Raw genomic sequence first — 111888 nt, forward strand, 5'->3', positions numbered from 1 at the left:
TGCACTTGCTGATCAGAGGCTTGCGAGGCACCCTGCACGTTTCCGAACAAAAAACATGTGGTCTTGCGACACCATACCAGTAGGGGCGGCGGAGTCGCTCGCCAGGCGGACAGCAAGCAAGATCTGATCAATCTCATGGCAATTGATCAGATCGTCAGCGGGCGAATTTTTCACTTCCGGCAGGATGTGCCACCGCGGCAACGGACAAAATCGGCGGCCACGTGGACCGTCGATGTAGCGGCAGCCCAACCAGATGCTGCGGGAGCGACCGCAATGCCTCTCGCAGCATTCCCCCGCCCCAGAAACGAAAAAGGCTTCCCCGCACGAACGTGCGAAGGAAGCCCTTTCGGAAACCATCGGCCGGGCGTCTTCGCCCGGCATCGATGACTTACTTCTTGCCGAGCGTGAGGCCGCCGAAGCGCTTGTTGAAGCGTGCGACCTGGCCACCCTGGTCGAGCAGCTGACCGCGACCGCCGGTCCAAGCCGGGTGCGCGAGCGGATCGATCTCGAGCTGCATGAGATCGCCTTCCTTGCCCCAGGTGGAGCGCGTCTCGTACACGGTGCCGTCAGTCATCTGCACCTTGATCATGTGATAATCGGGGTGGGTGTTCTGCTTCACATCGAATTCCTTGGAAAAAGCCGCCGGTTTCCGACCGGCAGCGGACGCGCGCGCCTAGCAGAGCCCAGGCGCCAACGCAACCTCATTGCCGCATGCCCCACCAGCGGCGGAGTGCGACGAGCGACCAGATCGCCTCGACCAGCCCGAACGGCCAGGCCCCCTGCAGGAAGCCATAGGCCGATCCGAGCAGGCAGGCGCCGGCAAAGCCGAGCACCCACCAGGTCGAACGCGCCTCCAGCGCATAGGTGACCAGCATCGCCGTCACCGCGAGCAGGCCGAACCAGGTCAGTGCGTCCATGGTCCGGCCCCTGCCCGCTTCAGGCGCTGGGCGGGTCGGCGATCATCGCGGTGAATTCGCATTCCGCCGCCAGTTCGCCGCCGATCAGCGCCTTGCCGGCGAACTTGCAGACGCGCGCGCGCTTCTGCACGAACTCGACATGGAGCTTGAGCAGCACGCCCGGCTCCACCGGCTTGCGGAACTTCACGTTGTCGATCGCCATGAAGTACACGAGCTTGCCAGACCCGGCGAGCCCGAGCGACTCGACCGCCAGCACGCCCGCTGCCTGGGCGAGCGCCTCGACGGTGAGCACGCCCGGCATGATCGGACGGCCGGGGAAATGGCCCTGGAAGAACGACTCGTTGATCGTCACCGCCTTCACCGCCACGATCGACTGGTCGAGGATCAGCTCCTCGACCCGGTCGACCAGCAGCATCGGAAAGCGGTGGGGCAGCGCCGCCATCACCCGCCCGATATCGAGCGGACCGATGTTGCTGCCCCCCTGCGCTTCCCCGCTCACCGCGGTTCGGGCTTGGCCGGCTTGGTCGCAGGCGCTGCGGCCGGGCGAGCGGCACCCGGCGCCGCGGCGGCACCCTGCTGCTGTTGCTGCTGCGCGCGCGCGGCGGCGAGCTGGTAGGCACGACGCTTCAGTTCATTCACCTGCTGCTGGAACTGCACGGTGCGCTGCTGCGGCTGCCAGTTGGCGGGCGGCGTGATCGCGACAGTCGGCGTCTTGTCGAGCTCGGCGACGACCGCGTCGGTGACGTCCACAGCGTCCGGCGCGTAGACAATCGCCTCCGGCTGCAAGATCACGTTGATCTTGCGGGCATTGACGACCGAGATCTGCGCCGCGTCATAGAGCGCCAGGATCTTCTCGAACGCGAACAGTTCCGCCAGGATCGACGGAGTCTGCAGCTTCTGGATTTCCTCGTTCGCCTGGTTCTGCAGGGTCATGAGCTGGGTGTAGTTCGGATCCTTGCGGGCCGCTGCGGCCTGCTCTTCGGCTTCCGAGACCTGGCCGTCCTTGTTGGTGTCGATCGTCGCGATCAGCGCCCGCGCGTCGGTTTGGAACTTGGTCTGGCGCGCCTGGATCTGGTCACGGACCGGCTTGAAGGTGGTGTCCAGCTGCGTCTCGGCAGTGGTGAACGCCTTCGCGCGGGTGATCGCCTCGATCGTGTTGATCGTGGCGATACCGGCCACCTGCGCCGATGCCGGCGCAGCAACAGCCATCGCCGCGGAGGCGGCAAGCGCCGCCGCGAATACACGGTTCTTCATCATTAGAACTGAGTCCCTACGTTGAAAGTAACAAGCTTCTTGTCGTCGCCCGGCTGGCTGACCAGCGCCTTGGCGACGTCGATACGCAACGGGCCGAAGGGCGAATTCCAGTTTACACCGAAGCCGATCGAAATGCGCGGCGAAGCGGTGCTGCCGCGATACTGTTCGTAGAACAGCCCGCTCTGGTTGAGCGCGCGGGTATTGATCGAGGTGCCGACGCAGGGCTGGCCTGCAGCGGCGGCATAGCCGATCGTGCAGGTCGTGTAGCTGCCCTGCAAGGCGCCCGTCGTAACCGTGTACAGCGGATTGCCTGCGCTATCGTTCAACGGCCGCGGCGTCACCGAGGGCGAGCCGTCCGCGTTGACCCCGGGCAGGCCCGTCTTGGGATCGATATAGGCCGGGAAATAATTGTTCGTCTGCGGCCGGCGGATGGAGAAGAGCGAGCCCATCTGCACATAGATCGAGGGGCGCAGGCCAAGCTCCGCCGCACCCGAGCCCAGCGGAAGCTCGAGCTCCGCCTTGGTGAGGTAATAGGCCTTGCCGCCCAGCGCGTCGTCGACGACCTGGTCGCGGGTGGTGATCAGCGACTGGGTGCCCAGTGCCGGGTCGCCCGTATACTGGTAGCGCTGCACGCGCGGACCGACGCCGCGGATGTCGAAGCCGCGGAACTGCGGCTCGCCCAGATAGAAGCGATCGGTGATCCGGACTTCGCTGCCGTCGAGGCTCTTGATCGCGCCGCCTTCGCCGGTGACCGAGAACACGAAACCGCTGCCCAGGCCCCAATATTTCGCGCCGTCGATGCGTCCACGAACATAGTGCACGTCGCCACCGAGGCCGGCCACGTCCACGCCCACCGAAACGCGCTGGCCGCGCGTCGGACGGAGGCGGCTGTTGAGGCTGTCATAGATCAGCGACAGGCCGACCAGCGAGGTCAGGCGATTGCCTACCGCTTCGCAATAATAGCGACCGGCGAGGAACGGGTCGCACTTGCCGTCGGTGTAGAAGGTGGACTGGTCGAGCGTGACATCGTCCTTCGACAGGTAATAGCGCGCCGACAGCGTCCAGTATTCGGTGAGCGGCAGGCCCGCCACCAGCTGGAAGCCGGTCGAGACCTGCTGATAGGTCGTGTTGCGGGTCGTGCCGAGATAGTTGAACGAGTTGTAATCGCGACGGAAGATCGTCGCGCCCAGCGCTATGTTGCTGTCGAACAGATAGGGCTCGGTGAAGCCCAGCTCCACCGACTTCGAATAGCTCGAATAATCCGCCGAGATGCTTGCGGTCTGGCCCATGCCGCGGAAGTTGCGCTGGCGGATCGACGCCTGGAGGATGAAGCGCTCGAGGCTCGAGAAACCGGCCGACAGCGTCAGTTCGCCGTTCGGCTTTTCTTCCACGTTCGCGCCGAGCACGATGCGGTCGGGCGCGGAGCCTTCCTTGCGCTCGATCTCGAACTTGTCCTGGAAATAGCCCAGGCTGTTGATGCGGTCCTGCGAGCGCTTGACCAGGAAGGTGTTGAAGGCATCGCCTTCGGCCACGCGCATTTCGCGGCGGATCACCTTGTCCTGGGTCTGGCGATTGCCGGTGATGTCGACGCGCTCGATATAGGTACGGTTCGCCTCGCCGATGTGGAAGTTCATCGACATCGTCAGCGCATCCTTGTTGCGCTGGAAGTCGGGGCGAACGTCGGCAAAGGCATAGCCGAACAGGCCGGCGGTCTCGCTCAGCTGCTCGACCGTGTCCTCGACGGCCTTGGCGTTATACCACTGGCCTTCCTTGATCGGCAGCGCGGCGGCGAGCTTCTTGTCGTCGAAGTCGCGGATCGCGCTGTCCACCGTGACCGGACCGAACTTGTAGCGGGGACCTTCCTCCACCACGTACGTGATGATGAAATCCTTCTTGTCCGGCGTCAGCTCGGCCACCGCCGAGATCACGCGGAAATCGGCATAGCCTTCGGTCAGGTAGAACTGGCGCAGCTTCTGCTGGTCATAGGCCAGGCGATCCTGGTCGTACGACGTGTTCGAGCTGAGGAAGTGCGAGAAGCTGGCGACCTTGGTCGCCATCTGCGCGCGCAGCTTCTTGTCGCCGAACACCTCGTTGCCGATGATGTTGATCTGGCGGACCTTGGACTTCGCGCCTTCGTGGATCTCGAAGATCACGTCGACGCGGTTCTGGTCGAGGCTGACCATCTTCGGTTCGATGCGCGCGGCGAAGCGGCCCTGGCGGCGATACAGCTCGATGATCCGCGCGATGTCCGCACGCACCGCGGTGCGCGTGAAGATCTGGCGCGGCCTGAGCTTGATCTCCTTGTCGATCTTGTCCTGCTTGAGGCGCTTGTTGCCCTCGAACACCACGCGGTTGATCACCGGGTTCTCGCGGATGCGGAGCACCAGATTGCCGTCCTCGACGCCTTCGATCGCCACGTCGGCGAGCAGTTCGGAGGCGAGCAGGTCCTTGATTGCCTGGTCGATCGTCTCGTTGGTATAGCTGTCGCCCACGCGCAGCCGCGTGTAACTGAGCACCGTTTCCGGCTCGATGCGCTGCGAGCCTTCCACCCGCAGCGACCTGATCGTGCGCACCACTGCCGGCGTCGCCGGTGCGGGTGCAGCCTGAGGCTGGGCCGCCGGCGCCGCGGGCTTTGCCGCGGTCTGCGCCTCTGCCGGTGCTACCACGCCCGACAGGATCGTCCCTGCCAACAGCGTAGCCGTCGCCCGCGCGCCCAAATTGCTTGCCTTGATCGCAGTCACCATCCCACCCCAGTCGGAATCCAAATATTGCCGGAACGCGCGCGGCACATTGCCGCCCTGCACGAACCCCCTCAACCGATCAAGCCGGCCAGATGTCTCCACACACCGAAAGCGCCCAGATCGTTGAGCGTCACGAACAGCATCAGCGCGAGGATCGCGAGCATACCGCCTCGAAACGCCCATTCCATCACCTGCGGCTCCACCGGGCGCCGGCGGACCGCCTCGACGGCGTAGAACAGGAGATGACCACCATCCAGTACCGGAACTGGCAACAGGTTGATGAATCCCAGGTTAATGGAGACGAGCGCGATCAGGAACGCGAACTCGATCGGCCCCATGGAAAGGCGCTCGCCCGAAACCTGGGCGATCTTGAGCGGCCCGCCCAGCTCGGAAACAGAGCGGCGGCCGGTGATGATCTGGCCGAGCCCGTCCACCGTCATGCGGACGATGTCCGCGGTGGTCCGCAGGCCGACCAGCGGCGCCTCGAGCAGCCCCACCGGCACCTGGGTCGAGCCCGCCGCGCCGATGCCAAGCTGGCCGATCTTAAATTCGTTCCCGAAGCGGTCGCGCTCCAGCCGCGTGCCGATCACTGCGTCCACGCTGCGCGCAGCCCCGCCGCGGACGAAATCGACCCGCACCGCCTCGTTCGGCCGCAGCTGGGTGAACTGCACCATGTCGGCATAGGTCTCGACCGCACGGCCGCCCAGGCCAGTGATGCGATCGCCGGGCTGCAGGCCAGCCTTGGCGGCGGCGCTGCCCTGGATCACCGTGCCGATCACCGACGGCGTGCGGTTCTCGCCGAACATGAAGGCGAAGGTCGAGAGGATGACGATCGCGATCAGGAAGTTCATGATCGGCCCGGCGGCGACAATGATCGCGCGCTGCCACAGCGGCTTGGCCTGGAAGGTCTTGGCGCGCTCGCTCGCCGGCAGCTGCAGCCACTCCGGAGAGGGCTGGCTCGCCGGGTTCATGTCGCCGGCGAAGCGGACATAGCCGCCCAGCGGCAACAGGCTGAACTTCCAGCGCGTACCGCGGCGATCGGTGATGCCGGCGATCTCGCGGCCAAAGCCGATCGAGAATTCCTCGGCCTTCACGCCGAAGACGCGGCCCGCCAGATAATGTCCCAGCTCGTGCAGGAACACGAGCGGCCCGATCACCAGCGCGAACGCCAGAATGGTGAGCAGGATGCCGGGGGATTGGATCAAGCGACGCAGTCCTTCACTCGCTCAGCCGCATAAAGCCGCGCCTCCGCATCGATCGCCAGTACGGCGTCGAGCGTATCCGGCGCGGCCGGGTCATAGCGAGACAGCGTATCGGCAGAGATTGCGGCAATTTCAAGAAATCCGATCCGTCCGGCGAGAAAGGCCGCGACGGCGACTTCGTTGGCGGCATTGAGGATTGCCGGCCGCGCCCCGCCCGCCTTCAGTGCCTCCATCGCCAGCGCGAGCGCCGGGAAGCGATCGAGATCGGGATTTTCGAACTCCAGCTTGCCGACCGCGGCCAGATCGAGCGGCGGGCACGGCGTCTCCATCCGCTCGGGCCAGGCCAGCGCAAAGGCGATCGGCGTGCGCATGTCGGGCGTGCCGAGCTGCGCCAGCACCGACCCGTCGACATATTCCACCATCGAGTGGACGACGGACTGGCGGTGGACCAGCACCGCCAGTTGGTCGGCAGCAACCGGGAACAGGTGGAAGGCCTCGATCAGCTCAAGACCCTTGTTCATCATCGTCGCCGAATCGACCGAAATCTTCGCGCCCATCGACCAGTTGGGGTGCGCCACCGCCTGGGCGGGCGTGATGTCGCGCATCGTTTCCTTGGGTGTCGCCCGGAACGGACCGCCGCTGGCGGTGAGGATGATGCGGCGGACGCCCTTGGGCGCGGTGCGATCGAGGCACTGGAACACCGCATTGTGCTCCGAATCGACCGGCAGCAGCGTCGCGCCATAGGCACGGGCCGCCGCCATCATCACCTCGCCCGCCGAGACGAGCGATTCCTTGTTCGCCAGCGCGACCGTGCCGCCCGCCTCCAGCGCCGCCATCACCGGCTTGAGGCCGGCGCTGCCGACGATCGCCGCCATGGTCCAGTCGGCGCCCATGCGGGCCACGTCGCATACCGAATGCGCGCCGCCCAGCGCTTCGACGCCGCTGCCGGCCAGCCGCTCCTGCAGCGCGGGCAGGCACGTCTCGTCGGCGACCACCGCGCAGCGCGCGCGGGTGCGGATGGCAGCTGCGGCGAGCTTATCGACATCGCAATTGGCGGTCAGCGCCACGACTTCGAAGGCGTGCGGATTTCGTTCGATCAGATCCAGCGTCGAGGTGCCGACCGAACCGGTCGCCCCCAACACCGTGACGCGCTTCACCACCAGTATCCTCCCACAACCACCTGATGATGGATCGCAAAAAACAAAGCTGCAACCGGGGCTGCGAAGACGAGGCCGTCCAGCCGATCGAGAATGCCGCCATGGCCGGGCAGCAGGTTGCTCGAATCCTTCACGCCCGCGACGCGCTTGAGATGGCTCTCGTACAGGTCCCCGATCTGCGAGGCGAAGGCCACCAGCGGCGAGACCGCGACCAGCCACCAGCCGATCGCGCTGCCCGGCGCCAGCGCGACATAGGCGGCGGAGAACAGGATCGCGGCGACCAGGCCGCCGATCAGCCCTGCCCAGGTCTTGTTCGGACTGATCGACGGTGCAAGCTTGGGTCCGCCGATGGCGCGACCGGCGAAATAGGCGCCGCTGTCGCAAACCCAGACGATCGCCATCGCCCAAAGCGTCGCGGCAAAGCCCTGCGGATGCTCGCGGAGCAGCAGCAGCGCCAGCACCGGCAAGCCGACATAGACCTGCCCCGCCGCCAGCTTCCCGTTCCGCGTCACGATCGCGACGAAGAAGAACGCGCCGAAGATCAGGCCCAGCGCCAGGAACCCCGGCCCCGCCGCCGCCGGGCTCAGGATCGCCAGCGGCACCATCATCACATATTGGGTGAGGCGTCGCTTGTCCTCGTCCTGGGCCAGCAGTGCCCATTCGCCGACCATCAGCACGGCCATCACCGTGATGACCAGCCAGAAGCCCCAGCCGCCCGCCCAAAGCGCGGCGAGCGCGAGCCCGACCAGCGCGAGCCCGACGACGGCACGTTTCGGAAGATCGGAATTCTTGCTCACAGGCCCCCGAAGCGTCGCTGGCGCCGCCCGAACTGGGCCAGCGCATCGGCCAGCGCGCGCTCGTCGAAATCGGGCCACAGCGTGTCGACGAACAGCAGCTCGGCATAGGCCGCCTGCCACAGCAGGAAATTGGAAAGCCGCTGCTCGCCCGAGGTGCGGATCATCAGGTCGAGCGGCGGCAAGCCTGCCGTTTCCAGCTCGCTCTCGAACCGCGCCTCGTCGATCGTGGCGGGGTCCAGGGTGCCGTCGCGCGCCTGCTCGGCCAGCCGACGGGCGGCGGCCAGCAATTCGGCTTGCGCGCCGTAATTGAGCGCCAGTACCAGCGTCGGGCCGGTGTTTACCGCGGTCCGCGCGATCGCCGCCTCGATCATCGTCACCAGGTCGGGCGAGAGCTCGCGCCAGCCACCGATCACCCGCAGCTTGACGCCGTCGGCAACGATCTGATCCAGCTCGCGCTCGAGGAACTGCCGCAGCAGCCCCATCAGTGCGCCGACTTCCTCTTCCGGGCGGCGCCAGTTCTCGGACGAGAAGGCGTAGAGCGTCAGCACGTCGATGCCCAGCGTGCGCGCCGCGCGGGCGACGCGGCGCACTGCCTCCACGCCCTGGCGATGCCCGGCGACGCGCGGCAGCAGGCGCTTCTTCGCCCAGCGCCCGTTGCCGTCCATGATGATCGCGACATGGCGGGGCGGCGGGGTCTCGCCGCCCGAAGCGGAGGCCAGCTTAACGGCCACCGCGCCCTGCCCTTTCGGCCGCACCAGAACCTCCCGGGCGGATCACTTGCCCAGGATTTCCTTTTCCTTGGCTGCCGCCGCCGCATCGATTTCGGCGATCGTCGCGTCGGTGATCTTCTGGACCTCGGTTTCGTGGCGCTTGCGCTCGTCCTCGCCGAACACGCCCTTCTTCTCGTCGGTCTTCAGGCTGTCCATGCCGTCGCGGCGCACGTTGCGCGCGGCGATACGGGCCTTCTCGGCGTACTGGTTGGCCAGCTTGGCGAGCTCCTTGCGGCGCTCCTCGGTCAGGTCGGGGATCGGCAGGCGCAGCGTCTGGCCGTCGACGATCGGGTTGAGGCCCAGACCTGCCGAGCGGATCGCCTTGTCGACGGGTCCGACGTTCGACTTGTCCCACACCTGCACCGAGAGCATGCGCGGCTCGGGCGCCGAGACGGTCGCCACCTGGGTGATCGGCATGTGCGAGCCATAGACCTCGACGGTCACCGGATCGAGCAGCGTGGTCGAGGCGCGGCCGGTGCGGAGACCGGTCAGATCGTGCTTGAGCGATTCCACGGCGCCGGCCATGCGGCGCTCGAGATCTGCCTTGTCATATGCGGCCATTTTCGGCGTTCCTTGAAGCTTGGGTACAGTGGGTTACGCGGCGTCCGCATCCTGGACGATGGTGGAAGTCCCCTCGCCCCGGAGCACCGAGGCGAGATTGCCCTCGCCGCGGATGTTGAACACCACGATCGGAATATGGTTGTCGCGGCACAGCGCCACGGCGGAGGCGTCCATCACCTTCAGATTGTCGGCAAGGACGCGGTCGTAGCTCAGCGTCTCGTAGCGCTTCGCGGTCGGTACCTTCTTGGGATCGGCGTCGTACACGCCGTCGACCGAGGTGCCCTTGAACAGCGCGTCGCACTTCATCTCGGCGGCGCGCAGCGCGGCGGTGGTGTCGGTGGTGAAGAACGGCAGGCCGGTGCCTGCGGCGAACAGCACGACGCGGCCCTTCTCCATGTGCCGCTCGGCGCGGCGGCGGATATAGGGCTCGCAGACGCTGGCCATCGGGATGGCGGACTGGACGCGGGTCTCGACGCCGACCTTCTCGAGCGCGTTCTGCATCGCGAGCGCGTTCATCACCGTCGCAAGCATGCCCATGTAATCGGCGCTGGCGCGGTCGAAGCCCTGCGCGGCGCCGGCGATGCCGCGGAAGATGTTGCCGCCGCCCACGGTCATGCAGATTTCCAGGCCGCTTTCCTTGGCCTCCTTCACCTCGAGCGCGACGCGCTCGCAGGTCTCCGGATCGATGCCGAATTGACCCTGGCCCATCAGGACCTCCCCCGACAGCTTGAGAAGGATGCGGCGGAAGGTCGATACGGTCATGGGTTTCCTGAAATCTTGAGAAGCGGACAGCGAAGCGGCGCGGACCCTAGAGGAGCCGCGCCGCGCGAACAAGCGTGGATGCCGGGGAAAAGCCGTCGAAACGGCCCCTCCCGGCACGCCTGATTACTTGGTGAGACCGGCGGTCGCCGCCACTTCGGCAGCGAAGTCGCTCTCTTCCTTCTCGATGCCTTCGCCGAGCTGGAAGCGGACATAGTCCTTCAGCACGATCGCCGAGCCCGAGTCCTTCGCCGCCTTGGCGATGACGTCCGAAACCGGGGTCTTGCCGTCCATCACGAACAGCTGGCTGAGCAGGGCATTCTCCTTGGCGAACTTCTTCACCGCGCCGTCGACCATCTTCTCGATGATCTCGGCCGGCTTGCCGCTCTCGGAAGCCTTTTCGGCTGCGATCGCGCGCTCGCGGGCGAGCACGTCCTGGTCCAGACCGCTCTCGTCCAGCGCCAGCGGGAAGGCGGCGGCGATGTGCATCGCCAGCTGCTTGCCGAGCGGCTCGAGCACGTCGACACCGGCTTCCGATTCGAGCGCGACGAGCACGCCGATCTTGCCGAGGCCCGGCGCCGCCGCGTTGTGGACGTACGGGATCACCGCGCCCTTGGCGACTTCGACCTTCTTGGCGCGACGCAGCACCTGGTTCTCGCCGATGGTGGCGATGTTGGCGGTCAGCGTCTCGTCGACGGTCTGGCCCGACTCCATCTTCGCGCCCTTGATGGTCGCGATGTCGTCGCCGGCTTCCAGCGCCAGCGCGGTGGTCTCGCGCACGAAGTTCTGGAAGATCTCGTTCTTGGCGACGAAGTCGGTCTGCGAGTTCACCTCGACGGCAACGCCCTTGGTGCCGGCAACGGCCAGGCCGACCAAGCCCTCGGCAGCGGTGCGGCTCGACTTCTTGGCGGCGGCGGCCAGGCCCTTGGCGCGCAGCCAGTCAGCCGCGGCTTCCATGTCGCCGTTGGTTTCGGAGAGCGCCTTCTTGCAATCCATCATGCCGGCGCCGCTCTTTTCGCGGAGTTCCTTGACGGCGGCTGCAGTGATCTCGGCCATGTCTCTATTCCTCAGTTAAAAGTCGGGCGGAGCAGTGCGTGCGCCCTGCCCCGCCCCGATTACGGTTCGATGACGCGGGCGATCAGCCTTCGACGGCTTCCTCGACCGGCGGCTGCTCGGCAGCACCGAAGTCATAGCCCTGCTGCATCAGCGCCTCGCGGCCGCCGCGGGTCGCGGCGATGGCGATGGCTTCGCAGTAGAGGCGGATGGCGCGGCTGGCGTCGTCGTTGCCCGGAACCGGGAACGCGATGCCGTCCGGCGAAACGTTCGAGTCGAGCACGGCGACGACGGGGATGCCCAGCGTGTTGGCTTCCTTGATCGCCAGCTCTTCCTTGTTCGCGTCGATCACGAACATGATGTCGGGGATGCCGCCCATGTCGCGGATGCCGCCGAGCGAGAGCTCGAGCTTGTCGCGCTCGCGGGTGAGCTGCAGCACTTCCTTCTTGGTGAGGCCGTGCGTGTCACCCGACAGCTGCTCTTCGAGCGTCTTGAGGCGCTTGATCGAGTTGCTGATGGTCTTCCAGTTGGTGAGCATGCCGCCCAGCCAGCGGTGGTTGACGAAGTGCTGGCCTGCACGACGCGCTGCCTCGGCGATCGGCTCCTGCGCCTGGCGCTTGGTGCCGACGAACAGCACCTTGCCGCCGGCGGCGACGGTCGAGCTGACGAACTCGAGTGCGCGGGCGAACAGCGGAACGGTCTGCGACAGGTCGATGATGTGAACGCCGTTGCGATCACCGAAGATGTAGGGCTTCATCTTCGGGTTCCAGCGATGGGTCTGGTGACCGAAGTGCGCGCCCGATTCGAGCAGCTGCTGCATGGTGACGACGGGTGCCGCCATAGGGATAACTCCTTCCGGTTGGTCCTCTGGGAAGCGGGAATTCGGAAATGCTCCGAACACCGGGTTATGATGCTTCCCATGCGGGGTTGAGGCGGGCCGCTTAGTCGATTGCGTGCCACGACACAAGCTGGAACATTATCGGAACATAGCTTGACGTTGGAACAGGAATAGAACATAGAGCGATCAGAACGCGACTGATGGAACAGGCGAGACTCTCGACGGTTCGAGGTTCTTGGGTTCCGCTGGGATCGGCGTTGAAGATCAGGAGCCGGGTAATGACTGGATTCGCTGTCTTTTTTCTGTTCGGGTCGGCTTTTACGGCCGCCGTCTGGACGCTCTACGCAAGCATTCATCCGCAACTGCATCGCTTCGCCGAATTGTTCGGCATGGCGCGGCCGGTAGCGCTTCCCGCCCCGTCGCCGCGCCTGTCGCGCGTCAGGGTACGGACGGTTCCTGCGCGGATGCCGCGTCCCCGCCCGCAGCGCGCAGCCGCCTGATCCGGCGGTAGGCCCGCATGCTGAACGGAATGCTGGCGAGATAGGCAATTGCCACGATCGCCAGCGTGGTCCAGGGCGCCGATACGAGTGCGGCAGCGAGGGCGACCAGCACCGCAATGGCCTCGAACCGGACATTCTGGCGCAGCCGGATTTTCGGGCCGAAGGTCGCAACGCTGGAGACCATCAGGATCGCGATCAGCACCGTCCAGATGGCGATGACGATCGGCGCGCGGGTGATCGCCTCGCCGGTCCACAGCCACAGATAGACCGGCGTCAAGGCGAGCGCCGCACCGGCGGGGGCCGGAACGCCGGTGAGGAAGCCCGCAGACTTGTGCGGCTGCTCGGCCAGATCGATCTGGGCATTGAAACGGGCGAGCCGCAGCGCGCAGAACAGCGCGTGGAGCAGCGCGACCAGCCAGCCGAAACGCCCCAGCGCCTGGAGCGACCAGAGATAGAGGATCAACGCGGGCGCAACGCCGAAGGAGATTGCATCGGACAGACTGTCCAGCTCGGCGCCAAAGCGGCTCTCAGCGCGTACCAGCCGGGCGATGCGCCCGTCGATGCCGTCCAGTACCGCGGCGGCGAGCACCATCAGCACAGCCGCCTCCCAGTTGCCCAGGATCGCAAAACGGATTCCGGTAAGGCCGGAGCAGAGCGCAAGCGCCGTAACGGCGTTGGGGAGCACCGCGCGAAGCGGGATGCCACGCGGCAATGCCGGCCTGCGACCCACCCCCCGCCGATCGGGCCCGCGCCGGAAGCGCGGGCGTTCGTTGCTCATTGCGCGACCCCGGTGGCGTTCTGGATAGCGCGGCGGGCGATGATCGTCTCCCCCGCAATGGTGCGCTGTCCGAGGATCACCTGCGCGCCATATTCCTCGGGCAAGAACACATCGACGCGGCTGCCGAAGCGAATGAGGCCAATGCGCTGGCCGGCCACCACCATGTCCCCAGGCTTGACGAAGGCGACGATGCGACGCGCGACCAGACCCGCGATCTGCGTGAAACCAATGCGCAACCCGTCGCGATCCTCGACCACCATGTGCTGGCGTTCGTTCTCGTCGCTCGCCTTGTCGAGATCGGCGTTCAGGAACTTGCCCGAGATATAGATGACGTGGCGGATCGTGCCGGTGATCGGCGTGCGGTTCACGTGCACGTCGAACACGCTCATGAAGATCGAAACGCGCACCATCGGCTCGGTGCCGAGCGCGTGCGGCCCGGCAAGCTCGAGCGGCAGCGGCACGCGCTGGATCATGGTGACGAGCCCGTCGGCGGGGGCGACGAGCACGCCCTCCTCCACCGGCGTCACCCGCACGGGATCCCGGAAGAAGGCGGCGACGCCGAGCGTCAGGAACAGAAGCGGCCAGGTGAGGACGTCCCATACCCACAGGCTGGCAACGGCGATCGCAGCGGCGATCAGCACATATTTGCGGCCCTCGGGGTGAATATCGGGAAAACGCCACTTCACCGTCGAGGTGCCCAGAGGCGGCTTATCGAGCGATGTCATGCGCGCGGGTTGTAACCGTCCCGCCGCAGATTTCCTAGCCACTCCGGTGCTCCGGGAAAATGCAGGGCAACAAAGCGGCTCTCCGGCGTTGTTGCCGTGGCCAGGATCGGGATGCTTTTCGACGACGGTCGCTTGCATATCCGACGGATTTTGCGCAACCGATGTCCGCGAAGCGTCATATTTTCGTAAGGAAGCCCATGCCCCCTTCGACCGCCACCGCAAAACGCCGGAGCGCCCGTCGCACCCGCCCGGCCGGTGTGCCCTCGCCGACGATGTTCTTCCTGCAGCAATTCCTCAAGCGCCCGGTGATGGTCGGCGCGGTCGCCCAGTCCTCGGGCCGGCTGATTCGCCGGATGCTGAGCAAGGTCGATTGGGCGAACACCAGGCTGTTCGTCGAGTATGGCCCGGGCGTCGGCACCTTCAGCCGCCCGATCCTCGAGCGGCTCGGGCCCGACGGCAAGCTGATCGTGATCGACACCAATCCCGATTTCATCCGCTATCTGCGCCAGTCGATCGACGATCCGCGCTTCGTCGCGGTGCTCGGCTCGGCCGCGGATGTGCAGAAGATCATTCGCGACAACGGGTTCGAGCAGGCGGACTATATCGCTTCGGGCCTGCCCTTCTCGACCCTGCCCGACGGCATCGGCGACGCGATCGCCAAGGCGACGCGCGAGATCCTGCGGCCGGGCGGCGCGTTCCTGGTCTACCAGTACAACCCCAATGTCCGGAACTTCCTGACGCCGCACTGGGACAATATCGAGCACGAGATGGAATGGTGGAACATCCCGCCGGCCCAGCTCTGGTGGGCCTGGAAGGACTGAACCTTCACACGGAACATGAAAAAAGGCGGCCATGGGGTTCCACGGCCGCCTTTTTCTTGGTCGAAACAGCGGGGCGACGGCAGCGCCGCCCCGGCACGCTTCACCAGTTCCACATGGTCCCGTCTTCGAGCCGCGCGACCGGCAGATAGGCCGGCTTGTACGGATATTTCGCCGCCAGCTCCTCGTCGATGTCGACGCCGTGACCCGGCGCCTCGCCGCAGAACAGATAGCCCTTGTCGAAGCTGTAGTCGTGCGGGAACACCGCATCGGTCTCTTCGGAGTGGCGCATATATTCCTGGATGCCGAAGTTCGGGACCCAGGTGTCGAAGTGGAGCGCGCAGCCCATCGTCACCGGCGACAGGTCGGTAGCACCATGGCAGCCGGTGCGGACCTGGTAGAGGCTGGCGAGGTCGGCCAGGCGGCGCAGGTGCGTCAGGCCGCCGGCGCCGACCACGGTCGCGCGCAGATAGTCGATCAGCTGGTTCTGGATCAGGTCCTTGGCGTCCCAGATCGTATTGAAGATCTCGCCCACCGCCAGCGGGGTGACGGTGTGCTGGCGGATCAGCTTGAACGCTTCCTGGTTCTCGGCCGGAGTCACGTCCTCGAGCCAGAACAGCTGGTAGGGCTCGAGCATCTTGCCGAGATTGGCGGCCTCCTGCGGCGTGTAGCGATGGTGGCCGTCGTGCAGGAGGTGATGGTCGAAACCGTAGGTCGCGCGCAGCTTCTCGAACAGCTTGGGCACATAGTTGAGCGCCTTGCGCGTATCCCAGCCGGTGACCGAGGGCAGCGCCGCATCGGCGGGCTCGTAATACATGGTGCCGCGGCCGACGCCGTACGCGTCCTTGATGCCCGGCACGCCGGTCTGCGCGCGGATCGCCTTGTAGCCCAGGTCGATATACTTGCCGACCGCGTCGACGGTCTGCTCGATGTCGGCGCCGTTGGCATGGCCATAGACCATCACGCCGTCGCGGCTGCGGCCGCCGAGCAGCTGGTAGACCGGCATGCCGGCCATCTTGCCCTTGATGTCCCACAGCGCCATGTCGACCGCGGCGATCGCGCGCATCGTCACCGGGCCGCGGCGCCAATAGGCACCGCGATAGAGATACTGCCAGATATCCTCGATCCGGCGCGGGTCCATGCCGATCAGGCAGGGGATGACGTGATCCTCGAGATAGGAGACCACCGCCAGCTCGCGGCCGTTGAGCGTGCCGTCGCCGATGCCGTATACGCCCTGATCGGTGTGAATCTTCAGCGTCACGAAATTGCGGCCGGGGCAGGTTACGATAACCTTGGCCGAGACGATCTTCATCGAGCTACCTCTATAGGCTGTTTGTTGCCGCTGGCCTGACCAATCCGCGCGCCCATGTCAAGGGATTGGCCAGACCTCCGGAGCATACCGTAGGGGCGGCAGGTTGAAATTTTCCTCAACGCCGGGCGGCATGTCGCGGCTCAAAATGCCGACTTGCCGAACACCTGCCGCGTGACCGGGTGGCTGCTGCTGAGCCCGCCGTCCACCGCGATCGCCTGCCCGTTGACATAGCTGGCCGCATCGGAGGCAAGGAACAGCGCCACCTGCGCGATTTCCTCGGGCCGCCCTGCCCGGCGCAAGGGATTGAGCTGGCCGAGCTTCTCTTCCTTCCCCTGCTCGCGCGCATGGTCGAAGGCGCGCTGGGTCATGCCGGTCTCGATCAACCCGGGGCAGATCGCGTTGACCCGCACGCCGGAGGTGGCGAGCTGCTGCGCCGCGGTCTGCACCAGGTTGATCACGCCCGCCTTGGACGCCGAATAGGGCGTGCCGCCTGCCCCCGAGCGAAGCCCCGCAACGCTCGCGGTACACAGGATTGCGCCGCCGCCGCGCTCGACGATTCGCGGCGCCGCATGCTTGATGGCAAGGGCCGGGCCAATGAGATTGACCCGTAGCACTTCCGCCCAAAGTGCTACATCGGCGTCGAAAATTCCGGCAGTACCACCGGAGATGCCCGCATTGGCATAGAAAATGTCCAGCCCGCCGAACTGTTCGCACGCGGTCTCAACAAGCCGCTGCACGTCATTCTCGTCAGACGCATCGATCTCGAGGGCGAGCGCCCCGTCGACCCCCGAAATGGCCGCATGCACGCCAGCATCGCGGTCCGCCGCCACTACCTTCGCACCCTGCATGGCGAATGCCCGCACCGTCGCCCGGCCAATGCCGGACGCGGCGCCGGTTACCACCGCGACCTTGCCGGTGAAATCCAACCCGCCGCTCATGCCCCTGCCCTTTGCGCAAAATGCCATGCCGCCGACGCCAGTCCCGGTAGCCGCTCGACCGTGCTGGCCGCCTGCGTGCTCGAGGCATTGCCGTCGAGCATCCGCTTCTTGATCCCCTGGACGATGCCGGTCAGGCGGAAGAGGTTGTAGGCGAAATACCAGTCGAGATCGGGCACGCCGTCCCGCCCCGTGGCGGCGCAGTAGCGCGCGACCATGTCCTCGATCGTCGGGATGCCCGTCTCCGGCCCGGCCAGCCCTTTCACGCCCGATCGGCCCTCCGGCTCGGTCACCCAGTTCATCAGGAAATAGGAGAAATCGGCGAGCGGATCGCCGAGCGTCGACAATTCCCAGTCGAGCACCGCCAGCACCTGCGGGCGATCGGCGGCGAAGATCATGTTGTCGATACGGTAATCGCCATGGACGATGCTGGTCTGGGTCTGCGGCGGCACCGTGCGCGGCAGGAAATCGATCAGCGCCTCCACCTCGGGCAGATCCTCGGTCTGGCTGGCGCGATATTGGCGGGTCCAGCGCTCGACCTGTCGGGCGAAATAATTGCCCGGCCTGCCGTAATCACCGAGGCCGACCGCCTCCGGATCGATCCGGTGCAGCGCGGCGAGCGTGTCGACGATCGCCTCGTAGATCGCGGTGCGCTCGCCCGGCGCCATGTCCGGCAGCGATCCGTCCCAGAAGGTCCGCCCCTCCACCATCTCCATCAGGTAGAAGGGCGCGCCGATCACCTGCCGATCCTCGCACAGCGCATAGGGCCGCGCGACCGGGAAGCCGGCGGGATGCAGCGCCGCGATCAGCCGATATTCGCGCTCGACCGCGTGGGCGGAAGGCAGGATCGTGCCGAATGGCTTGCGGCGGAGGACATAGGTGCCGCCCGAACTTTCTATACGATAGGTGGGGTTGCTCTGGCCTCCCGGGAACTTCGTAACGGTGACGGGACCGGTGAAGCCGGGCACATGCACCGAGGCCCAGGCGGCGAGGCGGGTTTCGTCGAGGTCGCTCATGCGAAGCTGATCACCGAACGGACGCTCGTGCCCTGTCGCAGCTTCTCCAGCGCATCGTTGACCTGCGGCAACTGGATGCGCTCGGCGACCAGCGTGTCGAGGTCGAGCTTGCCGTCGAGATAGAGTTGGACCAGCCGCGGCATGTCGATCGGGAAGCGGGTGCTGCCGAGCAGCGAGCCCTGGATCTTCTTGCCGGTCAGGAACGTGTGCCCCGCCAGGCTCACATTCTGCCCCGGCGCGATCATGCCGAGGATCGTCGCGGTGCCGCCGCGCCGCAGGATCTGCCAGGCAAGCTCCGCCGTCACGGGCCTCCCGACGGCTTCGATCGCATAATGCACCCCGCCGCCGGTCAGCGCGAGCACCTGCTTGGCGATGCCCTCCTCCGTCGGATCGAGCGTGTGCGTCGCCCCCATCTTCTCGGCGAGCGCGCGCTTCTCGGGCACCGGGTCCAGCGCGAGGATTTGCCCGGCGCCGGCGATCTTGGCGGCGTTGATCGCAGCGAGCCCGATCCCGCCCGCGCCGATCACCGCCACGCTTTCGCCGGGTCGCACGCGGCTGTCGTTGAAGATCGCGCCCGCGCCGGTGATCACTGCGCAGCCGAGCAGCGCGGCGCGATCCAGCGGCATGTCCTTGGCGATCGCGACGCAGGCATTTTCATGGACCAGCATCATCTCGGCAAAGGCGGAGAGGTTGAGGAAGGGCGCGAGCGGCCTGCCATCGGCCAGCTTCAGCCTCGGCTCGGCCTCGGCAGGTCGCCGCGTGGAGGGATCGACGCACAGCGAGGGTCGCCCGGTCACGCAATATTCGCACGACCCGCAAAAGGCGGTGAGGAAGGTGATGACATGGTCGCCGGGCCGCAGATGCGCGACATCCGACCCCACCGCCTCCACCACCCCCGCCGCCTCATGCCCCGGCACGGTCGGCACCGGGTGCGGAAAGGCGCCGTCGACGAAGTGCAGATCGGAGCGGCACACCCCCACCGCGGCGGTGCGGATCAGCACTTCGCGGGGGCCGGGCTTCGACACCGCGACCTCCTCGATCGCAAGCGGGGTCTTGGCCTCGAACAGGACGGCTGCTTTCATACCCGCCCCTCCTACCGGCTCACGCCGAGATCGCCGGAAGAGGCGCGGTCCGCCTCGAACTCGGCATATTTGCCGAACTCGGCGCGGGCGATCGCGCGGGCATGGACCTCGTCCGGGCCATCCGCCAACCGAAGGGTGCGGACGCTGCCCCAGTTGTGCGCGAGGTCGAAATCGTCGCTCACCCCTGCCCCGCCATGCGCCTGGATCGCGTCGTCGAGGATCTGCAGCGCCATGGCAGGCGCCTGCACCTTGATCATTGCGATCTCGAGCTGGGCGGCCTTGTTGCCGGCCTTGTCCATCATGTCGGCGGCCTTGAGGCAGAGCAGCCGCGTCATCTCGATGTCGATCCGCGCGCGGGCGATGCGCTGCTCCCAGATCGAATGGTCCGCGATGCGCTTGCCGAAGGCGACGCGGCTGACGAGGCGCTTGGCCATCGCCCCGATCGCCTCTTCCGCCACGCCGATGGTGCGCATGCAATGGTGGATGCGGCCGGGCCCGAGCCGCCCTTGCGCGATCTCGAAGCCACGCCCTTCGCCGAGCAGCAGATTGTCCGCCGGCACGCGCACGTCGCGCAGCACGATCTCGGCATGGCCATGCGGCGCGTGATCATACCCGAAAACCGAAAGCATCCGCTCGATGGTCACGCCTGGCGTGTCGAGCGGGACCAGGATCATGCTCTGCTGGGCATGTTTCGCCGCGCCGAAATCGGTCTTCCCCATCAGGATGGCGATCTTGCAGCGCGGATCGCCAGCGCCCGAGGACCACCATTTGCGCCCGTTGATCACATAATGATCACCGTCGCGCTCGATCCGCGTCTCGATATTGGTGGCGTCGGACGAGGCTACCGCGGGCTCGGTCATCAGGAAGGCCGAGCGGATCTCGCCGCGCATCAGCGGGGCAAGCCAGGCATCCTTCTGCGCCCGCGTGCCGTAGCGGTGGAGCACTTCCATGTTGCCGGTATCGGGCGCCGAGCAATTGAACACCTCCGATGCCCAGCCAACCCGACCCATTTCCTCCGCGCACAGCGCATATTCCAGATTGGTGAGCTGCTCGCCCTCGAAGACGAAACTGTCGTCGACATGGGAGCGCCCGGACTGGGGCGGCATGAAGAAATTCCATAGCCCCGCAGCCTTGGCGCGCGCCTTGACGTCCTCCAGCACCGGATTGACCGACCAGCGCTCACCCGCCACGGCGGCGGCGCGATATTCGGCCTCGCGCGGGCGGATCTCGGCGTCCATGAAGGCCTTCACCCGGTCGCGGAAATGGGTTTCGCGCGCGTTCAGCGTGAAGTCCATGGCATCGCTCTCCTGTCGTTCTTTGGAGGCAGCCTAGCCCGTACCCGATATTCGGTAAAGGGCGCTGCCCGATCAAATTCCCGCATACCGACATCAAAAAACCATTTGGGCGCGCCACGGAAACGGCTAAGCTGAGGGGATGCAATCGCCGCCCAAGACCGAGACCACCAACACCAAGCGGTTCCAGGCCAAGCGCGACGCCATTCTGGCGGCCGCCGCCGCCGCGATCAACGAGCAGAGCGCGAAGGGCATGACCTTCGCCGATGTCGCACGGCGCGTGGGGCTCAACACCACCTCGGTCACCTATTATTTCAAGCGCAAGGAAGATCTGGCCGCCGCCGCGTTCGAGCAGACGCTGGCCTGGCTGCACGACATTCTCGATCAAGCGCTCGCCGAGCCGACCCCCGAGGCGCGCGTCGCCCGCTTCCTTGCTATCAACATGGAGCGGCTGGCGCGGATCGGGCGCGGCGAGGAACAGGCCGTGGCGATGCTCTCGGACCTGCGCGCGATGGAGGAACCGCTCAAGGGCAAGCTGCTCACCGGCTGGCGCAACGTCTTCCGCAAGACCCGCAGCCTGTGGGGCAGCGACGGCAGCCGCGCCGAGACCGACCTGCGCGGGGCCCGCGCGCACGTGCTGCTCGAGAACAGCTTCTGGCTGAACGCCTGGATCACCCGCTACGAGATCGACGAATATCCGCGCGTCGAGGCGCGGCTGATGGACGTGTTCCGCCACGGCATCGCCGCCCCCGGCCAGACCTGGGCGCCCGAATTGTTCGAGCTGGTGCATGACGAGCCCGAGCCCGGTCGCGAGGCATTTCTGCTCGCCGCCACTCGACTGATCAACGAGCTCGGCTATCGCGGCGCCTCGGTGCAGCGCATCGCCTCCGAGCTCAACGTCACCAAGGGCAGCTTCTACCACCATCTCGACGCCAAGGACGATCTGGTGATCGCCTGCTACAAGCGCAGCTTCGACATCCTCGCCGATGCGCAACGGCTGGCCGAGGGTCATGCGGGGAGCCAGTGGCAGCGGATCGAAAGCACGCTGGCGACGCTGCTCGACTATCAGTTCTCCGAGCGCGGGCCGCTGCTGCGCACGACCGCGCTGTCCGGCCTGCCCCCGCACGTCCGCAACACGATGCTCGATCGCTCGAACCGGATCGCGCGGCGCTTCGCGGGCATGCTGTCCGACGGCATCGCCGAAGGGACGATCCGCCCGATCGATCCGCTGGTCGCCAGCCAGGCGTTGATGGCGCTGCAGAATGCGGCGTTCGACATGCGCAAATGGGCGGGCACGATGCCGCGCGAGCGGGCGGTGGCCTTCTATGCCTCCACCCTCGCCTACGGCCTGTTCGACGATCGCGTGCTGGAGGGCTGACGGCGCCCGTCAGAGGTGCTTCTTGTCCAGCTTGCGCGCGAGCGTCCGGCGGTGCAGCCCCAGCCGCCGCGCGGCTTCGGACAGGTTGTAGTTGGTATCCGCCAGCGTCTGGTGGATATGCTCCCATTCGAGCGTCTTGATCGAGGTCGGCCGCGCCTTGAGCTCGGTATCGACATCGCCGTCGACGCGGTCGAACGCGGCCTCGATGTCGTCGGTATTGGCCGGCTTCATCAGATAGTTGGTGGCACCCAGCTTGACCGCCTCGACCGCGGTGCTGATGCTGGCGAACCCGGTGAGCACGACGATCCGCATCGAGGGATCGATCTCGTGCAGCTGCTTGACGCAGACCAGCCCCGAGCTGCCGCCCAGTCGCAGGTCGACGACGGCGCGATCCGGCGCGAACGCCCGTGCGAGCGGCTCCAAATCCTCGGGCCCGTTGCGCACCTCGACCGTATAGCCGCGCCGCTCGAAGGAACGCCCCAGCGTACGCGCGAACACCGCATCATCCTCGACGATCAACAATTTATGCGCGGTCATTCGGTTTCGTCCTCAAGAGCGAGCGCCGCCTGCGGCACGCGGAGCAGCACCTCGGCACCCCCGGCCTCGCAGTTGCGCGCCGTCAGCGTGCCGCCCAGGGTCCGTAGCACATTGTGCGTCAGGAACAGCCCGAGACCGGCCCCCTGCCGGCCCTTGCTGCTGTTGTAGGGGTCGCCGATGCGCGGCAGGATCTCCTCGGGGAAGCCGCGACCGTCGTCGCGGACGGACAGGACCAGCGCATCGTCATCCTGCCCGACCGAAAGCCGGATGCGAGTCGCGCCCGCTTCCACGGCATTGTCGAGCAGGTTGACGATCGACTGGCCAAGCGCGCGATCGGCCACGATCGGCAGGTCGCTGCCCAGGCGATAGTCGAGGATCACGCTGTCGTTGCGTGGCCAGCCTTCGACCAGCCCGGTGACAAAGCGGCGCAGCGTGGTGCGCTCGGGCGCCTCGCCGCTGATCTCGCCCGCGGCGAACAGGATGCCAGCGACGATCGCCTTGCAGCGCGCGACCTCGGCCTGCATGTCCGCCACCTCGGCGCTGAGCTGCGGGTCCTTGGCGATCTTCCTGTCCGCGCGCCAATCGCCCAGCGCGACCGAGATCGAGGCGAGTGGCGTCCCCAGTTCATGCGCGGCGCCGCTGGCGAGCAGCCCCATGCGGACGATATGCTCCTCCTCGGCCGCGCGCTGGCGCAGCTCGGCAAGGCGCGCGTCGCGATCGCGCAGGTTACGGGCGATGCGGGTGACGAACTGGACGATCAGCGTCGCGGTGAGCGTGTAGTTGAACCACAAGGCGAACAGGAAGGCGCCCGACAGTGACGTCGACAGCATCGGCGGCAACGGCAGCGGCCGATGCACCACCGCCAGAAAGGCGAAGGCGGCGCTGGTGAGGAAAACCAGCGCCCAGCTCGACGCCGTCTCGAGCAGCACCGCGCCCAGCACCACCTGCAGCAGATAGAGCGAGACGAAGGGATTGGTCGCGCCACCGCTCAGGTAGAGCAGCACGGTCAGGCACATCACGTCGACCAGCAGCCCGGCCATCACCTGTGCATTGGTCGCGGGGCGGAGCGCGCGGGCCGGATACATCGCCAGGTTGAGCGACACCAGCACACCCACCGTGACGAGCATCGGCACCAGCGGCAGCCGCACGTCGAAAACCAGGTGGACGCCGAGGATCGTGGTCAGCTGCCCCAGCACCGCCAGCCAGCGCAGCTGGACCAGCAGCAACAGGTTGCGGCGGGCGGCTTCCTCCGGCGTCGCCGTGGTCATGCGTCTCCGCGTCCACGCCACGCCCGCCAGGCGAACCAGGCGGTCAGCAGGGCGAGGCCGAACCAGGTCAGCGCGTAGACGAGATGGTTGTTGCTGAAGCGGACGACGGTCATGCCGCCGCGCGGCCAGCCGTCGCCGCTGCGATCGGCATCGATGAAATAGGGGGCGAGTTGCGGCAGCCCCTGCCCCATCGCCGCCACGTCGCGCGAATACCAGCGATTGGCGGCGGGATCGTTGGAACGGAGAAAACCGCCCTTGGGCTCACTCAGGCGCAGCAGGCCGGAGATGCTCACCGGCTTCACGCTGGTGGTGATGCAGTCGGGCAGTTGCTGGCCGTCCGGCAGGAAGCCGCGATTGACGAAGACGGTGAAGCCGCGTGCCGTGACCAGCGGGGTCATCACCCATTTGCCGGGCCCGATCTCGGTGACGGCCTGGGCCAGCTTGGTGCGGCAGGGAAGATAGGTGCCGGTGACCCGGACGCGGCGATAGCTCGCTTCGCTATCGATGCCCGGCCATTCGGCGGGCCCGGGGGCGGGAACCGGCTCCGTGGCCAGCCCCCGCTCTACCCGGTCGATCAGTGCCAGCTTCCAGGCGCGGCGCTCGACCTGCCAGATGCCGAGGCCGAGGAGGATGGCGATCAGCGGCAGCAGCGCGATCGCCAGCCCGTTGCGGGAAGCCGGCCGGCTCACATGCCGGCGCCGGAAGCCATCCCGGGCATCATGTTGAGGTTCATGTTGTACATCACCCACAGCGAGCCCGCGAGCGCGATGACGATGATGATGATCGTGAACACCAGCGCCATCAGGGTCCAGCCCTGCTCCGACTTGCTGTTCATGTGAAGGAAGTAGACCATATGGACGACGATCTGCACCATCGCCAGCGCCGCGCAGATCGCCACCGCCACGCGGGTGTCGGCGATCCAGCCGCCCATCACGATCCCGAAGGGGATCGCGGTGAGAACGACCGAGAGCAGGAAGCCGGTGATGTAGCCGCCGCGGGTCGAGTGCGGCGCGTCATGGCCATGATCGTGGCCGTGACCATGGTCATGGCCGGCGTGGCTGTGGGGGTGCGCGCTCATCGCATGGCTCCAAACAGATAGACGAAGGTGAACACGCCGATCCAGATAACGTCGAGGAAGTGCCAGAACAGCGACAGGCACTGCAAGCGACGGACATTGGCCGGGATCAGGCCCTTGCGACCGATCTGCACCATCAGCGTGAACAGCCAGATCAGGCCGAAGGTGACGTGCAGGCCGTGGGTGCCCACCAGGGTGAAGAACGAGGACAGGAACGCCGAGCGCCACGGACCCGCACCTTCATGGATCAGGTTCGAGAACTCGTAGAGCTCGATGCCGAGGAAGGCGGCACCGAACAATGCGGTCAGCAACAGCCAGGCCTGGACGGCACCCTTGCGCTGTTCCTGCATGGCGATCATCGCGAAGCCATAGGTGATCGACGAGAACAGCAGCATCGCCGTGTTCACCGCCACCAGCGGCAGCTCGAACAGCTCGTGGGAGGTGGGGCCTCCCGCATAGCTGGTGCCATAGACGCCCCAGGCCGCGAACAGCATCGCGAAGATGAGGCAATCGCTCATCAGGTACATCCAGAAGCCGAGCAGCGTGCTGCCGCCGGGTTCGTGATGCTCCTCCTCGAGCTGGTAGAAGACGGGCGTCTTGCCCTTGGGTACTGTCGTGGCGCTCATCGCGTCAGGCTCCCACGCGCGCCAGCACCGCGGTGCGCGCATTCTCGGTTTCGGTCACTTCTTCTGCCGTGATGTAGAAGTCGCGATCATAGTTGAAGGTATGGGCGATCGCCGTGACGAGCAGGCCCAGGAACGACGCGGCCGCGAGCCACCAGATGTACCAGATCATCGCGAAGCCGAAGACCAGCGAGAAGCCCGCCAGGATGATGCCGGCGCCGGTGTTCTTCGGCATGTGGATCGGCAGATAGCCCGACACCGGGCGCACCGCGCCGCGCGACTTCATGTCGTACCAGGCATCCAGATCGTGGATGACGGGCGAGAACGCGAAGTTATAGGCCGGCGGCGGCGACGAGGTCGCCCATTCCAGCGTGCGGGCGTTCCAGGGATCGCCGCTGTCGTCGCGCAGCGCCTCGCGGTTGCGGATGCTGACGAAGATCTGGAGCAGGAAGGCAGCGATGCCGACGGCGATGATCGCGGCGCCGATCGCGGCGATCACGAACCAGATCTGCAGGCTCGGATCGTCGAAGTGGCGCAGGCGACGGGTCACGCCCATCAGGCCGAGGACGTAGAGCGGCGTGAACGCCACCCAGAAGCCCACCACCCAGCACCAGAAGGAGACCAGGCCCCACTTCTTGTCGAGCTTGAAGCCGAACGCCTTGGGCCACCAGTAGTTGATGCCGGCGAACAGGCCGAACAGCACGCCGCCGATGATCACGTTGTGGAAGTGCGCGACCAGGAACAGCGAGTTGTGCAGCACGAAGTCGGCCGGGGGGACCGCCAGCATCACGCCGGTCATGCCGCCGATCACGAAGGTCAGCATGAACGCGATCGTCCACATCATCGGCAGTTCGAAGCGGATGCGGCCCTTGTACATGGTGAACAGCCAGTTGAAGATCTTGGCACCCGTCGGGATCGAGATGATCATCGTGGTGATGCCGAAGAAGCTGTTCACGCTCGCGCCCGAGCCCATCGTGAAGAAGTGATGGAGCCAGACGAGGTACGACAGGATGGTGATGACCAGCACGGCGTAGACCATCGAGGTATAGCCGAACAGGCGCTTGCCCGAGAAGGTCGAGGTGACTTCGGAGAAGATGCCGAACGCCGGCAGGATCAGGATGTACACCTCCGGGTGACCCCAGATCCAGATCATGTTCACGTACATCATCGGGTTGCCGCCGGCGGTGTTCGTGAAGAAGTGCGTGCCGACATAACGGTCGAGGCTGAGCATCGCGAGCACCGCGGTCAGCACCGGGAAGGCGGCGACGATCAGGATGTTGGTGGCCAGCGCGGTCCAGGTGAAGATCGGCATCTTCATCAGGCCCATGCCCGGCGCGCGCATCTTGACGATGGTGGCGACGAGGTTGACGCCCGAGAGCAGCGTGCCGACACCCGCGATCTGCAAGGCCCACACATAATAGTCGACGCCCACGTCCGGCGAATAGTCGAGGCCCGAGAGCGGCGCCATCGCCAGCCAGCCGGTCCGCGCGAACTCGCCGATGAACAGGCTAGCCATCACCAGCGCCGCACCCGCCGCCGTCATCCAGAAGCTGAAATTGTTCAGGAACGGGAAGCTGACGTCACGCGCGCCGATCTGCAGCGGCACCACGAAGTTCATCAGGCCGGTGACGAAGGGCATCGCCACGAAGAAGATCATGATCACGCCGTGGGCGGTGAACACCTGATCATAGTGATGGGCGTTGAGATAGCCCTCGTTGGCGCCGAACGCCATTGCCTGCTGGCCGCGCATCATGATCGCGTCGGCGAAGCCGCGCAGCAGCATCACCAGGCCCAGCACCATGTACATGATGCCGATGCGCTTGTGATCGACGGTGGTGAACCACTCCTTCCAGAGATAGCCCCACAGGCGGAAATAGGTCAGCGCGCCCAGCAGCGCGATGCCGCCGAGCGCGACGCCACAGAAGGTGGCGACGACGATCGGCTCGTGGATCGGCAGGCTCTCGATCGAGAGCCGGCCGAAGATCATCTTCAAAGTGTCAGACATGGCAGTGCTCAAGCCTCGCCCGCCGCCGCGTGGCCGGGATAGGCCGGCGCGTCCATGCAGGTCATGTTACGGTTCGAATCCGCGCCGGGTTCGCTGTGGCCGGCGGGAGCGCCGTGCGGATGGGTCAGGTGCGGACTGATCTTCATCTCGTCCGGCGACTTCATCAGCGCCCCGTCGGCGCCTTCGCCCGGGCGATCATTTACCGCAGGCGCGACTTCCTGGGCACCCGCACTATGGTGCATCATGCCGTGACCGCAGGCGGTGCCCGGCTTCACGCACATCTGGACAATGCGATCGAACAGGCCGCCCTCGACCGTGCCGAAGTGCATCGCCGGCACCTTCTCGCTCGGCTTTTCGAGCGTGAGATACTGGGCGGTGTCGAGCGCCTGGGCCGAAGCCTTGGTCTTGGCGACCCACTGGTCGAAGCCCGCGGCGTCCACCGACTGGGTCGGGAAGTGCATGTAGGAGAAGCCGGCGCCGCTATAGTTGGCGCTCTGGCCCTCGAAGGTGCCGACGCGGTTCATCACCGCGTGGAGCTTCGTTTCCATGCCCGGCATCGTGTAGATCATGCCCGCCAGCGCCGGCACGTAGAAGGTGTTCATCACGCTCGACGAGGTCAGGCGGAAGCGGACCTGGCGATCGGCCGGCAGCACCAGCTCGTTGACCGTGGCGACGCCCTGTTCTGGATAGATGAACAGCCACTTCCAGTCGAGCGAGACGACCTGGATCTCCAGCGGCTTCTGGCCTGCCGGGATCGGCTTACCCGGCGCGATGCGGTCCAGCGGACGATACGGGTCCAGCTGGTGCGTCGTGAGCCAGGTCAGTGCGCCGAGCGCGATGATGATCAGCAGCGGTGCCGACCAGATCACCAGCTCGATCCGGGTCGAGTGATCCCAGTCCGGAGCATACTCCGACTCGGTGTTGCTCGCGCGATATTTGAACGCGAAAACCACCGTCAGGATCATCACCGGCACGATGATGAGCAGCATCAAAAATACCGACCAGAGGATCAGGTCGGCCTGCTGCCGTGCAACATCGCCGGATGGATTCATCACGACAAGGTCGCACCCGCCGAGGATCAGCGGGGCAGCGAGGGTAGCGATCAGGGCCGTCGGCCTGAGGGCACGACGAAACGGGGTCATGGATCGAAACATAGCGGCCGCGAGTTAGGAGGGGTTGTGCGGGTGCGAAATAGGACAATTTGTCCCATGGCTGCAACCCGAGAGTTTCCCTAGGTGCTTTCCCCAAAGCTTTGCGGTAGACATATCCCCATGGCCAATGCTCAGCTTGGTTCGACGCAGATCGAACATGACGCCCGCCTGATCAACACCTCACACGGTGACGATCACCTCCGCCCCGGCGATATCGCCATCGGCGTGATCATCGGACGAACATCCGAGTTCTTCGACTTCTTCGTCTACGCGATCGCTTCGGTGCTGGTCTTCCCGGCGCTGGTGTTTCCCTACATGGATCGCGTGACCGGCACGCTCTGGTCGTTCGCCCTCTTCCCGCTTGCTTTCATCGCCCGTCCTATCGGCACGCAGATCTTCATGCGCATTGACCGCCGTCATGGACGCGGCGCGAAGCTCACCCTCGCGCTGTTCCTGCTCGGCACCGCGACCGTCACCATGGCGTTCCTCCCCGGCTACGAGCAGGTCGGCATCTGGTCGGCGATCCTGCTGGCGGCGCTCCGCGTACTGCAGGGCCTGGCGCTGGGCGGCGCCTGGGACGGCCTCGCCTCGCTTCTGGCGCTGAATGCCCCGGCCTCGCGTCGTGGCTGGTATGCGATGGTGCCGCAGCTCGGCGCGCCGCTCGGGCTGATGGTGGCGAGCGGCCTGTTCGCCTATTTCGTCAGCGCGCTCGACTCGGCCGACTTCATGAGCTGGGGCTGGCGCTATCCGTTCTTCGTCGCCTTTGCGCTTAACGTGGTGGCGTTGTTCGCCCGCCTGCGCATGGTGGTGGCGCCCGAATATGTGAAGCTGTTCGAGAGCCGCGAACTAACCCCTTCGCGCGTCACCGCGACGATCAAGGCGCAGTGGCGCAACATCATCATCGGCGCCTTCGCACCGCTGGCGAGCTTCGCGCTGTTCCACATGGTCACCGTGTTCCCGCTCTCGTGGATCGCGCTGTACACCAACGAGGACCTCACCCGCTTCCTGCTGATCGAAGTCGGTGCCGCCGCCTGCGGTCTGGTCGCGATCGTGATCTCGGGCATCCTCGCCGACCGGATAGGTCGTCGCTCGCTGCTCGGCTATACCGCCGCCGCGATCGCCGCCTATTCGGGCTTCGCGCCGCAGTTGCTCGAGCGCGGCAATGCAGGTGAGACGGTGTTCATGGTGCTCGGCTTCATCCTGCTCGGCCTGGCGTTCGGCCAGTCCTCGGGTGCGGTCGCCAGCAACTTCCCGAAGCGGGCGCGCTACACCGGGGCGGCGCTGACCTCGGATCTCGCCTGGCTGTTCGGTGCCGGCTTCGCGCCGCTCGCCGCGCTGCTGCTGGCAGCGAATTGGGGGGTGATCGCCTCGGGCCTGTACCTGCTCTCGGGCGCTGCCGGCACGCTGATCGCGCTCTACTTCAACAAGGAGCTCGGTCGCCGCCTCGACTGAACCCGCGCGGCTTGCCTAAGCCGCCCGCGACCTCCAAAGGCCTCCTGTCCGCACCCGCGTTCAGGAGGCCTTTTGCATGACGTCCCCCACCGGCATAGACCGCCTGGTCGCCATCATGGAGCGCCTGCGCGATCCCGAGCGCGGCTGCGAATGGGACGTGGCGCAGACCTTCGAGACGATCGCGCCCTATACGATCGAAGAAGCCTATGAGGTCGCCGACGCGATCGAGCGCGGCGACATCGCCGAGCTGAAGGACGAATTGGGCGACCTGCTGCTCCAGGTGGTGTTCCATAGCCGCATCGCCGAGGAAGCCGGACAGTTCGCACTCGCGGACGTCGTCACTTCGATCAGCGACAAGATGGAGCGCCGCCACCCGCATATCTTCGGCGACGTGGCCGAGGGAGGACACCATCTCTGGGAAGTCATCAAGGCCGAGGAACGCGGTGCCAAGGGCGCATCGAGCGCGCTCGACGGGGTGGCGATCGGCCTGCCCGCGCTGCTCCGCGCCGAGAAGCTCCAGAAGCGGGCGGCGCGCACCGGGTTCGACTGGCCGGACGCCAGCGGCGCGCGGGCGAAGATCCTGGAGGAACTGGAAGAGGTCGAGACGGCCGAGAACGACGCCCACCGCGCCGAAGAGGTGGGCGACCTGCTGTTTGCGGTCGTGAACTATGCCCGCAAGTTGGGGGTCGAGCCCGAAGCGGCACTGCGAGCGGCGAACGGCAAGTTCGAGCGGCGCTTCAAGGCGATGGAAGAACGCGCGGGCGAGGCGTTCGTCGGGCTGGACCTGGAGGGAAAGGAAGCGCTTTGGCAGGTGGTGAAGCGGGGGTGAAGGGCACCAGCTTCTAACGGCTTCCCACCTCTTAGCTGTCATCCCGGCGAAAGCCGGGATCCATTCGCCTCTCGCTTTCGGAAAGAGCCGCGACGTAGTGCCAATGGATCCCGGCTTTCGCCGGGATGACGAGGTTCACACCAGATCGGGGCAAGGAGGCAGACGACCGCCCTACCCCCGCGTGACGAACCGCTCGTAATCGCGCGGCGCCATGCGGACTTCGTAGACCGCCTGCTCGTCCTCGATATGCTGGTCGATCACATCGCCATGCTGGTGCAGCCAAGCCGCAGCCGCGCCATCGGCAGGATCCAGCCGCAGCGTGTAGCGACGATGCCCCTCGGTCAGCCGTCCGGCGACCGCCTCGATCAGCGAGTCGACACCCTCCCCGGTCAGCGCCGAGATCACCCGCACCTCATCGGTCCGACGCGCGGCCATCGCCAGCACTTCTTCGCGCTGCTCGTCGTCGAGCAGGTCGAGCTTGTTCCACGCCTCGAAGCGCGGCGTCTGCTCGGACACGCCTATTTCCTGGAGCACCTTCTCCACGTCGACGCGCTGCGCCTCGGTGTCGGGATGGGCGATGTCGCGGACATGGATCAGCAGGTCGGCCGAGACCACCTCTTCCAGCGTCGCCTTGAACGCGGCGACCAGCTGGGTCGGCAGTTCGGAGACGAAGCCCACGGTGTCCGACAGGATCGCCTTGTCGATCCCCGGCAACGCGATCTGGCGCAGCGTCGGGTCGAGCGTCGCGAACAGCAGGTTCTCCGCCATCACCTCGGCACCGGTCAGCCGGTTGAACAGCGTCGACTTGCCAGCATTGGTATAGCCGACCAGCGCCACCACCGGCCAGGGCGCGCGCTGGCGCCGATCGCGGTGGAGCGTGCGGGTGCGGCTGACCTGGTCGAGCTCGCGCCGCAGCCGCGCCATGCGGTCGCGGATCAGCCGGCGGTCGGCCTCGATCTGGGTCTCGCCCGGGCCGCCGAGAAAGCCGAAGCCGCCGCGCTGGCGCTCGAGGTGGGTCCAGCTGCGCACCAGCCGGCCCGCCTGATAGTCCAAGTGGGCGAGTTCGACCTGCAACCGGCCTTCGGCCGTGCGCGCGCGCTCGCCGAAGATTTCGAGGATCAGGCCGGTGCGGTCGATCACCTTGCAGCCGAGCGCGGTCTCGAGATTGCGCTGCTGCACCGGCGTCAGCGCCGCATCGAATACCGCGAGCTGGAGTTCGCCGTCGCGGACCGTTTCGGCCAGGGCTTCCACCTGGCCCGATCCGATCAGCGTGCCCGGCTTGGGCTGGCGCAGCCGGACGGCAACGCGCTCGACCACGTCGACGCCTATCGCCGCCGCGAGGCCGGCCGTTTCCTCCAGCCGCGCCTCGGCATCGCGCGAGCTTCCGCCCATGTCCGGATAGACGACGAGCGCGCGTGCGCCCCGCGCGAATTCGTCGGGGTCGCGCTCGAAACCAGTGCTCATGCGAGGATCAATCCTCGTCGCCGCCGTTGGTTTCCTCGGCGAGGTTCAGCGGGTGGGCGGGCTGCACGGTGGAAACCGCATGCTTGTAGACCAGCTGGGCCATGCCCTCGCGCTGGAGCAGCATGCAGAACAGGTCGAACGCGGCGATCTGGCCCTGCAGCATCACGCCGTTCACCAGGAACATGGTGACGTTTTCCTGCTGCTTGCGCACCGCGTTCAGGAAGATTTCCTGCAGCACGGGGTTCTTGTGCTGATACTCGCCCGCCGCCGTCAGCAGCGCGGCAAGGTCCATCGGACCCGAGGGCATGATGGTGGAAATGGCATGCTTGTAGATCAGCTGCGACTGGCCGTCGCGGCGGAGCAGCACCGAAAAATTATCGAACCAGGTGACGATTCCCTGGAGCTTGACGCCCTTGACGAGGAACATCGTCACCGGCGTCTTCGACCGGCGCAGTGAGTTGAGGAACAGGTCCTGAAGCGAAGTCTGCTTCTCTGCCATATGGTGGCTCCACTTATTTTTGGCGGGATTTGTCCCGCGGTGCGCCGTTCCCGGCGTCAGGGTCGGCGCCACCCTGGCGCCGGGATCCAATCTAGGACCTCCGGACGCTTCCGTCCATAGCGGCTCAATCCTCGCGGGCGTCGGTGATGCCGAGCAGCTTGAGCTTGCGGTGCAGCGCCGAGCGCTCCATCCCGATGAAGCTCGCGGTGCGCGAGATGTTGCCCGAGAAGCGGCGGATCTGCACCCGCAGATATTCGCGCTCGAAGCTCTCGCGCGCTTCCTTGAGCGGGGCGCCCATGATCGCGTTCGACGCCATGCCGCTGCCGCCGTCACTCTGGCGGCCCAGCACCTCGGGGGGCAGCAGGTCGACGTCGATCCGGCCGATCCGGTCGCCGGGGGCCAGGATCACGGTGCGCTCGACGACGTTGCGCAGCTGGCGGACATTGCCCGGCCAGTCATAGCTCTGCAACGCGACCATCGCATCGGCGGCGATTTCCGGCGTCGGTACGCGCCGCTCGGAGGCATAGTGCGCCACATAATGCTCGACCAGCGCGGGGATGTCCTCGCGGCGATCGGTGAGTGCCGGGATCGGCACCGGCACCACGTTGAGCCGGTAATAGAGATCCTCGCGGAAGCGGCCGGCGGCGATCTCCGCCATCAGGTCGCGCGCGGTGGCAGAGACGACGCGGACGTCCACCTTCACCACGCGGGTGCCGCCGACGCGGCTGAAGCTCTGATCCGTCAGCACGCGCAGGATGCGCGCCTGGGTGGCGACCGGCATGTCGGCGATCTCGTCGAGGAACAGCGTGCCGCCATGCGCCTGTTCGAGCAGACCGGGGCGGACGAGATCGCCGCTCTCCTCGACACCGAACAGTTCGTCATCGACCCGGTCGGGCGTCATCCGCGCGGCGCTGACGATCACGAAGGGCGCATCGGCACGCTGGCTCCAGCCATGGAGCAGCCGCGCTGCGACTTCCTTGCCGACCCCAGCGCCGCCGGTGATCAGCACGCGGCTGCCGGTCGATGCGACCCGCTTGAGGGTGGCGCGCACCGTGTTGATCGCGGTCGAGGTGCCCTGCAGGTCGGTCCCCCGCCCCGTCACCGCGCGCAGCGAGGCGACTTCGCGCCGCAGCCGCTCGGTTTCGGTCGCGCGGGCGACCATCAGCAGCAGCCGCTCGGCTTCGAACGGCTTCTCGATGAAGTCCGAGGCGCCGCGTCGGATCGCCGCCACCGCAGTATCCAGATTGCCGTGCCCCGAAATCACCAGCACCGGGATCGAGGGATCGCGCCGCTTGATCTCGTCGAGCAGTTCCAGCCCGTCGAGCCGCGAGCCCTGTAGCCATACGTCGAGCAGCACCAGGCTCGGCCGCCGCTCGGCGATCGCCTCCAGCGCCGAGTCGCTGTCGGCCGCGTTGCGGGTGGCGTACCCCTCGTCCTCCAGCACGCCGGCTACCAGTTCGCGGATGTCGCGCTCGTCGTCGACGACGAGAATGTCCAGGCTCATGTTCTGCTTCCGATCCGGGTGAGCATGGCCGGGCGCGCGTCCTTCGCGTCGTCCGGCGTCTCCGTGAGTGCGACGCTGGCGAGCATCGCGGTATCGAAGCACAGCGTCACGAGCGTGCCGCCGCCGGGGCGGTCGGCAAAGCCGATCGTGCCGCAATGTTCTTCGACGATCTTCTTGACGATGGCGAGGCCCAGGCCGGTGCCCCGGCTGCGCGTCGTCATATAGGGCTCGACGATCCGGTCGCGCTCGACCGGCAGGCCGACGCCGTTGTCGGCGAGGGTGAGGACAAGTCGGTCGTCACCCTCGGGCTGGATGGTCAGGTGAACCTCGCCCTGCGGCAGGTCCGCCCCCTGCCCAGCCGCCTCGTTGCGTGCGTAAATCGCTTCGACCGCGTTCTTGACGATGTTGGTCAGCGCCTGGCCGATCTGGCGGCGATCGCACACCAGCGAGGGTGCCGGGTCGGGCGCGTCGAGGGTGAAGCGCAGCGCCGGATGCGCGACTTCGTGCAGGAACATCGCCTGGCGGGCGATGTCGAGCAGCGATTCCCGCCGGAACATCGGCTTGGGCATCCGTGCGAAGGACGAGAATTCGTCGACCATCCGCCGCAGGTCGCCGACCTGGCGGACGATCGTCTCGGTCAGCCGCGCGAACACGCCGTCGCTCTGGTCGACCTGCTTGCCATAGCGGCGCTGGAGCCGCTCGGCGGCGAGCTGGATCGGGGTGAGCGGGTTCTTGATTTCGTGCGCGATGCGGCGGGCGACGTCCGCCCAGGCAGCGCGGCGCTGGTCGTTGAGTTGCTGGGTGATGTCGTCGAAGGTGAGCACCTGGCCGCCCTCGTCGGTGGTGACCTTTACCGCGAGCGTCCGCGCCTCGCCGCTGCTGGCGATCTGCACGATCCCCTCGCGCTCGCCGCTGACCAGCATCGTCTCGAGCTCGGGGGCGAGCGCCTCCAGCGGCTGGCCGACCGGTTGTTCGGCGGCGTTGCGCAACAGCGCGATCGCCGAGGCGTTGATCAGCCGCACGCGGTGGTCGCCGCCGATCGCGATCACACCCGCCGACACGCCTGACATCACCGCCTCGATCAGCGCACGGCGGCTGTCGAGCTGGGCATTGGCGGTGACCAGCGCGTTGGTCTGATCCTGCAGGCGCTCGGTCATGCTGTTGAAGGCAATGCCGAGCGTGGCGATCTCGTCGATGCGCTCCGGCGTCGGCACGCGGGCGCTGAGGTCGCCGTCCGCCACCTGCCCGGCCGCCTGGACGAGCTGGTCGACCGGGCGCACCAGCCGGTCTGCCACCGCCAGCGCGATCCACGTAGCGATGCCCACGATCAGCAGCGCGACGCCGAACAGCACCGCATTGAACTGCAACTGGAGCGAGCGCGAGCGGGCGATCAGCGCCGAATATTCATGCCCGATCCGATCCGAGGCGAGGTTCTGCCGGTTGAGAAAGTCGACATTGTTCGGCGTCGCCACGTACAGGAACAGGTTGGCCGACCGGTCGACGGGTGTCACCACCCACACCATCTCGGAGTCGTAATTGATGTAGCTGTCCTCGTTGCGCAGCACATTGAGCACCTTGCCCGAGACGCGGCGCTTGAAGGTGGGCCCCGACGGTGCCTCATAGGCATAGAGCGCCTCTACCCGCTTGCCGTCGATCACGCGGAACAGCACCGACTGGAAGAACTGGCGGAAATAGGTCTGGCGGAGGAACCAGTCCTCAAAGACGGCAGAACGCTCGGGGACCTTGGGCGAGATTTCGAGCATGTCGCTCACCATCTGCCGCGCCTCGCCCTTCCACCGCTGGATCACCAGCGCCTTGCCCTCGTTGGCGAGCGCCTGGGTGGAGGTGAGCGCAGCGCGTGCCCGTTCCGATCCCCAGAGCTGGATGCCCGACTGGAACATGATCGAGGCGGCAATCACCGCCAGCACGATCGGCACGCTGGCCATCAGCGAGAATACCGCCACCAGCCGCACGTGCAGCCGCCCGCCCCCGGCCAGTGCCGACCGCGAGGTCCGCTTGAGCGCGATCCGCCGCCCGATCAGGACGATCAACGCGACATATGGGAGCAGGTTGACGAGGAGCAGTGCAGCGGCGACGCCCGGACTGAACAGCTGCTGGTTGGAATGCTGGCGAACGAACCAGTAGGTGATGACGGGGGTGGCGACGGCCAGCGCGACCACCAGCATCTCGACCAGCCGAAACGCCCGTCCGGGGCGCGACCAATCTTCAGGGCTATCGAGACTCGTTGGAGCTACGGCGACCATCGCCTCCTGTGTACACAGGGATTGTGGCCAAAAGAACACATAATATTGCGGATTTGTCACCCGCAAGCATCGGCCTGCCGCAGATCGCGTGTCGTCAGCTTGTCGGATCGTCCCCGCGCGTCGCAATTCCCAGCGTATCCAGTCGCTTGCGCAGCGTGTTCCGATTGATGCCCAGCGCCCGCGCCGCGCGCAGCTGGTTCTGCTGGTGGCGCGCGAGCATCATCTCGATCAGCGGTCGCTCCACCTCGCTGATGATCCGGTCGTAGAGCGTGCCGTCGTCGAGTGCGCGGGGCTCCTCGAGCGCGATCCGCTCCAGCCGGGCGCGGATCGCCGCCTCTATGCCGGCATCGCGGGCGACCGGCAGCACGCCGCCGCCGTCGCCCAGCGCGCGGCGAAGCGCCGCGGCATCGATCCATTCGTCGCGCGAGAGCGCCGCGATACGGCGCATCAGGTTCTCGAGCTCGCGGACGTTGCCCGGCCAGTCGAGCGTCTCAAGAAGCGCCACCGCATCCTTGTCGAGCTGCTTGCGCGGCAGCCCGTCCTCGGCGGCGCGGTCGAGGAAATGGCGGGCGAGCAGCGGGATGTCCTGGCGACGTTCGCGGAGCGCCGGCAGGCTGATCGGCACGACGTTGAGCCGGTAGAACAGGTCCTCGCGAAACTGACCGGCCTGCACCAGTTGCGCCAGGTCCTTGTTGGTCGCCGCGACGATGCGGACATCGGCGCGGATCGTCCGCGCACCGCCCACGGTGGTGAACTCGCCGGACTGGAGCACGCGAAGCAGCCGCGTTTGCGCGTCCATCGGCATGTCGCCGATCTCGTCGAGGAACAGCGTGCCGCCCGCCGCCTGCTCGAACTTGCCGGCCACCCGCGCCTGGGCGCCGGTGAAGGCGCCGCGCTCATGGCCGAACAGCTCGGCCTCGATCAGCTCGCGCGGTATCGCCGCCATGTTGAGCGCGACGAAGGGCGCACGGCGACGGGGCCCGAGATCGTGGATCGCCTTGGCGACCAGCTCCTTGCCGGTGCCCGACTCGCCGCTGATCAGCACGGTGAGGTCGTTGGAAACGACACGGGCGATCACCCGGTACACCTCCTGCATCGCCGGCGAGCGGCCGATCAGCGACGGACCCCCGCCCTGCTCGGCATCGGGCTGGTCGGTCGGGCGGCGGCGGCCGCGGGCCATCGCGCTCTGCACCGCATGGGTCAGCGCATCGAGGTCGAACGGCTTGGGGAGATAGTCGAAGGCACCTACTTCGGTGGCGCGCACCGCCGTCGCCAGCGTATTCTGCGCCGAGAAGACGATCACAGGCAGCGTTGGATGTTCGGCCATCAGGCCCGAGACGACGTCGAGGCCATTGCCGTCGGGCAGCACCACGTCGGTGACCAGCACGTCGGGCACGCCGGTAGTGAGCGCGCGGCGCAGCTCGGCGACGCTCGCGGCGGTGGCGACGCGGTGCCCCTCGCGCTTGAGCGCGGCGGCGACCACGGTGCGGATCGCGGCGTCGTCGTCGACGACGAGGACCGAGCCCGGCGTCATGCCGTGGCTCGCGGCAACAGGATGCGGAACACCGTAACCTCCGGTTCGCGTTCGCGGGCATATTGGACGATCCCGCCCATGTCCCGCACCAGTTTCTCGACGAGGGGGAGCCCCAGCCCCTTGCCCTCCGGTTTGCCCGAGACGAACGGCTCGAACAGATGCTCGGCGATATCGGCGGGGGCGCCCGGGCCGTTGTCCATCACGCAGATCTCGATCGGCAGCGGCCGGCGCGGCTGGCCGGGACCCGCGTTGACCGACATGCCGTGGCGGAACGCGGTCGACAGAATGATCCGCGGCTGGGCCAGGCCCTTCAGCGCCTCCGCCGCGTTCTTGAGCAGGTTGATCAGCACCTGCACGAACGCATCCCGATCGACCAGCACCGGCGGCAGCGAAGGGTCGAACCATTCCTCGATCACGATCCCGCGCGCGAACCCGGCCAGCGCCACGCGGCGGCCATGGTCGAGCAGCGGGTAGATGTTGGTCGGCGCGAGGTCGAGCGGCCGGGTGTCGGTAAAATCCTGCATCCGGTCGATCAGCGCGGCGATGCGATCGACTTCGGTGGTGATCAGCCGGGTGAGCTCGCCATTGGTCTCGGGGTCGCCGCCGCTCTGCAGCAGCTGCGCCGCGCCGCGGATGCCGGACAAGGGATTCTTGATTTCGTGCCCCAGCATCGCCGCCGCGCCGATCGCCGCGCGCGCGCCGGCGGTGCGGTCTAGGCCATGGTTCATTTTGCGGGCCTGGGGCGCGTGGTGGAGCGTCACGATCCGCCAGCCGGGGTGATCGGGCACCTGGCTTTCGAGAAAATCGACCCGCAACCGCAAACCGCGCACCGCCTCGATCTCGGCGTCGAACGCCGCGAAGCCACGCCCGTCGCGGCGATCGGCATAGTCCTCGGGCGGCAGCAGCACCGCGTCATAGGGCTGGCCGACCATGCTGGTCTCGCTGTGGTTGAGCAGCACCTCGCAGGCCGGGTTGGCATGGGCGATGCGGCCGTCCGGATCGAGCACGAGCACCGCCACCGGCAGCGCGCCGAACAGTTCGGCGAAACTTGGTCCTTCGACGGTTTGCGGGCGGAACCGCTTCAGGCCGCCGCGCGGGAAAGCCACGGCTCGTAGAACTCCGCCAGCATGTCGAGCACCTTCACCGGATCGACGACCTGGTTCACCTTGTTGCGGAACTCGGCCGAGCCGTGCAGCCCCTTGGTGTACCAGCCGAGATGCTTGCGCATCATGTTGACGCCCACCTCGTTGCCGTAATGGCCCAAGGTTTCGACATAATGCTCGGTGATCACGCGATATTGTTCTTCGATCGAGGGCTCGGGCTTGTCGCCCTTGCCGGTCAGCGCGTCCATCACCTGGCGGAGGATCCACGGCTTGCCATAGGCGCCGCGGCCGATCATCACGCCGTCCGCACCCGACTGCGCCAGCGCCTCGCGCGCATCGGCCACCGAACAGATGTCGCCGTTGACGATCACCGGGATTGAGACCGCGTCCTTCACCCGGCGCACGAAGCTCCAGTCGGCGCTGCCGCGATACATCTGGTTGCGGGTGCGGCCATGGACGGTGACCAGCTTGGCGCCGAGGTCCTGGGCGATCTTCGCGAGGTCGGGGGCGTTGAGGCTGTCGAGGTCCCAGCCCATCCGCATCTTGACCGTCACCGGTGCCTTCACCGCGTCGACACAGGCGCGGATGATCGCGCCGGCATGGTCGAGGTCGCGCATCAGCGCCGAGCCGGCATCGCCGTTGGTCACCTTGCGGACCGGGCAGCCCATGTTGATGTCGATGATCGACGCGCCACGATCCTCGTTGAGCTTGGCCGCTTCGGCCATCTCGTGCGGCGTGCAGCCGACGAGCTGCATCGAGACGGGCTCCTCGATCGGATCCCAGGCCGCTTTCTGCACCGATTGCCGCGTCTCGCGGATCGCGGCGGCGCTGGCAATCATCTCGGTGACGTTGAGGCCCGAGCCGAAGCGCCGCACCGCGCGCCTAAACGGCAGGTCGGTAACGCCGGTCATCGGCGCGAGCAGCACCGGGGCTTTGACCGTTACGGGGCCGATCTGGATGGGGGCGAGTTCGCGCATCAATTCTGCCTGAAAATCAGGCAGCGCATGTAGCGATCCGGGGCCGGAAGGGCAAGGTCGCAGAAATGCCGGCACGCCGTGACATAGCATTGCCCGACCGCCGCAGGCCTACCGCTGCCCCGCAAACTTCGCTAGGCGCTCCGCCATGACCGCGTTCAGGACCGCCGCCATCCTCGTCGCCGCAGGCAGCGGCACCCGCGCCGGGGGCAGCCTGCCCAAGCAATATGCGCTGCTCGGCGGCAAGCCGCTGCTCGCTTATGCCCACCGGGCGCTGAGCAGCCACCCGAAGATCGACGCGGTGCTCACCGTGATCGGCGAAGGCCAGGAAGCGCTGCTCGAAGCCGCGCTGGGCACCACCCCGTTCGTCACCGGCGGCGCCACGCGCCGCGAGTCGGTGCGGAACGGACTGGAGGCGATGCTCGCCGGCAGCTTCACCCATGTCCTGATCCACGACGCCGCCCGGCCCTTTCTTCCGGCGCGGATCATCGACGACCTGCTCGCTAGCCTCGATGTCGAAGGCGGTGCGATCCCTGCCCTCCCCGTGACCGACACGCTGGTACGCGGCGAGAGCGCGCTGATCGGCGACACCGTGCCGCGCGCCGATCTCTACCGCGTCCAGACTCCGCAGGCCTTCGCCTTCGACACCATTCTCGATGCGCACCGCCGCTGGCCCGAAGATCAGGAGGCGACCGACGATGCCCAGATGCTGCGCGCGATCGGCGGCCAGGTCGCGCTCGTTCCCGGAGATCCGATGCTCGAAAAGATCACCCATCCCGCCGATTTCGCCGCCGCCGAGACGCGCCTGGCCGCCGCCATGCGGGTCCGCGCCGCCACCGGCTATGACGTCCATCGTTTCGCCGAGGGCGAGGCGCTGTGGCTCGGCGGCGTGCGCATTCCGCACAGCAAGGGCCTGTCGGGCCATAGCGACGCCGATGTCGCGCTCCACGCGATCACCGATGCGCTGCTCGGCACGATCGGCGCGGGCGATATCGGCATGCACTTCCCGCCCAGCGACCCGCAGTGGCGCGGGGCGGCCTCGGCTCGCTTCCTCGAACATGCGGCGTCGCTGGTCGCGGCCGAGGGCGGCATCCTCGACTTCATCGATCTGACCCTGATCTGCGAGGCGCCCAAGATCGGCCCGCATCGCGAGGCGATCCGCGCCTCGATCGCAGCGATCCTCGGTCTCGATCCGAGCCAGGTGAGCGTGAAGGCGACCACCACCGAACGCCTCGGTTTCACCGGCCGCGGCGAGGGCATGGCGGCGCAGGCTGTCGCCACGGTACGCGTGCCTGCAAGGAACTGACTCGTAACACCCTTCATCCAATGGCAAGGGGGCGCCATCATGGACACGATTCTTCCCACCGAGCTCGTAGAAGCCGCGCGTAAGGTCATCGACGCGAACCGCGCCGCCGGTCGCCGCGTCGCCGTCGCCGAAAGCTGCACCGGCGGCCTGGTCTCCGCCGCGCTGACCGAATTGCCGGGTTCGTCCGACGTCTTCGACGCCGGGTTCGTCACCTATTCCAATGACGCCAAGATGGACGTGCTGAAGGTGAGCCTCGATGTGCTCGAAACCTTCGGCGCGGTCTCGATCGCGGTCGCCTGGAGCATGGCGCAGGGCGTGCTGGAGCGGACCAAGGCCGATGTCGCGGTCGCGATCACCGGCATCGCCGGCCCGGGCGGGGCGACCGAGAACAAGCCGGTCGGCACCGTCGTGTTCGCCCAGGCGATCCGCGGCGCCGATCCCAAGCACGTCGTCGCCGACGCACGCCATTTCGAGGACAACGGTCGCGGCGGCATCCGCCTTCAGGCGGCGTTGTGCGCGCTCGACCTGTTGATGCCGTCGCCCGAGGTACCGGTCGAGGAACCCGAAGCCGCATAAAGCTTCGCCGCGCGCTCCTCGAAGGCACCGATCATCTTGCGGAGCGCGCGGTCGAACACCTGGCCGGCCAGCATCTCGAACACCCGGTTCTTGAACGCGAAGTCGACGCAGAAATCGACGTAACAGCCGCCCTGCCCGTCCGGCCGGAACTTCCAGTCGTTCGACAGGTGCTTGAGCGGCCCATCGACATATTCGACATGGACGGTCTCGGGCCGCGCCTTGGTGACGCGCGAGGTGAAGGTCTCGCGCAGCCCCTTGAAGCCGACGATCATGTCCGCGACCACCTGGGTCTCGCTCGACGAGCGTACGCGCATCGCGCTCACCCAGGGCAGGAACTCGGGGTAGCGCGCGACATCGGCCACCAGATCGAACATCTGTTCCGGCGTGTAGGGGAGTTGCCGGGTTTCGCTGTGCTTGGGCATCAGGCCTTGGCGCTCGCCTTCGCCAGCTTGGCCTCGCGGGCCGCGCGCATCTCGGCGAAATCCTCGCCGGCGTGATAGCTGGAACGCGTGAGCGGGGTCGAGGCGACCTGGAGGAAGCCCTTGGCCCGCGCGATCGCGCCATAGGCCTGGAAGTTCTGCGGGGTCACGAACTCCTCGACCTTGGCGTGCTTCGGCGTCGGCTGAAGATACTGGCCCATGGTGAGGAAATCGATGTCGGCCGAGCGCATGTCGTCCATCACCTGGTGCACTTCCAGGCGCTGCTCGCCCAGACCCAGCATGATGCCCGACTTGGTGAAGATCGACGGATCGAGCCGCTTCACCGTCTCCAGCAGGCGCAGCGACGCATAGTAGCGCGCGCCCGGACGGATCATCGGATAGAGCCTCGGGACCGTCTCGAGATTGTGGTTGTACACGTCCGGCCGCGCGGCGACGATCGCCTCGACGGCGGCTTCGTGCTTGTTGCGGAAGTCAGGCGTGAGGATCTCGATCGTGGTGGTCGGGCTCGCCTTGCGGATCGCCTCGATCACCTTGACGAACTGGCTGGCGCCGCCGTCGGGCAGATCGTCACGGTCTACCGAGGTGATGACGATATGCTCGAGACCCATCTGCACCGCCGCCTCGGCGACGTGCTGCGGCTCGAGCGGATCGACCTTGCGCGGCATGCCGGTCTTGACGTTGCAGAAGCGGCAGGCACGCGTGCACACGTCGCCCAGGATCATCACCGTTGCGTGCTTCTTGGTCCAGCACTCGCCGATGTTCGGGCAAGCGGCTTCCTCGCACACGGTCGTGAGGTTTTTCGAGCGCATCAGCGCACGGGTCTTGGCGAACCCTTCGGACGTGGGCGCCTTGACGCGGATCCAGTCGGGCTTGCGGAGGCGTTCGGGCCGGGCCAGCGGAGTCTGCTCGTTCATGGGGGGCAGATAGAGCGCCCGGACGCATTTCGCCAGTCCCGGAAATTGCGCATGGCGTTGCACGGAGCGTAAGCGCGCGATCGGCGTTGTCGCCGTCGACAATCTCCAGAAGGACGATTAGGCGAGGCATATGGCAGGATTTCAAGAACTGATCGGCGGCTATCACCGCTTCCGCACCGAAGGCTGGAGCCAGCAGCGCGCCCGCTGGGCCGAGCTGTCCGAGGGGCAGAGTCCCAAGGTGATGGTGATCGCCTGCTCGGATAGCCGAGTCGATCCGGCGCAGATTTTCGATACCTCGCCGGGCGAGATCTTCGTGGTGCGCAATGTCGCCAATCTCGTGCCGCCCTATGAGACCGATGGCGGACGCCACGGCGTCTCGGCCGCGCTCGAGTTCGCGGTGACACAGCTCAAGGTCCAGGAAATCGTGGTGATGGGGCACGGTGCCTGCGGCGGCGCGCACGCCGCGCTGACCGAACGCTTCGCCGATGCCGAGCAGGGCGAAGGCGGCTTCATCGCACACTGGGTCGACATGCTCGACGAGGCCCGTGACAAGGTCCGCGCCGAATTCGGCGAGGGTCCGGAGGCCGTGAAGGCGATGGAGCACGAGACCGTCCGAGTCTCGATGCGCAACCTGCGCACCTTCCCCTTTGTCGCCGAGCGCGAAGCGGCCGGCGACCTGACGCTCCACGGCGCCTATTTCGCGATCGCCGACGGCGTGCTCCACGTGATGGGCAACGACGGGACGTTCGCGGCGGCATAACCTTCTAAATCCTCCCCGGCACGGAGAGGGGGACCATGCGAAGCATGGTGGAGGGGCCGCCGCGGCAGCGGCGGTACAGCCGAAGCTCCAGGCACGCCCGCGCCTCCGGCGCGGCCCCTCCACCACCGCCTTCGGCGGCGGTCCCCCTCCCCGTGCCGGGGAGGAATTTAGCGCTAGAACTTCCCCAGCGCTTCGGTCGCCACCTTCACGACCTCCGGGTCGAGCTCCGGCGGCACCATCGGCACGTGTTTCTCCAGCTGCTCGGCGATGGCGGTCAGCGCCGCGATCCGCGCCGCCTTCTTGTTGTTCCCGTCGATCACCGTCCAGCGTGCATGCGGCGTATCGGTCTCGTGGAACATCTCGTGCATCGCATCGAGATAGTCCGCCCGCCGCGCGCGATTGCGAAAATCGTCCATGCCGGTCTTCCAGCGCTTCCAAGGATGGGTCAGCCGGTCGCGCAGCCTTTTGTCCTGAGTCTTCTGCGTCACATGCAGGAAGATCTTGATCAGCGTCGCGCCGTTGTTGACCTGCTGCGCCTCGAAATCGTTGATCTCGGCATAGCCGCGCCGCCAGTCGGTCTCGCTGGCATAGCCCTCCACCCGCTCGACCAGCACGCGGCCGTACCAGGTGCGGTCGAACACCGCGATGTTGTGCTGGGCGGGCAATCGCTGCCAGAACCGCCAGAGGAAGTGGTGCGAGAGTTCTTCCTGCGTCGGCGCAGAAATCGGCCACACCTCATAGTAGCGCGGGTCCCATTCGGCGGTGAGGCGCTTGATCACGCCCCCCTTACCCGCCGCGTCCCAGCCCTCGAACGCCACGATCGCGCGGCGCTTGTGGATGATATGCGCAGTCTGGATATGGCTCAGCCGCTTCTGCAGCTTGGCGAGTTCGATTTCGTAATCGCCGTCGAAGGGGTCGCCGGCCTCGTAGTCGGAAAGATCGATGGTCATGGGAGTCCCTAACGTGCAGGCGCGATCAAGGCTGCATCGACGCGGTTGGCGAGCGGGCGGCCGGCTTCAAAGTCGGCGATGCTGGCGAGCGTCGTCTCCGCGATCGCCGACAGCGCCTCCTCGGTGAGGAAGGCCTGATGGCCGGTGACCAGCACGTTGGGGAAGGTGAGCAGCCGCTGGAACTGATCGTCGGCGATGATCTCGTTCGACAGGTCCTCGAAGAACAGGTCGGCTTCCTGCTCGTACACGTCGAGCGCCACGGCGCGGATCTTGCGGGACTTCAGCCCCTCGATCAGCGCGGCCGTGTCGATCAGCGCGCCGCGGCTGGTGTTGACGATCACCAGCCCGTCGCGCGCCTCGGCGATCGCCTGCGCATTGATCAGCCGGTGGGTGTCGGGGGTGAGCGGGCAGTGTAGAGTGAGGATCTCGGCGGTGCGCAGCAGTTCCTCACGCGGCACATAGCGAACGCCGATCGCCTCTAGGTCGGGATCGGCGTGGAGATCGCTCGCCAGCACGGTGCAGCCGAAGCCGGCGCGCAGCGCGCGGGCGACCAGCGCGCCGATCTTGCCGGTGCCGATCACCCCGACGGTGCGGCCGTGCAGATTGCGACCGATCAGCCCGTCCAGCGCGAAGTTGTTTTCCCGCACCCGCGACCAGGCGCGGGGAATCTGGCGGTCCACCGCGAGCAGCAGCCCGATGGTGAACTCCGCCACCGCATGCGGCGAATAGGCGGGCACGCGCACCACGGTGATGCCCAGCCGCTCCGCCGCCGCAAGGTCGACATTGTTGAAGCCCGCGCAACGCAGCGCCACCAGCCGCACGCCGACCTTGGCCAGCGCCTCCAGCACGTCCGCATCGACGCCGTCATTGACGAACACGCAAACCGCCTCGTGCCCCGCCGCCAGCGTGGCGGTCAGCACATCGAGGCGGGGTTCGAGGAAGGTCAGGTCGTGGCCGAAGCGGGCGTTCGCCTCGGAAAGGAAGCGGCGGTCATAGGCCTTGGTGTTGAACACCGCGACGCGCATGACCGCCCCGCCCCGCTCAGCCGGCCTTGGGGCCGTCGACGCCCGGCGCCAGGCGGATGTGCAGTTCCTTGAGCTGCTTGTCGCTCACCGCGGACGGCGCGTGCATCATCAGGTCCTCGGCCTTCTGCGTCATCGGGAAGGCGATCACCTCGCGGATGTTCGGCTCGTCGGCGAGCAGCATCACGATGCGGTCGACACCCGGGGCCGAGCCGCCGTGCGGCGGCGCGCCGAACTTGAAGGCGTTGATCATGCCCGCGAAGTTGGTGTCGACATCCGCCTGCGTATAGCCGGCGATCTCGAACGCCTTGTACATGATCTCCGGCTTGTGGTTCCGGATCGCGCCCGAGGACAGCTCGATGCCATTGCAGACGATGTCGTACTGGTAGGCGAGGATGTCGAGCGGATCCTTGGTCTCCAGCGCCTCCAGCTCGCCCTGCGGCATCGAGAAGGGGTTGTGGCTGAAATCGACCTTCTTCGCGTCCTCGTCATATTCGAACATCGGGAAGTCGACGATCCAGCAGAACTCGAAGCGCTTCTTGTCGATCAGTTCCAGCTGCTCGGCAGCGCGGGTGCGCGCGAGGCCGGCGAGCTTGGCCGCCTGCGCTTCCTTGCCCGCGGCGAAGAAGATGCCGTCGTTCGGGCCCAGGCCCATCGCCTCGGCCATCGCCTTCATGCCGTCCTGGCCATGATTGTTGGCGATCGGGCCGCCGAACACGCCGTCCTTCTGCGTCGCATAGCCGAGGCCGGGGAAGCCTTCGCTCTGCGCCCAGCTGTTCATGTCGTCGAAGAACTTGCGGCTCTTCTCGTGCGTGCCCGGCGCCGGGATCGCGCGGACGACGTCGCCGCCCTCGACGATCGAAGCGAAGCGGCCGAAGCCCGAGCCCTTGAAGAACTCCGACACGTCGGTGATGACCAGCGGGTTGCGCAGGTCCGGCTTGTCGTTGCCGTACTTGAGCATCGATTCGCGATACGGGATGCGCTTGAACGGCAGCGCGCTGACGCTGCGGCCCATGCCCTCCCAGTCGGCGAATTCCTCGAACACGCCGTGGAGCACCGGCTCGATCGCGGCGAACACGTCGTCCTGGGTGACGAAGCTCATCTCGAAATCGAGCTGGTAGAATTCGCCCGGCGAGCGATCGGCGCGGGCGTCCTCGTCGCGGAAGCAGGGGGCGATCTGGAAATAGCGGTCGAAGCCCGCCACCATCAGCAGCTGCTTGAACATCTGCGGCGCCTGCGGGAGCGCATAGAACTTGCCCGGATGGACGCGGCTGGGGACGAGATAGTCGCGCGCGCCCTCGGGGCTCGACGCGGTGAGGATCGGGGTCTGGAACTCGGTGAAGCCCTGGTCGATCATCCGGCGGCGGAGTGACGCGATCACGTTCGAGCGCAGCAGGATGTTCTTGTGGACCTTCTCGCGGCGCAGATCGAGATAGCGGTTCCGCAGGCGGATCTCTTCGGGATATTCCTGCTCGCCGAACACCGGCATCGGCAGATCGGCGGCGGCCGACTGGACGGTCACCTCGGCGGCGCGGACCTCGATCTCGCCGGTCGGCAGGTTCGGGTTCACCACGCTGGCATCGCGCGCGACGACCGTGCCGGTGACGGTGATCACCGATTCGGAACGCAGCGACTCGATCGCCTCGAAGGCCGGGCCGCTCGCGTCGGTGACGATCTGGGTGATCCCGTAATGGTCGCGCAGGTCGACGAACACCAGGTCGCCATGGTCGCGCTTGCGGTGCACCCAGCCCGACAGGCGGACGGTTTGCCCGACGTCCGCGGAGCGAAGCTGGGCGCAGGTGTGGGTGCGATAGGCGTGCATATTGCGGTTCTTCTCACCTTGTCGTCATCGCCGCCCGGTGGGGCGGTGCCGGATCGGGCCGGCGCGACGATATTGAAACACTATGACCGCGCGCATTCCGGTCACACCCCACTTTTGTCAACCCGAAGACCGGTATATGGGCATCCGATGCACATTCATGGTCTGATCGAAGATAGCGTCACCCTCGCCGATCTCTGCAAACGCCTCGCGAAGTCCGACTTCATCACGGTCGATACCGAGTTCATGCGGGAAAACAGCTACTGGCCCGAGCTCTGCCTGATCCAGGTGGCGAACGACAAGGAGGCCGCGGCGATCGATCCGATGAACCCGGATCTCGACATGGGGCCCCTGCTCGACCTGCTCGTCAAGAATGAGGACGTGCTCAAGGTGTTCCATGCCGGCGGCCAGGACATCGAGATCGTCTACAACCTCACCGGCAAGACCCCGCACCCGATGTTCGACACCCAGGTCGCCGCGATGGCGCTCGGCCAGGGCGAGCAGATCGGCTATTCCAACCTCGTCGACACATATCTCGGCATCGTCGTCGACAAGGGCGCCCGCTTCACCGACTGGGCGCGCCGCCCGCTCGACAAGCGCCAGATCGACTATGCCATCGCCGATGTCACCCACCTCTCCGCGATCTTCCCCAAGATGCTGGAGAAGCTGCGCAAGTCCGGCCGCGGCGTGTGGCTGGACCAGGAGATGGAGCGCATCTCCGACCCCGAGAACTACCGCAACGATCCCGACCAGGTGTGGCAGCGCGTCCGCATCAACAGCCGCAAGCCCGAGGTGCTCGGCCGGCTCAAGGCGCTGGCCCGCTGGCGCGAGCTGGAAGCGCAGGGCAAGGACCTGCCGCGCGGCCGCATCGTCAAGGACGAGACGCTCGCCGACATCGCCGCCAACCCGCCGCGCAAGCAGAGCGATCTCGCCAAGGTGCGCGGCCTCTCTGCCGCCTGGGCGGGCAACGATATCGGCGGACGGATGATGGCGGCGATCGCCGAGTCGAAGCCGATGCCGGCCGACGAGATGCCCGGCCGCGAGGAGCGCAAGCCGTCGCTCGGCAAGGACGGCGCGCTGGTCGCCGATCTGCTCAAGCTGCTGCTCAAGATCCGCGCAAAGGAAGTCAACGTCGCCCCCCGCCTGCTCGCGCGGTCGGAGGATCTCGAGGCGCTCGCCGCCGGGGTCCGCAAGGACCTGCCGATCCTCGAAGGCTGGCGTTACGAGCAGTTCGGACGCGATGCGCTCGCGCTGGTGGAAGGCCAGCTCGGCTTCGCGGTGCGCAACGGCAAGCTCAAGATGACCCGCACGGAGGACCCGGCGTGATCCGCGCCCTCACCTTCCTCGCCCTTGCCGGTGCCGCCGCCGGCTGTGCGCCGCAGAAGAAGGCCGAACCGATGCCCGCGATGGTCGAATGCGACGCCAACCGGGTGCTGGACCTCAAGGGCAAGCAGCGCTCGCCCGCGATCGAGGCCGATGCGCTGGCCCGCTCGGGCGCCAAGCGCGTGCGCTGGATCGAGCCGGGCTCGGCGGTGACGATGGACTTCCGCATCGACCGGCTGAACCTCCACGTCGACGCGGCCGGCACGATCACCGACGCCCGCTGCGGCTGAGGCCCCTCAGCGAACCGCCCGGCCTGCCGCGAGCGCGCGCTCCCGCGCCTCGCGGTGGTCGATGCGCTTGGGCGGATAGGCGGCAGGGCGGCATCCGGCCGCATCCGGATCGTGGATCGCGGCGTCGGGCAGCTTGGCTAGTTCGGGCACCCATTGCCGGATATAGCCCGCCGCATCGAACTTCTCGGACTGGGTGAGCGGTGCCATCACCCGGCTCCACTGGCTCGAATCGACGCCCGATCCCGAGACCCACTGCCAGTTGACCGCGTTGTTGCCGTAATCGGCGTCGACCAGCGTGTCCCAGAACCAGCGCTCGCCCTCGCGCCAGTCGATCAGCAGATGCTTGATCAGGAAGCTGGCAGCGATCATCCGCACGCGGTTGTGCATCCAGCCGGTCGCCCAGAGCTGGCGCATGCCCGCGTCGACGATCGGGTAGCCGGTCTGGCCGCGCTGCCAGGCGCGCAGATCGGCCTTGGCATCCCGGCCGCTCCGCCATTCCATCTTGTCGAAGGCGGAACGGCCGTTCTTGGCGGCATAGTCGGGGAACTGGCAGATCAGGTTCTGGGTGAAGTCGCGCCAGCCCAGCTCGCGCAGATACTCCTCCACCTGCCCGCCCGCATCCTCCACTGCATGCCAGACCTGCGCCGGGGAGACCTCGCCGAAATGGAGGTGCGGCGAGAGGCGCGAGCTGCCTTCGATCGAGGGCAGGTTGCGGGTATCGTCATAGCGCGCGGCGTGGTCCTGAAAGCGCCGCAGCCGCTTGTGCGCCCCGGCCTCGCCCGGTGTCCATTCCTCGCGGAAGCCGCCGGCCCAGTCGGGCTTGGTCGGGAGCAGGTCCCAGTCTTCCAGCTTGTCGCTCTTCGGCCATTTGGACGGTGCATCGATCTTCGACGGAACGCGGGTAGGCGGCGCCGGGGGCAAGCGTTCGCGGAGCGCTCGCCAGGAGGGCGTGAAGATCTTGTAGGGCTTGCCGGCGCCCGTCGTCACCGAACCCGGCGGCAGCAGATAATTGCCGTCGTGGCAGCACAATTTCAGTTGCTTGGCGACCGCCCGCTCGGCATTGCGCCACCAGGGCTCGTAATGGCGGATGCAGTGGATCGTCGTCGCGCCGGTCTCCTCGGCAAGCTGCGCCAGTGCCTCCTCGCTCTTGCCGCGCCGCAGGATCAGCCGCGATCCTTTATCACGCAGCGCCGCGTCGAGCGCCGCCAGGCTGTTGTGCAGCCACCAGCGCGAGGCGCCGCCCATCGCGCGGTGCTTGGCGGTCTCGTCGTCGAGCACATAGACCGGGACGACCGGGCCTTCCTCGATCGCGGCCAGGAGCGCAGGTTGGTCGGCAAGGCGGAGGTCGCGGCGGAGCCAGAGCAGGACGGGGGCAGGCATGGGCGCACAAACGCGCAAGTCTCGCGAAAGGCGACCTGTCCGCTGGAACAGGGGGTACGGACCCGATCGCCGCGCCGATGCGTTACGGGCCCGTCATCATTCAAGGGGTACCCATGCAGTTCCGATCGGCGGCAATGGTCGTCAATACCAAGTCCCGCCACGGCCAGGACTGGTTCGACCGCGCCTGTGCCCGCTTCGGCGAGCAGGACATGCCGGTCGACGCGCATGCCGTCGACGATCCCGACCGGCTAGAGGCGGTGCTGGAGGAGGTGCTGGCGAAGAAGCCCGAGCTGGTGATCCTGGGCGGCGGAGACGGCACGATCAGCGGCCTGGTAGACACGCTGGTCGGCAAGGGCGTGACGCTGGGCGTGCTTCCCTTGGGGACCGCGAACAGCTTCGCGCGGTCGCTGGGCATTCCGCTCGACGTGGACGGCGCCATCGACGCCATTCTGCAGGGGCGGCCCAAGCGGATCGACCTCGGCATGATCGACGACGACTATTACGCCAGCACCGCCGCGATCGGCCTGTCGCCGCAGATCGCCCAGACCGTGCCGCACAACGCCAAGCGCTGGTTCGGGCGGATGGGGTATCTCAGCTGGGCCGCGCTGCAATTCGTGAAGTTCAAGCCGTTCACGGTGATCGTCGGCGAAGGCGCCAGCGCCCAGCGGCTTCGCGCGGTGGAGGTGCGGATTTCCAACGGCCCGTTCCATGGCGGTACCGAGCTGGTCGACGAAGCCGGGGTCGCCTCGGGCGAGATCGTGGTGCAGGTGGTGAAGGGCCCGACCAAGTCACGGCTGGTGCGGAACTGGGCGGCCTCGGTGCTGCGGCTGGAGGCGCGCAAGGAGGATACGGTGACGTTCCGCGGACAATCGCTGCGCGTGGCGACCGAGCCGTCGCTGCCGATCTCGATCGACGGCGAGGTGCTGGCGAAGACTCCGGTGACGGCGAAGGTGGCGCCGGCGGTGATCGATGTGATGGTACCGGTGGAGTCCAAGTAGCTTCGCAGAGTCACCCTCACCCTTCCCACCGCCTTCGGCGGCGGGCCCCTTCCCTCTCCCGCAGGCGGGAGAGGGAGTTGAGCTGCAATCCCTCTCCCGCCTGCGGGAGAGGGAGGGAGCCGCGAAGCGGCGGAAGGGTGAGGGTGAGTCGGGCTAGATCACCCCAACCGCGCCAGAGCTGCCGAAAGCCGCTCGGCTTCGGCCGCCTTCTCGGCATGGTCCGCCCGCGCCTTCTCGACCGCCTCGGGCTTGGCCCGCTCGACGAAGCTCGGGTTGCCAAGCCGCCCGGCAAGCCCGTCGCGCTCCTTCTCGGCCGCGGCGATCGCCTTGGTCAAGCGGGCACGCTCGGCCTCCAGGTCGACCACGTCGCCCAGCGGCATCACGAAGGTCGCCTCGTCCACCACCAGCTGCAGCGCCCCGCCCGCGGGCGCATCGCCCTGCGCCTGGTCGACGCGCCCGAGCCGCGCCAACGCAGCGTCCTGCCGCGCGAGCCGGGCAACCGTATCCGCCGAAGCATCGCGGACGTGCAGCGCAAGGCGCGCGCCCGGTGGCACGTTGAGCTCGGTCCGCGCCGCGCGGATCTCGCTCACCAACCGGATCAGCCAGTCGATCTCCTGCGCCGCCTTCGGATCCAGCGCGCGGGCATCCGCCATCGGCCACTTGGCCACGATCAGGTCATGCTCGCGCGGGCCCATCTTCGACCACAGCTCCTCGGTGATGAAGGGCATGAACGGGTGGAGCATCACGAGGATCTGGTCGAGCGCCCAGCCTGCAACCGAGCGAGTCTCGTCCGCGTGCGCGGCGTCGACGCCCTCGCCCTGCAGCACCGGCTTGATCAGCTCGAGATACCAGTCGCAGAAGCGGCTCCAGACGAACTGGTAGATGCTGTTCGCCGCCTCGTCGAAGCGCAGGTCGGCCAGCGCGAGGTCCAGCGCCTGCACCGTCGCGATGGTTTCCGCGATGATCCAGCGGTTTACCGCCAGCTCCGCAGTCGGCGCCTCAAGATGCTTGCTGGCCGCGATCCCATTCGCCTGGCAGAAACGCGCGGCGTTCCAAAGCTTGGTCGCAAAGTTGCGATAGCCCTCGAGCCGCTTCTCATCCATCTTGATGTCGCGGCCCTGGCTTTCCATCGCCGCCATGAAGAAGCGCAGCGCATCGGCGCCATACTTGTCGATCATCCCCAGCGGATCGACCGTGTTGCCCTTGGACTTGGACATCTTCTGGCCGTCCGCAGCGCGAACGAGACCGTGCAGATACAGGGTCTTGAACGGCACTTCCTTCATGAAGTGCAAGCCCTGCATCATCATCCGCGCATCCCAGAAGAACAGGATGTCGAAGCCAGAGATGAGCACGTCGTTCGAATAGCGCCCGCCGAGCGTGGGATCGGTGTTCTCGGGCCAGCCGAGCGTCGCGAACGGCCACAGTGCGGAGGAGAACCAGGTGTCCAGCACGTCGGAATCGCGGGTGAGCGCAACGCCCTCCCCGGCCTGCGCCTGCGCCTCTTCCTCTGTCTCGGCGACATAGGCCTTGCCGTCGGCATCGAACCACGCCGGGATGCGGTGGCCCCACCAGAGCTGGCGGCTGACGCACCAGGGCTGGATGTTCTCCATCCAGTTAAAATACGTCTTTTCCCAGCTCTTCGGCACGATCTTGGTCGCGCCCGAGCGCACCGCCTCGATCGCCGGCTTGGCGAGCGTCGCGGCGTCGACATACCATTGATCGGTCAGCCAGGGCTCGATCACCTGGCCCGAGCGGTCGCCATAGGGCGTCTGGATGGTGCGCGGCTCGGCGTCATGCTCGGCGCCTTCCTTGTCGACAAAGGGCACCAGGAAGCCCTCGTCCTTCAGCCGCGCGACGATCGCCTCGCGCGCCTCGAAGCGATCGAGCCCGATCAACTCGGCGGGCACCAGCCCGTCCTGCGTCTGGCAGATCGCCGCCTTGGCATCGAGCATGTTGAGCATCTCGCCGGCCTTGATCCCGGCGCGAACACCCACTTCAAAGTCGTTGAAATCATGGCCCGGCGTGATCTTCACCGCGCCCGAACCCAGCGCCGGATCGGCATGCTCGTCGCCGACGATCGGGATCAGGCGACCGGTGATCGGCAGCTTGACCTGCTTGCCGATCAGCGCCTTGTAGCGTTCGTCCTCTGGGTGCACGGCGACGGCCATGTCGGCGAGCATCGTCTCGGGCCGCGTCGTCGCGACCTGGATGAAGCCCGAACCGTCCGCCAGCGGATAGCGCAGGTGCCAGAAATTGCCGCGGACTTCCTTGGTCTCGACCTCTAGGTCGGAGATCGCGGTCCCGAGGCCCGGATCCCAGTTCACCAGCCGCTTGTCACGATAGAGCAGGCCTTGGCGATGCAGCTCGACGAACACCTTGAGGACGGCCTTGGAGAAGCCCTCGTCCATGGTGAAGCGCTCGTTGGCCCAGTCCATCGAGCAGCCGAGCCGGCGCAGCTGGCGGGTGATCTGCCCGCCGCTCTCCGCCTTCCATTCCCACACCTTGTCGACGAACGCCTCGCGGGTGAAGTCGGTGCGCTTCTGCCCGGCGGCGTTGAGCTGGCGCTCGACCACCATCTGCGTCGCAATGCCGGCATGGTCGGTGCCGACCACCCAGCGCGCATCCTTGCCCTTCAGCCGCGCGTGGCGAACGAGGATGTCCTGCAGCGTGTTGTCGAGCGCGTGGCCGATGTGCAGGCTGCCCGTCACGTTGGGCGGCGGGTTGACGATCGTCCAGGGCTCGGCGCCCTCGCGCTCGGGGCGGAACAGGCCTTCGTCTTCCCAATGGGCGTACCAGCGGGATTCGATGTCGGCGGGGTCGAAGGTCTTGGGGAGTTCGGTCATGATGCAGGGGCTTTAGCGTCGCCCCTGCCCTGCGCACAACCCTTGGGCGTCGGCTCAGCTGAGGTTGCTGAGCACCTTGTCGACGCGGTCCAGCGTGAACGGCTTGGAGAGCACCGGCCGGTCGCGATGCGATTGGGCGATGCTGTCGTCGGCGCCGCCGGTGGCAAGCACGAAGGGGATGCCCAGTTCGGCCAGCTTGTCGGCGATCGGCCAGCTCTGCTCGCCGCCCCGCAGGTTCACGTCAAGGATCGCCGCATCGATGCCGCCGGCTCCGATCCGGTCGAGCGCCTCCGCGACATTGTCCGCCGTGCCCGCCGGCACGCGGTCCAGTGCATCGAGGAAATCCTCGAGCATCATGGCGATCAACGGCTCGTCTTCGACGATGAGAATGTTACGCGGACCCTGCATGCTACCCCCTTTGCAGGAAAAGTTGTTTCGTGCCAAGCACTTATTTGACCACCAAGATCTCCTGAACCGCTTCTGCAAGTTGTTGCACGGAAAAGGGTTTCGGGAGAAAGGCGACATTGTCGAGATCGATCGAACGGCGCAATTGTTCCTCGGCATAGCCGGACATGAACAGGATCGGCAGGTCGGGCCAGCGCTCGCGGACCTTGCGCGCCATGCTGGGTCCATCCATCACCGGCATCACCACGTCGGAAACCAGCAGGTCCGGTTTCTCCATGGTCTCGATCGTTTCAAGCGCGACTTCGCCATTTTCGGCGGTGACCACCGAATAGCCTTGCCGGGTCAGCGCGCGCTCGGCGATCGCGCGGACCATGTCCTCGTCCTCGACGACGAGGATGGTGCCGGTGCCCCATAGATCGGCCGGCTTTTCCTTGACCACCGGCAGCTTGGCCACCGCCGCCTCGGGCGCGGTGTGCACCGGCAGGTAGATCGTGAAGGCCGCGCCGCCGCCGGGATTGTTTTCGGCGAAGATATAGCCGCCCGACTGCTTGATGATGCCATAGACGGTCGACAGGCCGAGCCCGGTGCCTTTGCCCACTTCCTTGGTGGTGAAGAAGGGCTCCCAGATCTTGGGGAGAATCTCGGGCGGAATGCCCGTGCCGGTGTCCGAGATGCGCAGCGCGGTATAGTCGCCGATCGGCAGCACATCGTCGTCCATCCGCCGGACATCGGCGGAGGAGACCGCCAGCGTCTCGATCGTCAGCGAGCCCCCGCCGCTCGGGTTCTTGCTGAGCATCGAATCGCGGGCGTTGACCGCGAGGTTGACCACCACCTGTTCGAGCTGCCCTGGATCGGCGCGCACCGGCCCCAGGTTGCGGCCATGCTTGACGTCGAGCGACACCGTCTCGCCGAGCAGCCGCTTGAGCAGGTTGGAAACCTCGGAGATGATGTCCGGCAGCTGCAGCACCTGCGGCCGCAGCGTCTGCTGGCGGGAGAAGGCGAGCAGCTGGCGGGTCAGGCTCGCGGCACGGTTCGAGTTGGCGCGGATCTGCTGAATGTCGTCATAGTCGCTGTCGCCGGGCGAATGGCGCATCAGCATCAGGTCGCAATGGCCGATGATCGCGGTGAGAATGTTGTTGAAATCGTGCGCCACGCCCCCGGCGAGCTGGCCCACCGCCTGCATCTTGGTCGCCTGCGCGATCTGGCGCTTGAGCTTGCCCTCCTCGCCCGAGTCCCGCAGGCTCAGCAGCACCGCCGCATCGCCCAGCCCCCGCGCGCCGGCGATGGTGATCGCCACCGGCTCTTCCGAGGCATCCTTCAGCCGGACGGTGATCTCCAGCGATTGCGGCGCGCCGCCGGCGAAGCGGCGGACGGCATCCGCCAGCGTCGCCTTGTCCTCGCGCACCACCAGGTCGCCCGGATAGAGCGGCGGCGCGGCGGGGTTCACCCGCGCGGTGCGGACGAACGCCTCGTTCATCGTCAGGAAGCGACCGTCGCGGTCGATCAGCGCGAGACCGGTGGGCAGCAGCGAGATCAGCGAATGGACATGCGCGGACGCGCTGCCGGCCAACGCGGGGCTGGCGATCGCGGTCGGCTCCTCGTCGAGCAGCGCGACGAGCAGCGGCGCCTCGTCGCCTTCGAGGAACGGGATCTGGAGGACGCGCAGCGGCGTGCCTTCCATGCCTTCGCGCTGGAACCGCACCTGCCCGATCGAATCCGTGATCAGCAGCCCGGCAAAGTCGCGGCCGTCGGCGACGGCATCGGCGCTGCCGAGCGCGCGATGACGGAAGACGCGGTTGGCCGAGCGGATGCGGCCATCGGGCGCCACCAGCACCACCATCACGCCTGCCCCACCCAGCCGATCGCCGGTCGGTCCCGCGAGCAGACCCTGCACCTGCACCGCCAGGTCGAGCGCGTGGATGCCGATGAACCGCCACACCAGCGATTCGTCGCCGACGCGGACCACCCGCACCGCCACCTGCGCGCCGAACACCTGGATGTCGCTGCAGCGGCTCTCGCCGTCGCGCCAGGCGGCGCGCGCGCAGGCACCAAGCGCCCGCTCGCCCTCGTCGCCGATCGGCAGGTTGGGCGGGGTCGGCCAGCCGCCGAACAATGCCTCGTACCGCGGGTTGGCGCACACCATCCGGCCGCTGCGATCGGTCACCGCCAGCGCGTCGTCGCTGGCCGAGGCGAGCGCATGGGCGATCGCCCAATCGGTATAGCGTTCGATGCTGGTCGTCGGCGAGCGGAACAGCCGCCCCAACGCCAGCATCACCCCGGCGGCCAGCAGCGCTGCGGCGAGAAAACCCATCGCGATCACGCGATCGTTGAGGCTGGTGAGGATGATGCCCGCCGCTGCAACACCGGTCACCACCACCGCCACGATCGGCAGCAGCAGCGACGGCTTCGGCAATTCGGCGTCGGGCAGACTAGCCATGGTGCACCGATGTTCCGTCCCCGCGCCAGCGTCAAGCGCCCATTCGTCCGCGCGAAGCGCCCGGCGCGCCTTGGCACGATCAAGCGGGTGCGCGGCCGCAGAACGTCAGCCGAGCGCCCGGAACTATATCGAGATCGAAACAAACGGCGCTGCAGCACGGGCGCGTTTGAATCGCCGTGTCACGCTGATGTTACGAGCGACGCAGGTGCAGCATTGCCGCGGTCGCGCGCGACAGTTTGATCTATCGCATCGGGAACGGAGCGTTCCGATGTGCACCGGCTGCTCGGCGCCCCTCTATCCTTGCGGCCTCGCCGCGCGTCCGCCGCGCCGCCAACTATAGCTGGGACAGGGACCATGTACGACCTTACGCAGACGACATTTCTCTTTTCCTATTTCGTGAACGCGGGCGCGCAGGTCACCGGCACCGCGCCGCAGATCGCCGCCTTTCTCGATCTCGCGCTCGATCAAGGCGGCAACTGGAGCAACGGCACCCAAACCTTCACGGTCAGCGGGCTGCTCGACAAGATCGGCGACCAATTGATCGGACAGGACTGGAAGGTCGCCTGGGGACCGGCGGTCTACCAAAGCCGGCAGGATGCCCGCGCCGACAATGCGATGGCCGTCCTCCACAGCGCCTCGCAGGACCTCTATGTCGTGGCGATCGCCGGCACCGATCCCAACGACGCCTATGATTGGCTCAAGGAGGATTTCCCCGTCGGCCCCAACGACATGGTCGATTTCCCGCTCGCCGACCCGGCGATCCCGCCGGTGGGTCACAAGGCCGATGCAACCCGATCGCAGGTCTCGCTGGGCACGGCGCGGGGGCTCCACCATCTGCTCGAAAACCTGATCGATCAGGACGGCAACAAGGCGTCGCTGATCGCCTATCTGCAGACGCTGGTCCCGAGCGGCACCGGCACGCCGCGGATCATCTTCGCCGGTCACAGTTTGGGCGGCGCGTTGTCCGCCGCGTTGCCGTTGCAGGTCCTGTCGATGATCGAGGGCTGGACGTGGACGAGCCAGGGCGGCGCGGTCAACATCCTGCCGACCGCCGGACCGACGCCCGGCAACGCGGTGTTCGCCGATGCCTGGGGCGCGGCCTTCCCGGCGGCGCCGATCGCGGGCATCAATACCGGCAACCAGGTGTCAGCGCTCAATGTCCCCATCGCCAACGACAAGGATCTCGTTCCGCACGCCTGGACTGCCATCTACGCAACGACGCCGGACAGCGCCGATCCCTTCTATTTCTTCGATTTCAGGCCGCTGGCGCAGACGCTGCAGTCGCTGACGGTGACGATCGGCCCAGGCCTGTGCGACGTCGTGCACCACTTCGCCGCGCGTGCGCAGACCGACGGCAACGGCGCCAACGCCGCCGTGCTGCCCGGACGCACCTGGCTGCCTGCGAGCTTCCCCATCAGCTATTTCGACAAGGATACCGGGACTTTCAGCTCCTATTCCCTCCCGACCGGCGAGGTCATCGATCCCTTCACGCTGCTGAAGGTGGTCGGCAACGTCCATGTCTGGGGCTATTTCCCCTTCTTCGGGATCAAGGCCACAGACCTGCCCTTCCCGACGGCCGTGGAGCAGGGCCAGAGCGTGTTCGGGACAGCGCAGGTGATCACACCCGAAGCGGTGTAGCGAAAGCGGCGGCAGCCGCGGTCAGTCGATCGCGGCTGCGGCAGCCCGCGCACGTTGTCGCCGCCGCCATTTCCCGGCGATCCACCAGCGCCAGAGCAACGCGCTGCCGACATACCCCAGCAGCGCCAGCGCGGCGGTGAGCGTCAGCAGCCCCACCAGAATGGCGGGACCGATATCCTGCAACAGCCAGTCGAGCCAGGTCGGGCCGGCGGCCGCCGTCACGGCCGAACCGGGGCCGAGGATCGTGCTGCCGACCCAGTAGGCAGCGAGCCATAGCGGCGGCGTCGTCAACGGATTGGTGAAGAACGTGGTGGCCGCCGCCGCCGGAATATTGGCACGCAGCGGCAGCGCAAGGAACGCCGAGGCCGGGATCTGCCCCATCGGCACGAGAATGCCGGTGACCATGCCAAGCGCGACGCCACGCGGTACCGAGCGGCGGGTAAAGCGCCACAGCGAGCTGTGCATCACCCGGCTCGCGACCGGCTTCAGCCAGCGATTGGTCTCGATCGATTCCCGGCTGGGGATCGCCTTGTCCGCCAGGCGACGCAGGCGGCCCGGCGCGGCCATCTCAGCCGCGGTCGCGGAGGATGCGCGACTGTTCGCGCTTCCAGTCGCGTTCCTTGATGGTCTCGCGCTTGTCATGCGTCTTCTTGCCCTTCGCCAGCGCCAGCTCGACCTTCGCCCGTCCCTTGCCGTTGAAATAGACCGACAGCGGGACCAGCGTCATGCCCTCGCGGGCGACGGCGCCGTGCAGCTTGTTTATCTCGCGCTCGTGAAGGAGCAATTTACGCGGCCGCTTCGCCTCGTGGTTGAAGCGATTGCCGTGGCTGAACTCGGGGATGTTGGCGTTGACCAGCCACACCGCCTCGTCCTTCACCTCGGCATAGGCTTCGGCGATCGAGCCCTCGCCGAAGCGCAGCGACTTCACCTCGGTCCCGGTCAGCACCAGGCCGGCTTCATAGGTCTGTTCGATGAAATAGTCGAAGCGGGCGCGCCGGTTCTCGGCGACGGTCTTCACTTTGTCGAAGGTAGCGGGACGCGGACGGGCCATAAGACCGCGGGATGTAGGGACGCGCAGCCCGGAGCGCCAGCCGTTTGTTGGCGCTCCGGGCCGAAGGTCAGAGAAGCCCGGCGAATTCCAGCGCGGCGTCGACCGCCTTGCGGCTCGCTTCGCCCGCTTCGGTCATCGGCAGGCGAAGTTCCTGCGGGAAGCCCGGGCGCACCCGGCCCATCGCGTACTTCACCGGACCCGGCGAGGCATCGGTGAACATCGCGATGTGGAGCGGATAGAGCCTGTCGTGGAGTTCGAGCGCCTTGGCATTGTCGCCCGCCGCCCAGGCGGCGTGGAACTCTGCGCACAGCTTGGGCGCGACATTGGCCGTCACGGAGACGCAGCCCACCCCGCCCATCGCATTGAACGCCAGCGCGGTCTCGTCATTGCCCGAGAGCTGGACGAAGCCGGTGCCGCAGCCCGCGCGCTGTTCGGAGACGCGGCTGAGGCTCCCGGTCGCGTCCTTCACGCCGACGAACGTCTCCGGAAACGCCTTAACGATCCGCGCCATGGTGGCGGGCTGGATGTCGGTCACGGTGCGGCCGGGCACGTTGTACAGCACGATCGGCAGGTCGGTCGCCTCGGCCACCGCGGCGAAGTGACGGAAGATGCCTTCCTGGCTCGGGCGATTGTAATAGGGCGGTACCATCAGCGCGGCGTGGGCCCCTGCATCCCTGGCGGCATGGACGTTGTCGATCGCCACCTTGGTGTCATTGGAACCGGCCCCGGCGAGGATCTTCACCCGGCCTTTCGCCTGATCGGCACAGACCCGCACGATGTGGAAATGCTCGTCTTTGGGCATGGTCGCGGCCTCGCCGGTGGTGCCGCAGGGCACCAGCGCCGACGAGCCTTCGGTAATCTGCCATTCAACGAGCGCGCGGAAATCCTCCTCCGCGAACGCGCCGTTGCGGAACGGCGTGACGAGCGCAGGGATCGATCCAGAAAACATCGCGCGGAATCATCCTCTTTTTTCGGTAGAAACGGGGTGGCAGATACGGGCGGATCTCCTATCATGTCCAGATGGTCGGTACGGTACTCAAAGGCGCGTTGGTGTTCGCCGGTGTTTCGGGACTGGCGGCCTCCTCGCAGGTGACCCCTGCGATGCTGGCGGCCCTGGCGGGCGGCTTCGTGCCGCAGGCGCAGGCGCAATATGATCCGGTGAACACGGCGCTGGTCGAATGGAAGCGACTGCAGCAATCGGACAATTACGCCTTTTCCGACTATGCCAATTTCCTGCTCGCCCATCCCGGCTGGCCCGGCGAGAAGAGCCGGCGCGCGGCCGCCGAGACGATCCTCGACAGCGGCGCGACCATGCCGGACCTCGCCGTTCGCTTCTTTACCCGCTTCCCGCCGATCACCCCGGCCGGCCGGCTGCGCTATGCCGAGGCGCTCGCCGCCACCGGCCGCCGCGCCGAGGCGGAGGACCAGGCCCGCCGTGCCTGGCGCGCCGGCATCCTGCGCACCGTAGACGAGAGCAAGCTGCTCGCCTCGTTCGGCACCGCACTCCGGCCTGCGGACCATGACGCGCGCGAGGACATGCTGCTCTGGCAGGGCGCGACGAGCATCGCGACGCGACAGCTGGTCTATACCTCGCCCGAGCTGCGCCCGGTGTTCGACGCGCGGATCGCCTATCGCACCAACGCCTATGATGCGGCGACCAAGGCGAGCCTCGCGGAGGCGCGCGGCGGCGCCGACCATGGCTATATCGCCGATCGCGCGCGCTGGCTGGGGCAAACCGGCCAGACCCAGCTGATGCGCTCCTACCTCGCCCAGCCGCGCCGCATGGCCGGCTTCCCCGGCGATCCGGAGAAATGGTACGAAGTGCTGCTCGCGGCCGCGCGGGGCGCGCTGGCGGACGGGCAGTACGACCTCGCCTATCGCATCGCCTCGCAGGTCGACGACGCCTTCCCCTCCGGCACCGACGTCAGCGAACTCTCGCTCGGGGTGCGCGACGATTATACCAGCCTCACCTGGCTCGCCGGCACGGTGGCGCTCTACAATCTCGGCCGCCCGAGCGATGCCGTGGGCATGTTCGCCCGCTACGGTCATGGGTCGAAGACGCCGGGCACGCAGTCCAAGGGCCTGTATTGGGCCGGGCGCGCTGCCGAGGCGGCAGGCAATGCGACCAGCGCGCGCACCTATTATGCGAGCGCCGGTGGCTTCCCGGACCTGTTCTACGGACAGCTTGCGGTCGAACGGCTCGGCCAGCCGCTGCGGGGCCCGCGCGATCTCACCGGCAAGACTGCGTCCCCGGGGGCCCGCGATGCCTTTTATCGCAGTGAGCTGGTCCGCGCCGCCCAGCTGCTCGGCCAGATGGGCAATCGCAGCGACCAGAGCCTGTTCCTCCGCAAGATCGCCGAGGACGCGACGACCGAGGACGACCACCTCCTCGCCGCCGATCTCAGCCGCACCCTCGGACGGCCCGATCTGGGCGTGATGGTCGGGCGCAGCGCGCTGCAGAACGGCCTGTCGGACTATAGCGCCGCCGGCTACCCCTCGGTGAAGGTGCCCGAGGGGCAGCGCGATTACTGGACGATCATCCACGCGATCGCCCGCCAGGAAAGCCAGTTCAACCGCGACGCGGTCAGCCGTGCCGGCGCACGCGGGCTGATGCAGCTGATGCCCGGTACCGCGCGCGAGACCTCGCTCAAGATCGGCAGGAGCTACGACCCCGGCGCGCTCAACGCCGATACCGATTACAATATTGAGCTCGGCTCCAGCTATTTCCAGCGCATGCTGAACTACTATGGCGGCTGCTACCCGCTGGCGGTGGCGGCGTACAACGCCGGGCCGGGCAATGTGAACAAGTGGCTCAACGCCTATGGCGACCCGCGCCTGCCCGGCGGCGACATGGTGCGCTGGATCGAGCAGATTCCGATCTTCGAGACCAAGAATTACGTCCAGCGCGTGCTCGAAAATGCCGTGGTCTACGACCTGATGAATCCTTCCTATGCGCGCAGCAAGGGGAACGCGAACCTCAGCTGGTATCTGGGCAAGAGCCGGCCGGGCTGATAGCGCGGGCCGATCATGAGCGATCGCCCCAACTATATCACGCCCGCCGGCTATGCCGCGCTCAAGGCCGAGTATGACCAGCTGTTCGGGCAGGAACGCCCCAAGCTGGTCGAGACCATCTCCTGGGCAGCGGGCAATGGCGATCGTTCGGAAAACGGCGATTACATCTATGGCCGCAAGCGGCTGCGCGAGATTGATCGCCGGCTGGGCTTCCTCGCCCGGCGGATGAAGGCGGCCAAGGTGGTCGACCCCAGCCGGCAGGAGGACCGCAGCGGCGTGTTCTTCGGCGCCTGCGTCACCATCGCGGACGAGGACGACAACCACCGCACGCTCACGCTGGTCGGCGACGACGAGGCCGATGCCGCCAAGGGGCTGGTCGGCTGGAACGCACCGCTCGCCCGGGCGCTGCGCGGTGCGCGGATCGGCGATCTGCGCCGCGTGACGCTGCCCGCGGGCGAGCGCGAATATGAAGTGATGGCGATCACCTATCCGTGACGCGCCGGGGTCTGCCGGGTTTGCGGCGGACCGTTCGCCTGCCCCGCTTCCCATCTGTCCCAGACTGCTACAGGTAATTGAGGCCCAACATCACGGGCGTGTACAAAGGGAGCGTATGGCGCAGCAGCGAATCCTGGTTTCGGGACGGGTACAGGGAGTCGGCTATCGCGACTGGGTGGTCCGCACCGCGCAGCGCGGCGGGCTGACCGGTTGGGTGCGCAATCTGCGCGACGGGCGGGTCGAGGTGCTCGCCGCGGGCGAAGATACCGCGCTCGGCCTCTTCGTCGAGGCCTGCCGCGAAGGTCCGCCCATGGCGCGGGTCGAGCATGTCGACAGCGAGGCGGTGCCGGAGGACAAGGCGCACAAGGGCTTCACCAAGCGCTTCACCGCCTGATCCCACCACCGAGGACAAACGAAAAGGGCCGCTTCGCACCTGGCGAAGCGGCCCTTTCTTTTCAGCGGTAGCGCGGCTCAGCGCGTCAGCTTCTTGTAGGCCAGCGCGGTCGGACGATCGGCGGCGTCGCCCAGGCGACGACGCTTGTCTTCCTCATAGGCTTCGAAGTTGCCCTCGAACCATTCGACATGGCTATTGCCCTCGAAGGCGAGGATGTGGGTGGCGAGACGATCGAGGAAGAAGCGATCGTGGCTGATCACCACGGCGCAGCCCGCGAAATTCTCGATCGCCTCTTCCAGCGCGCCCAGCGTTTCCACGTCGAGGTCGTTGGTCGGCTCGTCGAGCAGCAGCACGTTGCCGCCGCGCTTGAGCATCTTGGCGATGTTGACGCGGTTGCGCTCACCACCCGAAAGCTTGCCGACGATCTTCTGCTGGTCCGCGCCCTTGAAGTTGAACGCGCCGACATAGGCGCGGGTCGACTGGTCGTGGCCGTTGATCTTCATGTAATCGAGACCGTCGGAGATTTCCTGCCAGACGTTCTTGCTGTCGTCGAGGTGATCGCGGCTCTGGTCGACATAGCCGAGACGCACCGTCGAACCGATGTCGATCTCGCCGGTGTCGGGCGTTTCCTGGCCGGTGAGCAGCTTGAACAGCGTCGACTTGCCCGCGCCGTTCGGCCCGATCACGCCGACGATGCCGCCCGGCGGCAGCATGAACGAGAGGTTCTCGAACAGCAGCTTGTCGCCATACGCCTTGGAGATGTTCTTGGCCTCGATCACCTTGCCGCCCAGGCGCTCGGGCACCTGGATGACGATCTGGGCCTTGCCCGGCGTGCGGTTTTCCTGGCTGGCGACCAGCTGCTCGAACTTGGCGATACGCGCCTTCGACTTGGTCTGGCGGGCCTTGGCGCCCTGCCGGATCCACTCGAGCTCGTCCTTGATCGCCTTCTGGCGGCCGGTGGCCTCGCGGTCTTCCTGCTCGAGGCGCTTGGCCTTCTTCTCGAGATAGGTCGAGTAGTTGCCTTCGTACGGGAAATACTTGCCGCGATCGATCTCGAGGATCCATTCGACGACATTGTCGAGGAAATAGCGGTCGTGGGTGATCATCAGCACCGCGCCGGCATATTCCTTGAGGTGATTTTCCAGCCAGTTGACGCTTTCGGCGTCGAGGTGGTTGGTCGGCTCGTCGAGCAGCAGGATCGACGGCTTCTGGATCAGCAGGCGAGTCAGCGCGATGCGGCGCTTTTCACCGCCCGAGAGGTTCTCGACCGGCCAGTCCGACGGCGGGCAGCGCAGCGCTTCCATCGCGATTTCGAGCTGGTTGTCGAGGCTCCAGCCGTCGACCGCGTCGATCTTGGCCTGGAGATCGCCCATCTCCTCCATCAGCGCGTCGAAATCGGTGTCGTCCTTGGGATCGCCCATCTCCGCCGAAATGGCGTTGAAGCGATCGACCATGTCCGCCACTTCACGCGCGCCGTCCTTGACGTTCTCGAGGACGTTCTTGGTCGGGTCGAGCTGCGGCTCCTGCGGCAGATAGCCGACGGTGATGTTCTCGCCCGGCCATGCCTCGCCGGCGAAATCCTTGTCGATGCCGGCCATGATCTTCATGAGCGTCGACTTGCCGGCACCGTTCGGACCGACGATGCCGATCTTGGCGCCCTGGTAGAATTGCAGGTTGATGTTGTTGAGCACCGGCTTGGGGGCGCCGGGGAAGGTTTTGGTCATGTCCTTCATGACGAAGGCGTACTGCGCAGCCACGGTGGCGGATCTCCGTTGCGAGAATTCTGGATGCTGGAAAGACGCGTGGCATGTAGCGATGCGGGCGCGGCTTGGCAACGCGGGGGTGACCACACGCTCAAGCCCCTCCTCCTCGGAGGAGGGGTTGGGGTGGAGGGATTCCAGAACGCTGGTTTGGTCTCTGTTAGACACTACCCCACCCCAACCCCTCCCCTGAAGGGGAGGGGCTTAGCGCTCTTCGCAGCTTCTGCTCTCAATCACCTCATCCCCCATTGCAATCGTTCCACCGCTGGTTAGCATCCGCAGCATGACCAAGCGCCTCCTGCTCGCGGCCGCTGCCGCGCTCGCCCTTCCCTTTCCCGCTCTCGCGCAGACCGCCGCCCAGGTGGCGAGTGTACGCGATGCCGCGCTGAAGGACGATGTCGCCTGGGACGTGGTGGAAGGGCTGACGACCGAGATCGGCCAGCGTCTTGCCGCGACCGAGGCAGAGGCCCGCGCCCGCACCTGGGGCGTCAAGAAGCTGACCGCGCTGGGCTTCCAGAACGTCCACATCGAGACCTATCGCATGCCCGTCTGGGTCCGCGGCGCGGAGACGGCCGAAGTGCTCGGCGGATCGGCGCAGAAGCTGACGATCGCGGCGCTCGGCTATTCGGGCTCGACCGGCGCGCAGCCGCTGGAGGCGGAGGTCGTCTATTTCGCCTCGCTCGCCGATCTCCAGGCCGCCCCCGCGGGAAGCCTCAAGGGCAAGATCGCCTTTATCGACCACGCGATGGTGCCGACGCAGGACGGCTCGCAGTACGGCTATTACGGCGCCGTCCGCCGCGCCGGCCCGAGCATCGCCGCGACCAAGGGTGCCGCCGCGGTGCTGATCCGCTCGATCGGCACCGATCATCACCGCAACCCGCATACCGGCGTCACCACCTGGGCGAAGGGCGTCTCGCCGATCGCCGCCGCCGCGCTCTCCGTGCCCGATGCCGAGCAGCTGGTGCGCCTCGTCAAGCGCGGCCCGGTCAAGCTGCGGCTGAGCGTGACGCCGCAGTTCAAGGGCGAGGCCGAGTCCGGCAACGTCATCGCCGACATCCCCGGTAGCGATCCCGGCGCGGGCATCATCGTCGTCGGCGGCCATCTCGACAGCTGGGACCTCGGCACCGGCGCGATCGACGATGCCTCGGGCGTGGCGATCACCACCGCGGCGGCGCTCCAGGCCGCCAAGCTCGGCCAGCCGCGCCGGACGATCCGCGTCGTCTGGTTCGGCGCCGAGGAAGTCGGCGGCTTCGGCGGCGCGGCCTATGCCAAGGCGCATGCCAAGGAACGCCATGTGCTGGCGATGGAATCCGATTTCGGCGCCGACCGCGTCTGGAAGTTCGAGACCAACCTGCCCGAGGGCGCCAAGGCGATCGGCGACCGGCTGGAAACCGCGCTCTATCCGCTGGGCATCGAGCGCGGCCGCGGCACCGCGCATGGCGGCACCGATGTCGAGCCGATCCTCGCGCTCGGCGTCGGCACGATCGGGCTCAACCAGGACGGGCTGCGCTATTTCGACCTGCACCACACGCCCGACGACACGCTCGACAAGATCGATCCGGCGCAGCTGCGCCAGAACGTCGCGGCCTGGGCATCGATGCTGGCGATCGCGGCGAACGCACCGGAAGATATTGCCGCCGTCCCCTCCGAAAAGGGCGAGTGACGGGGCGTCCCGAATTCGGGCGGAAACATGGCAAAGTCACGGCGATGCGACATATTTGCGTTTGACGCGTTGCTCGCCGTGCCCCATGCAGCGGGCTGACGCGCAGCTCCTTTCGGCTGCGCAACGGAATTGGACGTAGGAGCAACCGGATGACCAAGCTTCGCCTGATGGCCGCGGCAGCCCTGCTGACGCCGCTTGCGGCATGCGGCGGCGGCGAAGGCAATCTGTCCGACGGCGCGAACGTCGCGCCCGAGGCCAATGCGATGATCTACCAGAACGACGCCGAGGATCGTGCAAATGCCGAGGCCGAGGCGATGATCGGCAACGCCGCGCCCGACAACGGTGCCGAAATGCCGGCCGCCAACGCGCAATAAGCCGTACCGGCCGAACCCATCAGGGGCGCCCCTTCGGGGGCGCCCCTTTTTCGTGGCTCAATAGCCGGCTTCGATCGCCATCCGCACCGCATCCGCCGCGGTGCGCACGCCCAGCGCGCGGAACATCGCCGCGCGGTGCATCTTGATCGTCCGTTCGGTCAGGCCGAGGTCGTAGGCGATCTGCTTGTTGAGCTTGCCCGCCGCCATCGCGATCAGCACCGAACGCTGGCGCGGCGACAGCGCGCCGATCTTGTCCCGCGCGATCGTGGCACGGTGGGCGGTGCCTTCCTTCGGCCCCTCGACTTCCATCTGCGAGCCGAGGAAATATTCGAGCTCGCCGTCCTCGCCGAAGATCGGCGCCACCAGCAGCGCGTTGCGGAACGGGGTGCCGTCCTTCTTGTAGTTGAGGATCTCCACCATCACCGGCCGCTTCTCGCGCACGCCCGCGCTCAGCGCCTCGCTGAGCCAGGGCTCGGTCTTGTCACCGGCGAGGAAGCGGCAGTTGCGGCCGAGGATCTCGTCGCGTTGATAGCCGGTCAGCGTGACGAAGGCGTCGTTGCAGTCGATGATGGGATTGTCGGGGAGTCTCGGGTTGCTGAGCACCGCGGCGACGGCGCTTCCGGCGATCATGTCGGTCAGTGGCATTGGTCGGCTTTCCGCATCCTTTTGGGGTCGCGCACTTGCATACCCTTTTGTCCATGTTCCCGGTTTCCCCCGGGTTCCTCATGTGGAGGACACTCGATGCCGGCGTGCCACGCAAATGCTGCCGGTGAAACGAAAGGTAGGCCCGATGAACTTCTTCTGCAACGACATAGAACGGGCCGACAACGAACCTGCGCAGGAAATGGTCCCGGAGGAAGTGCAGGAAGCGGTTCGCACCCTGCTGCGCTGGGTCGGTGAGGATCCCGAGCGCGAAGGGCTGCGCGATACGCCGATGCGCCATGCCAAGGCCTGGCGCGAATATTGCGCCGGCTATGACGAGGATCCCGGCATGCACCTCGCCCGCACCTTCGAGGAGGTGGCGGGCTATGACGAGATCGTGCTGCTGAAGGACATCCCCTTCCAGTCGCATTGCGAGCACCACCTCGCGCCGATCATCGGCAAGGCATCGATCGCCTATATGCCCAAAGACCGGGTGGTCGGCATCTCGAAGCTCGCCCGCGTGCTCCACGGCTATGCCCGCCGTCTGCAGATCCAGGAGCGGCTGACCGCCGAGATCGCGCAGTCGATCTGGGAGCACCTCAAGCCCGCCGGCGTTGCGGTGGTGATCGAGGCGCAGCATGGCTGCATGACCGGGCGCGGGGTGAAGACCCACGGCGTCGGCATGGTCACCAGCCGGATGCTGGGCTGCTTCCTCGAGGATCGCAGCAGCCGGGCCGAACTGATGTCGCTGATGGGCTATTGAGCGGGACCGCGACGATGGACGTGGTCATCCTCGGCGCCGGCATCGCCGGCCTCGCCTGTGCCGATCAGCTGCGTGCCGCCGGGCACCGGGTGACCCTGTTCGACAAGGGGCGCGGGCCCGGCGGGCGCATGTCCACCCGGCGGGTCGACGTCGACGGCGAGACGCTCCAGTTCGACCACGGCGCGCAATATTTCACCGTCCGTGACGAGCGCTTCCGGCGTCTGGTGCAGGATTGGCAGGCGCAGGGCGTGGCCAGCCCGTGGGACGAGGCCGGCCCGGATGCCTGGGTGGGCACGCCGACGATGAACGCGCCGGTGCGCCACATGGCGTCGGCGCATCAGGTGCATTTCGGCCATCATGTCGTCGGGCTGACTCGGAACCCACAGGGCTGGCATGTTCGGCTGCAGGAGCAGCAGCACGGGCCCTTCGACGCGGCGATCGTCGCGCTGCCCGCCGAGCAGGCCGCGGCGATCCTCGGCACGCACGACCTGATGATGGCCGCCGATGCGATGGCCGCACGCTCGCAGCCCTGCTGGACGGCAATGATTGCGTTCGAGGGACGCGTGCCGATCGCGGCCGACAGCATCCGCCAGCACGGGATCATCGGCTGGGCCGCGCGCGACGGCGCCAAGCCTGGGCGCCACGACGGGGAGACCTGGGTGGTGCAGGGGCATGGCTCCTGGTCGACCCAGCATCTCGAAGACGCCGCCGACACCGTGGCGCAGGCGCTGCTCGACGCGCTGCTTGCCCATGCCCAGGGCGCGGTGCCCGCAGTCCGCTACCTCGCCGCGCATCGCTGGCGCTTCGCGATGACGCCGGGGATCGACAAGGGCGCGCTGTGGAACGGATCGCTGCAGCTGGGCGCCTGCGGCGACTGGCTGCAGGGCCCGCGGGTCGAGCTGGCCTGGCTCTCCGGCCACCGGCTGGGCACGATGATCGGCAGCGCGGCGGCCGCGGCCTGATCAGAGGAGCGCCAGCGCCAGCGTCAGGGCGCCGAGCCCGGTGGAAAGCTGGAGGCGCAGCGCGATCCAGCCGTTGACGCTCTGCTGCTTGCGGGCCAGCGCCAGATCGACGATCGGCGAGAGCAGGATCGCCGCGCCCAGCACGAGCAGCGCCGCTTCCGTCGTCCAGCCGAGCAGCCGGAGCAGCATCAGCCCCCAGGCGATCAGCGACGGCAGCACTGCGATGGTGAACAGCGCAGGGGACGCCTTCCCGCGCGCGATGCCCTGTCCCCACCAGAGCCCGCCGAGGAAGCTGAAGATCAGCGCGGCATAGCCAAAGCCGGCGTCGAGCAGGAGCACACGGTGCATCGGCAGCAGCACCAGACCGGCCGCGCAGCCGATCAGCGGCAGCAGCCCGGCATAGCCGAGCATCCGCGCGGCGGGGGCGAGCGAGGCGTGGTTTTCCATTGCATCGGGATCGCCCGGGCGCCGCCAGCGCTCAACCTGTCCGAAAAGACATCGCGCTCGCAGGCGGCCCCTGCCCCACATGACCGTGCATGGCCCGCCTGATCCTCATCCTCGGCGACCAGCTCAGCGCTGGCCTATCCTCGCTCGCCGACGCCGATCCGGCCGAGGACGTGGTGCTCATGGCGGAAGTCGCCGAAGAGGCGCGCTATGTACCGCACCACAAGAAGAAGCTCGCCTTCGTCTTCTCGGCGATGCGGCACTTCACCGAGGAACTCCGCGCCGAGGGCTGGCAGGTCCGCTACACCCGGCTCGACGATCCCGAAAACCGCGGCAGCCTCGTCGGCGAGATCGAGCGTGCTCGCGAAGACCTCGATGTCGGGGAAATCCTCTGCACCGAGCCGGGCGAATGGCGCCTCCGCCAGGCGCTGGCGGCGGCACCGGGCCTCACCCTGCTCCCAGACGCCCGCTTCCTGATCGATCCCGCGGGCTTCCGCGCCTGGGCGCAGGGCCGCCGCCAATTGCGGATGGAATATTTCTACCGCGACATGCGCCGCCGCACGCGCCTGCTGATGGACGGCGACAAGCCCGCCGGCGGCGAATGGAATTACGACCATGACAATCGCGGCACCCCGCCACCGGGCACCACGCCGCCGACGCTCCCCGCCTTCGAGCCCGATGCGATCACCCGCGAGGTGCTGGCGCTGGTCGAGCGCCGCTTCCCCGACAATTTCGGCGACCTGCAGCCCTTCGCGCTCGCCGTCACCCGCGCCGATGCCGAGAAGGCGCGCGACCATTTCCTCGCCCACGCCCTGCCCCGCTTCGGCGACTATCAGGACGCGATGCGGCGCGGCGAACCGGTGCTGTTCCACGCGCACCTCGCGCTCTACATGAACATCGGCCTGCTCGACCCGCTCGACCTCTGCCGCCGCGCCGAGGCCGAATGGCGCGCCGGCCGCGTGCCGATCAACTCGGCCGAAGGGTTCATCCGCCAAATCCTCGGCTGGCGCGAATATGTCCGCGGGATCTACTGGCTGCACATGCCGCGCTATGCCGATGCCAACGCGCTGGAAGCCCACCGCCCGCTCCCCGACTTCTACTGGACCGCCGAGACCGACATGGCCTGCGTCCGCGATGCGGTCGAGCGGACCCGCGCCCATGCCTATGCGCACCATATCCAGCGACTGATGGTCACCGGCAATTTCGCGCTGCTCGCGGGCATCGACCCGTACCTGGTCCATGTCTGGTACATGGCGGTCTATGCCGATGCCTATGAATGGGTGGAGATGCCCAACACCATCGGCATGGCGCTGTTCGCCGATGGCGGGATCATGGGCTCCAAGCCCTATGCGGCCAGCGGCGCCTATATCGATCGCATGTCCGATTACTGCGCGGGCTGCCGCTACAAGGTGAAGCTGAAGGCGGGTCCCGACGCCTGCCCGTTCAACTATCTCTACTGGGACTTCATCGCCCGCCACCGCGACCGCTTCGCGCGCAACCAGCGGATGGGCCCGATCGTCCGCAATTTCGATCGCATGACCGAGGAGCGCAAGGCCGAGATCGCCGAGGACGCCGCGCGCTTCCTCGATGCGCTGGTGCCCGCCGGGATCCGATGGAATGGCTGAGCCGCTCACCGTCTGGTACGATGGCGGCTGCCCACTCTGCCTCCGCGAGATCGCGCTGATGCGTCGGCTCGATCACCGCGGGCGGCTGCGCTTCGTCGACGTCAGCGACGACACCAGCAGTTGCCCGCTCGACCGCGGCGATCTGCTCGCCCGCTTCCATGTCAGCGACGCGCAAGGGCGTTTCTACAGCGGCGCAGCCGCCTTCGCAGCGATGTGGCGCGCGATCCCGCTATTGCGGCCGCTGGGGTTGCTGGCACTGGTGCCGGGTGCGACCTGGCTCCTCGAACGGCTCTATCGCGCCTTCCTGCGCGTTCGACCCACACTCCAGCGCTGGATGCGCGAAAGGGAACGGCATGGCGGATGATAGTGGATATGACGGCCGCTCGCGCGCGGTTCCCCGAGGCCGGCTCGCCCGCTTCGGGGTGATGGGCCGGCTGGCCGGTGGGGTTGCCGGCAACGTCCTTGCCGAGGGTGCCAAGCGGCTGGTCGCCGGCGAACGCCCGCAGCTGCGCGACCTCGTCCTCACCCCCGGCAACGTCGCCCGCGCCACCGAGCAACTGGCCCAGCTGCGCGGCGCGGCGATGAAGCTCGGGCAGATGATCTCGCTCGACGCCGGCGACGTGCTGCCCGACGAGCTCACCCAGATCCTCGCTCGCCTGCGCGACCGCGCCCATCACATGCCCCCCGCCCAGCTCGAGCAGGTGCTGGCCAAGGAATGGGGCGCCGACTGGCGCCGCCGCTTCGCGCTGTTCGAGGCGCATCCGATGGCCGCCGCCTCGATCGGCCAGGTCCATCGCGCGCGGTTGCCCGATGGGCGGATGCTGGCGATCAAGGTGCAATATCCCGGCGTGCGCGAGAGCATCGACGCCGATGTCGACAATGTCGCGACCCTGCTCCGCCTCTCCGGCCTGCTGCCCAAGGGGCTCGACGTCGCGCCGCTGCTCGGCGAGGCCAAGCGCCAGCTCCACGACGAGGCGGATTATGTCCGCGAGGCGGCGATGATGACGCGCTATGCCGACCATCTCGCCGGCGACGATCGTTACCTCGTACCCCGCCCGATGCCGGAGTTCTCGACCACCAACGTGCTGGCGATGGATTATATCGCCGCCAAGCCGATCGAAACCCTCGAAGCCGCCGACCAGGACGAACGCAACCGCATCACCACCGCGCTGATCGACCTGGTGCTGCAGGAGCTATTCACCTTCGCCTTCATCCAGACCGATCCCAATTTCGCCAACTACCGCTACCAGCCCGAAACCGGGCGGCTGGTGCTGCTCGACTTCGGCGCCGCCATGCCGGTTTCAGATGCCATTACCGATGGATATCGCAACCTTTTGCAAACAGGACTGAACAGCGATCGTCGTGCCGTACGCGATGCCGCATTGGCGCTGGGCTTTTTCAGTGCAGCCGCGCTGGAGCGCCATCCTGCCGTCATCGACCGCATGATTGGCCTGATCCTCGAACAGACCGACCGTGCCGACGACTTCGACTTCGGCGACCGCAGCTTCCTCCAGGCGGTACGCGGCGAAGGCATGCAGATGGTCGAGGATCGCGCGGTATGGCACGTGCCGCCCGCCGACACGCTGTTCGTCCAGCGCAAGATCAGCGGCATGGCGCTGCTCGCTGCCCGGCTCAAGGCACACGTAGCGCTGCGCGGGTTGGTGGCGCGGCGGCTCGCTCAGTAGGGAATGCGGGCGCCGTCCCAGGCAAACAGCCCGCCGGAATCCTCGGCCGTGAGCGTGTTGAGAACATCCAGGAGATAGCCTGCGCTTCGATCTGGATCAAAAAGCTTTTCCGGCACCACGCCGCGCTGGAACGGTGTCGAAAGTCCGGTATCCACCGTCCCCGGGTGGAGCGCCGCGACGATCGCCTGCGGATGCGTCCGCCGCAGCTCGATGGCGAGGTTGACCAGCAGCATGTTGAGCGCCGCCTTGGACGCGCGATAGCTGTGCCAGCCACCCAGCCGGTTGTCGGCGATCGACCCGACCCGCGCCGACAGTGCCGCGAACACCCCGCGGCGGTCGCGCGGCAGCAGCGGCGCGAAATGCTTGGCGATCAGCGCCGGTCCGATGGTGTTGACCGCGAACAGCTCGGCCATCGCCGCGCCGTCCAGCGCCCGCAGCGCCTTTTCCGGCGAAGGGCCGCCGGGGCGGTGCAACATGCCCGTCGCCACGAACACCAGGTCGAGCGCCCCCTCTACCCCGGCTGCCGCGGCGGCGATGCTCGCCTCGTCCGTCAGATCGAAGGCGAACGGCACCAGCTTCGCGTCTGCCGATGCGCCAGGGTGGCGGCTACCCGCATAAATCCGCGCAATCGAGGGGTCGGCGGCGAGCTGCGTCACGATCGCGCCGCCGATTCCGCCCGAAGCCCCGAACACCACTGCCTGCTTTTCCATGGGTGCCACCGTCTGCGCCTCGTTGCCGCGCCGCAACCTGTCCGCACGGCCGCGCCTGAGCCCATGCGTGGTACAGATGCGACCGCCTGCCCTTTTTGCGCCGCGAAATCATGGCTAGGACGAATGCGTGATGCGTGCCCTTCTCCTCGCCTTTCCACTTATGCTCGCGAACGCCGAGGATCCGCCGATCCCGCCGACGATCAAGGCGATGCTCGATGCGGCGATGAGCTCGGGCAACGAGGCAGACGTTGCCGTCATCGTCAAATACGCCAAGACCGCCGATCCGGCGAGCGCCCCGCTGGTCGCGAAGATCGCCGGCGAGTGGCGCTCGAGCCGCCGCGAAGTGGCCCAGCAGGCGCTGCGCGAGGCGCACTTCCTTCAGCTGGTGAAGGGCCATGTCGAACTCGGCGGCTACGTACAGACCGGAAATTCGGAGAATATCGGCGTCACCGCCGCCGCCGAGGTGAAGCGCGAAGGCATCGAGTGGCGCCACAAGGTGCGCGTCCAGGCCGATTACCAGGAGAGCCTGGGCCTTACCACGCGCGAACGCTATCTCGCCGCCTATGAGCCCAACTGGAAGTTTGACAGCCGTGCCTATATGTACGGCGCCGCGCAATATGAAAGCGATCGCTTTTCGGGCTTCGGCGACCGCGTCTCGCTCTCGGCCGGTGCCGGCTACAGCGCGATCAAGTCGTCTGCGATCAAACTCGATGTCGAACTCGGCCCGGCCTATCGCTACACCCGCTTCATCGGCGCACCGGCCGAGAACAACATCGCCGCGCGCGGGTCGCTAGATTTCTCGTGGCGCCTTTCGCGCGGCATGACGGTTACCCAGCAGGCCTCGGCATATGTCGAGAAGGACAACAGCACCGTCGCGACCAAGTCGGCGCTGCTCGCCAAGCTGATCGGGCCGCTTTCGGCGCAGTTCAGCTATACGGTGCAATATGAAAGCGCGCCGCCGCTGGGCCGCCTGACCACCGACACCACCAGCCGGGCGGCGCTCGTCGTCGATTTCTGACCCGGCAGCCGGACCGGGGGTGTTCAACCGCCCCGGTTCCGCGCTACCACCCACCCATGACCATGCTATCCGCGATCGAACGGACGGCGATCGAGCGCGCGCAAGCCGCGCCGATGCTGGAGAGGACCTTGGAGTGGGCGGCGATCAACAGTGGCACCCGCAACCTGGCGGGGCTGTCCGCCATGGCGACGACGCTGGCGGACGCCTTTTCGGTGCTGCCCGGTGCACTGGACCTTGTCGAGCCCGAGCCGGTGGAAACGGTGACGCCGGGGGGCGTCGTCGAGCCGCTTTCCCATGGCCGCCACCTGCTGGTGACGGTGCGGCCCGAGGCGCCGGTCCAGCTGCTGCTCACCGGCCATATGGACACGGTGTTCGCCGCCGACCATCCCTTCCAGCAGGCGCATTGGCTGGCGGACGGGCGCCTCAACGCGCCGGGTGCCGCCGACATGAAAGGCGGCCTGGCCCTGATGCTCGCTGCGCTCGAAGCAGCCGAAGCTAGCCCGCTGGCCGAGCATTTCGGCTATACCGTGCTGATCAATTCGGACGAGGAGACGGGGTCGCTTTCGTCGCGCGGGCTGATCGCCAAGGTTGCCCACGGCAAGACGGCGGCGCTCACCTATGAGCCGGCGCTGCCCGACGGGACGCTGGCCGGCGCCCGCGGCGGCACGGGCAATTTCTCGCTCGTCGTCCATGGCCGCAGCGCCCATGCCGGGCGAAATCCCGAAGAGGGTCGCAACGCGCTCGTCGCCGCCGCGGCACTGGCGGTGATGCTCGCCGACGCCAAAGCGCCCGGTCTGTCGGTCAACCCGGCGCGGATCGACGGCGGCGGACCCAACAACGTCGTGCCCGACCTCGCCATCCTGCGGGTGAACTTCCGCCCCGGCGATGCCGCCGCGACCGCCCGCGCCCAGGCCGCGCTCGACACGGCGATCGCGCAGGTTTCAGCCGCGCACGAGGTCAGGATCGAACTGCACGGCAGCTTCAACCGTCCGCCCAAGCCGATCGACCCGGCCGCCGCGCGCCTGTTCAACCTCGTCCGCGACGCCGGCGCCGATCTCGGCATTCCGATCGCCTGGAAGGCGACTGGGGGCGTGTGCGACGGCAACAACATCGCCGCCTGCGGGGTGCCGGTGGTCGACACCATGGGCGCCCGCGGCGGCGCCATCCATTCCACGGAGGAATTTCTGATCCCCGAAAGCCTGCCCGAGCGCGCCGCGCTCTCGGTCCTCACCCTCCTCCGCCTCGCCGAGCGAGGCCGGCCATGAGCAGCTTCCGCATCCGCGCCGCGCGCGACGAGGATCTTCAGCATTTGTATGAAATGGCAAAGCTAACCGGGGGCGGTTTCACCAATTTGCCGCCGGACAAGCCCGCCCTTCGTGCCAAGCTCGATCGCAGCCATGCTGCCTTTGCGCGCGGCGAGGATGCGGAGGTCGCCGACGACCTGTTCGTGCTGATCCTCGAAAATGTCGAGACCGGCGAGGTGCGCGGCACCTGCCAGATCTTTACCCGCGTCGGCGACAAATGGCCTTTCTACAGCTATCGTATCGGCACGGTTACCAAGCATAGTCAGGAACTTAAGCGCACCTTCCGCGCCGAGATCTTAAGTCTCGTCAACGATCTGGAAGGGTGCAGCGAGGTGGGCGGGCTGTTCCTCCACCCGGGCGAGCGCGCCGGCGGCCTGGGGCTGCTCCTTGCCCGAGCGCGCTACCTGTTCATCGCCCAGCACCGGGCGCGGTTCGCCGACCGCATCCTCGCCGAACTGCGCGGCGTGATCGACGAGGCCGGCGGCTCGCCCTTCTGGGACGGCGTCGCCGGGCGCTTCTTCGGGATGAATTTCCAGCAGGCGGACGAGTTCAACGCCACCCATGGCAACCAGTTCATCGCCGACCTGATGCCCAAGCACCCGGTCTATACCGCGATGCTTTCCGAAAGCGCGCGCGCGGTGATCGGCCTGCCCCATCCCTCCGGCCGCGCCGCGATGCGAATGCTGGAAAATGAAGGCTTTGCGTTCGAAAGCTATATCGACATCTTCGATGGCGGCCCGACGATGACCGCGCGCACCGATCAGGTGAAGACGGTCCGCGAGACCCAGCGGGCGACCATCGCGGCGATCGCGGGCGGTGGCGAGCCCGCCCTGGTCGCCTCGGGCACGCTGTCCGAATTCCAGTCGGCGCTCGCGCAGATTACCCCGTCCGAAGGCGGCATCACCCTTGATCCGCTCTCGGCCGAGGCGCTGGGCCTGTCGGTCGGCGACAGCGTGTTGTGGGTGGCGCGCTGATGCTGGTAGAGATCAATTTCGACGGGATCGTCGGACCCAGCCACAATTATGCGGGGCTCAGCCCGGGCAACCTCGCCGCGACGCGCAATCGCGGTGCCGTATCGCACCCGCGCGCCGCCGCGTTGCAGGGCATCGCCAAGATGCACGCCGATCTCGCGCTCGGGCTGCACCAGGGCATCCTGCTGCCTCATGTCCGGCCGGACCATCGCTGGCTTGCCCAGCTCGGCCTCCGCTACGAGCAGGCGCCGCCGCATAGCCAGGCGCAGGCGCTCTCCGCCTCGCCGATGTGGGCCGCCAACGCGGCCACCGTCTCGCCCGCGCCCGACACCGCCGACGGCCGCTGCCACCTGAGCGTCGCCAATCTGGTGACGATGCCCCATCGCAGCCACGAATGGCCCGAGACGCTGGCGCAGCTCCGCCTTGCCTTTGCAGGTCCCGCCTTCGCGGTCCACGGCCCCGTGCCCGCGCCCTTCGGCGACGAAGGCGCGGCCAACCATATGCGGCTCGCGCCCACGCACGACGCGCCGGGCGTCGAAGTGTTCGTCTATGGCATCGCCGGCGGCCCCTTCCCCGCGCGCCAGCATCCCGATGCCAGCGCCGCGGTCGCCCGGCGGCACCTGCTCGACCCCGAGCGCACCCTGTTCGTCCAGCAATCCGAGGAGGCCATCGCCGCCGGCGCCTTCCACAACGACGTCGTCGCGGTGGCCAATGGCCGGGTGCTGTTCGCGCACGAACAGGCCTTTGCCGACAAGGAGCGTTTCTACGATCGCCTCCGCGACGCGATGCCCGAGGTCGAGATCGTCGAAGTACCTGCCGACCAGGTAAGCCTGGCCGATGCCATCGCCTCCTATCTGTTCAACGCCCAGCTGGTCACCGTGCCGGGTGGCGACACCGTGCTGATCGTGCCGAGCGAGGCGCGCGATACGCCCGCTGTGTGGAACTGGCTGGAGGCGCATGTCGCGGGCAACGGACCGATCCGCCGCGTCGAGGTGGTGGACGTTCGCGAATCCATGGCCAATGGCGGCGGTCCCGCCTGCCTCCGCCTGCGCGTCGTCGCCGATCCTGCGACCGTCGACCCGCGCTTCCTAGTCGATGCCGCCAAGCTCGATCGCATCGCCGCGGTCATCGAGGCGCACTGGCCCGAGGCGATCGATCCGAACGCCATCGCCGACCCCGCGCTGGTCGCCCGCATCGAAGCCGCGCGCGCAGCGTTGCTCGAAGCGCTCGACCTTGTCGGGTTAATTGACACTTTACCATGAAGCCGCGCTGAGAAACCCCGCTTTTCCGCGCCTGGCACGGTGCTTGCTGCGCGGCGGCCATGCTGTACCGCATCGGCCGCCTCTTCGTGATCAAGTCGAAGTTCGAAGCCTTTCTGGTGATCTTCGGGCTCGCCAATGGCGCGGTCGAGCGCGGCTTCCATTATATGAGCCTGTATCCGGGCATGGGCGGCAAGCTGCTGTTCGCGGTGTGCCCGATCGCGGTGTTCATGGCCGGCGGCAAGATCCTCGACAGCTTCGAGGCGCGCGCCTGACCCCAGAAACACAAACCCCCGCCGAGCAGATGCTCTGGCGGGGGAGTGGCGCGCCCGGAACGATTCGAACGTCCGACCCTCAGATTCGTAGTCTGATGCTCTATCCAGCTGAGCTACGGGCGCCTGGTGGAGGCGAGCGTTTATCGGCGGAAATCGGAGAGCGCAACCCCGTTGCGCCAAGTTTTCCACAAGCATATGGCAAGCCCATGCGATCGCTCCCCCTTCTTGTCGCCGGCGCCGCGCTGCTCGCCGGCTGTGCCCAGCCCGCCACGCGCTATCCCTCGCTGCTGCCGCGCGCGAACGAAGGGCTGAACTTCACCGAGCCCGAGCGGCCCACGCCGCAGGCCACGCCCGATGCGGCGCTTGACGCGCGGATCGCGGCGCTGACGGCGAAGATCGATTCGGCCGATGGCGAGTTCCAGACGGCGGCGAAGGATGCCGAGGTGAAGGTCGCGCGCGCCCGCAGCCAGGCGGCGGGGACAAGTCCGTGGCTTGATGCACAGACCGCGCTCAGCGTGCTGGACGGCATCCGTTCGCGCACCGCAGTGACGCTCGCGGACATGGACCAGCTGCGGATCGAGCGCGCCCAGACCGGCCAGCCGGACTATCCGGCGCTCCAGGCCGCGATGGACCGCGCGGGTGGGATCGTTGCCGCGCAGGAAAGCCGCGCGCGGGCGCTGGAGGCGGCGATCGCCCCCAGCTGAACCCGATCAGGGCTTGGCCGCTTCCTTGGGCGCATTGTCGTTCGCCGCGACCGGGGTCGGCGCGGGCGGCGGGCCCTTCGCGATCGTCGCGGCGAGCGTGGTCGCATCGGCGCAGCCCGTTTTGCAGATCGTCTTGATCTTGGCGAGATTGTCCTTGGCGCGCGTCATCGCGCCCTTGCCGACCATCGCCTCGCCCTGGCCGCGCAGCGCTGTCACGTCGTTGGGATCGAGCTTGAGCGCCTCGCCATAGAAGCGGATCGCCTTGCCCGGCAGGTTCTGCGTGCGCGCGATATCGGCGAGCAGCACGAACGCCTCGCGGTTGCGCGGATCGACCGCCAGCGCGCTTTCGAGCAGGTCGTTGGCGCCGCCGAGATTGCCCGCCGCCTGCGCAGCGCGCGCCTGGCGCACCAGCTCGACCGAGCGGGGTTCGAGCTGGCTGTCGGGCCGCTGCGCGCTCAGGCTGGTCGAAACCGTCAGCACCAGCAGCGCCGCCGCCACCGAGATCGTCGTGAACCGCATCAACATCTCCGAAACTCCATGGCCATGGGCTAGCATTGCCGCACCAGCTTCGCGACAAAAAACCCGTCGGTCGTGTCGTGCAGCGGCGTGAGCCGCAGCCCCTCGCCCCGCGGACGGCCCGCCGGCGCATCGAGCCGCACCGGCGCCCAGCCGGGCTGCGCCGCCACGAACCGCTCGACCTGCCCTGCCCCTTCGGCGTCGAGCAGCGAACAGACGATGTGCACCAGCGCACCGCCCGGCCGCACCAGCCGCGCCGCGACGTCGAGCAGATGGGCCTGGGTATCGACATAGCGATCGAGCTGCGTCGGGGTCAGCCGCCAGCGCGCTTCCGGGTTGCGCCGCCAGGTGCCGGTGCCCGAGCAGGGCGCGTCGACCACCACGAGATCCGCCTGCTCGCGCCAATCCGCCAGCGCTTCGACTTCGCGCGCAGGGTTGAGCAGCAGCGTCTCGGCGATGGTGACGCCGGCGCGCTCGGCGCGCGGCATCAGCTTTGAAAGACGCGGCCGATCGACATCGCAGGCGAGGATCCTGCCCTGGTTGGCCATCGCGGCCGCCAGCGCCAGCGTCTTGCCGCCGCCGCCCGCGCAGAGATCGATCACCGTCATGCCCGGCGCCGCACCCGCGAGCGCGCTGACCAGCTGGCTGCCGGCATCCTGCACCTCGAAGCCGCCCTCGGCATAGGCCTCGCTGCGATCGACGGGCGTGTCCTCGGGCAGCCGCAGCGCGTCAGGGGCGAAGGCGAGCCGGTCGGCGCCTTCGAACAGCGCAGCCACGGCCTCGGGCGTCGTCTTCAGCCGGTTGACCCGCAGGTCGAGCGGAGCGCGGTCGAGGAGCGCCGCGCGCTCGTCCGCAGCAAGTCCCGAAGCCTCGAACGCGGCCTCCAGCCAAGCCGGCGCGACGCCCTGCACCGCCACCGGCTCGCCCTCGGCGATCGCGGCAGGACCATAGTGCGAGCCGTCGAACAGTCCTGCCAGCGCCGGCTGTGCCTGGGCGACCGCCAGCATCGCCGCACGGCCGGACACCGGTACCTCGCCGCAGAGTCGGATCGCCTCATAGACGAGCCCGCGCACCGCCCGCCGGTCCTTGGAGCCGGCGAAGCGCCGCTCGGCGAACCAGCGCGCCAGGATCACATCGGCGGCGGCGCCGCGGTTACGCGCGGCCGCGATCACCTGATCGAGCAGGTCGATCGCCATCTGTACACGTGCGGCAGGAGTCATGGCGGCAGCGCTAGGCCGAACGCCCGCGGAATGCAAAGCGCCCACGCTCCACGCCGGATAGCCAGCGAGCGCAATCCTTTGTACATCCCTGTGTCACGCATGGGGTGCGATGTGGGAATTGTGGGGACGAGTTCGGTGCGTGGCGTGGCGGCGTGGGTCTTGCTGCGGGGGTGGCGCTTGGTGCTGCTCGGGTGGATGCTTGCGCCCTGGGCAGCCTTCGCGGTGCCGGTCCCGCTCGATTCGCGCGTTTGTCATGCCGTGTCGCCCGTCGAGGGACCTGGTGCGGCATTGTCCGCCATCCGCTTCCGCTGCGGGGAGAAGCCCGTCGGCTATCAGGCGACACGGCTGTGGCTGCAGCTGGCGCCGCAGCGCTACGGCCTCCGCGGCGAAGCCCCGACGCTGCTCGTCCACCAGACGCGGTTCGATCGGCTAGCGGTGGCCTTCCGTTACGCCGATGGCAGCATCGAGTGGCAGGAGGTCCGCGGCGGCGATTTCGGGGACCATTGGCGGCCCGGTGCGCAGATCTCCTTCACGCCACGCGACCAGAAGACCCCCCTCGCCGCGATCACGCTGCGCGTCGATCGGCTGGCGAGCTACCCGCTGCTGCGGCTCCGGCTGGTGCCCGCGGGCGAGGCGGGCATCGAAACCGCCGTCCTCGGCGCGCTGATCGGCGCGGCGCTCACGCTGTTGCTGGCAGGCGCGGCCTATAACCTGTCGCTCGCCATCGGTACGCGCCGGGCCTATCTCGCCTGGCAGGGCGCCTGGGCCGCCACCGTCTTCCTGTGGGGCGCGATCTGGTCGCAATTCGGGCTGCTGCTCGTGCCCGGCATGGCGGGGACGACGGCGGCGCAGGCCAGCACCGCGCTTTCTGCCCTCTCCATCCTGCTGGCAACCCTGAGTGCAACCAGCGCGCTGGAGAAAGGCCGCATTCCCGGGCCGCTGCGCGCGACCGCACTCGCCCTCGGCATCGCTGTCACCATGATCGGCATCCCGGCGACGCTGGCGCGCGGCCCCTTGATCGAAAGCGTCGCGCCGCTCCTCGCCGCGGCCGTGCTGGGCAATCTGGTAGCGGTGCTGGCATGCCTGGTCGTCGGCGCCCGCCGCGGCAGCGTTGAGGCGCGCGACCTGCTTGCCGCCTGGTCGGTACCGATGGCGGCGCTGGCGCTGACGCAGCTGGTCAATCTGGGCACGCTGTTCTGGGGCGGCGGCGCGCAGATCCTGGTGCTGTTCGCCTCGGCCTGGCAGACGCTGTGGCTGTCCTTCGCGGCGAGCCGCCGGCTCGCCCGCATGCGCACCGAGCGCGACCTCGCCCTCGCCGCCGAGGCGCGCGCCAGCCGGCTCGCCGAGCATGATCCGCTGACGGCGATCCGCAACCGCCGGGGTTTTCTGGAAGCTGCCGACGCGCTGGTCGCCACGGCGGCGCGCAGCCAGGCGTCGGTCGCGCTGCTGCTGGTCGATATCGATCGCTTCAAGGCGATCAACGACGAGCATGGTCATGACGCAGGCGACATCGTGCTGTGCACGATCGCCGCGCGGCTGGCGCATTGGGAGAGCCCGCACTGCACCGTCGCCCGTCTGGGCGGCGAGGAGTTCGCGCTGCTGACGATCGGGGCCGATCGGCCCCCTCTCGATTTCGCGGAGCAGGTGCGCGAGGCGATCGCCGCATGCGATCATCGCGCGGCGATCGGCGACCGGCGCGTGACGATCAGCATCGGCGTCGCCGAAGGACGCCACCGGGTCGACCTTGCCAAGCTGTACCGCGAAGCGGATCGCGCGCTCTATGCGGCGAAGCGGGGCGGCCGCAACCAGGTCCGCCATGCCGATACGGTGCCGGCGCCGGTACCGGTCGCGAACGGGCACAGGCCCGCCGCGACCGGCTAGCGCGCTCAGCGCGTCGGGTAGTTGGGTGCCTCGCGGGTGATCGTCACGTCGTGGACGTGGCTTTCCTTGAGGCCGGCATTGGTGATGCGCACGAAGCGCGCCTTCTGCTGGAACTCGGGCAGCGTCGCCGCGCCGACATAGCCCATCGACGCCTTCACGCCGCCGACCAGCTGGTGGATCACGTCGCGCGCCGGGCCCTTGTACGGCACCTGGCCCTCGATGCCCTCGGGGACGAGCTTCAACTGATCCTTAATATCCTGCTGGAAATAGCGGTCGGCCGAGCCCTTGGCCATCGCGCCCACCGAGCCCATGCCGCGATACGACTTGTAGGCGCGGCCCTGGTACAGGAAGGTCTCGCCCGGCGCTTCCTCGGTGCCCGCGAGCAGCGAGCCGATCATCGCCGCGCTCGCGCCCGCGGCAAGCGCCTTGGCGATGTCGCCCGAGGTGCGGATGCCGCCATCGGCGATCACCGGAATGCCCGACTTGGCGGCCTCGTTGGCCGCGTCCATCACCGCGGTGAGCTGCGGCACGCCGACGCCGGCAACGACGCGGGTGGTGCAGATCGAGCCCGGGCCGATGCCGACCTTGAGTCCGTCCGCGCCCGCATCGATCAGCGCACGCGCCGCTTCGGCAGTCGCGATGTTGCCGGCGATCACCTGGACGCGGTTGGAGAGCTTCTTCACCCGCTCGACCGCGCGGCTGACGTCCTTGTTATGGCCGTGCGCGGTGTCGATCACGATCAGGTCGACTTCGGCATCGACCAGCGCCTCGGTGCGCGCGAAGCCCTTGTCGCCCACCGTGGTCGCGGCGGCGACGCACAGGCGGCCGGTCGCGTCCTTGGTGGCGTGCGGATAGGTGACGGCCTTCTCGATGTCCTTCACCGTGATCAGCCCGACGCAGCGATAGGCATCGTCGACCACCAGCAGCTTCTCGATCCGGCGCTGGTGGAGCAGCCGGCGGGCTTCTTCCTGCGCGACGCCCAGCTTCACCGTGGCGAGGTTCTGGTGCGTCATCAGCTCGGAGACGCGCTGACCGGGGTTCTCGGCGAAGCGCACGTCGCGGTTGGTGAGGATGCCGACCAGCTTGCCGTCGGCTTCCACGATCGGGATGCCGCTGATCCGGTGCCGCGCCATCAGCGCCTGCGCATCGGCCAGCGTGCCGGTGGGCGCCATGGTGATCGGGTTGACGACCATGCCGCTCTCGAAGCGCTTGACCAGGCGGACGGCTTCCACCTGCTCCTCGACCTCGAGGTTGCGGTGGAGCACGCCGATGCCGCCCAGCTGCGCCATCACGATCGCCATGTCGGCCTCGGTGACGGTGTCCATCGCCGAGGAGAGGATCGGGATGTTGAGCGCGAGCCCCTTGGTCACCTGGGTGCGCGTATCCGCCATGCTCGGCACGATTTCGGATTCGCCCGGATAGAGGAGGACGTCGTCGAACGTTAAGCCGAGAGGGATTTCCATGGGGGTGCGCCAAATCCTTGAGTCGAATGTTGGCGGCCCATGTAACCGCAAGGGTGCGGATGCGCTAGGGGGCAGCGTCAGGCGTCGACGCGGGGCTGTTCCGGGTAGAGCAGCGCGCGTTCCACCTCCACCTGCCGACGGATCACCGCGGCGAGCTTGCGCGAGGCGGCGACATAGGCCGGCCACTCGGCGACGGCCCGCGCGGTCGGCCAGGCGATGGTGTGGTCGGTGTAGAACATCCGCATCTCGAGATTGCCGGCGCGGACCGACTGCACCGCCTCCGCCCGCGCGCCGCCCTCGGCCGTTCCGCCGTTGAACAGCGCGTCCATCGCCCGGCGGCGTGCGGCCACGGCACGGGCGGTCTGGTAGCGAATGCGGGAGAGCTCGGCGACGTCGCAGCAGGGCAAGGCGAGCAACGCCTCAATCGCCCCGATCGCCTGGAGCAGCGTCCTGTCGAGCTCGTGCAGATTGCCCATATATTAGACATAGAAGAACCGCGGACGGGGCGGTTGCGGGCGGCGAGATTTATTCGACTTGGCCAGCACGTTGCAGAAGAAGCCGCGCTTGCGCCACATGCATCGCCTCGATCATCCGGTCGCGGAACCGCTCGGCACCGCCCTGGGCGGCGGCGAGCAACGCACGCGCGTCGGCGATCTCGTCGGCGGTCGCGCCAAAGGCCTCCGCAGCGATCGCGATCTGGCCCGGGTGGATCAGCGTCTTGCCGTCATAGCCCAGCGCCCGCCCCTCGCGGCATTCGGCGGCGAGCCCCTCGGCATCGGCGAGCGCGTTGAACACGCCGTCGAGCGCCCAGCCATTTCCCGCCCGCGCCGCCAACACCACGGTCTGCAGCGCGAGCGACAGCCCGCCCCGCCCCGCAGCCGAGGGGATGCCGAGGCTCGCCTTGAGGTCGTTGGTCCCGGCGATCAACCCGGCGACGCCCGGCAGCGCTGCGATGGAAGCGGCGGCAAGGACGCCCGCCGGGGTTTCGATCATCGCGAGCAGGGGCTTGCCGACCACCGCGGCGATGCGCGCGGCCGTCGCGGCATCCTCCACCTTGGGCACGACGATTACCGCCACCGCCGACCGCGCGGCCGCCGCCAGATCGGCCTCGTGCTCCGCCGCATCGACGCCATTGATCCGGATGGCGGCGATCCGTTCGCCAAAGCCCTCCGCCATTGTCGCGACCGCGGCCTCGCGCGCGGCGTCCTTGTCCTCGGACTTCACGGCATCCTCCAGGTCGAGGATCACCATGTCGCAGTCGAGCGTCCGCGCTTTGGCGATCGCGCGCGCATTGGATGCGGGGAGGAACAGGGCGGTGCGGGGGGCGAGAGCCATGCTGGTCATGCGCGTTCTCTATGCTAGCACTAGGCCCCATTGCGAGGGGAGTCGGGGCATATGGACGTGCTTTTCGTGTTTCTGGCCGGGGTGGTAGCGCTGGTGCTGTTCTACCTGCTCGTCAGCGTGAAGATCGTCACCCAGGGCTATCAATACACGATCGAGCATTTCGGCCGCTTCACCGCCGTCGCCGCGCCCGGCTTCAACTTCTACCCCGCTTTTTTCTACCGTGTCGGCCGCAAGGTGAACATGATGGAGCAGGTGATCGATATCCCCGGCCAGGAGATCATCACCAAGGACAATGCGATGATCTCCACCGACGGCGTGGTGTTCTTCCAGGTGCTCGATGCCGCCAAGGCCGCCTATGAAGTGTCGGACCTGTATGTCGCGCTGCTCCAGCTGACCACGACCAACCTGCGCACGGTGATGGGCTCGATGGACCTCGACGAGACCCTGTCCAAGCGCGACGAGATCAACGCGCGGCTGCTCTCGGTGGTCGATCATGCGACGACGCCCTGGGGCGTGAAGATCACCCGCGTCGAGATCAAGGACATCCGGCCGCCCGCGGACATCGTCAACGCGATGGGCCGCCAGATGAAGGCCGAGCGCGAAAAGCGCGCCAACATTCTCGAGGCCGAAGGCAGCCGCCAGTCGGAGATCCTGCGCGCCGAAGGGCAGAAGCAGGCGCGGATCCTGGAAGCCGAGGGCCGCCGCGAATCCGCTTTCCGCGACGCCGAGGCGCGCGAGCGTGCCGCCCAGGCCGAGGCGGAGGCGACCCGGCTGGTTTCCGACGCGATCGAGGCAGGCAGCAGCCAGTCGCTCAACTATTTCATCGCGCAGAAATATGTCGAGGCGGTCGGCAAGTTCGCGACCTCGCCCAATGCCAAGACGATCCTGTTCCCGGTCGAGGCGACCCAGCTGATCGGCACGCTGGGCGGCATCGGCGAGCTGGCCCGGGACGCGCTGTCCGGTGGCGCGCCCAAGCCCCCCGCCCCGCCGACGCCCCCGGCCCGCCGCCCCGGTCCGTTCGACCAGCAGGATTGATCGCCTAGGTGGACTGGTTGCAGCACCCGCCCCTGCTCTGGCTGATCGCCGCGGTGACGCTGGGGATTGCCGAGCTGGTGGTGCCGGGCGTCTTCCTGGTGTTCCTCGCGGCAGCGGCGGCGATCATGGGCGGGCTGGCATTGCTGTTCCCGGACCTGCCGCTGGCCGGGCAATTGCTCGGCTTTGCCGGCTGGTCCGCCGTCGCGGTGCTGATCGGGCGGCGCTGGTATCAGGACTTTCCGGTGCAGAGCGCCGACCCGCTGCTCAACGATCGCGTCGCCCGGCTGGTCGGCGAGGTCGTCACCGTCGTTGAGCCGGTAAGCGACCATGGCGGCCGCGTGCGGGTCGGCGACGGCGAATGGCCTGCGCGCGGGCCCGAGGCGCCCGCCGGCGCCCGCGTGCGGATCACCGGCGCCACCGGCGCGACCCTCCGCGTCGAGCCGCTCCCCACCCTTCCCCAGAACTGAAAATCATCGAGGTCGAATTGATGCAAACTACCCGTCGCGACGTGCTGCTCGGATCGAGCGCGCTGCTGGCAACTTCCGCAGCGGCCCGCCCCGCGCTCGCCGCCGGCCCTGCCGAAGCCCAGGCCCAGGCGCTGATCGACCGGACTGCCGAGGCGCTGCTGGTGCTCAACCCCGAGGGCGCGACCGGGCTCGGCATCGACAAGGGTGCGCGCGCCGCGCTCAAGCACAAGCTCGGCGACCGCACCCCCGCAGGCGTCGCCAAGATGGCCGCGCATCTCAAGGCCACGCTCGCCGAGATCGCGCGGATCGACGTGAACGCCGTCAGCCCCGACATGCGCGTCCATCTCGACGTTATCCAGACGGCCTATGAAAACGGCCTCAAGGGCATGGCATTCCCCTATGGCGACGTCGCGGTGGGGAGCTGGCGGAACACCCCCTATGTCGTGATCCAGAATGTCGGCGCCTATATCGACATTCCCAAGACGCTCGACAGCGATCACCAGATCGCCACGCGCGACGATGCCGATGCCTATTGCGACCGGCTGGTGGCCTATGCGGGCGCGCTCGACGGCGAGACGGTGCGGCTCCAGCAGGCGGCGCGCGTCGGCGTGATCGCGCCCGACTTCCTGCTCGACAAGTGCCTCAAGCAGATCCGCCTCGCCCGCAGCGGCGATCCGGCCAAGTGGGACGTGGTGACCTCGCTCGCCAAGCGCACCACCAAGATGCCGGGCGGCTATGACGCACGCGCGACCAGGATCGTCGCCGAGCAGGTGGGCCCTGCACTAGACCGCCAGATCGCGGAGCTAGAAAAGCAGCGCGCCCGCGCCACCTCCGACGCCGGCGTGTGGAAGTTCAAGGACGGCGACGCCTATTATGCCTGGGCGCTGAGCGCGGGCACCACCACGACCATGTCGCCGGACGAGGTCCATGCGATGGGCAAGGCGCAACTCGCCGAGCTCCAGGCCGAGATGGACACCATCCTCAAGACGCTCGGCTATACGCAAGGGAGCGTCGGCGCGCGGATGCGCGGGCTCGCCACCGACAAGCGCTTCGCTTTCCCCGAGAACGACGGCGGCCGCGCCGAGATCATCCAGATCCTCCAGAAGAGCATCGACGACATGCGCACCCGCATGCCCCAGGCCTTCCACACGCTGGTGCCCGGCAATGTCGAGGTGAAGCGCATTCCGATCGTCGAGGAAGAAGGTGCGGCCGGGGCCTATGGTGGCCCCGGCACGATCGACGGCAAGGTGCCGGGCCGGCTGTGGGTCAATCTGCGCTCGACCGGCATCTGGACGCGGTTCAGCCTGCCCGACCTCGCCTATCACGAGGCGATCCCCGGCCATGCCTGGCAGGGCGAGTATACCTTCAAGATGCCGCTGATCCGCTCGCTGCTGCAGTTCAACGCCTATTCGGAAGGCTGGGCGCTCTATGCCGAGCAGCTGGGCGACGAGCTCGGCGTCTATGCCGCGAACCCGGCGGCGAAGCTGGGCTATCTCCAGTCGCTGGGCTTCCGCGCCTGCCGGCTGGTGGTCGACAGCGGGCTCCACGCCAAGCGCTGGACGCGGGAGCAGGCGATCCGCTGGTTCGTCGAGGCGAACGGTTCCTCCGAGGACGAGGTGCAGGGCGAGGTCGACCGCTATTGCTCCTGGCCGGGCCAGGCCTGCGGCTACAAGGTGGGCCACACCGCGATCAACCGGCTGCGGACCCAGGCCAAGACCGCGCTCGGCGACAAGTTCGACTTCCGCGCCTTCAACGATGCGCTGCTGCTTGGCGGCAACGTGCCGATGACGGTGCTCGGCCATGTGATCGACCGGCATATCGCGCAGCGGAAAGCTTAAACCCTTGTCATCCCGGCGAAAGCCGAGATCCATTGGGGTCGCCGTTGCCGCGCTTGCTGAAAGGGAGAGGCGAATGGATCCCGGCTTTCGCCGGGATGACAGCTCAAAAGGTTGGCGGTAGCCCGCCCCTCAGGCGTGGCGCCAGCGCCAGAGCAGCATCGGCCGGGCCAGCGCCAGGCCGAGGAGGAAGCCGCCGATATGCGCCCAGATCGCGACGGTCACGCCCCCCTGCAGGAAGGCGAAGCCCATCAGCAGGTTGACGCCCACCCACGCCGCGGCGAGCCAGGCGATGTGCACCACCTGCGCCGGGATCGGCCCGATCGCCTTGGCGCGCTGGCGGCCATAGAGCAGCGAATAGGCGCCGACCACCGACGAGCTCGCCCCGCTTGCCCCGATCATCGGCGCGGTCGAGATCGGCCCGGCGAGCCACTGCGCGCCGCACGCGGCATAGGCACCAATCAGGTAGAGCGCCACGATGCCCTTGGCACCGATCGCCCGCTCGGCCTCGCGGCCGGTAAAGCCGAGCATCAGCATGTTCATGCCGAGATGGGCGAGACCGCCATGGATCAGCGCCGAGCTGAGCGGGGTAAGCCACACCGGCACCACCGGCCCCGACAGGAGCAACCCGCCCGAAAGCCGCGCCGGAATGAACCCCGCCGCATATTGGATCTGCCCCACATTGGGCGCAAAATTGGCGATCAGGCTCACCGCCACCGTGACGGCGACGATCACCGTGGTGGCGCTGAACTTCGGCATGGCAGGGCTCAGATGAACTCGACCTTCGATACCAGATAATAGCGATCGCCCGCCGGCACCGAAACCTCGACCTCTTCGTCCACCTTGCGGCCGATCAACGCGCGGCCGATCGGCGAATTGTAGGAGATGCGGCCCTTGCTGGCATCCGCCTCGGTCTGGCCGACGATCTGGTAGGTCACCGGCTTGTCGTCCTCGTCGAGCAGCGTCACGGTCGCGCCGAACACGACCTTGTCGCCCGAAAGCTCCTTGGGATCGATGATCTGGGCGCGGCTCAGCTTGTCCTCGATGTCGGCGATGGTCGCCTCGACCTGGCCCTGCCGCTCCTTGGCGGCATGATATTCGGCGTTTTCCGAAAGATCGCCATGGGCGCGCGCTTCCTCGATCGCGTCCACGATCAGCGGCCGCTCGGCCTTCAGCCGCTTCAACTCCTCGTTGAGCTTCTGATAGCCTTCCGCCAGCATCGGCATCTTCTCGACGGTCGCCATAACGCCCTTGTCCTTCAATACACCCCCGGTACCGACCGTCGCCCAAAAACGACGTCCGCACACTTACATCGGTTGGGGAAATCCATTGTGCGAACGCGAATAGTAAGTCGCGGGGCGAAAAACATCAAGGCGGGGGGCGGAAAACGCAAGATTTGGTTTGGTGCTCAACCTTTAGCCCCTCCTCCTTGGAGGAGGGGTTGGGGTGGAGGGATTCCAGACCATTGGTCGGTCTCTGCGAGACACTGCCCCACCCCAACCCCTCCCCTGAAGGGGAGGGGCTTAAGGAGGGTGTCTCACCCCCGCGAGGCGAAATAGGCCTGGATCGGCTGCACCTCGATCGGGTTGCTGCGCATCGCCGCGATCGCCCGCGCCGCCGCGACGCTGCCCGGCGCCGTGGTGAAATACGGCACCTTCTGCGCCAGCGCCGAGGCGCGGATGCTCATCGAGTCCTTCAGCGACTGCCAGCCTTCGGTGGTGTTGAAGATCAGCGCCACGTCGCCGTCCTGGATGCGGTCGACGATGTGGGGGCGGCCCTGCGCCACCTTGTTCACCGTCTCCACCGCGATGCCCTCGGCGGCGAGGAACTCGGCGGTGCCGCTGGTCGCGATGATCCTGAAGCCGAGATCGGCGAGGATCTTCACCCCCGGCAGCACCACCGCCTTGTCGCCCTGCTTGACGCTGACGAACACCGTGCCGCCATCCGGGAGGATCGTACCGGCGCCGAGCTGCGACTTGGCGAAGGCGGTGGCGAAGTCCTTGTCGATCCCCATCACCTCGCCGGTCGACTTCATCTCGGGCGAGAGCACCGGATCGACGCCGGGGAAGCGCGCCCAGGGGAACACCGCTTCCTTCACCGCGATATAATCGATGTCGCGGTCGATCAGCGGCAGGTTGGCCAGCTTCTCGCCCGCCATCACCCGGCTGGCGATCTTGGCGATCGGCGCCCCGATCGCCTTGGCGACGAACGGCACCGTGCGGCTGGCGCGCGGGTTGACCTCGATCAGATAGACCTCGCCATCCTTGACCGCGAACTGGATGTTCATCAGCCCCTTGACCTTGAGCGCCCGCGCCAGCGCCACGGTCTGGCGCTCGATCTCGGCGATGATGTCGGCCGGCAGGCTGTAGGGCGGGATCGAGCAGGCGCTGTCGCCCGAATGGACGCCGGCTTCCTCGATATGCTGGAGCACGCCCGCGACCACCACATCGGTGCCGTCGGCGATCGCATCCACGTCCACCTCGATCGCATCGCGCAGATACTGGTCGATCAGCACGGGCGAGTCGCCCGAGACCTGCACCGCGGTCTGGATATAGTCGTCGAGCTGCTGGAGGCTGTCGACGATCTCCATCGCCCGGCCGCCCAGCACATAGCTCGGCCGCATCAGCACCGGATAGCCGATCCGCTCGGCCACGCGCACCGCCTCGTCGCGGCTGCGGGCGATGCCGTTGGCGGGCTGCTTGAGGCCCAGCTTGGCGACGAGATCGGCGAAGCGCTCCCGGTCCTCGGCCAGGTCGATCGCGTCGGGGCTGGTGCCGAGGATCGGGATGCCCGCATCCTCCAGTGCCTTGGCGAGGTTGAGCGGGGTCTGGCCGCCGAACTGGACGATCACGCCGACCAGTTCGCCCTTGGACTTCTCGACCTCGAGGATCTCGAGCACGTCCTCGGCGGTCAGCGGCTCGAAATAGAGCCGGTCCGAGGTGTCATAGTCGGTGCTCACCGTCTCCGGGTTGCAGTTGACCATGATCGTCTCATAGCCCGCATCGGCCAGCGCGAAGCAGGCATGGCAGCAGCAATAGTCGAACTCGATGCCCTGCCCGATCCGGTTCGGGCCACCGCCCAGGATCACGATCTTGCGGCGATCGCTTGGCTCGGCCTCGTTCTCGGGCTCGCCGAAGCTCGGCGCCTCGTAGGTCGAGTACATGTACGGCGTCTTCGCTTCGAACTCGGCCGCGCAGGTGTCGATCCGCTTGAACACGGGGCGCACGCCCAGCCGGTGGCGCAGCTTGCGCACCTCGGCCTCGGTCACGCCGCCGGAGATGGCGTTGGCGATCTCGCCGATCAGGCCCGAGCTGCGCGCCATGACTTCGCTGCCCGCACGCAGATTGACCGACTTGAGCGCCAGATAGGCCAGCCGCTTGTCGCTGAAGCCCATCGCCTTGAGGCGGCGCATGCCGGCCGCGTCCTGCGGCAGGCCGTTGGTCGCGACGTCCTTCTCGGCATCGAGGATCTCGGCGATCCGCTCGAGGAACCAGGGGTCGTAGCTGGTGAAACGCTGCACGTCCTTGCCGCTGAAGCCCTCGCGCATCGCCTGGGCGGCGATCAGCAGCCGGTCGGGCGAGCGGACGGTCAGCGCCGCTTCGATCACGTCGCGCGGCGCGCCGACCAGCCGGTCGACATCGTTGAAGCCGCTGAGGCCGGTCTCCAGCCCGCGCAGCGCCTTCTGCAGCGATTCGTGGATCGAGCGGCCGATCGCCATCACTTCGCCGACCGACTTCATCGCCGTGCCCAGCACCGCCTCGGCGCCCTTGAACTTCTCGAAGGCGAAGCGCGGGATCTTGGTGACGACGTAATCGATCGTCGGCTCGAAGCTCGCCGGCGTCGCGCCGGTGATGTCGTTGTCGATCTCGTCGAGCGTATAGCCCACCGCCAGCTTGGCCGCGACCTTGGCGATCGGGAAGCCGGTCGCCTTGGAGGCGAGCGCCGAGGAGCGGCTGACGCGCGGGTTCATCTCGATCACGATCAGGCGGCCGTCCTTCGGATTGACCGCGAACTGCACGTTGGAGCCGCCGGTCTCGACGCCGATCTCCCGGAGACACGCGATCGATGCGTTGCGCATGATCTGGTATTCCTTGTCGGTCAGCGTCAGCGCCGGCGCGACGGTGATCGAATCGCCGGTGTGCGTGCCCATCGGATCGATATTCTCGATCGAGCAGACGATGATGGCGTTGTCGTTCCGATCCCGGACGACCTCCATCTCGTACTCCTTCCAGCCGAGCAGCGACTCCTCGATCAGCACCTCGGTGGTCGGCGACAGGTCGAGCCCCGAGCGCACGATCGCGATGAACTCCTCACGATTATAGGCGATGCCGCCGCCCGAGCCGCCCATGGTGAAGCTGGGGCGGATGATCGCCGGCAGCCCGACATAGTCGAGCGCGGTCAGCGCCTCGGCCTCGGTATGCGCGATCGCCGAGCGGGCGCTTTCGAGCCCGATCTTGGTCATCGCGTCCTTGAACTTCAGCCGGTCCTCGGCCTTGTCGATCGCATCGGCGTCGGCACCGATCATCGTCACGCCGAACTTCTCCAGCGTGCCGTCGCGGAACAGCGCGAGCGCGGTGTTGAGCGCGGTCTGGCCGCCCATCGTCGGCAGGACGGCGTCGGGCCGCTCCTTCTCGATGATCTTGGCTACGACCGCGGGAGTGATCGGCTCGATATAGGTCGCGTCGGCCAGCTCGGGATCGGTCATGATCGTCGCTGGGTTCGAATTGACCAGGACGATGCGATAGCCCTCTTCCTTCAGCGCCTTGATCGCCTGCGTGCCCGAATAATCGAACTCGCACGCCTGACCGATGACGATCGGCCCCGCGCCGATGACGAGGATGGAGGAGATGTCGGTGCGCTTGGGCATCAGTGTTTCATTCCAGTTTCTGCGACGCAGCCCCAGCCGTCATATTCCAGGCCGAAATACGCCTCTATCCGCAGGCAGAGCTCGGTTAGAGCGCGTATCGATGCTTCGTCGGTGCGTTGTTCACGTTCAAGGAAGAGCCAAAGGCTTCCGTCTTTGCTTCGTTCGTCGCCGAGGACGGTGAAAGCCAGGTCTTCCGCAGCCTCTTCGAGCGCGGCGAGCGCCTTGCCCGAGCCGTGGAAGCTGACGTCCACGGGGCGGGCAATCGCCGGGTTGTCGCCGTTGGCAGCGAGATTCTGCAGCACGTCCTGATCCTGCGCCCATTCTTCGTCGAAGCGGGCGGGATCGAACGGCGGCAGGTTCACGCCATCATCCCCACGAACCGCTCGAACAGATAGAGGCTGTCCTGCGGGCCCGGGCTGGCCTCGGGGTGGTATTGCACGCTGAACGCCGGGCGATCGGTGAGTTCGATGCCGGCGTTGGAGCCGTCGAACAGCGACACATGCGTCTCCCGCGCATTGGCCGGCAGGCTCTCGCGCTCGACGGCGAAGCCGTGGTTCATGGAGGTGATCTCGACCGCACCGTCTTCCAGCCGCTTGACCGGATGGTTGGCGCCGCGATGGCCCTGGAACATCTTGGTGGTCTCGGCACCCACCGCGAGGCCGAGTAGCTGGTGGCCAAGGCAGATGCCGAACAGCGGCTTGCCGGTTTCCAGCAGCTGGCGGATCACCGGCACGGCGTACTCGCCGGTCGCGGCGGGGTCGCCCGGGCCGTTGGAGAGGAAGAAGCCGTCGGGATTGAACGCCATCACCTGCTCGAAGGTCGCGGTGGCGGGCAGCACGGTCACGTCTGCGCCGGCCTGCACCAGGTTGCGGAAGATGTTGCGCTTCGAACCATAGTCGATCGCGACGACCTGCGGGCGCTTGCTCTCGCCGCGGCTGGTGTCATAGCCGGCGCCGAGCTTCCACACGCCGCCTTCCCAGCCGAAATGCGTCTCGCACGAGACGGTGATGGCGAGGTCCATGCCCTCCAGCCCCGGCCAGCCGCGCGCCTTCTCCAGCAGCGCATCGAGGTCGAAATTGCCGGACTTGGAGTGCGCGATCACGCCGTTCGGCGCGCCGCCCAGCCGGATGCGGCGGGTGAGCGCGCGGGTGTCGATGCCCGACAGGCCGATCCGCTTGTGCTTCGCCATCCAGGCATCGAGATGCTCGGTGCTGCGGAAGTTCGACGGCTCGGTCACGTCCTGGCGGACGATCATGCCCAGCGCGTGCGGGTCATCGGCCTCGATGTCGTCGGGGTTGGCGCCGACATTGCCGATGTGCGGGAAGGTGAAATTGATGATCTGACCGGCGAAGCTCGGGTCGGTCATGATCTCCTGATAGCCGGTCATCGCGGTGTGGAAGCACACCTCGCCGACGGCATCGCCTTCGGCACCGAATCCTCGACCCCACAATATCTCGCCGCTCGCCAGAACCAGAACGCCCGTGGCTCCAACGGGCATGGACAAGGGTTTGGCGTCGGCCATTTGGGGCGGGCACTCCTGCTTTGGGTTTGCGATGTTGCTAAGGGCCGCCCGCTAGACCCCGATGGCCGCAGCGTCAATCTGTTAAGTTTTCAGGGCCTCCGCTATGGTTCCCGGCTTACCGTAAAAAGATCGAGAGAAACGATGATTCGCGACGACATCAAGGCTGCGCTGGTGACTGCCATGAAGGGCGGGGACAAGGCATCGACCGCCACGATCCGCCTGATCCAGAGCGCGATCAAGAACCGCGACATCGAAGCGCGCACCGGCAAGGCGCCCGAGGACGACGACGTGCTGGTCGTCGAGGTGCTGCAGAAGATGGTCAAGCAGCGCCGCGAATCGATCGAGATGTATGTGAAGGGCGGACGGCAGGAACTCGCCGACGCCGAGGCGGCCGAAGTGGTGGTGATCGAGCGTTTCCTGCCGCAGCAGATGAGCGAGGCGGAGACGACGGCGGCGATCGAGGCGATCAAGGCCGAGCTGGGCGCGTCGGGCATGAAGGACATGGGCCGGGTGATGGCCGAGCTGAAGGGCCGCCACGCGGCACAGCTCGACATGAGCAAGGCCAGCGCGCTGGTGAAGGCGGCGCTGAGCTGACCCTGCCGGCCCGCCCCCGGGTTTGCGGATCCGGGGGGGGGGTCGCGATAATCTTTCAATTCTTGCAGCCTGCCCTGCAACGCGACGAGAATGGCATAAGTTCCGCTGCCGTCAAAAAATACCTGACAAAACGCTAACTTACGTGGTCAATTGTTGACGGCGACTCGCGCCAACAGGGGACTACAGCATGAAACATATCGCACTTCTTGCAGCTACGGCTGCCATCAGCCTTGCGACTTGCGCACCCGCATCTGCGGATCCGTTCAAGTTCGTGATCACCGGCGACTATAGCGCGTCGTTCGTGCTGGACTCCAATCCCACACCGGATGCCGCCTTTAGCGGTTCCTATTTCACGCTGTGGGACGTGCCGGGCTTCCCGGATGCCGTTACTGGTGTCGCCGACGTCAGCTTCTTCAACGCGCAGAATGGCGGTGGCTTGGGAATCGAAGACTTTTACGGCTTCAACCTTCTGTTCCTCAGCGACGGACCGCAGCTCTATTCGGGCACCGAAGCAAATCCGATCTTCAAGACCGGCACCTTTGCTCTCACCGAATATCAGGGTTCCGGCAACTATTCGCTCACCATCTCGGCGCTCGGCGTGCCGGAACCGGCCTCCTGGGGCTTGATGATCGCGGGCTTCGGCCTCGCGGGTGCGGCGCTCCGCCGGCGCACCTACAGGCAGGGCAAGACCAGCGTCGCCTACGCGGCCTGACCGGATGCTCGCTCGCGGCGGGGAACGGCTTCCCCGCCGCGGGTAAGGCTCCTACAACGGGGTCGATGTACCCAGCGACCCGTTCCGACCCTGATTTTCAGTCTGCGCATGGTGGGCGCGCCGCGTGAGCCTGACGCCCGCCTTTCTCGATGAACTCCGCACCCGCACCACGCTGTCCACGCTCATTGCCAAGTCGGTGAAGCTGCAGCGCGCGGGCAAGGAGTTCCGCGCCTGCTGCCCGTTCCACAACGAGAAGACCCCCAGCTTCTACGTCAACGACGACAAGGGCTTCTACCATTGCTTCGGCTGCGGCGCGCATGGCGATGCGATCCGCTGGATGACCGACCAGCGCGGCCTGCCCTTCATCGATGCGGTGAAGGAACTGGCCCAGGCCGCCGGGCTCGACATGCCCGAGCAGGACCGCCGCGCCGCCGAAAAGGCCGAGCGCGCCAAGGGCCTGCACGAGCTGATGGGCGACGCGGCCACCTGGTTCACCGAGCGCCTGAACGGCATCGAGGGCGTCGAAGCGCGCGCCGTACTCCAGCGACGCGGCATCACGCCCGAGACCGCCCGCAGCTTCGGCCTCGGCTTCGCCCCCGATTCGCGCGGCAAGCTCAAGGAAGCGCTGAAATCCTACGGCGACCCGATGCTGGTCGAATCCGGCATGCTGATCGCCGTCGAAGGCAAGGAGCCGTACGACCGCTTCCGCGGCCGGCTGATGATCCCGATCCGCGACGCCCGCGGGCGGACGATCGCGTTCGGCGGCCGCATCATCGGCGACGGCGAACCCAAATATCTCAACTCCCCCGAGACCCCGCTCTTCGACAAGGGCCGCACGCTCTACAATCTCGATCGCGCCCAGGCCGCCGCGCGCAAGGCCGACCGGGTGATCGCGGTCGAGGGCTATATGGACGTGATCGCGCTTGCCCAGGCTGGGTTCGGCGAGGTCGTCGCGCCGCTCGGCACCGCGCTGACCGAGCACCAGCTCGAACGGCTGTGGCGGCTGTCCGAAGTGCCCCTGCTCTGTTTTGATGGCGACAGCGCCGGGCAGAAGGCAGCCCTCCGTGCCGCCCACCGCGCGCTGCCGATGCTGGCGCCGGGCCGCAGCCTCGCCTTCGTGACGCTGCCCCAGGGGCTCGACCCGGACGATCTCGTCCGATCGCAGGGTTCCGCCGCGTTCGAGGCGCTCCTCGCCAAGCCCGAACCACTGGTCGATCGCCTCTGGGCAAGCGAAGTGGAGGCCGGCCCGCTCGACACGCCGGAGCAGCGCGCCGGGCTCAAGCGCCGCCTCACCGAACTTGCCGAGCAGATTCAAGACCCGAACGTAAAGCACGAATATATCGCGGAATTCCGTGCCCGTGCTGACCAACAGTTCGGCCGCGGCCCGCGCGAGTTCCGCAAGGACCAGCGCGGCCCCGCCCCTGCCCGCCAGCAGCAGCGCGGCACCCGCAACGCCCGCGGCGTCTGGCAGCCGCCCGAGGCCCCGCCCTCGCATCTGATCAAGGGCGTGCAGGCGAGCGGGCTGGATCCCATCTTGGCACGCGCGGTGCTTGCCGGGCTGATCCGCCACCCGGTCGAGATCGCCCGGCACATGGAGATCCTCGGGAGTCTGCGTAGTGCATCGGGGGCGCTCGGCCGGCTATTCGAGGCCGTTGTCGAGGTGGCCCTCACCAATCCCGCGTCGCGTCAACTTGATAGCGAGGATTTCCTCACCATATTGGCTCGGTCCGGTTTCGATTCAGTGGCAAGCGAGTTGCTCCGCGCAGACACGCTCCCCTTCTCCTTCACGCGGCCCGCGGCCGACGTGGCGAAGGCGCGCGAGGATCTGGGCGAGGCGATCGCGGTGATGGCGGCACAACCCGCCGTCGATGTGGCGCTCGCCGAGGCGACTGCTGCGCTGATGCGCGACGGCACCGAGGAAGCGTTTGCCCGTCAGGTGGCGCTTTCGCGGCAGCGGCAGGAGCTTCAGGAACGGCTTGCCAATCTGATGCTTGCGGAAGACGGCGTTTTTGAGGAATAGAGGCGGTGTAAAATTGCCGCCATCTGAGTTTCGAGGGATTTGATGGCGAAGGCGAACATGGCAGACGTCACGGACACGGCAGACACGAGTGACGCGCCGCTGATCGATCTGAACGAGGGTTCGATCAAGAAGCTGGTCGCGCGTGCCAAAAAGCGCGGTTACATCACCGTCGACCAGCTCAACGAGATGCTGCCGCAGGACCAGATGTCCTCGGAGCAGATCGAGGACGTGATGGCCGCGCTCAATGACATGGGCATCAACGTCGTCGAGAACGAGGACGCCGGCGAGGACGCCGAGTCCGAGGACGATTCGGCCGACGATTCGGAAACCGCCGACACCAGCGACGATTCCGCGCCCGCCTTCGAGGTTGCGAAGAAGAAGGAAACCGTCGATCGCACCGACGATCCGGTGCGCATGTACCTGCGCGAGATGGGCGCCGTCGAGCTGCTCAGCCGCGAGGGCGAAATCGCGATCGCCAAGCGTATCGAGGCCGGCCGCGACACGATGATCCTGGGGCTCTGCGAGTCGCCGATCACCTTCAACGCGATCATCGGCTGGTCGACCGCGCTCAACGAAGGCACGATGCAGCTGCGCGAGATTCTCGATCTCGACGCGATGCTATCCAAGGGTCCGTCGGCCGAGCAGGTCGAGGGCGCCGAGGACGACAATGGCGAGATCAGCGAATCGAGCACCGGCCCGAGCTTCAAGGAAGAGGAAGAGCCGGAGGAAGTCGCCTCGGACGAGGATGACGAGCTGACCGAGCGCCGCGCCCGCCGCCCCTCGGACGACGAGGAGGAGGACAACACCCTCTCGCTCGCCCAGATGGAAGAGCAGCTCAAGCCGCAGGCGCTCGAGAAGTTCGCCAACATCACCGCGATCTACAAGAAGTTCGGCAAGGTCCAGCAGCAGCGGCTCGACACCATGTCGGCCGGCGAGGATTTCCCGGCGGCAGAAGAGAAGAAGTACAACAAGCTCCGCGAGGAGCTGACCGCCGAGGTGGAGAGCGTCCAGTTCCACCAGGCGAAGATCGAGTATCTCGTCGACCAGCTCTACAGCTTCAACCGGCGCCTCACCGCGCTGGGCGGCCAGATGCTGCGTCTCGCCGAGCGCCACAAGGTCAGCCGCAAGGACTTCCTCGATCGCTATGTCGACCACGAGCTCGACGAGAACTGGCTGCCGACCGTCGTCGGCCTCGACAAGAAGTGGAAGGCGTTCGTCGAGAACGAGGGCAGCTCGGTCGATCGCATTCGCACCGAGATGAGCGAGATCGCCCAGCAGACGGGCATGACGCTCACCGAGTTCCGCCGCATCGTCAACATGGTGCAGAAGGGCGAGCGCGAGGCACGTATCGCGAAGAAGGAGATGGTCGAGGCCAATCTCCGCCTCGTGATCTCGATCGCCAAGAAGTACACCAATCGCGGCCTGCAGTTCCTGGATCTCATCCAGGAGGGCAATATCGGCCTGATGAAGGCGGTGGATAAGTTCGAATATCGCCGCGGCTACAAGTTCAGCACCTATGCGACCTGGTGGATCCGCCAGGCGATCACCCGCAGCATCGCCGATCAGGCGCGCACCATCCGTATCCCGGTGCACATGATCGAGACGATCAACAAGCTGGTCCGCACCAGCCGCCAGTTCCTCCATGAGCAGGGCCGCGAGCCTACGCCGGAAGAAATGGCCGAGCGCCTGAGCATGCCGCTCGAGAAGGTGCGCAAGGTGATGAAGATCGCCAAGGAGCCGATCTCCCTCGAAACGCCGATCGGCGACGAGGAAGACAGCCATCTGGGCGACTTCATCGAGGACAAGAACGCGATCATCCCGGTCGACGCGGCGATCCAGGCGAATCTCAAGGAAACAGTCACCCGCGTCCTGGCGAGCCTTACCCCACGCGAGGAGCGCGTGCTGCGCATGCGCTTCGGCATCGGCATGAACACCGATCACACGCTGGAAGAAGTCGGCCAGCAATTCTCGGTGACGCGCGAGCGTATCCGCCAGATCGAGGCCAAGGCGCTGCGCAAGCTGAAGCACCCGAGCCGCAGCCGCAAGATGCGCAGCTTCCTCGACCAGTAAGAGCATCCACAACGAACTAGGACAACGGCCTCGGGTATCCCCCGGGGCCGTTTTCATTTGGGACAAGGATGCGTGGGGAACCGAAATCCTGTCTTTCAAGATTAATTTTGGCGTAACCATCTTTCTATGCGCTTCGGTATGGTCGCTGTGCGATCCCATCCGGACCGGCCGATGGCGGGCGGCACTGTCCAGATGAGGAAGGTCATGCTCGTGGATACCGCACCGATGGAGCATTTGTCGGGCGCCTGGGGCCCGATGGGCGCACTGGCGGGGACCGACGGCAGCGCCCGCCACCCCCATCTGCGCGCGCTCCGCGCCGACGCCCTGCCCCGCCGCGACCTGGCGGACGCGATCCACCACATCGCCCGCCTCCATGGCCGCCATCCGGGCCTGATCGACTATGCCGCCGGCCATGGGCGCCACCCGATCGAGTGCGAGTGGCTGGAGGCCGCCGCCGATGCCTTCGTCGCCGAGCGCGCCTATCTCGTCCGCCTCGTCGCCGCGGTCGGCCCCCTGCCCAGCACCCCCGGCCATGCCGAGAGCGAAGCCGCCGCCGCCGCGCAGCGCCATGCGCTCGACATGCTCGCCCAGTCCGATCGCGCCGGCTGCGCGACCGGTGCGGCGATCGCGCTGGCGATCGAATGGGTGCCGATCCGCGCGGTGCTCGATCGCGCCGCGACCAGTTTCGGCGTCGATCCCAAGCCCGCCGGCCTGCCGATCCCGGAGGAGACGGTGAGCGTCGTCGACGCGCTGGCCCGCGAAGCCGCGCACGAGCGTGCGATGCTGTTCGGCGCGCAACAGGTCTTCGCCCAGCATCGCGGGCTGTGGGACCTGCTCGAGGCCCGCGCGAGCGCCCGCAGCCGGGGGTAAAATGCCACCCACACCTCCATAGTCATTCCCACCTCCGCGGGAATGACAGGGGGGTTCATACCAAGCCGCACGGACAAGAACCCATCCCCGCTCGCCAAACCGTCACCCCGGCGGAAGCCGGGGTCCATTAGGGTCTCGCTATCGGCTCTTGCGGAGATGGAGAAGCGAATGGATCCCGGCTTTCGCCGGGATGACGGCGTTGAGGTGGGGTGACTCCCGTCGGCGCAACTTGGTATCAGGCGTGCCAAGCCCCCTGCCCCTCGGGATGGGTTGCATCCCGCCACCGTTCGTCCCACCTTCTGCCCATGCGCTTCGAAGGTACCCAGAGCTATGTCGCCACCGCGGACCTGAAGGTCGCGGTCAACGCCGCCGTCACGCTGCGGCGCCCGCTGCTCGTCAAGGGCGAGCCCGGCACCGGCAAGACCGTGCTCGCGACCGAGATCGCCAAGGCGGTGAACGCCCCGCTGATCGAGTGGAACGTCAAGTCGACCACCAAGGCGCAGCAGGGGCTCTACGAATATGACGCCGTGGCGCGGCTCCGCGACGGCCAGCTCGGCGATCCGCGCGTCCACGACATCGGCAACTATATCCGCAAGGGCAAATTGTGGGAGGCGTTCACCAGCCCCGTCCTCCCCGTGCTGCTGATCGACGAGATCGACAAGGCCGATATCGAGTTCCCGAACGACCTGCTCCAGGAACTCGATCGCATGGAATTCCATGTCTACGAGACCGGCGAGACCGTCCGCGCCGCCGAGCGCCCGATCGTCGTCATCACCTCGAACAACGAGAAGGAGCTGCCCGACGCCTTCCTGCGCCGCTGCTTCTTCCACTATATCAAGTTCCCCGACCGCGACACGATGCAGGCGATCGTCGACGTCCACTTCCCCGGCATTCAGAAGCTGCTGGTCAGCCGCGCGATGGACCTGTTCTACGAGATCCGCGAAGTCCCCGGCCTCAAGAAGAAACCCTCGACCAGCGAACTGCTCGACTGGCTCAAGCTGCTGCTCCACGAGGAGATGCCGCTGGAGGTGCTCCAGTCGCGCGATCCCAGCAAGGCGATCCCGCCGCTCCACGGCGCGCTGCTCAAGAACGAGCAGGACGTGATGCTGTTCGAGCGGCTCGCCTTCATGGCGCGGCGGCAGCGCTGACGATGCGACTGGCCGCATCCCCTCCGGCGGTCAACGTAATGGACGCGCTCCGTCCCGGGGGCGTAGGCTAGGCCCATGTTCCTCGCCTTTCTCGACGAGCTGCGCGCCGCGGGCATCCCTGCCAGCCTCAAGGAACATCTGCTGCTGCTCGAAGCGCTCGACGCACAGGTGATCGAGCCCACCCCCGAGGCCTTCTACTTCCTCGCCCGCGCCACCTATGTGAAGGACGAGGGGCTGCTCGACCGGTTCGACCAGGTCTTCGCCAAGGTGTTCCAGGGGATTACGAGCAATTATGGCGTCGCCCCGGCCGAGATTCCCGAGGAATGGCTCCGCGCGATCGCTGAGAAATATCTTACCGACGAGGAAAAGGCGCAGATCGAGGCGCTGGGTTCCTGGGACAAGCTGATGGAGACGCTCCAGCAGCGGCTGAACGAGCAGCACGAGCGGCACCAGGGCGGCAGCAAGTGGATCGGCACCGGGGGCACCTCGCCCTTCGGCAACGGCGGCTATAATCCCGAGGGCGTGCGGATCGGTGGCGAAGGCAAGCACCAGCGCGCGGTAAAGGTGTGGGAGGCGCGCGATTATCGCAACCTCGACTCCACCCGCGAGCTCGGCACCCGCAACATCAAGGTGGCGCTCCGCCGCCTGCGCCGCTTCGCCCGCGAGGGTGCGGCCGAAGAGCTGGACATCGATGGCACGATCGCCGGCACCGCAAGGCAAGGCTGGCTCGACGTCAAGATGCGCCCCGAGCGGCACAATGCGGTCAAGCTGCTGCTTTTCCTCGATGTCGGCGGGTCGATGGACCCGTTCGTCAAGCTCTGCGAGGAACTGTTCTCGGCAGCGACCAGCGAGTTCAAGAACCTGGAATTCTTCTACTTCCACAACTGCCTCTACGAAGGCGTGTGGAAGGACAATCGCAGGCGCTTCACCGAGCGCACCCGCACTGCCGACCTCCTCCACAAATATGGCCCGGATTACAAAGTGATCTTCGTCGGCGATGCGTCGATGAGCCCCTATGAGATTACCCAGGTCGGCGGCTCCGTCGAGCATCTGAACGACGAGCCCGGCGCGACCTGGCTGCAGCGGGTGATCGACACCTGGCCCGCCACCGTCTGGCTCAACGTGCTGCCCGGGGCGCAATGGGGCTATTCGCACTCGGTGACGATGATCCGCGAGCTGATGCGCGATCGCATGTATCCTCTCACGATTGCAGGGATCGATGCGGCGATGCGCGAGTTGAGTAGAAAGCGATGACCACGATCCGCGACATGCTCCACCGTTGGCGCCGGCGCCTGTTCGGCAGCTATACGATCGCCGATCCCCGGCCGATGGCCGAGGCCGCGCCCTATACCTTCTTCCTGCCCAGCGAGAACGAGGTGCTGGCGCTTCGGCCGGGCGACCTTGCAAAGCTGATCTTCCAGTCCACCCCGCCCTCGCGCGACTATGCCGCCGAGCGGATGTGGGTGGAGATCACCCGCGCCGAGGGCGAGAAGCTGTGGGGCCGGCTCGACAATGCGCCCCTCGACATGCCCCAGCTCCGCCCCGGCCGCGAGGTGGCGTTCCGCCGCGGCGACGTGATCGACCTGCGCTGGGGCGAGGACCGCCCGGTGCGCCCGCCCTCGGCCCCGGCGCGGCGGCACTATGACGCGCGCTGCCTGGTCGACAGCTGCGTGCTCGAACAGGGCGCGGCGGTCCATTATCTCTACCGCGAGCTGCCACTGCCCCCGAGCGTCGGCGACGCACCCGACAGCGGCTGGCGCATCCGCGGCGACTATCGCGGGCTGGAAGACGATGCGATCGGCGCCCGCGCGATCGAATGCGTGGCACTCGGCCGCGTGCTCAACATCGACGACAGCTGGGTCCATCTGATCGATGCGCCCACCGGCTCGGCCTATGTGCGGAACTGGGAGAAGGATGTGTTCGAGCCGGAGTCGGCAGCGGCGGATTGATGGCGCAGCGACCAGGCCGTTGTCCGCTATCGCCCCGCTTGCGGACTTATGCCCCGCATGGGACCATACAATATGAGCGACGATCAACAGGCGGTTGAGGCCACGGATAGCTATGACGGCTTGAAGCAGTGGCGGCTGCTGCGCCGTCCGCACGGGCTCTACTTCTACGAAGAGAAAACCCTGGAGAAAGAGGTTTATTTGATCGAGGAGGATGGAAGCGCGGGCGCTGTGGTCGTCGAGGCGTATTGGTCACCGACGCATGTTTCGGGCCTTTTCGATACACGCGACGCAGCACGAACAGACGCCCTCGCCACTCTTCCTTGGCTGCGCAAGGCTTTGGAGAGGCCGTCGAGGACCGGCGGCTAGCCACCCAACCTCGGCTATTCGACGATCTACCTGAATGTACCGCCTGAAACCTTAGCGAGCGCTCAAAGCTTCTCCACCGCCTTGTCGATCCGCCGCAGGAGCGCGCCGTCCTGGGCGCTTCGGCGCACCGCCTCTTCGGCCAGGCCCATCAGGCTGGTCGCGCCGAAGCTGCCGGCCAGGCTCTGCAGGCGCAGCGCGGCACCCGCCCATTGCTCGGCGCCCTTGGAGGTCTTCATCATGTCGACCGAACGGTTGACGCTTTCGAGGAAGGCATCGCGAAGCTCGGCGATCAGCGCGGGATCGTCGCCCACTGCGGCCGCCAGACTCGTATCGATTGCACCGGGATCATAAGCCATGGCTAATCCTATCTCCACCTTCGTTAACCGTTGGTTGCCAACCCGGTCTTGGTCCGCGCGGCAAAGCTGGTAAGGTGGCCGAATGACTGGGGGCTCCACCGCTGAATCCGCCGCGCCGTTCGAAACCCACGCCGCCGAGCCGCCCGTGCTGGCGGAAAGCCTGGTGATCGACGAACCCGCGCCCGTTGCACCGGATTCGCCGCTCGAAGCGCCGCGCCTCGGCTGGATCCTAACCCTGCTCGCGGTCGCCGCCGGGGTCGGCGCGACCTATGGCATGGCGGCGCTCGCGCTGCCCGCCTGGGACGAGCCGCTCAGCAACTTCCAGCGCGTCCAGCTGCTCGCCTCCCTCTGCGTGCCTGCCGCCGTGGTCGCGCTGCTCTACCTGATAGCGGTGCGGACCAGCACCGCCGAGGCGCGCCGCCATGCCGCCACCGCGCAGGCGATGCGCGACGCGGCCGAGCAGCTCGAGGCGCGCACCGCCGCGCTCACCGATCGCCTGCTCGCCCAGCGCAATGCGCTCGCCGAGCAGGAAACCAGCCTCTCGGTGCTGAGCGACGCCGCCGCCGAGCGCCTCGCCCATGCCGCCGCCAGCGCACAGCGCCAGGCCGAGATGGTCGCTGCCGGCACCCAGCAGCTGAGCGCCATGACCAGCGCCGCCGAGCACAGCGTTTCCGTGATCCTCGCCTCGCTGCCCAGGGCGCACGAGGAAATGCGCGGGCTCGCAGACCGCGTCGACCAGGCCGGGCTGCAGGCCGGCCAGACCGCCGCCGCGCTCGACATCCAGCTGACCGTGCTCGCCGAGCACGGCCGCGAGGCCGATCGCATCGCCAGCGGCGCCGCCGAGCGGCTCGCCGCGCACATCTCCCGCATGGAAGCCACCAGCGAGGCCGCCAGCAGCCGGCTCGAACAGGTGACCGACCAGATGTCCGCGCAGGTCGACGCGGTGCTCGATCGCGCCGCCGCCGCGGTCGACCAGTCGCGCCAGGGCATCGCCGCGCAGGGCGACGCGATGCTGGCGATGCTCGGCGCCAACCAAGCCGCGCTCGAACGCGCCACCGAGGACAGCAGCGCCGCGATGGCGCAGCGCATGGCGCTGATCGAGGATGCGATCATCCGCATCTCGTCGCGGCTCAGCGAGGAGCAGCGGCGCGGCGACGCGCTGTTCGCCCGCCTCTCCGAAGGCGCCGCCAATTTCGACGGCGAACTCGAAATCCTCCACGCCGCCGGCACCCGCCGTACCGAGGCGCTCGCCGCCGCGATCCACGGGCTGCACCAGTCGATGGACGGCATGACCCAGTCGATGCGCACCGGCGAGGGCACCGCGCGCGAGGGAATCGCCACCGCCGAGAACCTGCTCACCGCGCTCGACGCCGCCGCGCGCGAGCTCGACGAGACGATGCCCGCCGCGCTGGAGCGCCTCGACGGGCGGATCGACGCCACCCGCAAGCGCATCGCCGCCTCCAAGCCCGAATTGCTCGGGCTGGTCACCGCCGCCGAGACCACGCACGACGCGGTGGCAGGCATCGCCGCCTCGGTCACCCACCAGCAGACCGCGCTCGAACGCGGCCGCGCCGCGCTCGCCGAGACGCTGGCCACCGCCGCGGAGCAGGCCGAGACGCTCAGCCGCGCGGTCGACGGCGCGATCCTTCATGCCAAGAGCTTCACCAGCGAGGCCGCGCCCGAGCTGATCGAGACGCTGATGCGGGTGCGCGACAGTGCCAACAAGGCCGCCGATCATGCCCGCGAGGCGATCGACGGCATCGTGCCCGCGGTCAACCGCGTGCTCCAGGACGCGACCGATCAGGTGATCGAGCATGCCGTGGAGCTGTCGGTCCGCCGCCAGGTCGACACGCTGACCAAGGCGGCCGATGCCGCGATCGGTGCAGCCGCGCGCGCCGCCGAGCATCTCCGCGCGCAGATGACCGTGCTGGAGGAAGCCAACCAGCTCGCCGAGACGCGCATCGCCGAGGCGCAGGACGCGCAGGAACGCGCCGACAGCGACGGCTTCGCCCACCGCATGGCGCTGCTGATCGACGCGCTCCACTCGACCTCGATCGACATCGCCAAGACCTTCTCGACCGAGGTGACCGACGGTGCCTGGGGCGCCTATCTCAAGGGCGATCGCGGCGTGTTCACCCGCCGCGCGGTGCGCCTGCTCGCGCCGCACGAGGCGCGCGAGATCCATCGTCTCTACGACCATGACGAGACGTTCCGCGAGAACGTCCACCGCTATGTCCATGATTTCGAGACGATGCTGCGCCAAGTGCTGGGCCTGCGCGAAGGCAATCCGCTGGCGGTGACGTTGCTCTCGTCCGACGCGGGCAAGCTCTACGTCGCGCTCGCCCAGGCGATCGAGCGTCTCCGCAACTGAAGGCGTGGGGGCTAGTACGCCCCCCAAGAGCCGTCATCCCGGCGAAAGCCGGGATCCAGACGCCTCTCGCTATCGGCAGGAGCCGCAACGGTGACCCCAATGGATTCCGGCTTTCGCCGGAATGACGGGACTGGCGGTGGTCCCTACCGCGCCGGCGGGCGGCGGGTTGAGTCGCGGACGATCAGGGTCGAGGGCAACACCACCGGCTCGGCCGACGCGGCCGCCCGCCCGGCGCAGGCGTCGATGATCCGCTCGACCGCCTTGGCGGTGATATCCGCGATCGGCTGCGACACGGCGGTCAGCGCCGGGCTGGCGAACCGCACGATCGGGGTATCGTCGAAGCTGACCAGCGACACGTCCTCGGGCACGCTGAGCCCCCGCCCCCGCACCGCCGCCATGGTCGCCAGCGCGGTCTGGTCGTTGGCGGCGATCACCGCGGTGACGTCCGCCCGGTCGAGCAGCGTCCGCGCCGCGATCAGCCCGGCATCGTAGGAGAAGTCGCCGATCTCGAGCAGCCCGTCCGAGGACAGCCCCGCCGCCGCCATCGCCGCGCGCCAGCCCTCGACGCGCCACGCGCTCAGCTCATATTCCGCCGGCCCCGCGATGAAGCCGATGCGCCGGTGCCCGAGTGCCAGCAGATGCTCGGTCGCCAGCCGCGCGCTGCCGCGATCGTCCTGCACCAGCATGTGCCCCGGCCCTTCGGCGACCGAGCCGATCCGGGCGATTTCGATCCCCTTCTCGGCGAGCAGCTTGAGGATCACCGGGTTCTGCGAGTGCGGCGGGGTGAGGATCGCGCCGTCGGGCTGGAGTGCGGCGATCGCGGCGGAGATCTCGCGCTCGATCTGGTCGCTCTGGGTGTCGACCAGCTCGACGATCATCCGGTAGCCGTGCGCCGCGCAGGCGAGCATCCCGCCGAGCAGCATCTGGTCGACCCAGTCGCGCCCTTCGCGCGCGCGCCAGTCGGCGATGGTCCGCTCGCGATCGTTGAGCGCGAGGATCAGATAGGAGCGCGACCCGCTCATCCGCTGCGCCGCGAGCGACGGCACATAGCCGAGCTTGGCGATCGACGCCTGGACCCGGTGAAGCATCTCCGGCCGCACGCCGGGCTCCTTGTTGATGACGCGGCTGACCGTCTGCAGCGACACGCCGGCATCGGCCGCGACATGGCGGATCGTCACGGACTGGCGCCTACGGGACATGCAACTTCCTCTCCTGGATCGTTTTTGCCTAGCGGCTCAGCTGCCGCAAGAGATACGCGCGCAGCTGCCCCGCCGTTTCGGGGGTAAGCGGATCGAGGATGCCGCGGCCGCCCTCCGGGATATGCGCGGTCACGGCCGCGCCGGGGGCGAAGACATAATGGTCGAACACCTGCCGCCAATGCGCCCGGTCGGCCGCCGGCAGGTCGCGGATCGCGAGCAGCGCCGCCAGCAGCGCGTCGTTCGGCTCGGCGAGCCACGCCGGCCGCGTCCGCCACCAGTAATTGATCATCACGTTGAAGCGATCGAGCGCCTCGACATGGTGCCACCAGAGGCTCGGGATGCGCAGCGCGTCACCGGGCGCCAGCACGACGGTGCGGGCATGGCGCAGCGCCTCGCGGAACTTCGGAAAGCGCGCGAAATCGGGCGCGTGGAAGTCCACCATGCTGATCGCGCGGCCGCCCGGCGTGTTGTCGAGCGGGCCGGGATAGAGATTGGCGAACTGGTCCGGCGGGAACAGCGTGAAGCGGCGATGGCCGACCGCGGTGCAGACGAGATTGTCGGGTTCGTCGCAATGTGCGGCGACCCGCGTCGCGGTGCCGATCCAGATCGTCGCGGCCAGCCCGTCGCGCGGGCCCAGCGGCATCGGATTGGCCTCGGCGAGGCCGGGGAAGAAGCGCGGCACGTCGGTGGAGGCGATGTAGCGGAGCGGCGCGTCCGCCTGCCCCTCGTCTGCGTCCATTGCGGCGAAGATCGCGCCGATCCGCGCGCGGCGGGTGCGGTGGTTCATCGCCATCGCGTCGTCGTAGAAGATGCGGGCGCCGGCGCCGGACGCACCCTCGCCATAGGTGAAGTCGGTGTCGCGCGCGAAGCCGGCGAGATAGGCGCGGGTGTTCGCAGGCCCCTTTGCGCCCTCCGCGACCAATGGCCAGTCGGCGACCAGCCCGCGCACCACGAACGGCTCGGCCGAGGCCGCCAGCGCATGGTCGAGCGCCCAGCAATCGGCCGCCGCGATCTCGGGTACCGGCCGCAGCCCGTCGAACAGATCGGCGGGATCAGGCATCGGCGCCCCGGCGCTGGAGTCGCGCGATCAGCAGCGGCAGATTGGCGAGCGAGGCCAGCGCCATGGTGATCGGCAGCAGATGGCCGTCGCGGTGCAGCTCGCCCAGAGCGGCGCCGTCGAGGGCGGCGAACCGCTCCTCATGGATGCCGTGGAAGTCGACGATCTGCCGGGCATTGCCCGCGGCATCGTCGAAGCGGATCGACACCGGTTCCAGCAGCTCGTGCCGCTCCAGCGCGTCGAAGAAGTCAGGGGCGGCGCGGTAGCCGCGGTCGAGCTGGGCAAGACCGTCGAGCACCGCGGCGAGATAGCTGCTCGGCGTACCGTCCGCCTCGAACAGCGGCGAGGCCTCGGCATAGCCGGGATCGCCGGGTGCCAGCACGCGCGGGCTGGCCGCAGAAAGATGGAGCTGGGGCACATCGCCGCCCGTGGGCGGCGGGCCGATCAGGAAGGGGCGTGTCGCCATCGTCAGCGGGAGATAGGGCGCGTCCCAGCGATCCGCCTCCAGATAGAGGTTTTCCTCGGGCGCAAAGCCGAACAGCGCGATCGCCTGGAACCCGTCCCGCGCGGCGGTCCGCTGGAACAGGATCGGATAGGCATTCTGCACCTGGCGGAACTCGCTGGGCACCACGAGGCAGAGCTGGACG

General features: G+C 67.4%; 105 protein-coding genes and 1 tRNA gene (1 of these 106 cut by a window edge). 41 read left to right on the forward strand and 65 right to left on the reverse strand.

What is annotated here, in order from left to right; translation table 11 throughout:
• Positions 1-388: 388 nt before the first annotated feature.
• From rpmE to ABIC65_RS03410, 15 genes are all read right to left on the reverse strand, one after another.
• Positions 389-619, reverse strand: coding sequence for a 50S ribosomal protein L31 (rpmE, locus tag ABIC65_RS03340; RefSeq protein WP_064313046.1), 231 nt, complete (start codon positions 617-619; stop codon positions 389-391).
• Positions 620-701: 82 nt separating this feature from the next.
• On the reverse strand, positions 702-917 hold the full coding sequence (locus tag ABIC65_RS03345; RefSeq protein ID WP_354306740.1) for a hypothetical protein: 216 nt from the start codon (positions 915-917) through the stop codon (positions 702-704).
• A 19-nt stretch (positions 918-936) separates the two neighbouring features.
• Complete coding sequence (gene fabZ / locus ABIC65_RS03350) at positions 937-1416, reverse strand: 3-hydroxyacyl-ACP dehydratase FabZ (protein WP_354306741.1); 480 nt, start codon at positions 1414-1416, stop codon at positions 937-939.
• Positions 1413-2174 (reverse strand): OmpH family outer membrane protein, encoded by a 762-nt coding sequence (locus ABIC65_RS03355; RefSeq protein ID WP_121076995.1) that lies wholly within the window; start codon positions 2172-2174, stop codon positions 1413-1415. The genes fabZ and ABIC65_RS03355 overlap by 4 nt, the downstream gene beginning before the upstream one ends.
• A complete protein-coding gene (gene bamA, locus ABIC65_RS03360) occupies positions 2174-4915 on the reverse strand; it encodes an outer membrane protein assembly factor BamA (protein ID WP_354306742.1) in 2742 nt (913 codons plus the stop codon). Before bamA ends, ABIC65_RS03355 begins: the two co-directional genes overlap by 1 nt.
• 68 nt (positions 4916-4983) lie before the next feature.
• The gene (locus tag ABIC65_RS03365) at positions 4984-6117 is read right to left on the reverse strand and encodes a M50 family metallopeptidase (RefSeq protein ID WP_354306743.1); all 1134 of its coding nucleotides are present in this window, start codon (positions 6115-6117) and stop codon (positions 4984-4986) included.
• Positions 6114-7271, reverse strand: a complete 1158-nt coding sequence (locus tag ABIC65_RS03370; RefSeq protein ID WP_354306744.1) for a 1-deoxy-D-xylulose-5-phosphate reductoisomerase — start codon at positions 7269-7271, stop codon at positions 6114-6116. Before ABIC65_RS03370 ends, ABIC65_RS03365 begins: the two co-directional genes overlap by 4 nt.
• The gene (locus tag ABIC65_RS03375; RefSeq protein WP_354306745.1) at positions 7268-8068 is read right to left on the reverse strand and encodes a phosphatidate cytidylyltransferase; all 801 of its coding nucleotides are present in this window, start codon (positions 8066-8068) and stop codon (positions 7268-7270) included. Before ABIC65_RS03375 ends, ABIC65_RS03370 begins: the two co-directional genes overlap by 4 nt.
• Positions 8065-8733 (reverse strand): polyprenyl diphosphate synthase, encoded by a 669-nt coding sequence (gene uppS / locus ABIC65_RS03380; protein ID WP_436286711.1) that lies wholly within the window; start codon positions 8731-8733, stop codon positions 8065-8067. The genes ABIC65_RS03375 and uppS overlap by 4 nt, the downstream gene beginning before the upstream one ends.
• Before the next feature lie 108 nt (positions 8734-8841).
• On the reverse strand, positions 8842-9399 hold the full coding sequence (gene frr / locus ABIC65_RS03385; RefSeq protein ID WP_121076988.1) for a ribosome recycling factor: 558 nt from the start codon (positions 9397-9399) through the stop codon (positions 8842-8844).
• A gap of 33 nt (positions 9400-9432) precedes the next feature.
• Positions 9433-10161 carry a UMP kinase gene (gene pyrH / locus ABIC65_RS03390; RefSeq protein WP_354306746.1) on the reverse strand — a complete coding sequence of 243 codons (729 nt, stop codon included), beginning with the start codon at positions 10159-10161 and terminating at the stop codon, positions 9433-9435.
• Positions 10162-10284: 123 nt separating this feature from the next.
• Positions 10285-11214: a translation elongation factor Ts gene (tsf, locus tag ABIC65_RS03395; RefSeq protein WP_010544557.1), complete on the reverse strand. Its 930-nt coding sequence runs from the start codon at positions 11212-11214 to the stop codon at positions 10285-10287.
• An 82-nt stretch (positions 11215-11296) separates the two neighbouring features.
• The gene (rpsB, locus tag ABIC65_RS03400; RefSeq protein ID WP_019369395.1) at positions 11297-12052 is read right to left on the reverse strand and encodes a 30S ribosomal protein S2; all 756 of its coding nucleotides are present in this window, start codon (positions 12050-12052) and stop codon (positions 11297-11299) included.
• A 435-nt stretch (positions 12053-12487) separates the two neighbouring features.
• Positions 12488-13327 carry a CDP-diacylglycerol--serine O-phosphatidyltransferase gene (gene pssA / locus ABIC65_RS03405; RefSeq protein ID WP_354306747.1) on the reverse strand — a complete coding sequence of 280 codons (840 nt, stop codon included), beginning with the start codon at positions 13325-13327 and terminating at the stop codon, positions 12488-12490.
• Entirely contained in the window at positions 13324-14052 is a 729-nt protein-coding gene (locus ABIC65_RS03410) for a phosphatidylserine decarboxylase (RefSeq protein ID WP_354306748.1), read from the reverse strand. Before ABIC65_RS03410 ends, pssA begins: the two co-directional genes overlap by 4 nt.
• A 197-nt stretch (positions 14053-14249) precedes the next feature.
• Here ABIC65_RS03410 and ABIC65_RS03415 point away from each other — a divergent pair, with 197 nt between their 5' ends.
• Positions 14250-14873 carry a class I SAM-dependent methyltransferase gene (locus ABIC65_RS03415; RefSeq protein ID WP_354306749.1) on the forward strand — a complete coding sequence of 208 codons (624 nt, stop codon included), beginning with the start codon at positions 14250-14252 and terminating at the stop codon, positions 14871-14873.
• A 100-nt stretch (positions 14874-14973) separates the two neighbouring features.
• Here the strand turns inward: ABIC65_RS03415 and manD are convergent, their stop codons facing one another.
• The 5 genes from manD to ABIC65_RS03440 form a co-directional block, all read right to left on the reverse strand.
• Positions 14974-16182: a D-mannonate dehydratase ManD gene (manD, locus tag ABIC65_RS03420; RefSeq protein WP_093292584.1), complete on the reverse strand. Its 1209-nt coding sequence runs from the start codon at positions 16180-16182 to the stop codon at positions 14974-14976.
• Between the two features lie 140 nt (positions 16183-16322).
• On the reverse strand, positions 16323-17120 hold the full coding sequence (locus ABIC65_RS03425) for an SDR family NAD(P)-dependent oxidoreductase (protein ID WP_354306750.1): 798 nt from the start codon (positions 17118-17120) through the stop codon (positions 16323-16325).
• The gene (locus ABIC65_RS03430; RefSeq protein ID WP_354306751.1) at positions 17117-18133 is read right to left on the reverse strand and encodes a phosphotransferase family protein; all 1017 of its coding nucleotides are present in this window, start codon (positions 18131-18133) and stop codon (positions 17117-17119) included. Before ABIC65_RS03430 ends, ABIC65_RS03425 begins: the two co-directional genes overlap by 4 nt.
• Positions 18130-19215 (reverse strand): Zn-dependent alcohol dehydrogenase, encoded by a 1086-nt coding sequence (locus ABIC65_RS03435; protein ID WP_354306752.1) that lies wholly within the window; start codon positions 19213-19215, stop codon positions 18130-18132. Before ABIC65_RS03435 ends, ABIC65_RS03430 begins: the two co-directional genes overlap by 4 nt.
• An 11-nt stretch (positions 19216-19226) precedes the next feature.
• Positions 19227-20510 (reverse strand): acyl-CoA dehydrogenase family protein, encoded by a 1284-nt coding sequence (locus ABIC65_RS03440; RefSeq protein WP_354306753.1) that lies wholly within the window; start codon positions 20508-20510, stop codon positions 19227-19229.
• 139 nt (positions 20511-20649) lie between these two features.
• On the opposite strand from ABIC65_RS03440, the gene ABIC65_RS03445 reads away from it, so the two are divergent.
• Complete coding sequence (locus tag ABIC65_RS03445; protein ID WP_354306755.1) at positions 20650-21885, forward strand: TetR/AcrR family transcriptional regulator; 1236 nt, start codon at positions 20650-20652, stop codon at positions 21883-21885.
• Positions 21886-21894: 9 nt separating this feature from the next.
• Here the strand turns inward: ABIC65_RS03445 and ABIC65_RS03450 are convergent, their stop codons facing one another.
• The 7 genes from ABIC65_RS03450 to cyoA are packed head-to-tail and all read right to left on the reverse strand — an operon-like array spanning position 21895 to position 28535.
• A complete protein-coding gene (locus ABIC65_RS03450) occupies positions 21895-22422 on the reverse strand; it encodes a response regulator transcription factor (RefSeq protein ID WP_354306757.1) in 528 nt (175 codons plus the stop codon).
• Complete coding sequence (locus tag ABIC65_RS03455) at positions 22419-23690, reverse strand: ATP-binding protein (protein WP_354306759.1); 1272 nt, start codon at positions 23688-23690, stop codon at positions 22419-22421. The genes ABIC65_RS03450 and ABIC65_RS03455 overlap by 4 nt, the downstream gene beginning before the upstream one ends.
• A complete protein-coding gene (locus ABIC65_RS03460) occupies positions 23687-24379 on the reverse strand; it encodes an SURF1 family protein (protein WP_354306760.1) in 693 nt (230 codons plus the stop codon). Before ABIC65_RS03460 ends, ABIC65_RS03455 begins: the two co-directional genes overlap by 4 nt.
• The gene (gene cyoD, locus ABIC65_RS03465; RefSeq protein ID WP_354306762.1) at positions 24376-24768 is read right to left on the reverse strand and encodes a cytochrome o ubiquinol oxidase subunit IV; all 393 of its coding nucleotides are present in this window, start codon (positions 24766-24768) and stop codon (positions 24376-24378) included. Before cyoD ends, ABIC65_RS03460 begins: the two co-directional genes overlap by 4 nt.
• Positions 24765-25391 carry a cytochrome o ubiquinol oxidase subunit III gene (gene cyoC / locus ABIC65_RS03470; protein ID WP_084581123.1) on the reverse strand — a complete coding sequence of 209 codons (627 nt, stop codon included), beginning with the start codon at positions 25389-25391 and terminating at the stop codon, positions 24765-24767. Before cyoC ends, cyoD begins: the two co-directional genes overlap by 4 nt.
• 4 nt (positions 25392-25395) lie before the next feature.
• Positions 25396-27393 carry a cytochrome o ubiquinol oxidase subunit I gene (gene cyoB, locus ABIC65_RS03475; RefSeq protein ID WP_354306763.1) on the reverse strand — a complete coding sequence of 666 codons (1998 nt, stop codon included), beginning with the start codon at positions 27391-27393 and terminating at the stop codon, positions 25396-25398.
• A gap of 8 nt (positions 27394-27401) precedes the next feature.
• The gene (gene cyoA, locus ABIC65_RS03480; RefSeq protein ID WP_354306765.1) at positions 27402-28535 is read right to left on the reverse strand and encodes a ubiquinol oxidase subunit II; all 1134 of its coding nucleotides are present in this window, start codon (positions 28533-28535) and stop codon (positions 27402-27404) included.
• A 129-nt stretch (positions 28536-28664) separates the two neighbouring features.
• Here cyoA and ABIC65_RS03485 point away from each other — a divergent pair, with 129 nt between their 5' ends.
• Both ABIC65_RS03485 and mazG read left to right on the forward strand, forming a co-directional pair.
• Entirely contained in the window at positions 28665-29996 is a 1332-nt protein-coding gene (locus ABIC65_RS03485; RefSeq protein WP_354306767.1) for an MFS transporter, read from the forward strand.
• Between the two features lie 76 nt (positions 29997-30072).
• Positions 30073-30825: a nucleoside triphosphate pyrophosphohydrolase gene (mazG, locus tag ABIC65_RS03490; protein ID WP_354306769.1), complete on the forward strand. Its 753-nt coding sequence runs from the start codon at positions 30073-30075 to the stop codon at positions 30823-30825.
• Positions 30826-30996: 171 nt separating this feature from the next.
• Here mazG and hflX read toward each other — a convergent pair whose 3' ends face one another.
• The 7 genes from hflX to dusB all read right to left on the reverse strand — a co-directional run bounded on the left by hflX (position 30997) and on the right by dusB (position 40170).
• Positions 30997-32289, reverse strand: a complete 1293-nt coding sequence (gene hflX, locus ABIC65_RS03495; protein WP_354306771.1) for a GTPase HflX — start codon at positions 32287-32289, stop codon at positions 30997-30999.
• Between the two features lie 7 nt (positions 32290-32296).
• On the reverse strand, positions 32297-32848 hold the full coding sequence (gene hfq / locus ABIC65_RS03500; RefSeq protein WP_277600097.1) for an RNA chaperone Hfq: 552 nt from the start codon (positions 32846-32848) through the stop codon (positions 32297-32299).
• Between the two features lie 64 nt (positions 32849-32912).
• Positions 32913-34292 carry a nitrogen assimilation response regulator NtrX gene (ntrX, locus tag ABIC65_RS03505; protein WP_354306772.1) on the reverse strand — a complete coding sequence of 460 codons (1380 nt, stop codon included), beginning with the start codon at positions 34290-34292 and terminating at the stop codon, positions 32913-32915.
• Positions 34289-36556, reverse strand: coding sequence for a sensor histidine kinase NtrY-like (locus ABIC65_RS03510; protein WP_354306774.1), 2268 nt, complete (start codon positions 36554-36556; stop codon positions 34289-34291). Before ABIC65_RS03510 ends, ntrX begins: the two co-directional genes overlap by 4 nt.
• Positions 36557-36650: 94 nt before the next feature.
• Positions 36651-38090: a nitrogen regulation protein NR(I) gene (ntrC, locus tag ABIC65_RS03515; protein ID WP_354306776.1), complete on the reverse strand. Its 1440-nt coding sequence runs from the start codon at positions 38088-38090 to the stop codon at positions 36651-36653.
• Positions 38087-39196: a two-component system sensor histidine kinase NtrB gene (locus ABIC65_RS03520; protein ID WP_354306778.1), complete on the reverse strand. Its 1110-nt coding sequence runs from the start codon at positions 39194-39196 to the stop codon at positions 38087-38089. Before ABIC65_RS03520 ends, ntrC begins: the two co-directional genes overlap by 4 nt.
• The gene (gene dusB / locus ABIC65_RS03525) at positions 39172-40170 is read right to left on the reverse strand and encodes a tRNA dihydrouridine synthase DusB (protein ID WP_354306780.1); all 999 of its coding nucleotides are present in this window, start codon (positions 40168-40170) and stop codon (positions 39172-39174) included. Before dusB ends, ABIC65_RS03520 begins: the two co-directional genes overlap by 25 nt.
• A gap of 145 nt (positions 40171-40315) precedes the next feature.
• Here dusB and ABIC65_RS03530 point away from each other — a divergent pair, with 145 nt between their 5' ends.
• Both ABIC65_RS03530 and ABIC65_RS03535 read left to right on the forward strand, forming a co-directional pair.
• Positions 40316-41473: a bifunctional 2-C-methyl-D-erythritol 4-phosphate cytidylyltransferase/2-C-methyl-D-erythritol 2,4-cyclodiphosphate synthase gene (locus tag ABIC65_RS03530; RefSeq protein ID WP_354306781.1), complete on the forward strand. Its 1158-nt coding sequence runs from the start codon at positions 40316-40318 to the stop codon at positions 41471-41473.
• Positions 41474-41512: 39 nt separating this feature from the next.
• On the forward strand, positions 41513-42049 hold the full coding sequence (locus ABIC65_RS03535) for a CinA family protein (protein ID WP_093292630.1): 537 nt from the start codon (positions 41513-41515) through the stop codon (positions 42047-42049).
• On the opposite strand, the gene ABIC65_RS03540 is transcribed toward ABIC65_RS03535, so the two are convergent.
• Together ABIC65_RS03540 and lipA are read right to left on the reverse strand one after the other, a co-directional pair.
• Positions 41974-42471 carry a type II toxin-antitoxin system RatA family toxin gene (locus ABIC65_RS03540; protein WP_064312871.1) on the reverse strand — a complete coding sequence of 166 codons (498 nt, stop codon included), beginning with the start codon at positions 42469-42471 and terminating at the stop codon, positions 41974-41976. The genes ABIC65_RS03535 and ABIC65_RS03540 overlap by 76 nt on opposite strands.
• The gene (gene lipA / locus ABIC65_RS03545) at positions 42471-43403 is read right to left on the reverse strand and encodes a lipoyl synthase (RefSeq protein WP_093292634.1); all 933 of its coding nucleotides are present in this window, start codon (positions 43401-43403) and stop codon (positions 42471-42473) included. The genes ABIC65_RS03540 and lipA overlap by 1 nt, the downstream gene beginning before the upstream one ends.
• Before the next feature lie 130 nt (positions 43404-43533).
• Between lipA and ABIC65_RS03550 the strand changes: the two genes are divergently transcribed.
• On the forward strand, positions 43534-44163 hold the full coding sequence (locus ABIC65_RS03550) for a carbonic anhydrase (protein ID WP_354306784.1): 630 nt from the start codon (positions 43534-43536) through the stop codon (positions 44161-44163).
• A 173-nt stretch (positions 44164-44336) separates the two neighbouring features.
• Here ABIC65_RS03550 and ABIC65_RS03555 read toward each other — a convergent pair whose 3' ends face one another.
• Genes ABIC65_RS03555 through aspS form a run of 3 tightly spaced genes read right to left on the reverse strand, consistent with a single transcriptional unit; the run spans position 44337 to position 47957 of the window.
• The gene (locus ABIC65_RS03555; protein WP_354306786.1) at positions 44337-45113 is read right to left on the reverse strand and encodes a polyphosphate kinase 2 family protein; all 777 of its coding nucleotides are present in this window, start codon (positions 45111-45113) and stop codon (positions 44337-44339) included.
• 8 nt (positions 45114-45121) lie between these two features.
• Positions 45122-46138: a 2-hydroxyacid dehydrogenase gene (locus tag ABIC65_RS03560; protein WP_354306788.1), complete on the reverse strand. Its 1017-nt coding sequence runs from the start codon at positions 46136-46138 to the stop codon at positions 45122-45124.
• Between the two features lie 16 nt (positions 46139-46154).
• Complete coding sequence (gene aspS / locus ABIC65_RS03565) at positions 46155-47957, reverse strand: aspartate--tRNA ligase (RefSeq protein ID WP_354306789.1); 1803 nt, start codon at positions 47955-47957, stop codon at positions 46155-46157.
• Between the two features lie 147 nt (positions 47958-48104).
• Here aspS and rnd point away from each other — a divergent pair, with 147 nt between their 5' ends.
• Together rnd and ABIC65_RS03575 are read left to right on the forward strand one after the other, a co-directional pair.
• Positions 48105-49280 (forward strand): ribonuclease D, encoded by a 1176-nt coding sequence (rnd, locus tag ABIC65_RS03570; protein WP_354306791.1) that lies wholly within the window; start codon positions 48105-48107, stop codon positions 49278-49280.
• On the forward strand, positions 49277-49567 hold the full coding sequence (locus ABIC65_RS03575) for an I78 family peptidase inhibitor (protein WP_354306792.1): 291 nt from the start codon (positions 49277-49279) through the stop codon (positions 49565-49567). The genes rnd and ABIC65_RS03575 overlap by 4 nt, the downstream gene beginning before the upstream one ends.
• A 6-nt stretch (positions 49568-49573) precedes the next feature.
• Here ABIC65_RS03575 and ABIC65_RS03580 read toward each other — a convergent pair whose 3' ends face one another.
• The gene (locus ABIC65_RS03580) at positions 49574-50947 is read right to left on the reverse strand and encodes a cryptochrome/photolyase family protein (RefSeq protein ID WP_354306794.1); all 1374 of its coding nucleotides are present in this window, start codon (positions 50945-50947) and stop codon (positions 49574-49576) included.
• Between the two features lie 113 nt (positions 50948-51060).
• On the opposite strand from ABIC65_RS03580, the gene ABIC65_RS03585 reads away from it, so the two are divergent.
• On the forward strand, positions 51061-51945 hold the full coding sequence (locus ABIC65_RS03585) for a diacylglycerol/lipid kinase family protein (RefSeq protein ID WP_354306795.1): 885 nt from the start codon (positions 51061-51063) through the stop codon (positions 51943-51945).
• A 158-nt stretch (positions 51946-52103) separates the two neighbouring features.
• Here the strand turns inward: ABIC65_RS03585 and ABIC65_RS03590 are convergent, their stop codons facing one another.
• Genes ABIC65_RS03590 through ABIC65_RS03600 form a run of 3 tightly spaced genes read right to left on the reverse strand, consistent with a single transcriptional unit; the run spans position 52104 to position 57630 of the window.
• Complete coding sequence (locus ABIC65_RS03590; protein ID WP_354306797.1) at positions 52104-54788, reverse strand: valine--tRNA ligase; 2685 nt, start codon at positions 54786-54788, stop codon at positions 52104-52106.
• Positions 54789-54842: 54 nt separating this feature from the next.
• A complete protein-coding gene (locus ABIC65_RS03595) occupies positions 54843-55196 on the reverse strand; it encodes a response regulator (protein WP_125974444.1) in 354 nt (117 codons plus the stop codon).
• 40 nt (positions 55197-55236) lie between these two features.
• On the reverse strand, positions 55237-57630 hold the full coding sequence (locus ABIC65_RS03600) for a hybrid sensor histidine kinase/response regulator (RefSeq protein WP_354306798.1): 2394 nt from the start codon (positions 57628-57630) through the stop codon (positions 55237-55239).
• A 354-nt stretch (positions 57631-57984) separates the two neighbouring features.
• Here ABIC65_RS03600 and ABIC65_RS03605 point away from each other — a divergent pair, with 354 nt between their 5' ends.
• The gene (locus tag ABIC65_RS03605) at positions 57985-59268 is read left to right on the forward strand and encodes a lipase family protein (RefSeq protein ID WP_354306800.1); all 1284 of its coding nucleotides are present in this window, start codon (positions 57985-57987) and stop codon (positions 59266-59268) included.
• A 21-nt stretch (positions 59269-59289) separates the two neighbouring features.
• Here ABIC65_RS03605 and ABIC65_RS03610 read toward each other — a convergent pair whose 3' ends face one another.
• The 3 genes from ABIC65_RS03610 to dapA form a co-directional block, all read right to left on the reverse strand.
• Positions 59290-59835 carry a DUF2062 domain-containing protein gene (locus ABIC65_RS03610; protein WP_354306802.1) on the reverse strand — a complete coding sequence of 182 codons (546 nt, stop codon included), beginning with the start codon at positions 59833-59835 and terminating at the stop codon, positions 59290-59292.
• Position 59836: 1 nt separating this feature from the next.
• Complete coding sequence (gene smpB, locus ABIC65_RS03615) at positions 59837-60319, reverse strand: SsrA-binding protein SmpB (protein WP_010545579.1); 483 nt, start codon at positions 60317-60319, stop codon at positions 59837-59839.
• Positions 60320-60386: 67 nt separating this feature from the next.
• Positions 60387-61268 carry a 4-hydroxy-tetrahydrodipicolinate synthase gene (gene dapA, locus ABIC65_RS03620; protein WP_354306804.1) on the reverse strand — a complete coding sequence of 294 codons (882 nt, stop codon included), beginning with the start codon at positions 61266-61268 and terminating at the stop codon, positions 60387-60389.
• 71 nt (positions 61269-61339) lie between these two features.
• On the opposite strand from dapA, the gene ABIC65_RS03625 reads away from it, so the two are divergent.
• From ABIC65_RS03625 to ABIC65_RS03635, 3 genes are all read left to right on the forward strand, one after another.
• Positions 61340-63331, forward strand: coding sequence for a lytic transglycosylase domain-containing protein (locus ABIC65_RS03625; protein ID WP_354306806.1), 1992 nt, complete (start codon positions 61340-61342; stop codon positions 63329-63331).
• 15 nt (positions 63332-63346) lie between these two features.
• Positions 63347-63826: a transcription elongation factor GreB gene (gene greB, locus ABIC65_RS03630; RefSeq protein WP_354306807.1), complete on the forward strand. Its 480-nt coding sequence runs from the start codon at positions 63347-63349 to the stop codon at positions 63824-63826.
• A gap of 115 nt (positions 63827-63941) precedes the next feature.
• Positions 63942-64220 (forward strand): acylphosphatase, encoded by a 279-nt coding sequence (locus ABIC65_RS03635; protein ID WP_354306809.1) that lies wholly within the window; start codon positions 63942-63944, stop codon positions 64218-64220.
• Positions 64221-64297: 77 nt separating this feature from the next.
• Here the strand turns inward: ABIC65_RS03635 and ettA are convergent, their stop codons facing one another.
• Positions 64298-65977: an energy-dependent translational throttle protein EttA gene (gene ettA / locus ABIC65_RS03640; protein WP_354306810.1), complete on the reverse strand. Its 1680-nt coding sequence runs from the start codon at positions 65975-65977 to the stop codon at positions 64298-64300.
• Positions 65978-66263: 286 nt separating this feature from the next.
• Between ettA and ABIC65_RS03645 the strand changes: the two genes are divergently transcribed.
• Both ABIC65_RS03645 and ABIC65_RS03650 read left to right on the forward strand, forming a co-directional pair.
• Positions 66264-67643 (forward strand): M20/M25/M40 family metallo-hydrolase, encoded by a 1380-nt coding sequence (locus ABIC65_RS03645; RefSeq protein ID WP_354306812.1) that lies wholly within the window; start codon positions 66264-66266, stop codon positions 67641-67643.
• Between the two features lie 149 nt (positions 67644-67792).
• Positions 67793-68017 carry a hypothetical protein gene (locus ABIC65_RS03650; RefSeq protein ID WP_354306813.1) on the forward strand — a complete coding sequence of 75 codons (225 nt, stop codon included), beginning with the start codon at positions 67793-67795 and terminating at the stop codon, positions 68015-68017.
• Between the two features lie 57 nt (positions 68018-68074).
• On the opposite strand, the gene ABIC65_RS03655 is transcribed toward ABIC65_RS03650, so the two are convergent.
• Positions 68075-68662 carry a PAS domain-containing protein gene (locus ABIC65_RS03655; protein ID WP_354306814.1) on the reverse strand — a complete coding sequence of 196 codons (588 nt, stop codon included), beginning with the start codon at positions 68660-68662 and terminating at the stop codon, positions 68075-68077.
• A 145-nt stretch (positions 68663-68807) separates the two neighbouring features.
• Between ABIC65_RS03655 and folE the strand changes: the two genes are divergently transcribed.
• Both folE and ABIC65_RS03665 read left to right on the forward strand, forming a co-directional pair.
• Positions 68808-69422: a GTP cyclohydrolase I FolE gene (gene folE / locus ABIC65_RS03660; protein WP_354306815.1), complete on the forward strand. Its 615-nt coding sequence runs from the start codon at positions 68808-68810 to the stop codon at positions 69420-69422.
• Between the two features lie 14 nt (positions 69423-69436).
• Positions 69437-70384 (forward strand): NAD(P)/FAD-dependent oxidoreductase, encoded by a 948-nt coding sequence (locus tag ABIC65_RS03665; RefSeq protein WP_354306817.1) that lies wholly within the window; start codon positions 69437-69439, stop codon positions 70382-70384.
• On the opposite strand, the gene ABIC65_RS03670 is transcribed toward ABIC65_RS03665, so the two are convergent.
• A complete protein-coding gene (locus ABIC65_RS03670; protein WP_354306819.1) occupies positions 70385-70831 on the reverse strand; it encodes a DUF3429 domain-containing protein in 447 nt (148 codons plus the stop codon). It abuts the gene before it with no gap.
• A gap of 89 nt (positions 70832-70920) precedes the next feature.
• Between ABIC65_RS03670 and ABIC65_RS03675 the strand changes: the two genes are divergently transcribed.
• The 3 genes from ABIC65_RS03675 to ABIC65_RS03685 are packed head-to-tail and all read left to right on the forward strand — an operon-like array spanning position 70921 to position 74138.
• Entirely contained in the window at positions 70921-72453 is a 1533-nt protein-coding gene (locus ABIC65_RS03675; RefSeq protein ID WP_354306821.1) for a cryptochrome/photolyase family protein, read from the forward strand.
• Positions 72446-72817, forward strand: a complete 372-nt coding sequence (locus tag ABIC65_RS03680) for a thiol-disulfide oxidoreductase DCC family protein (protein WP_354306822.1) — start codon at positions 72446-72448, stop codon at positions 72815-72817. Before ABIC65_RS03675 ends, ABIC65_RS03680 begins: the two co-directional genes overlap by 8 nt.
• A complete protein-coding gene (locus ABIC65_RS03685) occupies positions 72807-74138 on the forward strand; it encodes an ABC1 kinase family protein (RefSeq protein WP_354306824.1) in 1332 nt (443 codons plus the stop codon). The genes ABIC65_RS03680 and ABIC65_RS03685 overlap by 11 nt, the downstream gene beginning before the upstream one ends.
• Here the strand turns inward: ABIC65_RS03685 and ABIC65_RS03690 are convergent.
• Positions 74132-74848: an SDR family NAD(P)-dependent oxidoreductase gene (locus ABIC65_RS03690; protein ID WP_354306826.1), complete on the reverse strand. Its 717-nt coding sequence runs from the start codon at positions 74846-74848 to the stop codon at positions 74132-74134. The two genes, ABIC65_RS03685 and ABIC65_RS03690, sit on opposite strands and share 7 nt — an antisense overlap.
• Before the next feature lie 130 nt (positions 74849-74978).
• On the opposite strand from ABIC65_RS03690, the gene ABIC65_RS03695 reads away from it, so the two are divergent.
• The 5 genes from ABIC65_RS03695 to ABIC65_RS03715 are packed head-to-tail and all read left to right on the forward strand — an operon-like array spanning position 74979 to position 79675.
• A complete protein-coding gene (locus tag ABIC65_RS03695; RefSeq protein WP_354306828.1) occupies positions 74979-75866 on the forward strand; it encodes a DUF481 domain-containing protein in 888 nt (295 codons plus the stop codon).
• Between the two features lie 56 nt (positions 75867-75922).
• A complete protein-coding gene (locus tag ABIC65_RS03700) occupies positions 75923-77131 on the forward strand; it encodes a hydrolase (protein WP_354306830.1) in 1209 nt (402 codons plus the stop codon).
• Positions 77128-78144, forward strand: coding sequence for an arginine N-succinyltransferase (locus ABIC65_RS03705; protein WP_354306832.1), 1017 nt, complete (start codon positions 77128-77130; stop codon positions 78142-78144). The genes ABIC65_RS03700 and ABIC65_RS03705 overlap by 4 nt, the downstream gene beginning before the upstream one ends.
• A complete protein-coding gene (locus ABIC65_RS03710; protein ID WP_354306834.1) occupies positions 78144-79403 on the forward strand; it encodes an N-succinylarginine dihydrolase in 1260 nt (419 codons plus the stop codon). The genes ABIC65_RS03705 and ABIC65_RS03710 overlap by 1 nt, the downstream gene beginning before the upstream one ends.
• A 59-nt stretch (positions 79404-79462) precedes the next feature.
• Complete coding sequence (locus ABIC65_RS03715) at positions 79463-79675, forward strand: hypothetical protein (RefSeq protein ID WP_354306835.1); 213 nt, start codon at positions 79463-79465, stop codon at positions 79673-79675.
• A 46-nt stretch (positions 79676-79721) separates the two neighbouring features.
• On the opposite strand, the gene ABIC65_RS03720 is transcribed toward ABIC65_RS03715, so the two are convergent.
• A tRNA-Arg gene (locus tag ABIC65_RS03720) sits at positions 79722-79798 on the reverse strand.
• A gap of 83 nt (positions 79799-79881) precedes the next feature.
• On the opposite strand from ABIC65_RS03720, the gene ABIC65_RS03725 reads away from it, so the two are divergent.
• Entirely contained in the window at positions 79882-80379 is a 498-nt protein-coding gene (locus tag ABIC65_RS03725; RefSeq protein ID WP_354306837.1) for a hypothetical protein, read from the forward strand.
• Positions 80380-80385: 6 nt separating this feature from the next.
• On the opposite strand, the gene ABIC65_RS03730 is transcribed toward ABIC65_RS03725, so the two are convergent.
• A complete protein-coding gene (locus ABIC65_RS03730; RefSeq protein WP_354307774.1) occupies positions 80386-80898 on the reverse strand; it encodes a tetratricopeptide repeat protein in 513 nt (170 codons plus the stop codon).
• Positions 80899-80927: 29 nt separating this feature from the next.
• Entirely contained in the window at positions 80928-82115 is a 1188-nt protein-coding gene (locus ABIC65_RS03735) for an RsmB/NOP family class I SAM-dependent RNA methyltransferase (RefSeq protein ID WP_354306838.1), read from the reverse strand.
• A 180-nt stretch (positions 82116-82295) separates the two neighbouring features.
• Here ABIC65_RS03735 and ABIC65_RS03740 point away from each other — a divergent pair, with 180 nt between their 5' ends.
• A complete protein-coding gene (locus tag ABIC65_RS03740; protein ID WP_354307775.1) occupies positions 82296-83996 on the forward strand; it encodes a sensor domain-containing diguanylate cyclase in 1701 nt (566 codons plus the stop codon).
• A gap of 5 nt (positions 83997-84001) precedes the next feature.
• Here the strand turns inward: ABIC65_RS03740 and guaB are convergent, their stop codons facing one another.
• The 3 genes from guaB to ABIC65_RS03755 all read right to left on the reverse strand — a co-directional run bounded on the left by guaB (position 84002) and on the right by ABIC65_RS03755 (position 86803).
• A complete protein-coding gene (gene guaB / locus ABIC65_RS03745; RefSeq protein WP_354306840.1) occupies positions 84002-85459 on the reverse strand; it encodes an IMP dehydrogenase in 1458 nt (485 codons plus the stop codon).
• Positions 85460-85536: 77 nt separating this feature from the next.
• Positions 85537-85935, reverse strand: coding sequence for a hypothetical protein (locus tag ABIC65_RS03750; RefSeq protein ID WP_354306843.1), 399 nt, complete (start codon positions 85933-85935; stop codon positions 85537-85539).
• A 49-nt stretch (positions 85936-85984) separates the two neighbouring features.
• Positions 85985-86803, reverse strand: coding sequence for an HpcH/HpaI aldolase/citrate lyase family protein (locus ABIC65_RS03755; RefSeq protein ID WP_354306844.1), 819 nt, complete (start codon positions 86801-86803; stop codon positions 85985-85987).
• Between the two features lie 51 nt (positions 86804-86854).
• Between ABIC65_RS03755 and ABIC65_RS03760 the strand changes: the two genes are divergently transcribed.
• Genes ABIC65_RS03760 through ABIC65_RS03770 form a run of 3 tightly spaced genes read left to right on the forward strand, consistent with a single transcriptional unit; the run spans position 86855 to position 90143 of the window.
• Positions 86855-87838, forward strand: a complete 984-nt coding sequence (locus ABIC65_RS03760; protein ID WP_354306846.1) for an SPFH domain-containing protein — start codon at positions 86855-86857, stop codon at positions 87836-87838.
• 8 nt (positions 87839-87846) lie between these two features.
• Complete coding sequence (locus ABIC65_RS03765; RefSeq protein ID WP_354306848.1) at positions 87847-88305, forward strand: NfeD family protein; 459 nt, start codon at positions 87847-87849, stop codon at positions 88303-88305.
• Between the two features lie 20 nt (positions 88306-88325).
• On the forward strand, positions 88326-90143 hold the full coding sequence (locus ABIC65_RS03770; protein WP_354306849.1) for a DUF885 domain-containing protein: 1818 nt from the start codon (positions 88326-88328) through the stop codon (positions 90141-90143).
• Between the two features lie 129 nt (positions 90144-90272).
• On the opposite strand, the gene ABIC65_RS03775 is transcribed toward ABIC65_RS03770, so the two are convergent.
• The 5 genes from ABIC65_RS03775 to carA form a co-directional block, all read right to left on the reverse strand.
• Positions 90273-90899, reverse strand: a complete 627-nt coding sequence (locus ABIC65_RS03775; protein WP_354306851.1) for a rhomboid family intramembrane serine protease — start codon at positions 90897-90899, stop codon at positions 90273-90275.
• Between the two features lie 8 nt (positions 90900-90907).
• On the reverse strand, positions 90908-91384 hold the full coding sequence (gene greA / locus ABIC65_RS03780; protein ID WP_064312228.1) for a transcription elongation factor GreA: 477 nt from the start codon (positions 91382-91384) through the stop codon (positions 90908-90910).
• A 293-nt stretch (positions 91385-91677) separates the two neighbouring features.
• A complete protein-coding gene (gene carB / locus ABIC65_RS03785; protein ID WP_354306852.1) occupies positions 91678-95007 on the reverse strand; it encodes a carbamoyl-phosphate synthase large subunit in 3330 nt (1109 codons plus the stop codon).
• Positions 95007-95369, reverse strand: coding sequence for a ribonuclease E inhibitor RraB (locus ABIC65_RS03790; RefSeq protein ID WP_354306854.1), 363 nt, complete (start codon positions 95367-95369; stop codon positions 95007-95009). The genes carB and ABIC65_RS03790 overlap by 1 nt, the downstream gene beginning before the upstream one ends.
• Positions 95366-96529, reverse strand: a complete 1164-nt coding sequence (gene carA, locus ABIC65_RS03795; RefSeq protein WP_354306855.1) for a glutamine-hydrolyzing carbamoyl-phosphate synthase small subunit — start codon at positions 96527-96529, stop codon at positions 95366-95368. The genes ABIC65_RS03790 and carA overlap by 4 nt, the downstream gene beginning before the upstream one ends.
• A 141-nt stretch (positions 96530-96670) precedes the next feature.
• Between carA and ABIC65_RS03800 the strand changes: the two genes are divergently transcribed.
• The 9 genes from ABIC65_RS03800 (at position 96671) to ABIC65_RS03840 (ending at position 106258) form a co-directional block, all read left to right on the forward strand.
• Positions 96671-97123: a GatB/YqeY domain-containing protein gene (locus ABIC65_RS03800; protein WP_084580779.1), complete on the forward strand. Its 453-nt coding sequence runs from the start codon at positions 96671-96673 to the stop codon at positions 97121-97123.
• A 187-nt stretch (positions 97124-97310) separates the two neighbouring features.
• A complete protein-coding gene (locus ABIC65_RS03805; protein WP_354306857.1) occupies positions 97311-97835 on the forward strand; it encodes a PEPxxWA-CTERM sorting domain-containing protein in 525 nt (174 codons plus the stop codon).
• A 124-nt stretch (positions 97836-97959) separates the two neighbouring features.
• Positions 97960-99855: a DNA primase gene (gene dnaG / locus ABIC65_RS03810; protein ID WP_354306859.1), complete on the forward strand. Its 1896-nt coding sequence runs from the start codon at positions 97960-97962 to the stop codon at positions 99853-99855.
• Between the two features lie 42 nt (positions 99856-99897).
• A complete protein-coding gene (rpoD, locus tag ABIC65_RS03815) occupies positions 99898-101925 on the forward strand; it encodes an RNA polymerase sigma factor RpoD (protein ID WP_354306861.1) in 2028 nt (675 codons plus the stop codon).
• A gap of 204 nt (positions 101926-102129) precedes the next feature.
• Entirely contained in the window at positions 102130-102795 is a 666-nt protein-coding gene (locus ABIC65_RS03820; RefSeq protein ID WP_354306863.1) for a DUF6975 family protein, read from the forward strand.
• A gap of 305 nt (positions 102796-103100) precedes the next feature.
• Positions 103101-103943, forward strand: a complete 843-nt coding sequence (locus ABIC65_RS03825; protein WP_354306864.1) for an AAA family ATPase — start codon at positions 103101-103103, stop codon at positions 103941-103943.
• 75 nt (positions 103944-104018) lie between these two features.
• The gene (locus tag ABIC65_RS03830; RefSeq protein ID WP_354306866.1) at positions 104019-105197 is read left to right on the forward strand and encodes a vWA domain-containing protein; all 1179 of its coding nucleotides are present in this window, start codon (positions 104019-104021) and stop codon (positions 105195-105197) included.
• Positions 105194-105892 carry an immunity protein Imm33 domain-containing protein gene (locus ABIC65_RS03835; RefSeq protein WP_354306868.1) on the forward strand — a complete coding sequence of 233 codons (699 nt, stop codon included), beginning with the start codon at positions 105194-105196 and terminating at the stop codon, positions 105890-105892. Before ABIC65_RS03830 ends, ABIC65_RS03835 begins: the two co-directional genes overlap by 4 nt.
• A 72-nt stretch (positions 105893-105964) precedes the next feature.
• A complete protein-coding gene (locus ABIC65_RS03840) occupies positions 105965-106258 on the forward strand; it encodes a hypothetical protein (protein ID WP_354306870.1) in 294 nt (97 codons plus the stop codon).
• 62 nt (positions 106259-106320) lie between these two features.
• Here ABIC65_RS03840 and ABIC65_RS03845 read toward each other — a convergent pair whose 3' ends face one another.
• Complete coding sequence (locus ABIC65_RS03845; RefSeq protein WP_093292741.1) at positions 106321-106614, reverse strand: Hpt domain-containing protein; 294 nt, start codon at positions 106612-106614, stop codon at positions 106321-106323.
• 82 nt (positions 106615-106696) lie between these two features.
• Between ABIC65_RS03845 and ABIC65_RS03850 the strand changes: the two genes are divergently transcribed.
• Positions 106697-108985: a hypothetical protein gene (locus ABIC65_RS03850; RefSeq protein ID WP_354306872.1), complete on the forward strand. Its 2289-nt coding sequence runs from the start codon at positions 106697-106699 to the stop codon at positions 108983-108985.
• 143 nt (positions 108986-109128) lie between these two features.
• On the opposite strand, the gene ABIC65_RS03855 is transcribed toward ABIC65_RS03850, so the two are convergent.
• The 3 genes in view from ABIC65_RS03855 to ABIC65_RS03865 are tightly spaced (at most 28 nt apart) and all read right to left on the reverse strand, a layout consistent with a single transcriptional unit that may run on beyond the window.
• Complete coding sequence (locus ABIC65_RS03855; protein ID WP_354306874.1) at positions 109129-110184, reverse strand: LacI family DNA-binding transcriptional regulator; 1056 nt, start codon at positions 110182-110184, stop codon at positions 109129-109131.
• 28 nt (positions 110185-110212) lie between these two features.
• Complete coding sequence (locus ABIC65_RS03860) at positions 110213-111244, reverse strand: cupin-like domain-containing protein (protein WP_354306876.1); 1032 nt, start codon at positions 111242-111244, stop codon at positions 110213-110215.
• On the reverse strand, positions 111237-111888 hold the 3' portion of the coding sequence (locus ABIC65_RS03865) for a SapC family protein (RefSeq protein ID WP_354306878.1). 83 nt of this gene lie beyond the right edge of the window; only the last 652 of its 735 coding nucleotides appear in the window; its start codon lies beyond the right edge, outside the window; its stop codon occupies positions 111237-111239. Before ABIC65_RS03865 ends, ABIC65_RS03860 begins: the two co-directional genes overlap by 8 nt.

This window comes from Sphingomonas trueperi (assembly GCF_040545665.1).
Classification (GTDB): domain Bacteria; phylum Pseudomonadota; class Alphaproteobacteria; order Sphingomonadales; family Sphingomonadaceae; genus Sphingomonas; species Sphingomonas trueperi_B.

Excerpts from the sequence above, each read along its gene's own strand:
- pssA (WP_354306747.1), bottom strand. The coding sequence starts at position 13,327 with ATGAGCAACGAACGCCCGCGCTTCCGGCGCGGGCCCGATCGGCGGGGG.
- ABIC65_RS03345 (WP_354306740.1), bottom strand. The coding sequence starts at position 917 with ATGGACGCACTGACCTGGTTCGGCCTGCTCGCGGTGACGGCGATGCTG.
- ABIC65_RS03535 (WP_093292630.1), top strand. The coding sequence starts at position 41,513 with ATGGACACGATTCTTCCCACCGAGCTCGTAGAAGCCGCGCGTAAGGTC.
- ABIC65_RS03355 (WP_121076995.1), bottom strand. The coding sequence starts at position 2,174 with ATGATGAAGAACCGTGTATTCGCGGCGGCGCTTGCCGCCTCCGCGGCG.
- ABIC65_RS03645 (WP_354306812.1), top strand. The coding sequence starts at position 66,264 with ATGACCAAGCGCCTCCTGCTCGCGGCCGCTGCCGCGCTCGCCCTTCCC.
- ABIC65_RS03755 (WP_354306844.1), bottom strand. The coding sequence starts at position 86,803 with ATGACCAGCATGGCTCTCGCCCCCCGCACCGCCCTGTTCCTCCCCGCA.
- frr (WP_121076988.1), bottom strand. The coding sequence starts at position 9,399 with ATGGCCGCATATGACAAGGCAGATCTCGAGCGCCGCATGGCCGGCGCC.
- ABIC65_RS03725 (WP_354306837.1), top strand. The coding sequence starts at position 79,882 with ATGCGATCGCTCCCCCTTCTTGTCGCCGGCGCCGCGCTGCTCGCCGGC.
- ABIC65_RS03805 (WP_354306857.1), top strand. The coding sequence starts at position 97,311 with ATGAAACATATCGCACTTCTTGCAGCTACGGCTGCCATCAGCCTTGCG.
- ABIC65_RS03760 (WP_354306846.1), top strand. The coding sequence starts at position 86,855 with ATGGACGTGCTTTTCGTGTTTCTGGCCGGGGTGGTAGCGCTGGTGCTG.
- ABIC65_RS03850 (WP_354306872.1), top strand. The coding sequence starts at position 106,697 with ATGACTGGGGGCTCCACCGCTGAATCCGCCGCGCCGTTCGAAACCCAC.
- ABIC65_RS03665 (WP_354306817.1), top strand. The coding sequence starts at position 69,437 with ATGGACGTGGTCATCCTCGGCGCCGGCATCGCCGGCCTCGCCTGTGCC.
- manD (WP_093292584.1), bottom strand. The coding sequence starts at position 16,182 with ATGAAGATCGTCTCGGCCAAGGTTATCGTAACCTGCCCCGGCCGCAAT.
- cyoC (WP_084581123.1), bottom strand. The coding sequence starts at position 25,391 with ATGAGCGCCACGACAGTACCCAAGGGCAAGACGCCCGTCTTCTACCAG.
- ABIC65_RS03550 (WP_354306784.1), top strand. The coding sequence starts at position 43,534 with ATGGCAGGATTTCAAGAACTGATCGGCGGCTATCACCGCTTCCGCACC.
- uppS (WP_436286711.1), bottom strand. The coding sequence starts at position 8,733 with ATGGACGGCAACGGGCGCTGGGCGAAGAAGCGCCTGCTGCCGCGCGTC.
- folE (WP_354306815.1), top strand. The coding sequence starts at position 68,808 with ATGAACTTCTTCTGCAACGACATAGAACGGGCCGACAACGAACCTGCG.
- ABIC65_RS03610 (WP_354306802.1), bottom strand. The coding sequence starts at position 59,835 with ATGGCCGCGCCGGGCCGCCTGCGTCGCCTGGCGGACAAGGCGATCCCC.
- ABIC65_RS03635 (WP_354306809.1), top strand. The coding sequence starts at position 63,942 with ATGGCGCAGCAGCGAATCCTGGTTTCGGGACGGGTACAGGGAGTCGGC.
- ABIC65_RS03775 (WP_354306851.1), bottom strand. The coding sequence starts at position 90,899 with ATGCCGAAGTTCAGCGCCACCACGGTGATCGTCGCCGTCACGGTGGCG.
- ABIC65_RS03590 (WP_354306797.1), bottom strand. The coding sequence starts at position 54,788 with ATGACCGAACTCCCCAAGACCTTCGACCCCGCCGACATCGAATCCCGC.
- ABIC65_RS03735 (WP_354306838.1), bottom strand. The coding sequence starts at position 82,115 with ATGACTCCTGCCGCACGTGTACAGATGGCGATCGACCTGCTCGATCAG.
- cyoB (WP_354306763.1), bottom strand. The coding sequence starts at position 27,393 with ATGTCTGACACTTTGAAGATGATCTTCGGCCGGCTCTCGATCGAGAGC.
- guaB (WP_354306840.1), bottom strand. The coding sequence starts at position 85,459 with ATGGAAATCCCTCTCGGCTTAACGTTCGACGACGTCCTCCTCTATCCG.
- ABIC65_RS03690 (WP_354306826.1), bottom strand. The coding sequence starts at position 74,848 with ATGGAAAAGCAGGCAGTGGTGTTCGGGGCTTCGGGCGGAATCGGCGGC.
- greA (WP_064312228.1), bottom strand. The coding sequence starts at position 91,384 with ATGGCGACCGTCGAGAAGATGCCGATGCTGGCGGAAGGCTATCAGAAG.
- cyoD (WP_354306762.1), bottom strand. The coding sequence starts at position 24,768 with ATGAGCGCGCACCCCCACAGCCACGCCGGCCATGACCATGGTCACGGC.
- ABIC65_RS03410 (WP_354306748.1), bottom strand. The coding sequence starts at position 14,052 with ATGACATCGCTCGATAAGCCGCCTCTGGGCACCTCGACGGTGAAGTGG.
- ABIC65_RS03700 (WP_354306830.1), top strand. The coding sequence starts at position 75,923 with ATGACCATGCTATCCGCGATCGAACGGACGGCGATCGAGCGCGCGCAA.
- mazG (WP_354306769.1), top strand. The coding sequence starts at position 30,073 with ATGACGTCCCCCACCGGCATAGACCGCCTGGTCGCCATCATGGAGCGC.
- ABIC65_RS03680 (WP_354306822.1), top strand. The coding sequence starts at position 72,446 with ATGGCTGAGCCGCTCACCGTCTGGTACGATGGCGGCTGCCCACTCTGC.
- ABIC65_RS03540 (WP_064312871.1), bottom strand. The coding sequence starts at position 42,471 with ATGCCCAAGCACAGCGAAACCCGGCAACTCCCCTACACGCCGGAACAG.
- ABIC65_RS03715 (WP_354306835.1), top strand. The coding sequence starts at position 79,463 with ATGCTGTACCGCATCGGCCGCCTCTTCGTGATCAAGTCGAAGTTCGAA.
- carB (WP_354306852.1), bottom strand. The coding sequence starts at position 95,007 with ATGCCCAAGCGCACCGACATCTCCTCCATCCTCGTCATCGGCGCGGGG.
- dusB (WP_354306780.1), bottom strand. The coding sequence starts at position 40,170 with ATGCGCGAACTCGCCCCCATCCAGATCGGCCCCGTAACGGTCAAAGCC.
- ABIC65_RS03840 (WP_354306870.1), top strand. The coding sequence starts at position 105,965 with ATGAGCGACGATCAACAGGCGGTTGAGGCCACGGATAGCTATGACGGC.
- ABIC65_RS03555 (WP_354306786.1), bottom strand. The coding sequence starts at position 45,113 with ATGACCATCGATCTTTCCGACTACGAGGCCGGCGACCCCTTCGACGGC.
- greB (WP_354306807.1), top strand. The coding sequence starts at position 63,347 with ATGAGCGATCGCCCCAACTATATCACGCCCGCCGGCTATGCCGCGCTC.
- ABIC65_RS03670 (WP_354306819.1), bottom strand. The coding sequence starts at position 70,831 with ATGGAAAACCACGCCTCGCTCGCCCCCGCCGCGCGGATGCTCGGCTAT.
- hflX (WP_354306771.1), bottom strand. The coding sequence starts at position 32,289 with ATGAGCACTGGTTTCGAGCGCGACCCCGACGAATTCGCGCGGGGCGCA.
- ABIC65_RS03685 (WP_354306824.1), top strand. The coding sequence starts at position 72,807 with ATGGCGGATGATAGTGGATATGACGGCCGCTCGCGCGCGGTTCCCCGA.
- ABIC65_RS03800 (WP_084580779.1), top strand. The coding sequence starts at position 96,671 with ATGATTCGCGACGACATCAAGGCTGCGCTGGTGACTGCCATGAAGGGC.
- ABIC65_RS03445 (WP_354306755.1), top strand. The coding sequence starts at position 20,650 with ATGCAATCGCCGCCCAAGACCGAGACCACCAACACCAAGCGGTTCCAG.
- ABIC65_RS03860 (WP_354306876.1), bottom strand. The coding sequence starts at position 111,244 with ATGCCTGATCCCGCCGATCTGTTCGACGGGCTGCGGCCGGTACCCGAG.
- ABIC65_RS03530 (WP_354306781.1), top strand. The coding sequence starts at position 40,316 with ATGACCGCGTTCAGGACCGCCGCCATCCTCGTCGCCGCAGGCAGCGGC.
- ABIC65_RS03600 (WP_354306798.1), bottom strand. The coding sequence starts at position 57,630 with ATGGCTAGTCTGCCCGACGCCGAATTGCCGAAGCCGTCGCTGCTGCTG.
- ABIC65_RS03825 (WP_354306864.1), top strand. The coding sequence starts at position 103,101 with ATGCGCTTCGAAGGTACCCAGAGCTATGTCGCCACCGCGGACCTGAAG.
- dapA (WP_354306804.1), bottom strand. The coding sequence starts at position 61,268 with ATGTTTTCTGGATCGATCCCTGCGCTCGTCACGCCGTTCCGCAACGGC.
- lipA (WP_093292634.1), bottom strand. The coding sequence starts at position 43,403 with ATGAACGAGCAGACTCCGCTGGCCCGGCCCGAACGCCTCCGCAAGCCC.
- aspS (WP_354306789.1), bottom strand. The coding sequence starts at position 47,957 with ATGCACGCCTATCGCACCCACACCTGCGCCCAGCTTCGCTCCGCGGAC.
- rpoD (WP_354306861.1), top strand. The coding sequence starts at position 99,898 with ATGGCGAAGGCGAACATGGCAGACGTCACGGACACGGCAGACACGAGT.
- ABIC65_RS03770 (WP_354306849.1), top strand. The coding sequence starts at position 88,326 with ATGCAAACTACCCGTCGCGACGTGCTGCTCGGATCGAGCGCGCTGCTG.
- ABIC65_RS03845 (WP_093292741.1), bottom strand. The coding sequence starts at position 106,614 with ATGGCTTATGATCCCGGTGCAATCGATACGAGTCTGGCGGCCGCAGTG.
- ABIC65_RS03855 (WP_354306874.1), bottom strand. The coding sequence starts at position 110,184 with ATGTCCCGTAGGCGCCAGTCCGTGACGATCCGCCATGTCGCGGCCGAT.
- ABIC65_RS03585 (WP_354306795.1), top strand. The coding sequence starts at position 51,061 with ATGCAGTTCCGATCGGCGGCAATGGTCGTCAATACCAAGTCCCGCCAC.
- pyrH (WP_354306746.1), bottom strand. The coding sequence starts at position 10,161 with ATGACCGTATCGACCTTCCGCCGCATCCTTCTCAAGCTGTCGGGGGAG.
- ABIC65_RS03510 (WP_354306774.1), bottom strand. The coding sequence starts at position 36,556 with ATGGTCGCCGTAGCTCCAACGAGTCTCGATAGCCCTGAAGATTGGTCG.
- ABIC65_RS03655 (WP_354306814.1), bottom strand. The coding sequence starts at position 68,662 with ATGCCACTGACCGACATGATCGCCGGAAGCGCCGTCGCCGCGGTGCTC.
- ABIC65_RS03710 (WP_354306834.1), top strand. The coding sequence starts at position 78,144 with ATGCTGGTAGAGATCAATTTCGACGGGATCGTCGGACCCAGCCACAAT.
- ABIC65_RS03485 (WP_354306767.1), top strand. The coding sequence starts at position 28,665 with ATGGCCAATGCTCAGCTTGGTTCGACGCAGATCGAACATGACGCCCGC.
- rnd (WP_354306791.1), top strand. The coding sequence starts at position 48,105 with ATGCACATTCATGGTCTGATCGAAGATAGCGTCACCCTCGCCGATCTC.
- ntrC (WP_354306776.1), bottom strand. The coding sequence starts at position 38,090 with ATGACGCCGGGCTCGGTCCTCGTCGTCGACGACGACGCCGCGATCCGC.
- rpsB (WP_019369395.1), bottom strand. The coding sequence starts at position 12,052 with ATGGCGGCACCCGTCGTCACCATGCAGCAGCTGCTCGAATCGGGCGCG.
- ABIC65_RS03650 (WP_354306813.1), top strand. The coding sequence starts at position 67,793 with ATGACCAAGCTTCGCCTGATGGCCGCGGCAGCCCTGCTGACGCCGCTT.
- cyoA (WP_354306765.1), bottom strand. The coding sequence starts at position 28,535 with ATGACCCCGTTTCGTCGTGCCCTCAGGCCGACGGCCCTGATCGCTACC.
- ABIC65_RS03835 (WP_354306868.1), top strand. The coding sequence starts at position 105,194 with ATGACCACGATCCGCGACATGCTCCACCGTTGGCGCCGGCGCCTGTTC.
- ABIC65_RS03415 (WP_354306749.1), top strand. The coding sequence starts at position 14,250 with ATGCCCCCTTCGACCGCCACCGCAAAACGCCGGAGCGCCCGTCGCACC.
- smpB (WP_010545579.1), bottom strand. The coding sequence starts at position 60,319 with ATGGCCCGTCCGCGTCCCGCTACCTTCGACAAAGTGAAGACCGTCGCC.
- ABIC65_RS03730 (WP_354307774.1), bottom strand. The coding sequence starts at position 80,898 with ATGCGGTTCACGACGATCTCGGTGGCGGCGGCGCTGCTGGTGCTGACG.
- ABIC65_RS03595 (WP_125974444.1), bottom strand. The coding sequence starts at position 55,196 with ATGCAGGGTCCGCGTAACATTCTCATCGTCGAAGACGAGCCGTTGATC.
- ABIC65_RS03430 (WP_354306751.1), bottom strand. The coding sequence starts at position 18,133 with ATGAGCGACCTCGACGAAACCCGCCTCGCCGCCTGGGCCTCGGTGCAT.
- ABIC65_RS03625 (WP_354306806.1), top strand. The coding sequence starts at position 61,340 with ATGGTCGGTACGGTACTCAAAGGCGCGTTGGTGTTCGCCGGTGTTTCG.
- ABIC65_RS03605 (WP_354306800.1), top strand. The coding sequence starts at position 57,985 with ATGTACGACCTTACGCAGACGACATTTCTCTTTTCCTATTTCGTGAAC.
- bamA (WP_354306742.1), bottom strand. The coding sequence starts at position 4,915 with ATGGTGACTGCGATCAAGGCAAGCAATTTGGGCGCGCGGGCGACGGCT.
- ABIC65_RS03830 (WP_354306866.1), top strand. The coding sequence starts at position 104,019 with ATGTTCCTCGCCTTTCTCGACGAGCTGCGCGCCGCGGGCATCCCTGCC.
- ABIC65_RS03820 (WP_354306863.1), top strand. The coding sequence starts at position 102,130 with ATGCTCGTGGATACCGCACCGATGGAGCATTTGTCGGGCGCCTGGGGC.
- tsf (WP_010544557.1), bottom strand. The coding sequence starts at position 11,214 with ATGGCCGAGATCACTGCAGCCGCCGTCAAGGAACTCCGCGAAAAGAGC.
- ABIC65_RS03750 (WP_354306843.1), bottom strand. The coding sequence starts at position 85,935 with ATGGGCAATCTGCACGAGCTCGACAGGACGCTGCTCCAGGCGATCGGG.
- ABIC65_RS03705 (WP_354306832.1), top strand. The coding sequence starts at position 77,128 with ATGAGCAGCTTCCGCATCCGCGCCGCGCGCGACGAGGATCTTCAGCAT.
- ntrX (WP_354306772.1), bottom strand. The coding sequence starts at position 34,292 with ATGAGCCTGGACATTCTCGTCGTCGACGACGAGCGCGACATCCGCGAA.
- ABIC65_RS03695 (WP_354306828.1), top strand. The coding sequence starts at position 74,979 with ATGCGTGCCCTTCTCCTCGCCTTTCCACTTATGCTCGCGAACGCCGAG.
- ABIC65_RS03560 (WP_354306788.1), bottom strand. The coding sequence starts at position 46,138 with ATGCGCGTCGCGGTGTTCAACACCAAGGCCTATGACCGCCGCTTCCTT.
- ABIC65_RS03425 (WP_354306750.1), bottom strand. The coding sequence starts at position 17,120 with ATGAGCGGCGGGTTGGATTTCACCGGCAAGGTCGCGGTGGTAACCGGC.
- ABIC65_RS03455 (WP_354306759.1), bottom strand. The coding sequence starts at position 23,690 with ATGACCACGGCGACGCCGGAGGAAGCCGCCCGCCGCAACCTGTTGCTG.
- ABIC65_RS03675 (WP_354306821.1), top strand. The coding sequence starts at position 70,921 with ATGGCCCGCCTGATCCTCATCCTCGGCGACCAGCTCAGCGCTGGCCTA.
- carA (WP_354306855.1), bottom strand. The coding sequence starts at position 96,529 with ATGGCCGACGCCAAACCCTTGTCCATGCCCGTTGGAGCCACGGGCGTT.
- ABIC65_RS03435 (WP_354306752.1), bottom strand. The coding sequence starts at position 19,215 with ATGAAAGCAGCCGTCCTGTTCGAGGCCAAGACCCCGCTTGCGATCGAG.
- ABIC65_RS03580 (WP_354306794.1), bottom strand. The coding sequence starts at position 50,947 with ATGCCTGCCCCCGTCCTGCTCTGGCTCCGCCGCGACCTCCGCCTTGCC.
- ABIC65_RS03450 (WP_354306757.1), bottom strand. The coding sequence starts at position 22,422 with ATGACCGCGCATAAATTGTTGATCGTCGAGGATGATGCGGTGTTCGCG.
- ABIC65_RS03440 (WP_354306753.1), bottom strand. The coding sequence starts at position 20,510 with ATGGACTTCACGCTGAACGCGCGCGAAACCCATTTCCGCGACCGGGTG.